The organism is Hyphomicrobium sp. (genome assembly GCF_035548195.1).
Classification (GTDB): Bacteria; Pseudomonadota; Alphaproteobacteria; order Rhizobiales; family Hyphomicrobiaceae; genus Hyphomicrobium_B.
This window is the reverse complement of sequence record NZ_DASZTY010000007.1, coordinates 1-114453: the sequence shown is the minus strand read 5'-3', so window position 1 is coordinate 114453 and position 114453 is coordinate 1. Positions and strand designations below refer to the sequence as shown.

Annotated in this window: 103 protein-coding genes, 1 tRNA gene, 1 pseudogene and 1 riboswitch; of the genes and pseudogenes, 39 read left to right on the top strand and 66 right to left on the bottom strand. The window is 58.7% G+C overall.

The features are described 5' to 3' along the window. Nucleotides 1–60: 60 nt before the first annotated feature. The 3 genes from VHB22_RS01735 to VHB22_RS01725 all read right to left on the bottom strand — a co-directional run bounded on the left by VHB22_RS01735 (nucleotide 61) and on the right by VHB22_RS01725 (nucleotide 1281). A complete protein-coding gene (locus VHB22_RS01735; protein WP_325455224.1) occupies nucleotides 61–555 on the bottom strand; it encodes an SRPBCC domain-containing protein in 495 nt (164 codons plus the stop codon). A gap of 236 nt (nucleotides 556–791) precedes the next feature. Then, entirely contained in the window at nucleotides 792–968 is a 177-nt protein-coding gene (locus VHB22_RS01730) for a YdcH family protein (RefSeq protein ID WP_414652691.1), read from the bottom strand. 94 nt (nucleotides 969–1062) lie between these two features. Further along, a complete protein-coding gene (locus tag VHB22_RS01725; protein ID WP_325455356.1) occupies nucleotides 1063–1281 on the bottom strand; it encodes a hypothetical protein in 219 nt (72 codons plus the stop codon). On the opposite strand from VHB22_RS01725, the gene VHB22_RS01720 reads away from it, so the two are divergent. From VHB22_RS01720 to VHB22_RS01700, 5 genes are all read left to right on the top strand, one after another. Then, complete coding sequence (locus VHB22_RS01720; RefSeq protein WP_325455222.1) at nucleotides 1222–1428, top strand: DUF465 domain-containing protein; 207 nt, start codon at nucleotides 1222–1224, stop codon at nucleotides 1426–1428. The genes VHB22_RS01725 and VHB22_RS01720 overlap by 60 nt on opposite strands. Nucleotides 1429–1487: 59 nt before the next feature. Beyond that, the gene (locus VHB22_RS01715) at nucleotides 1488–2507 is read left to right on the top strand and encodes a ligase-associated DNA damage response exonuclease (RefSeq protein ID WP_325455221.1); all 1020 of its coding nucleotides are present in this window, start codon (nucleotides 1488–1490) and stop codon (nucleotides 2505–2507) included. 2 nt (nucleotides 2508–2509) lie between these two features. Then, nucleotides 2510–4462 carry a cisplatin damage response ATP-dependent DNA ligase gene (locus VHB22_RS01710; protein WP_325455220.1) on the top strand — a complete coding sequence of 651 codons (1953 nt, stop codon included), beginning with the start codon at nucleotides 2510–2512 and terminating at the stop codon, nucleotides 4460–4462. Nucleotides 4463–4586: 124 nt separating this feature from the next. Then, complete coding sequence (purE, locus tag VHB22_RS01705) at nucleotides 4587–5081, top strand: 5-(carboxyamino)imidazole ribonucleotide mutase (protein WP_325455219.1); 495 nt, start codon at nucleotides 4587–4589, stop codon at nucleotides 5079–5081. 10 nt (nucleotides 5082–5091) lie between these two features. Beyond that, nucleotides 5092–6186 (top strand): 5-(carboxyamino)imidazole ribonucleotide synthase, encoded by a 1095-nt coding sequence (locus tag VHB22_RS01700; protein ID WP_325455218.1) that lies wholly within the window; start codon nucleotides 5092–5094, stop codon nucleotides 6184–6186. Between the two features lie 27 nt (nucleotides 6187–6213). Here VHB22_RS01700 and VHB22_RS01695 read toward each other — a convergent pair whose 3' ends face one another. Both VHB22_RS01695 and VHB22_RS01690 read right to left on the bottom strand, forming a co-directional pair. After that, nucleotides 6214–6615: a DUF1398 domain-containing protein gene (locus tag VHB22_RS01695; protein WP_325455217.1), complete on the bottom strand. Its 402-nt coding sequence runs from the start codon at nucleotides 6613–6615 to the stop codon at nucleotides 6214–6216. Between the two features lie 31 nt (nucleotides 6616–6646). Then, on the bottom strand, nucleotides 6647–7108 hold the full coding sequence (locus tag VHB22_RS01690; RefSeq protein ID WP_325455216.1) for a MarR family transcriptional regulator: 462 nt from the start codon (nucleotides 7106–7108) through the stop codon (nucleotides 6647–6649). Between VHB22_RS01690 and VHB22_RS01685 the strand changes: the two genes are divergently transcribed. Further along, nucleotides 7107–7340 carry a hypothetical protein gene (locus VHB22_RS01685; RefSeq protein WP_325455215.1) on the top strand — a complete coding sequence of 78 codons (234 nt, stop codon included), beginning with the start codon at nucleotides 7107–7109 and terminating at the stop codon, nucleotides 7338–7340. The genes VHB22_RS01690 and VHB22_RS01685 overlap by 2 nt on opposite strands. A gap of 13 nt (nucleotides 7341–7353) precedes the next feature. Then, entirely contained in the window at nucleotides 7354–7695 is a 342-nt protein-coding gene (gene rpsU, locus VHB22_RS01680; protein ID WP_325455214.1) for a 30S ribosomal protein S21, read from the top strand. Between the two features lie 65 nt (nucleotides 7696–7760). Here the strand turns inward: rpsU and VHB22_RS01675 are convergent, their stop codons facing one another. The 8 genes from VHB22_RS01675 to VHB22_RS01640 form a co-directional block, all read right to left on the bottom strand. After that, entirely contained in the window at nucleotides 7761–8615 is an 855-nt protein-coding gene (locus VHB22_RS01675) for an alpha/beta hydrolase (RefSeq protein ID WP_325455213.1), read from the bottom strand. A gap of 15 nt (nucleotides 8616–8630) precedes the next feature. After that, nucleotides 8631–10019 carry a YiiX/YebB-like N1pC/P60 family cysteine hydrolase gene (locus VHB22_RS01670; protein ID WP_325455212.1) on the bottom strand — a complete coding sequence of 463 codons (1389 nt, stop codon included), beginning with the start codon at nucleotides 10017–10019 and terminating at the stop codon, nucleotides 8631–8633. 116 nt (nucleotides 10020–10135) lie between these two features. Next, nucleotides 10136–11551, bottom strand: a complete 1416-nt coding sequence (locus VHB22_RS01665) for an NAD(P)(+) transhydrogenase (Re/Si-specific) subunit beta (RefSeq protein WP_325455211.1) — start codon at nucleotides 11549–11551, stop codon at nucleotides 10136–10138. A 64-nt stretch (nucleotides 11552–11615) separates the two neighbouring features. Then, a complete protein-coding gene (locus VHB22_RS01660; RefSeq protein WP_325455210.1) occupies nucleotides 11616–12014 on the bottom strand; it encodes a proton-translocating transhydrogenase family protein in 399 nt (132 codons plus the stop codon). 162 nt (nucleotides 12015–12176) lie between these two features. Beyond that, nucleotides 12177–13319 (bottom strand): Re/Si-specific NAD(P)(+) transhydrogenase subunit alpha, encoded by a 1143-nt coding sequence (locus tag VHB22_RS01655; protein ID WP_325455209.1) that lies wholly within the window; start codon nucleotides 13317–13319, stop codon nucleotides 12177–12179. A gap of 115 nt (nucleotides 13320–13434) precedes the next feature. Then, nucleotides 13435–13578 carry an aa3-type cytochrome c oxidase subunit IV gene (locus VHB22_RS01650; RefSeq protein ID WP_325455208.1) on the bottom strand — a complete coding sequence of 48 codons (144 nt, stop codon included), beginning with the start codon at nucleotides 13576–13578 and terminating at the stop codon, nucleotides 13435–13437. A 151-nt stretch (nucleotides 13579–13729) separates the two neighbouring features. Further along, a complete protein-coding gene (locus VHB22_RS01645) occupies nucleotides 13730–15640 on the bottom strand; it encodes a potassium transporter Kup (protein ID WP_325455207.1) in 1911 nt (636 codons plus the stop codon). 184 nt (nucleotides 15641–15824) lie between these two features. Next, complete coding sequence (locus VHB22_RS01640; RefSeq protein WP_325455206.1) at nucleotides 15825–17669, bottom strand: M3 family oligoendopeptidase; 1845 nt, start codon at nucleotides 17667–17669, stop codon at nucleotides 15825–15827. Nucleotides 17670–18027: 358 nt separating this feature from the next. On the opposite strand from VHB22_RS01640, the gene VHB22_RS01635 reads away from it, so the two are divergent. The 3 genes from VHB22_RS01635 to VHB22_RS01625 all read left to right on the top strand — a co-directional run bounded on the left by VHB22_RS01635 (nucleotide 18028) and on the right by VHB22_RS01625 (nucleotide 23644). Then, nucleotides 18028–19536, top strand: a complete 1509-nt coding sequence (locus VHB22_RS01635; protein WP_325455205.1) for a sigma-54 dependent transcriptional regulator — start codon at nucleotides 18028–18030, stop codon at nucleotides 19534–19536. A gap of 490 nt (nucleotides 19537–20026) precedes the next feature. Then, nucleotides 20027–21889, top strand: a complete 1863-nt coding sequence (locus VHB22_RS01630; protein ID WP_325455204.1) for a L,D-transpeptidase family protein — start codon at nucleotides 20027–20029, stop codon at nucleotides 21887–21889. A gap of 219 nt (nucleotides 21890–22108) precedes the next feature. Further along, nucleotides 22109–23644, top strand: coding sequence for a DUF882 domain-containing protein (locus VHB22_RS01625; protein WP_325455203.1), 1536 nt, complete (start codon nucleotides 22109–22111; stop codon nucleotides 23642–23644). Between the two features lie 34 nt (nucleotides 23645–23678). On the opposite strand, the gene VHB22_RS01620 is transcribed toward VHB22_RS01625, so the two are convergent. From VHB22_RS01620 to VHB22_RS01610, 3 genes are all read right to left on the bottom strand, one after another. Further along, nucleotides 23679–24608 carry a LysR substrate-binding domain-containing protein gene (locus tag VHB22_RS01620; protein WP_325455202.1) on the bottom strand — a complete coding sequence of 310 codons (930 nt, stop codon included), beginning with the start codon at nucleotides 24606–24608 and terminating at the stop codon, nucleotides 23679–23681. A 279-nt stretch (nucleotides 24609–24887) separates the two neighbouring features. Beyond that, nucleotides 24888–25181, bottom strand: coding sequence for a DUF2312 domain-containing protein (locus VHB22_RS01615; RefSeq protein WP_325455201.1), 294 nt, complete (start codon nucleotides 25179–25181; stop codon nucleotides 24888–24890). Between the two features lie 320 nt (nucleotides 25182–25501). After that, nucleotides 25502–25810 (bottom strand): DUF1244 domain-containing protein, encoded by a 309-nt coding sequence (locus VHB22_RS01610; protein ID WP_325455200.1) that lies wholly within the window; start codon nucleotides 25808–25810, stop codon nucleotides 25502–25504. A 184-nt stretch (nucleotides 25811–25994) separates the two neighbouring features. On the opposite strand from VHB22_RS01610, the gene VHB22_RS01605 reads away from it, so the two are divergent. The 4 genes from VHB22_RS01605 to VHB22_RS01590 all read left to right on the top strand — a co-directional run bounded on the left by VHB22_RS01605 (nucleotide 25995) and on the right by VHB22_RS01590 (nucleotide 30103). Further along, nucleotides 25995–27290, top strand: coding sequence for a glycerate kinase (locus VHB22_RS01605; RefSeq protein ID WP_325455199.1), 1296 nt, complete (start codon nucleotides 25995–25997; stop codon nucleotides 27288–27290). Between the two features lie 68 nt (nucleotides 27291–27358). After that, the gene (locus VHB22_RS01600; RefSeq protein WP_325455198.1) at nucleotides 27359–27805 is read left to right on the top strand and encodes a DUF1036 domain-containing protein; all 447 of its coding nucleotides are present in this window, start codon (nucleotides 27359–27361) and stop codon (nucleotides 27803–27805) included. Beyond that, nucleotides 27802–29247, top strand: a complete 1446-nt coding sequence (gene pyk / locus VHB22_RS01595; RefSeq protein WP_325455197.1) for a pyruvate kinase — start codon at nucleotides 27802–27804, stop codon at nucleotides 29245–29247. The genes VHB22_RS01600 and pyk overlap by 4 nt, the downstream gene beginning before the upstream one ends. Before the next feature lie 79 nt (nucleotides 29248–29326). Next, nucleotides 29327–30103, top strand: coding sequence for a DUF4336 domain-containing protein (locus VHB22_RS01590; RefSeq protein WP_325455196.1), 777 nt, complete (start codon nucleotides 29327–29329; stop codon nucleotides 30101–30103). On the opposite strand, the gene VHB22_RS01585 is transcribed toward VHB22_RS01590, so the two are convergent. From VHB22_RS01585 to cpdR, 4 genes are all read right to left on the bottom strand, one after another. Continuing rightward, the gene (locus VHB22_RS01585; RefSeq protein ID WP_325455195.1) at nucleotides 30100–30816 is read right to left on the bottom strand and encodes a tetratricopeptide repeat protein; all 717 of its coding nucleotides are present in this window, start codon (nucleotides 30814–30816) and stop codon (nucleotides 30100–30102) included. The two genes, VHB22_RS01590 and VHB22_RS01585, sit on opposite strands and share 4 nt — an antisense overlap. An 85-nt stretch (nucleotides 30817–30901) precedes the next feature. Next, nucleotides 30902–31027, bottom strand: a complete 126-nt coding sequence (gene ykgO / locus VHB22_RS01580; RefSeq protein WP_325455194.1) for a type B 50S ribosomal protein L36 — start codon at nucleotides 31025–31027, stop codon at nucleotides 30902–30904. Between the two features lie 18 nt (nucleotides 31028–31045). Continuing rightward, nucleotides 31046–31120 (bottom strand) — tRNA-Val (locus VHB22_RS01575). Nucleotides 31121–31208: 88 nt separating this feature from the next. Next, on the bottom strand, nucleotides 31209–31595 hold the full coding sequence (gene cpdR, locus VHB22_RS01570) for a cell cycle two-component system response regulator CpdR (RefSeq protein ID WP_325455193.1): 387 nt from the start codon (nucleotides 31593–31595) through the stop codon (nucleotides 31209–31211). 265 nt (nucleotides 31596–31860) lie between these two features. Here cpdR and VHB22_RS01565 point away from each other — a divergent pair, with 265 nt between their 5' ends. Continuing rightward, nucleotides 31861–32760 carry an N-formylglutamate amidohydrolase gene (locus VHB22_RS01565; protein ID WP_325455192.1) on the top strand — a complete coding sequence of 300 codons (900 nt, stop codon included), beginning with the start codon at nucleotides 31861–31863 and terminating at the stop codon, nucleotides 32758–32760. Between the two features lie 572 nt (nucleotides 32761–33332). Then, entirely contained in the window at nucleotides 33333–34145 is an 813-nt protein-coding gene (gene hisN / locus VHB22_RS01560; protein WP_325455191.1) for a histidinol-phosphatase, read from the top strand. Here hisN and VHB22_RS01555 read toward each other — a convergent pair. Then, nucleotides 34142–35110, bottom strand: coding sequence for an alpha/beta hydrolase (locus VHB22_RS01555; protein ID WP_325455190.1), 969 nt, complete (start codon nucleotides 35108–35110; stop codon nucleotides 34142–34144). The two genes, hisN and VHB22_RS01555, sit on opposite strands and share 4 nt — an antisense overlap. Before the next feature lie 222 nt (nucleotides 35111–35332). Between VHB22_RS01555 and VHB22_RS01550 the strand changes: the two genes are divergently transcribed. The 3 genes from VHB22_RS01550 (at nucleotide 35333) to VHB22_RS01540 (ending at nucleotide 42530) form a co-directional block, all read left to right on the top strand. Next, nucleotides 35333–35785, top strand: a complete 453-nt coding sequence (locus VHB22_RS01550; RefSeq protein ID WP_325455189.1) for an Hsp20 family protein — start codon at nucleotides 35333–35335, stop codon at nucleotides 35783–35785. 530 nt (nucleotides 35786–36315) lie between these two features. Then, nucleotides 36316–41046, top strand: coding sequence for a glutamate synthase large subunit (gene gltB / locus VHB22_RS01545; RefSeq protein ID WP_325455188.1), 4731 nt, complete (start codon nucleotides 36316–36318; stop codon nucleotides 41044–41046). Between the two features lie 44 nt (nucleotides 41047–41090). Next, nucleotides 41091–42530 (top strand): glutamate synthase subunit beta, encoded by a 1440-nt coding sequence (locus VHB22_RS01540; protein ID WP_325455187.1) that lies wholly within the window; start codon nucleotides 41091–41093, stop codon nucleotides 42528–42530. Nucleotides 42531–42545: 15 nt separating this feature from the next. On the opposite strand, the gene VHB22_RS01535 is transcribed toward VHB22_RS01540, so the two are convergent. From VHB22_RS01535 to galE, 4 genes are all read right to left on the bottom strand, one after another. After that, nucleotides 42546–43379 carry a DMT family transporter gene (locus tag VHB22_RS01535; protein ID WP_325455186.1) on the bottom strand — a complete coding sequence of 278 codons (834 nt, stop codon included), beginning with the start codon at nucleotides 43377–43379 and terminating at the stop codon, nucleotides 42546–42548. Between the two features lie 83 nt (nucleotides 43380–43462). Continuing rightward, nucleotides 43463–44794 carry a DUF459 domain-containing protein gene (locus tag VHB22_RS01530; protein ID WP_325455185.1) on the bottom strand — a complete coding sequence of 444 codons (1332 nt, stop codon included), beginning with the start codon at nucleotides 44792–44794 and terminating at the stop codon, nucleotides 43463–43465. A 100-nt stretch (nucleotides 44795–44894) separates the two neighbouring features. After that, complete coding sequence (locus VHB22_RS01525) at nucleotides 44895–46163, bottom strand: lytic murein transglycosylase (RefSeq protein WP_325455184.1); 1269 nt, start codon at nucleotides 46161–46163, stop codon at nucleotides 44895–44897. A 75-nt stretch (nucleotides 46164–46238) separates the two neighbouring features. Then, a complete protein-coding gene (gene galE / locus VHB22_RS01520) occupies nucleotides 46239–47240 on the bottom strand; it encodes a UDP-glucose 4-epimerase GalE (protein ID WP_325455183.1) in 1002 nt (333 codons plus the stop codon). A gap of 191 nt (nucleotides 47241–47431) precedes the next feature. Here galE and VHB22_RS01515 point away from each other — a divergent pair, with 191 nt between their 5' ends. Next, complete coding sequence (locus VHB22_RS01515; RefSeq protein ID WP_325455182.1) at nucleotides 47432–48322, top strand: UTP--glucose-1-phosphate uridylyltransferase; 891 nt, start codon at nucleotides 47432–47434, stop codon at nucleotides 48320–48322. Here VHB22_RS01515 and VHB22_RS01510 read toward each other — a convergent pair. Beyond that, nucleotides 48312–49976, bottom strand: a complete 1665-nt coding sequence (locus tag VHB22_RS01510) for an outer membrane beta-barrel protein (RefSeq protein ID WP_325455181.1) — start codon at nucleotides 49974–49976, stop codon at nucleotides 48312–48314. The genes VHB22_RS01515 and VHB22_RS01510 overlap by 11 nt on opposite strands. A 200-nt stretch (nucleotides 49977–50176) precedes the next feature. Between VHB22_RS01510 and VHB22_RS01505 the strand changes: the two genes are divergently transcribed. After that, complete coding sequence (locus VHB22_RS01505) at nucleotides 50177–51205, top strand: KpsF/GutQ family sugar-phosphate isomerase (RefSeq protein WP_325455180.1); 1029 nt, start codon at nucleotides 50177–50179, stop codon at nucleotides 51203–51205. A 20-nt stretch (nucleotides 51206–51225) separates the two neighbouring features. On the opposite strand, the gene hemH is transcribed toward VHB22_RS01505, so the two are convergent. From hemH to thiS, 5 genes are all read right to left on the bottom strand, one after another. Beyond that, the gene (gene hemH, locus VHB22_RS01500; protein WP_325455179.1) at nucleotides 51226–52287 is read right to left on the bottom strand and encodes a ferrochelatase; all 1062 of its coding nucleotides are present in this window, start codon (nucleotides 52285–52287) and stop codon (nucleotides 51226–51228) included. 42 nt (nucleotides 52288–52329) lie between these two features. Next, nucleotides 52330–53376, bottom strand: coding sequence for a CHAD domain-containing protein (locus tag VHB22_RS01495; RefSeq protein WP_325455178.1), 1047 nt, complete (start codon nucleotides 53374–53376; stop codon nucleotides 52330–52332). A gap of 102 nt (nucleotides 53377–53478) precedes the next feature. Then, nucleotides 53479–54081 carry a thiamine phosphate synthase gene (locus VHB22_RS01490; protein WP_325455177.1) on the bottom strand — a complete coding sequence of 201 codons (603 nt, stop codon included), beginning with the start codon at nucleotides 54079–54081 and terminating at the stop codon, nucleotides 53479–53481. A 23-nt stretch (nucleotides 54082–54104) separates the two neighbouring features. Further along, complete coding sequence (locus VHB22_RS01485; RefSeq protein WP_325455176.1) at nucleotides 54105–54884, bottom strand: thiazole synthase; 780 nt, start codon at nucleotides 54882–54884, stop codon at nucleotides 54105–54107. Nucleotides 54885–54937: 53 nt separating this feature from the next. After that, nucleotides 54938–55156 (bottom strand): sulfur carrier protein ThiS, encoded by a 219-nt coding sequence (gene thiS / locus VHB22_RS01480; protein WP_325455175.1) that lies wholly within the window; start codon nucleotides 55154–55156, stop codon nucleotides 54938–54940. 162 nt (nucleotides 55157–55318) lie between these two features. On the opposite strand from thiS, the gene VHB22_RS01475 reads away from it, so the two are divergent. Then, nucleotides 55319–58765, top strand: a complete 3447-nt coding sequence (locus tag VHB22_RS01475) for an acyl-[ACP]--phospholipid O-acyltransferase (RefSeq protein ID WP_325455174.1) — start codon at nucleotides 55319–55321, stop codon at nucleotides 58763–58765. On the opposite strand, the gene VHB22_RS01470 is transcribed toward VHB22_RS01475, so the two are convergent. After that, nucleotides 58718–59719: an FAD-dependent oxidoreductase gene (locus VHB22_RS01470; RefSeq protein WP_325455173.1), complete on the bottom strand. Its 1002-nt coding sequence runs from the start codon at nucleotides 59717–59719 to the stop codon at nucleotides 58718–58720. The two genes, VHB22_RS01475 and VHB22_RS01470, sit on opposite strands and share 48 nt — an antisense overlap. Nucleotides 59720–59752: 33 nt before the next feature. Continuing rightward, complete coding sequence (ggt, locus tag VHB22_RS01465; RefSeq protein WP_325455172.1) at nucleotides 59753–61495, bottom strand: gamma-glutamyltransferase; 1743 nt, start codon at nucleotides 61493–61495, stop codon at nucleotides 59753–59755. A gap of 98 nt (nucleotides 61496–61593) precedes the next feature. Between ggt and VHB22_RS01460 the strand changes: the two genes are divergently transcribed. From VHB22_RS01460 to VHB22_RS01450, 3 genes are all read left to right on the top strand, one after another. After that, the gene (locus VHB22_RS01460; RefSeq protein WP_325455171.1) at nucleotides 61594–62037 is read left to right on the top strand and encodes a cupin domain-containing protein; all 444 of its coding nucleotides are present in this window, start codon (nucleotides 61594–61596) and stop codon (nucleotides 62035–62037) included. Between the two features lie 64 nt (nucleotides 62038–62101). Beyond that, a complete protein-coding gene (locus VHB22_RS01455) occupies nucleotides 62102–62563 on the top strand; it encodes a DUF1772 domain-containing protein (protein ID WP_325455170.1) in 462 nt (153 codons plus the stop codon). Between the two features lie 210 nt (nucleotides 62564–62773). Then, nucleotides 62774–63031 (top strand): hypothetical protein, encoded by a 258-nt coding sequence (locus tag VHB22_RS01450; RefSeq protein WP_325455169.1) that lies wholly within the window; start codon nucleotides 62774–62776, stop codon nucleotides 63029–63031. A gap of 70 nt (nucleotides 63032–63101) precedes the next feature. On the opposite strand, the gene VHB22_RS01445 is transcribed toward VHB22_RS01450, so the two are convergent. From VHB22_RS01445 to VHB22_RS01435, 3 genes are read right to left on the bottom strand one after another with little or no spacing between them, the layout of a single operon-like run. Continuing rightward, entirely contained in the window at nucleotides 63102–66734 is a 3633-nt protein-coding gene (locus VHB22_RS01445) for an error-prone DNA polymerase (protein ID WP_325455168.1), read from the bottom strand. Nucleotides 66735–66742: 8 nt separating this feature from the next. After that, a complete protein-coding gene (locus VHB22_RS01440) occupies nucleotides 66743–68335 on the bottom strand; it encodes a DNA polymerase Y family protein (protein WP_325455167.1) in 1593 nt (530 codons plus the stop codon). Next, on the bottom strand, nucleotides 68232–69197 hold the full coding sequence (locus tag VHB22_RS01435) for a hypothetical protein (protein WP_325455166.1): 966 nt from the start codon (nucleotides 69195–69197) through the stop codon (nucleotides 68232–68234). Before VHB22_RS01435 ends, VHB22_RS01440 begins: the two co-directional genes overlap by 104 nt. A gap of 323 nt (nucleotides 69198–69520) precedes the next feature. On the opposite strand from VHB22_RS01435, the gene VHB22_RS01430 reads away from it, so the two are divergent. The 3 genes from VHB22_RS01430 (at nucleotide 69521) to hyi (ending at nucleotide 72486) form a co-directional block, all read left to right on the top strand. After that, nucleotides 69521–70555: a L,D-transpeptidase family protein gene (locus VHB22_RS01430; RefSeq protein WP_325455165.1), complete on the top strand. Its 1035-nt coding sequence runs from the start codon at nucleotides 69521–69523 to the stop codon at nucleotides 70553–70555. A gap of 167 nt (nucleotides 70556–70722) precedes the next feature. Then, on the top strand, nucleotides 70723–71688 hold the full coding sequence (gene lipA / locus VHB22_RS01425; RefSeq protein ID WP_325455164.1) for a lipoyl synthase: 966 nt from the start codon (nucleotides 70723–70725) through the stop codon (nucleotides 71686–71688). A gap of 24 nt (nucleotides 71689–71712) precedes the next feature. Next, complete coding sequence (gene hyi / locus VHB22_RS01420; protein WP_325455163.1) at nucleotides 71713–72486, top strand: hydroxypyruvate isomerase; 774 nt, start codon at nucleotides 71713–71715, stop codon at nucleotides 72484–72486. A 37-nt stretch (nucleotides 72487–72523) separates the two neighbouring features. Here hyi and VHB22_RS01415 read toward each other — a convergent pair whose 3' ends face one another. The 5 genes from VHB22_RS01415 to VHB22_RS01395 form a co-directional block, all read right to left on the bottom strand. Beyond that, nucleotides 72524–73099 carry a DUF3299 domain-containing protein gene (locus VHB22_RS01415; RefSeq protein ID WP_325455162.1) on the bottom strand — a complete coding sequence of 192 codons (576 nt, stop codon included), beginning with the start codon at nucleotides 73097–73099 and terminating at the stop codon, nucleotides 72524–72526. 29 nt (nucleotides 73100–73128) lie between these two features. Continuing rightward, nucleotides 73129–74388, bottom strand: a complete 1260-nt coding sequence (locus VHB22_RS01410) for an ABC transporter permease (RefSeq protein WP_325455161.1) — start codon at nucleotides 74386–74388, stop codon at nucleotides 73129–73131. Continuing rightward, nucleotides 74385–75140 carry an ABC transporter ATP-binding protein gene (locus VHB22_RS01405; protein ID WP_325455160.1) on the bottom strand — a complete coding sequence of 252 codons (756 nt, stop codon included), beginning with the start codon at nucleotides 75138–75140 and terminating at the stop codon, nucleotides 74385–74387. The genes VHB22_RS01410 and VHB22_RS01405 overlap by 4 nt, the downstream gene beginning before the upstream one ends. Before the next feature lie 4 nt (nucleotides 75141–75144). Further along, nucleotides 75145–75723 (bottom strand): DUF2796 domain-containing protein, encoded by a 579-nt coding sequence (locus VHB22_RS01400; RefSeq protein WP_325455159.1) that lies wholly within the window; start codon nucleotides 75721–75723, stop codon nucleotides 75145–75147. Between the two features lie 160 nt (nucleotides 75724–75883). After that, nucleotides 75884–76270 (bottom strand): hypothetical protein, encoded by a 387-nt coding sequence (locus tag VHB22_RS01395; protein ID WP_325455158.1) that lies wholly within the window; start codon nucleotides 76268–76270, stop codon nucleotides 75884–75886. A gap of 340 nt (nucleotides 76271–76610) precedes the next feature. Between VHB22_RS01395 and VHB22_RS01390 the strand changes: the two genes are divergently transcribed. Then, entirely contained in the window at nucleotides 76611–78431 is a 1821-nt protein-coding gene (locus tag VHB22_RS01390; RefSeq protein ID WP_325455157.1) for a sensor histidine kinase, read from the top strand. A 142-nt stretch (nucleotides 78432–78573) separates the two neighbouring features. Beyond that, complete coding sequence (locus VHB22_RS01385; protein ID WP_325455156.1) at nucleotides 78574–79005, top strand: response regulator; 432 nt, start codon at nucleotides 78574–78576, stop codon at nucleotides 79003–79005. Nucleotides 79006–79024: 19 nt separating this feature from the next. Here VHB22_RS01385 and VHB22_RS01380 read toward each other — a convergent pair whose 3' ends face one another. Continuing rightward, nucleotides 79025–80437: a sensor histidine kinase gene (locus tag VHB22_RS01380; protein ID WP_325455155.1), complete on the bottom strand. Its 1413-nt coding sequence runs from the start codon at nucleotides 80435–80437 to the stop codon at nucleotides 79025–79027. Between the two features lie 682 nt (nucleotides 80438–81119). Between VHB22_RS01380 and VHB22_RS01375 the strand changes: the two genes are divergently transcribed. Further along, a complete protein-coding gene (locus tag VHB22_RS01375; protein ID WP_325455154.1) occupies nucleotides 81120–81293 on the top strand; it encodes a DUF1328 domain-containing protein in 174 nt (57 codons plus the stop codon). A gap of 174 nt (nucleotides 81294–81467) precedes the next feature. Here the strand turns inward: VHB22_RS01375 and VHB22_RS01370 are convergent, their stop codons facing one another. From VHB22_RS01370 to cbiE, 7 genes are all read right to left on the bottom strand, one after another. After that, complete coding sequence (locus VHB22_RS01370; RefSeq protein ID WP_325455153.1) at nucleotides 81468–82274, bottom strand: response regulator; 807 nt, start codon at nucleotides 82272–82274, stop codon at nucleotides 81468–81470. 72 nt (nucleotides 82275–82346) lie between these two features. Further along, entirely contained in the window at nucleotides 82347–82910 is a 564-nt protein-coding gene (locus VHB22_RS01365; protein ID WP_325455152.1) for a sigma-70 family RNA polymerase sigma factor, read from the bottom strand. Further along, nucleotides 82907–83077: a NepR family anti-sigma factor gene (locus VHB22_RS01360; protein ID WP_325455151.1), complete on the bottom strand. Its 171-nt coding sequence runs from the start codon at nucleotides 83075–83077 to the stop codon at nucleotides 82907–82909. Before VHB22_RS01360 ends, VHB22_RS01365 begins: the two co-directional genes overlap by 4 nt. 191 nt (nucleotides 83078–83268) lie before the next feature. Further along, nucleotides 83269–84624 (bottom strand): cobyrinate a,c-diamide synthase, encoded by a 1356-nt coding sequence (locus VHB22_RS01355; protein ID WP_325455150.1) that lies wholly within the window; start codon nucleotides 84622–84624, stop codon nucleotides 83269–83271. An 8-nt stretch (nucleotides 84625–84632) separates the two neighbouring features. Then, entirely contained in the window at nucleotides 84633–85388 is a 756-nt protein-coding gene (gene cobM / locus VHB22_RS01350) for a precorrin-4 C(11)-methyltransferase (RefSeq protein WP_325455149.1), read from the bottom strand. After that, complete coding sequence (locus tag VHB22_RS01345; protein WP_325455148.1) at nucleotides 85385–85771, bottom strand: cobalamin biosynthesis protein; 387 nt, start codon at nucleotides 85769–85771, stop codon at nucleotides 85385–85387. Before VHB22_RS01345 ends, cobM begins: the two co-directional genes overlap by 4 nt. Then, a complete protein-coding gene (gene cbiE, locus VHB22_RS01340) occupies nucleotides 85768–86991 on the bottom strand; it encodes a precorrin-6y C5,15-methyltransferase (decarboxylating) subunit CbiE (RefSeq protein ID WP_325455147.1) in 1224 nt (407 codons plus the stop codon). Before cbiE ends, VHB22_RS01345 begins: the two co-directional genes overlap by 4 nt. Before the next feature lie 17 nt (nucleotides 86992–87008). On the opposite strand from cbiE, the gene VHB22_RS01335 reads away from it, so the two are divergent. Continuing rightward, a complete protein-coding gene (locus tag VHB22_RS01335) occupies nucleotides 87009–87794 on the top strand; it encodes a cobalt-precorrin-6A reductase (protein WP_325455146.1) in 786 nt (261 codons plus the stop codon). Here VHB22_RS01335 and cobJ read toward each other — a convergent pair. Genes cobJ through cobW form a run of 6 tightly spaced genes read right to left on the bottom strand, consistent with a single transcriptional unit; the run spans nucleotide 87764 to nucleotide 95483 of the window. Further along, the gene (gene cobJ, locus VHB22_RS01330; RefSeq protein ID WP_325455145.1) at nucleotides 87764–88522 is read right to left on the bottom strand and encodes a precorrin-3B C(17)-methyltransferase; all 759 of its coding nucleotides are present in this window, start codon (nucleotides 88520–88522) and stop codon (nucleotides 87764–87766) included. The two genes, VHB22_RS01335 and cobJ, sit on opposite strands and share 31 nt — an antisense overlap. Beyond that, complete coding sequence (locus tag VHB22_RS01325; protein ID WP_325455144.1) at nucleotides 88519–89262, bottom strand: precorrin-2 C(20)-methyltransferase; 744 nt, start codon at nucleotides 89260–89262, stop codon at nucleotides 88519–88521. Before VHB22_RS01325 ends, cobJ begins: the two co-directional genes overlap by 4 nt. Next, nucleotides 89259–89888 carry a precorrin-8X methylmutase gene (locus tag VHB22_RS01320; protein ID WP_325455143.1) on the bottom strand — a complete coding sequence of 210 codons (630 nt, stop codon included), beginning with the start codon at nucleotides 89886–89888 and terminating at the stop codon, nucleotides 89259–89261. Before VHB22_RS01320 ends, VHB22_RS01325 begins: the two co-directional genes overlap by 4 nt. Beyond that, nucleotides 89885–91159, bottom strand: a complete 1275-nt coding sequence (cobG, locus tag VHB22_RS01315; protein WP_325455142.1) for a precorrin-3B synthase — start codon at nucleotides 91157–91159, stop codon at nucleotides 89885–89887. Before cobG ends, VHB22_RS01320 begins: the two co-directional genes overlap by 4 nt. Continuing rightward, nucleotides 91156–94446, bottom strand: coding sequence for a cobaltochelatase subunit CobN (gene cobN, locus VHB22_RS01310; RefSeq protein ID WP_325455141.1), 3291 nt, complete (start codon nucleotides 94444–94446; stop codon nucleotides 91156–91158). Before cobN ends, cobG begins: the two co-directional genes overlap by 4 nt. After that, nucleotides 94446–95483, bottom strand: a complete 1038-nt coding sequence (gene cobW / locus VHB22_RS01305) for a cobalamin biosynthesis protein CobW (RefSeq protein ID WP_325455140.1) — start codon at nucleotides 95481–95483, stop codon at nucleotides 94446–94448. The genes cobN and cobW overlap by 1 nt, the downstream gene beginning before the upstream one ends. Before the next feature lie 159 nt (nucleotides 95484–95642). Continuing rightward, nucleotides 95643–95823: riboswitch (cobalamin riboswitch) on the bottom strand. Nucleotides 95824–95882: 59 nt separating this feature from the next. Between cobW and cobU the strand changes: the two genes are divergently transcribed. The 3 genes from cobU to VHB22_RS01290 are packed head-to-tail and all read left to right on the top strand — an operon-like array spanning nucleotide 95883 to nucleotide 98538. Beyond that, nucleotides 95883–96407, top strand: coding sequence for a bifunctional adenosylcobinamide kinase/adenosylcobinamide-phosphate guanylyltransferase (gene cobU, locus VHB22_RS01300; protein WP_325455139.1), 525 nt, complete (start codon nucleotides 95883–95885; stop codon nucleotides 96405–96407). A 2-nt stretch (nucleotides 96408–96409) separates the two neighbouring features. Continuing rightward, nucleotides 96410–97033 (top strand): cob(I)yrinic acid a,c-diamide adenosyltransferase, encoded by a 624-nt coding sequence (gene cobO, locus VHB22_RS01295; RefSeq protein ID WP_325455138.1) that lies wholly within the window; start codon nucleotides 96410–96412, stop codon nucleotides 97031–97033. Between the two features lie 32 nt (nucleotides 97034–97065). Continuing rightward, the gene (locus tag VHB22_RS01290) at nucleotides 97066–98538 is read left to right on the top strand and encodes a cobyric acid synthase (RefSeq protein ID WP_325455137.1); all 1473 of its coding nucleotides are present in this window, start codon (nucleotides 97066–97068) and stop codon (nucleotides 98536–98538) included. Here the strand turns inward: VHB22_RS01290 and cbiB are convergent. From cbiB to VHB22_RS01250, 9 genes and pseudogenes are all read right to left on the bottom strand, one after another. Continuing rightward, nucleotides 98522–99496: an adenosylcobinamide-phosphate synthase CbiB gene (gene cbiB, locus VHB22_RS01285; RefSeq protein WP_325455353.1), complete on the bottom strand. Its 975-nt coding sequence runs from the start codon at nucleotides 99494–99496 to the stop codon at nucleotides 98522–98524. The genes VHB22_RS01290 and cbiB overlap by 17 nt on opposite strands. Before the next feature lie 31 nt (nucleotides 99497–99527). Then, on the bottom strand, nucleotides 99528–101015 hold the full coding sequence (cobA, locus tag VHB22_RS01280) for a uroporphyrinogen-III C-methyltransferase (protein ID WP_325455136.1): 1488 nt from the start codon (nucleotides 101013–101015) through the stop codon (nucleotides 99528–99530). 127 nt (nucleotides 101016–101142) lie between these two features. Next, on the bottom strand, nucleotides 101143–102165 hold the full coding sequence (locus VHB22_RS01275) for a DUF4340 domain-containing protein (RefSeq protein WP_325455135.1): 1023 nt from the start codon (nucleotides 102163–102165) through the stop codon (nucleotides 101143–101145). A 13-nt stretch (nucleotides 102166–102178) separates the two neighbouring features. Then, complete coding sequence (locus tag VHB22_RS01270; RefSeq protein ID WP_325455134.1) at nucleotides 102179–104260, bottom strand: GldG family protein; 2082 nt, start codon at nucleotides 104258–104260, stop codon at nucleotides 102179–102181. A 9-nt stretch (nucleotides 104261–104269) separates the two neighbouring features. Then, complete coding sequence (locus tag VHB22_RS01265; RefSeq protein WP_325455133.1) at nucleotides 104270–105016, bottom strand: ABC transporter permease subunit; 747 nt, start codon at nucleotides 105014–105016, stop codon at nucleotides 104270–104272. Further along, entirely contained in the window at nucleotides 105009–105521 is a 513-nt protein-coding gene (locus tag VHB22_RS16340) for a hypothetical protein (protein ID WP_414652694.1), read from the bottom strand. The genes VHB22_RS01265 and VHB22_RS16340 overlap by 8 nt, the downstream gene beginning before the upstream one ends. 21 nt (nucleotides 105522–105542) lie before the next feature. Then, nucleotides 105543–105917, bottom strand: a pseudogene (locus VHB22_RS16335) (ATP-binding cassette domain-containing protein); the annotation flags it as partial. A gap of 243 nt (nucleotides 105918–106160) precedes the next feature. Then, on the bottom strand, nucleotides 106161–107042 hold the full coding sequence (locus VHB22_RS01255; RefSeq protein ID WP_325455131.1) for a rhodanese-related sulfurtransferase: 882 nt from the start codon (nucleotides 107040–107042) through the stop codon (nucleotides 106161–106163). A 55-nt stretch (nucleotides 107043–107097) separates the two neighbouring features. Beyond that, nucleotides 107098–109029, bottom strand: a complete 1932-nt coding sequence (locus VHB22_RS01250) for an acyltransferase family protein (RefSeq protein WP_325455352.1) — start codon at nucleotides 109027–109029, stop codon at nucleotides 107098–107100. A 241-nt stretch (nucleotides 109030–109270) separates the two neighbouring features. Here VHB22_RS01250 and VHB22_RS01245 point away from each other — a divergent pair, with 241 nt between their 5' ends. Further along, nucleotides 109271–109939 (top strand): protein-L-isoaspartate(D-aspartate) O-methyltransferase, encoded by a 669-nt coding sequence (locus VHB22_RS01245; RefSeq protein ID WP_325455130.1) that lies wholly within the window; start codon nucleotides 109271–109273, stop codon nucleotides 109937–109939. 937 nt (nucleotides 109940–110876) lie between these two features. Further along, on the top strand, nucleotides 110877–111899 hold the full coding sequence (locus VHB22_RS01240; RefSeq protein WP_325455129.1) for an NAD(P)-dependent methylenetetrahydromethanopterin dehydrogenase: 1023 nt from the start codon (nucleotides 110877–110879) through the stop codon (nucleotides 111897–111899). Nucleotides 111900–111979: 80 nt separating this feature from the next. Here the strand turns inward: VHB22_RS01240 and VHB22_RS01235 are convergent, their stop codons facing one another. After that, complete coding sequence (locus VHB22_RS01235) at nucleotides 111980–112168, bottom strand: hypothetical protein (protein WP_325455128.1); 189 nt, start codon at nucleotides 112166–112168, stop codon at nucleotides 111980–111982. 87 nt (nucleotides 112169–112255) lie between these two features. On the opposite strand from VHB22_RS01235, the gene VHB22_RS01230 reads away from it, so the two are divergent. Beyond that, nucleotides 112256–112672 (top strand): NUDIX hydrolase, encoded by a 417-nt coding sequence (locus VHB22_RS01230; RefSeq protein ID WP_325455127.1) that lies wholly within the window; start codon nucleotides 112256–112258, stop codon nucleotides 112670–112672. Between the two features lie 289 nt (nucleotides 112673–112961). Beyond that, entirely contained in the window at nucleotides 112962–113138 is a 177-nt protein-coding gene (locus VHB22_RS01225; protein ID WP_325455126.1) for a DUF1328 family protein, read from the top strand. Between the two features lie 52 nt (nucleotides 113139–113190). Here VHB22_RS01225 and VHB22_RS01220 read toward each other — a convergent pair. Continuing rightward, nucleotides 113191–114453 (bottom strand): carboxylesterase family protein (locus tag VHB22_RS01220; RefSeq protein WP_325455125.1); only part of this gene is annotated, 1263 nt, incomplete at its 5' end.

The window sequence follows — 114453 nt, the reverse complement described above, 5'->3', positions numbered from 1 at the left end:
CGGGGACCTAATCGGCGGGCGGCATATTAAATATTTTTTGCGATGCGACCGCGCGCATTCTTATGCGGGCGGTCCGGCAAAGTGTGCCAGATGCGCGCCGAGCAGATCGAAACATTCATTCCAGCCGACCGCCATTCCGTCGCGCGCTTCGACAGAGTCGAAGCCTTCCTGGAGGAAGCTCATTTTTGTTTTCGTGCCTTGCTGTTCGAATGTGACCGTTATCAGCGTTTCGGTTTCAGGCCTGCCGTCCCGATCGAGCCAGGCGTGTGTCAGCACGATGCGGCGGCCTTCGATGATCTCGCGATACGTTCCTTGCACGCGGTAGTCATGTCCATCCGCCGTGTGCATGCGCGCATACCAACTGCCGCCTTCGCGGAAATCGGTGCGCGCGGCCGGAATTGCGTAGTCCTTCGGGGCCGACCATTTTCGAAGATGGTCCGGTGTCGACCACATCTGATAGACCAGCATCTTCGGCGCATCAAAAACGCGGACAATGTCAAGACTCGGCGCCTCATGCTGAGCAGCCGACAGTTTGCCTACATTTGCTTGAGCCACGCTTCTCTCCGTTGCCTGCACGCGATGCCGACACTCTAATTTTGCTGCTTAACGCAGGGTGAATGCTGCGCGTGCTCACTACGGGAAATGGGGCGCCGCTCATGCTTCGCCAAGGCTTAAAATTAGAAAACGCCGTGCGTTTGCGAATCGGAAATACAAAAGCCCCGCTCGGCGGGCGCGTGGCGGCTCCGCGGGCAGGGCTTCGAATCTGGGATTATTGCTCTTTTTCTGTTGAACTAGTGGCGTGTCTCTCGCCTTAGGCGTTCTATCTCGTCTTTTAGTTTCAACTTCTCTTGCTTCAATCGCCGGATCTCTATGTCGTCCGAACTTGGACGTGCGACCGCTTGATCGATCCGTTCTTCAAGGGCGCGGTGCTTTTCCGCGAGTTCTGCAAGATGAGCCGTAATCGCCATCATTTGCCTCCAAAAGAGATTGCAGACGTAGGAATCGTGCCACACGTTTTAGATGTTGTCCAACGCGTCCTGAGACAACCCCAAAAAATTTGAACTACATTGCGCCGCAATTGCAGGCCATGCGCAGTGGAAAATCATGAAATAATTTCATGCGATTGGCTTCGTTCTGCGGCATCTCGCTTTTGCCTGTTGCCAGATCAAAGGCAATCGCCCAAAACGCTGCTTGCGGCAGGGCGGGGGTAGGGCATTCGTGATGGAGCGACGCGACGAACGCGAGCTCAGGGAAGAGTTGGTGAACTTGCGGGCCGAGCACAGGAAGCTCGACTGTGAGATCGTCGCCCTTGAAGATAATTCCATGGCTGACCAACTTCTTGTTAAGCGGCTGAAGAAAAAAAAGCTGGCCCTCAAAGACCGTATTACGCAGATCGAAGATAAGCTGCTTCCCGATATCATTGCCTGAACGGCGTTGATGGCTTTCGGCTTGCGAGGCGCTTTCCGGCCTTCGCGCGTTGGTATTGCATGAGTTCCATTTCTCCTCCCGTCGACAGCTGGCTCTACCCGAGCGATGCCGGGCTTTATTGCGAGCCGGGCGATTTCTACGTCGACCCGCACCGATCCGTGGACCGCGCGGTCATTACGCACGGCCACAGCGACCATGCGCGCGCGGGACACGGGGCCGTGCTTGCCACGCGTGAAACGATCGAAATCATGAAAGTGCGGTACGGCGAGTCTTGTGCCGGAGCATTCGAGCCGCAGGCTCTTGGCGCACCAATCTCGATCAACGGCGTCAGTGTGCGCCTCATGCCGGCTGGTCACATCCTCGGCTCGGCGCAAGTCGTGATCGAGTGGGCAGGCAAGCGGGCTGTCGTTTCCGGTGATTACAAACGCGCGCGGGATCCGACATGCGAACCCTTCGAGCCCGTTACGTGTGATGTCTTCATCACCGAAGCGACGTTTGCGTTGCCGGTGTTCCGTCATGAGAAAGCGGAACACGAGGTCGAAAAGCTTCTCGGCTCGATGGCGGCGGAGCCGGATCGCACGCATCTGATCGGTGCGTATAATCTCGGCAAGTGCCAGCGCATGATCCGCGTCATCCGCGACGCCGGCTATGATACGCCTATCTACCTGCATGGCGCCGTCATTGCGCTGACCGAGCTTTATCAGCGGCTGGGAATCGATCTTGGCGATATCCGCCCGGCAACAACGGAAGATTCGAAATTGCTTCGTGGCGGCATCGTGATGTGTCCGCCGTCTGCGCTCGGAGACCGCTGGTCGCGCCGCTTCGGCGATCCGGTCAATGCGTTTGCGAGTGGGTGGATGCGCGTGCGGGGGCGAGCCCGGCAGCATGGGGTCGAGTTGCCGCTGGTGGTTTCGGACCATGTCGATTGGCCAGAGCTGATTGCAACCATCCTGGAGGTCGGGGCGGAAGAAATCTGGGTGACACACGGACGCGAAGATGCGCTGGTGCATTATCTCGGAACGCTCGGCCGGAAAGCGCGGGCGCTCACGCTGGTCGGCCGCGACGAGGAAGGCGAATAGTGATGCGTGCCTTTGCCCGTCTTCTCGATTGTCTCGTCTATACGCAAAGCCGCAACCGTAAGGTTGCCCTGCTCGGGCGCTATTTTCGCACGGCGCCTGATCCGGATCGCGGATGGGCGCTTGCGGCGTTGACGGACGGCGTGCCTATTCGGTTACCATTAAGGCGCATGCTGAGCGATCTCACGACACGCTTTATCGATCCAGTGCTTTATCGACTCTCACGTGATTACGTTGGGGATACGGCGGAGACGGTTTCGCTGTTGTGGCCAGATTATCCGGTGGAGTTTGCTCCGGTCGCGGAGCCTGCCAATCTTCCCACGGTTCAGACGGAGCGAAACGAAAATTCCGGCAAGGAAAAACCGCAGCAACTCTCTCTTGATCTCACCCCCACCCCTAACCCCTCCCCGCAAGGGGGAGGGGAATTGAGCGGGACACTGTCGGCACAAGGGGATGGGACACTCTCGGTGCAAGGGGGAAGTGCGCTCGCGTTCCCGCAACGGAACGCGGAGCGTGTGCCGGATAGTGGGACACACCATCACGGCCGAAAATTCGGCGCCTCATCGTTTTCGGAAGGCGAACTCAAAGAGAGCGTTATCGGGCATAACAGCGGGGAAGCCGAGCCTGCGTATCTTTCGCTTGGAAACGTTATCAGCGAGATGTCGATTGGGACAACCGCCGGACGCACGGAGCGCTTGGGCTGGCTGCTCGATCAGCTTGATGCGTCCGGCCGATGGGCGCTGTTGAAACTTCTCGGCGGCGCGCCGCGCGTCGGCGTTTCGGCGCGGCTCGCGCGAACGGCGTTGGCTCAGAGCTATGGCCGCGATGTGGGAGAAATCGAGGAAATCTGGCATGCTCTCGAACCGCCTTATCTCGATCTTTTCGCGTGGCTCGACGGCAGGGCGGAGCGTCCCGATCCGGGTTCGAAACCGGTGTTCCGCCCGGTCATGCTGGCGCATCCGATCGAAGAGGATGACTGGCCGAAACTCGCGCCGGAAGATTTCGTCGCGGAATGGAAATGGGATGGCATTCGGGTGCAGGTCGCGGCGCGCGGCGGAGACGTACGCATGTTCTCGCGCCAGGGCGACGACATCTCCGGCACATTTCCGGAAATCCGCAGCGCATTCCAGGGACATGATTGCGTCGTCGACGGTGAATTGCTTGTCATGCGCAATGAAGAGATCGCGCCGTTTAACGACCTGCAGCAGCGGCTGAACCGGAAAGCGGTTACGCCAAAAATAATGGCTGCTTATCCGCCTCATGTTCGCCTCTATGATCTTTTGTTCGATGCACAGGAAGACCTTCGCACGCTGCCTTTCAGCGAGCGCCGCGCGCGGCTCGAAACCTGGCATGCGCGCCAGCATCCGCGGTTGACCGATGTTTCCCCATTGGTGCCATTCCAATCTTTCGAGGAATTGAATGCGCTCTGGTCATCGGCGCGGGCGGAAGGCATCGAAGGCTTGATGCTGAAGCGGCGCGACAGCGCCTACCAGGCCGGGCGGATCAAGGGCGAATGGTTCAAGTGGAAGCGCGCGGCACTGACGCTCGATTGCGTTCTGATGTATGCTCAGCGTGGCTCGGGCAAGCGGTCGTCGTATTACTCGGACTACACGTTCGGGGTCTGGCGCGACGGCGAGAATGGCGAGCGCGAACTCGTTCCCGTCGGCAAAGCCTATTCCGGCTTTACCGATGAAGAACTTCTGCAGCTCGACAAATGGGTCCGGAACAATACGGTCGAAACGTTTGGACCCGTTCGCTCCGTGGAGCCCGCCATAGTATTCGAGGTGGCCTTCGATTCCGTTCAGTCTTCGGCCCGTCACAAATCTGGCGTCGCCATGCGATTCCCGCGCATTCATCGAATCCGCTGGGACAAGCCCCCGGCCGAAGCCGATACGCTCGAAACTGTTCTTCGACTCGCTAACCTTTCCAGGCCCGCCGAAACCGAAAAAACCTTGTAAATACGGCCTGACTCCTGTACCGACGCGGTTTCCCTCCGGTGCAATTTTCGTTACTCCAGATGCGTAATGTAGCGAAAATCGTTACTGGCGCAGATCAGGATCTCACCCTCATGAGCCGCGACCTATGAGCAAAGCCAAGCCGCTCGTCGGCATTATCATGGGCAGCCAATCGGACTGGCCGACGATGAAACACGCGGCCGATATACTGGCCGAACTCGGCATCGCTTTCGAAACGAAAATCGTGTCCGCGCACAGAACGCCGGAACGGCTTTATGCTTTTGCAAAGGGCGCGAAGGCGAGCGGGTTAAAAGTGATTATCGCGGGCGCCGGCGGCGCCGCGCATCTGCCGGGTATGACTGCTTCAATGACGACGCTGCCCGTGCTGGGCGTGCCGGTGGAAAGCAAAGCGCTCAAAGGTCAGGACAGTCTTTATTCGATCGTGCAGATGCCTGCCGGGGTGCCAGTCGGAACGCTCGCGATCGGCGACGCGGGTGCAAAGAATGCCGGATTACTCGCGGCTGAGATTCTCGCGCTGTCGGATGATGCGCTCGGGGCACGGCTCGATGATTGGCGCCGACGGCACACGTCCGAAGTTGCCGAGACGCCTGTCCAAGGATGACACGAACACGATGACCGCACTTCCCCCCGGCTCGACCATCGGAATCCTTGGCGGCGGACAGCTCGGCCGAATGCTGGCGATGGCCGCCGCCCGGCTAGGATTTAGATCGCATATCTACGCGCCGGAAAGCGATAGCCCTGCATTCGAGGTCGCAGCGGCACATACGATCGCAACGTACGAAGACGAAACGCAGCTTGCGGCTTTTGCCGACGCGATAGACGTCGCGACCTATGAATTCGAAAACATCCCCGTTGCGACGGTCGAGTTTCTTGGTCGGCATGTCCCGGTTCGGCCTGGAGCAAAGGCGCTGGCATGCGCGCAGGACCGGCTGAACGAAAAGACGCTGGCGCGCGAGCTTGGCGCGATGACGGCCGAATTCGCTGCGATCGATAGCTTCGCAGCTTTGGAAAAGACACTCGATAGCGGGTTTTCCATTCCTTCGGTCCTCAAGACGCGGCGGTTCGGGTACGATGGCAAAGGCCAAGCCAAAATCCTCACTCGCGAAGACGCGCGCGAGGCTTGGGCTGCGATGCGCAACGCGCCGTCGATCATCGAGTCATTCGTTGATTTCCGCGCTGAGGTTTCCGTCGTCGCGGCGCGCAGCGCAGACGGAACGTTTGCGGCCTTCGATGTCACCGAGAACGAGCATCGCGATCATATTCTGCACCGGTCGCTCGCTCCGGCGCGATTGGCCCCGGACGTCGCTGACGAAGCCATCGCGACGGCGCACAAGATTGCTGAGCGCCTTGATTATGTCGGCGTGTTCGCGATCGAATTCTTTGTGGTCAATCAAGACGATCGCGACCGGCTGTTCATCAATGAGATGGCGCCGCGCGTGCACAACTCGGGGCATTGGACGATCGACGGCGCCATGACCTCGCAATTCGAACAGCACATCAGGGCCGTTGCCGGCTGGCCGTTAGGCTCGACCGAACTCAAGGCAGCGGGTGCGGAAATGATCAACCTCATCGGCGACGACATCCTTGCGTGGCAGAGCTTGGCCGCGGAGCCCGGCGTATTTTTTCATCACTACGGGAAGAAGGATGTTCGTCCGGGCCGGAAGATGGGGCACATCAACCGGCTCCTCATGGAGATGCCGTCGTAAGCGTCCGGGCTACTATCTCGTTCGCGCCTAGTTCGGAAAATACTCGACGTGCGTTTCGGCTGTTCGCCCGAAGTACAATGCGCGGCGGCCGGAAAAGGAGACGATATACCCCGCACAACCAGCGGCCGCGACCGTTTTGCAAAAACCGGTGTAAGTGTATCCCGGCGCCAGTTGCTGAGCTTGCTTAATCGCGGCTTTTACCCTCTCCCGATCGAACGAGGCAGCAACGCGCGTGTCTATCTTGCGCGTCGGCAAGTCGATGCCATCGCCATCCGGCATGTAATAGCTGACCATGCCGCGGCGCAGGTCCACAATGTAGCCTTCAAAGCCCTCGCTCATCAGCGTTTCGACGATGCACGGAAAAGTCATCGTGTTGCTTTCCGCGGCTTCGAGGCAGGACCGGGCGATCGATTGTTTGTGGCTATCCACGAGAATTCTCCGTAGCTCCGAGGCTCATCGTTCAATCTACTGGAATCGCGGTGACGTGGTTGCGCTCTGCGATGCGCTTCAGCAGGCATTCGAGATTTTCGCGCTCGGCCTGCGAGAGACAGCTGAAAAATTCGAGGTCATTCTGATCCGCGATCGCCGCGAGTTCGGGCACGAGCTTCTTGGCCTTCGCTGTCAGAGTGAGAGTCTGTGCCCGACCGTCTTCCACGCTGGCGCTGCGAACGACCAATGATTTGGCGATCAAGCGATCCGCCAGCTTACTGATAGCCCCGCGCGTCATTCCGAGGAGGCGAGCGAGACGGCTCGGGAGTGTCGGTTCAGCTCCATAGAGTGATCGCATCACGACCCACTCGGCGACGGTGACGTCCTTGCGAGCGAGCTTGGCTGCAAACGTATGCGAGACATGGTTCGAAACCGTTCGCAGCCAAAAGCCAAGGTGGCTCGACAGTTCGGACGCGGAGAGAGACGAAGACATGCTTCAGGCCTTTTTGTTTACTAGAAAACCAAAGACAGCTGATAGTTTCCTTGTCAACAAAATTCGCCCGGTGGAGGCGATCCGCCGCCCGATCCTGCCTGTCCGGCAAACCGCGAGTCGATTGCCAATCTTCACCGTGTTTGGTAGAAGGGCGCAAGAAATCAGCGCGGGCTCCGGCGGCGATGTCACCGGAGCCGGTGTTTTTGTGCATCCAACAGACAAAATTCTATAGAGGATACAACGGCTTGCAGGTTCTCGTTCGTGACAACAATGTCGATCAGGCTCTGAAGGCGCTCAAGAAAAAACTGCAGCGCGAGGGCGTTTTCCGCGAAATGAAGCTTCGCGGTCATTTCGAGAAACCATCTGAAAAGAGAGCGCGCGAGAAGGCTGAAGCCGTGCGCCGTGCCCGCAAGCTGGCCCGCAAGAAGCTGCAGCGCGAAGGCCTGTTGCCAAGTAAGCCCGCGGCTGCACGTGGCGGCCCTGCTGGCCGAGGCGGCGCTGGCGGCGGTCGTAGCGCTCCGGGTGCTGGCGGCGGCTCGGGTGCCGGTGGCGGTTTTCGCGGTGGCAATGGCGGCAGCGCCGGCTGAACCCGGACGCCGCGTTTAGGCTGGCTGTTTAAGGCTCGCGATTTCGCGAGCCTTTTTGTTTGGCCTTACTCACCTTTCGGCATCGTCCGCAGCTTATCGATCCAGCGGTCGAAGATCTCGAATGTTTGCGGATCGTGGATGGCGTGGCCGGCGCGCGGGATCGTTACGATTTCTTTCGGCTCGTTGGCGGCGACGAACAGGCGGCGTGCCATCTCCACGGGAATCACATCGTCGGCTTCGCCATGCACGATCAAGACAGGCACATGTACGTCGCCGATGCGCCCGATCGAATCGTATCGATCCTTGAGCAGCAGGTTGACCGGCAGCCACGGATAGAGTGCAGACGCCAGTTCTGCGATCGAGGTGTAGGGGCTATCCAGGATCAAGCCTGCCACGTTCTTTTGGGTTGCGACCTCTATTGCGACCCCAGTGCCGAGCGACTCGCCATAGAGAATGATGTCGGCCGGGGAAACGCCTTCTTTGCGCAGTTCATCGTAAGCAAGCTTTGCATCAGCGACGTTGGCTGCTTCCGACGGCGAACCCGTCGAACCGCTATAGCCGCGATAGGACATCATGAAGATGCCTCTACCCCTATCAAGATAATGCCGGATACTCTCGCTTCTGAATTCCAACGCGCCGCCGTTGCCGTGAAAGTAAAGCAGCGTTGGCTGGCCCGGTTTGGCTTTTCCGTACCAGGCGATGACTTTCTCGCCGTCCGGAGTGGCGATGATGCGTTCGGCGACGTCGGGCAGCCCGACGGCCGCAGGAGGCGTGCGCGCCGGTTCAGGAAAATAGATGAAGCGGCGCTGTGCGAAATACATATACGTCGCGACGGCAACGTAGAGAACGACAGCGGCAATGACGATGGATTTGAGCAAAGGGCGCCTCGGGCCGTGAGGGACGACGTCGTCGATGGTCAACGACTTAGCATCCTATCAGGCGCCGCGACGCACCAAATATCCGATGCGGTCGCCGTCGCGCTCGCGGATCGCTTCGAGAGCAGCGAAGATGTCGAGACCGTGCATCGGCACTCCCGTCTCCATTACAATCTGCTCGTTGAGACGTTGAAGCTCGTGGTAAATCGGTTCAGCCGTCTTATGCAACATCGCGACGACAGCGACGGTCTTCCTCGGCATGTTGGAGGGTACGCGCGGGAAGACCGACGAGAGTGTCTGCTTGGCGCTGTCCGATAGATAGGATGAGAAGCGGCCCAAAAGCGACACGAGCTTGATCGCCGAGGTTTCTTCGAAACGATAGTTATAGCGGTCCATCCACTCGAACAGCTTGTCCATCGTGAAGTCCTGGAGGCGGACGTTCGCCGTTTCACGATAGTCCTGCCATTCGGCGACAAGATCGAAGCTCGATTCCATATCGATGTCGGCGGGCGCGAAGGTCATCTCTGTTGCGACTCCGACGCGATCGAGGAAATCGCGATTCTTTCGAACGATGCTGGTCGGATAGGTCGGCATAATAAATTGCCCGGCGCTTGCCTGATTAAAGGCGAGACGAACAAGCTTCGAACAGAAAAGGTTACGCGTATCGTCGGCGCGCATTGAAAAATCATATAGAATGCGTTTGCCGCCGCGGACGCGCGAAGAGGCGACGTAATCATAAATCATTTTCGCAGCACGCGCTGCGAGTTCCGGATCGCGGTTCCGGTAAAGCACCGCGCGCACGATGTTGTGGTCGAGCGCCTTTGCGAGCGGATTGATGATCGCGCCGTCCTCGATCAGACTTTCGACCATCCAATGGTCGCCGACGTCGTCAATATACACGATGCCGATGTGGCTGAACTGACTGTCGACATCGCCGATGCGCGCGATTGCGGCGCTGTTGTGGGCGCGCCCCCGCACCAACACCACGTCGCCCGACTGGAATGAGACGGGGGTCGGCCCATGATAGAAGGCGTAATTGATCAGTGTATTGTTTTCGTTGCCGGTAAACCCGCGCAGCAGGTAGCCGCTGTCGCCCGGATTGGGATGACCGCTCGCAATTTCGCCGAGCATGTCGGAGACGTAGCGGAGCACGCGAAAGACGTTTCTGAAGCCCTGCACCGCCTCTTGGGTCATGAGGCCAAGCATCTCGTAGTGCGCCAGCTTTTCGCGCAGGCCAACGCGGAGATCGAAGAGGCGATACATCAGCGAGGGCGCTGCCTTGGCGATGCTCGCAACATCGTAATCGGCGAACCGGGCCTCCGCCGCCTGCTCGTAGATGTAGTTCAAGTTGCGTTCGAGAAGGGCGGCACTGGTCACTGGCGTGGCGGCCAGAATCTCGATGCGTTCGAGATCGTTTTCAAAAGACGAAGACACGACAGGAGCCAACACGCGGAACCTCGAGCACGGTATGATGCGCTTATATCAGACCAAGTTCGCTGTCGCGCTGGCGGCGCGGCGATGGCGGCTCAAGTGTTGCCGATGAGCCCCGACGGGCGCGACGCGAACTAATGCGCGAGGGCTTTAACAATCTCTTCGGTCATTTTCTTGGCATCGCCGAGCACCATGACGGTATTATCGCGATAAAAGACCGGATTATCGATGCCCGCGTAGCCCGAGGCTAGCGAGCGCTTGTTGAAGAACACCGTTCCGGCTTTCCAGACCTGAAGAACCGGCATCCCGTAAATCGGGGAAGTTTTGTCTTCCTCGGCGGCCGGATTAACCACGTCGTTGGCGCCGATGACGTAGACGGCGTCGGCCTGCGAAAATTCGCTGTTGATGTCCTCAAGCTCGAAGACTTCGTCGTAGGGGACGTTTGCTTCGGCCAGCAGGACGTTCATGTGACCGGGCATGCGGCCTGCCACCGGGTGGATGGCGTACTTGACCTCGACACCCTTCTTCTTCAGGGCGTCGGCCATTTCGCGAAGGGCATGCTGCGCCTGGGCGACGGCCATGCCATATCCCGGGACGATGATGACCTTCGAGGCGTTTCCGAGCACATAGGCGGCATCCTCGGCCGATCCGAGCTTAACGGGCTTCTGTTCGCCACCGCCAGAGGCGGCCGCCGTCTCGCCGCCGAAGCCGCCTGCGATAACCGACAAGAACTGCCGGTTCATGCCCTTGCACATGATATAGGACAGGATCGCGCCCGATGAGCCGACCAGCGCGCCAGTAATGATGAGCGCGACGTTGCCGAGCGTAAAGCCGATACCGGCGGCGGCCCAACCCGAATACGAGTTCAGCATCGAGACGACGACGGGCATGTCGGCGCCGCCGATCGGGATGATGATCAGAATACCGATCAAGAGAGAAAGGGCGACGATTAGCCAGAAGAGCCACGCGGAGCCGCCCGACTGAATGAAGCTGTAAATGACGAAGATCAGCAGTAGGCCTAAAGCGCCGTTCACGACATGGCGCATCGGCAGCAGGATCGGCTTGCCGGACATGCGGCCGGAAAGTTTGGCGAACGCGATGACCGAGCCCGTGAAGGTGATGGCGCCGATGGCAACGCCGAGCGCCATTTCAAAAAGGCTTCCGCCCTTGATGCCCAGCGCGGGCGCCGCGGGATCGACGAGAATGCCGAAGGCAGAGGGCGCATAGAGTGCGCTTGCCGCGACGAAAACGGCGGCCAGACCAACGAGCGAGTGAAACGCCGCGACAAGCTCCGGCATCATCGTCATCGGAATTTCGCGCGCCGTCTTGGCGCCGATAAAGCCGCCGATGCCGAGGCCGAGCAGGATCAATATCCAGGATGTCGCCGTCGGCGCCGCGAGGCCGAGCGTCGTCAGGATTGCGATCGTCATACCGATCATGCCGAAGAGGTTGCCCCGGCGGGACGATGCCGGGCTCGACAGGCCTCTTAGAGCCAAGATGAAAAGCACGCCCGCGGCGAGGTAGAACAGTGCGGCGACATTTGCGGACATTGGATCGTTCCCGGCCTAGTTCTTCTTGCTGCTTTTCAAATTCATCGGCGTGCGAGAGGCGGCATCAGCCGTCTTTCTTCACCGGCGCATCCTTCTTTTTGTACATCGAGAGCATTCTGTTGGTGACGAGGAAGCCGCCGAAGATATTTACCGAAGCCATCGTCAATGCGAGGAAACCGAAAACTTTGGCGACGGCGCTATCGGACGCCGTGAGCGAGACGCCAACGGCGAGCAAAGCGCCGACCACGATAACGGACGAGATCGCGTTCGTGACGCTCATCAGCGGGGTGTGGAGCGCCGGGGTCACGGACCAGACGACGTAGTAGCCGACGAACACTGCAATGACGAAGACCATGAACTCGTAAACCGATGGGCTGACGTGGCCGCCACCTTCCGTCGCAGCGAACGCGGACGTCGGCAAAAGCAGTGCCGCTGTCAACGCCAGAAGGAAAACGCGACCCATTAGCCCGAGCTCCCCTTCCCTCGACGGTGCGGGCCTGGTTTTGGGGTGACCGGACTGGCTTACAATTCCATTCGACATGGGCATTCTCATTTGGCGTCACCTAGTTTGCAGGGCGGTTTGAGCTCTACCCCACCCCTAATCCCCTACCGCAGGGGCAGGGGCTTAAGTCACCGTGTTCGTCGTTAGGTTCGGATGCACGAGCTGACCGCCCTTGGCGACGAGTGTGCCTTTGATCAACTCATCGTCCCAATTGATGGCCAGCGTCTTTTCCTTTTTGTCGATCATCGTTTCGAGGAACGCCAGCAGATTGCGGGCGTAAAGGCTCGACGCGTTGACCGCGATGGTGCCCGCGAGGTTGAGTGGCGCGAAAATCTTGACGCCGTTCGGCGTTTCGACGGTCTTGCCGGGCTCCGTCAGCTCGGTATTGCCGCCGCGCTCGGCAGCAAGATCGACGATCACAGCGCCTGGCTTCATGCTCTCGATCATCGCTCGGGTGATGAGCTTTGGCGCGGGGCGCCCGGGTATCAGGGCGGTCGTGATGACCAGATCCTGTGATTTGACGTGTTGCGCGATGAGTTCGGCTTGCTTCGCCTGATATTCGGCGCTCATCGGCTTCGCGTAGCCTGCAGCCGTCTGCGCCTGTTTGAACTCGTCGTCCTCGACGGCGATGAACTTGGCACCCAGGGATTGCACCTGCTCTTTGGTTGCAGGGCGAACGTCGGTCGCCGTTACCTGAGCACCGAGACGGCGCGCGGTTGCAATCGCCTGCAATCCGGCGACTCCGACGCCCATGATGAAGGCCTTCGCGGCAGGCACGGTGCCGGCGGGCGTCATCATCATCGGCAAAGCCTGCCCGAACATTGCCGCTCCATCGACCACCGCCTTGTATCCGGCGAGGTTTGCCTGGCTTGACAGCACGTCCATCGATTGAGCGCGTGTCGTACGGGGCATGAACTCCATCGAAAAGACCGTTGCACCGGTTCCGGCAAGCGCCGCCAGTGCGCCTCGATCCCCGTACGGGTCGATCATGCCGGCAACGATGGCGCCGGGCTTCAAGGCCGCGACCTCTTCCATGGCTGGGCGGCGCACGGACAGGAGAATGTCGGCGCCGTAGAGCGCTTCCGGCCGGGTTACGATTTCGGCACCCGCGGCACGATAGGCGTCATCGGAAAACCGCGATCTGGCGCCGGCACCCGACTCGATACGCACATTGGCGCCAAGTCCGATGAGTTTCTTCACCGTATCAGGCGAAACCGCGACGCGCGGCTCGTCCGCCGATTCACTGGTGACAGCTATCGTGACCATGTCTCAGCCCAATTGAAGCGATGTTCCCGGCCCCATAGCCGGGATCAAAAAGGGCAGACCCTACGGAGAGCCTGCCCTGCACGAATTCACTCGGATGGCCTGGGTGCGCCAGGCTCTAGACCAAGAAAAACTTCATGCCGGCAAGAAGAAGGACGACAAAAACGATGCCAATCTTCGTGAAGCGCAGAAACGCCGCGTACGTTCTTTCATGCTCGGCGTAGTCCATGGCCGGATGGCCCTTCGAAGTGTCGACACTCACGTTTCGTCTCCCCAGATGTGGATTATGAAAATTCTGGCCCAGGGTTGGTATCCCAAGAGGAGCTAAGCTTCAAGTCGTCGCAGCTCTTGACTTTTAGTCGGTGCGACGTTCCGACCAGCAGGTCCTCAACGCGATACCGGAGAATGGCGGCTCAAATCGCCACTTGGGTTCCGACCTCGACGACACGATCGGTTGGAATCTGGAAATACGTCGTTGCATCCTCGGCGCTGGCCGCAAGCGCGATGAACAGGCGCTCCTGCCAGCGCGGAAGCTCGGATTTTGGTGTCATCCGCAACGAGCGCCGGGACAGGAAAAACGAGGTCGCTCCAATATCGATATTGCAGTCTTTCCGGCGCGCGTGTTCGAGGATTTTCGGCACGCTGGGCGTTTCCATGAAACCATAGCGCGCAATGATCCGGATGAAGTGATCGGAGACCTTTTCGATTGAAATGCGCTCGTGCCGCGCGACTCGCGGCGTATCTTCGGTCCTGATGGACAGGAGAATATTCCGCTCGTGCGTCACCCGGTTGTGCTTCAGGTTGTGCATCATAGACGTCGGTGCGGCATAAGGGTCGCCGGTTAAAAATACGGCGGTTCCCGAAACGCGGTGCGGAGGTTTGGCTTCAAGCTTGCGGACGAGCCAGTCGAGGTCGGCCTCGTTGCGTTTGGTCAGCCTCGCCAGCAGGCGTGTTCCTCGCACCCATGTAAACATGATGATCGCGAGCATGCTGGCAATGACCAGCGGCACCCAACCGCCTTCGAGAAGCTTCAGAACGTTCGCCGAGAAGAATGCCTGCTCGATCAGCAGAAGCGGAATGACAACGAGAATCACTCGCCACAGGGGCCATTTCCAGCACTTCCAAATCACGAAGAAAGCCATCATCGTGTCGATGACCATCGCCGCGGTAACAGAAATGCCGTACGCCGCCGCGAGATTCGACGACGTCCTGAACACGAAAATGACGATTAGGACCATCAAGAACAGCAGCCAGTTGACGCGGGGCATGTAAATCTGGCCGGCCATGCTTTCCGAGGTATGCCGGATTTCGAAGCGCGGAACGAGACCAAGCTGGATGGCCTGCCGTGTCAGTGAGAACGCTCCGGTGATCACGGCCTGACTCGCAATGACGGTTGCGAAGGTCGACAGAATGAGCATCGGGATCAGCGCAAAATCGGGATACAAGCGATAAAACGGATTTTCGACGGCGTTTGCATCGTTCATCACGAGTGCGCCCTGGCCGAAATAGTTCAGCACCAGGCAAGGCATCACGAAGTAAAGCCATGACACCGCGATCGGACGGCGCCCGAAATGGCCGAGGTCGGCGTAGAGCGCCTCGGCGCCGGTACATGCCAGAAACACAAGTCCCATCACGGTCAAGCCAAGCACGCCGTGCTCGTAAATAAACAGTATTGCGTAAAGCGGATTGAGAGCCAGCAGGACGTGGAGGTTGTCGGCGATGTGCGCCAGGCCACCAAGCCCCAGCACCGCGAACCAAACGACCATCACAGGACCAAAGAAACGCGCGACACTGTCGGTCCCGCGCGATTGCATCCAAAATAAGCCCGTTAGGACGAGCAATCCGATCGGAATGACCGCGGGCTCCAGCTCGGGCGTGATGAGGGTCAGACCTTCGACGGCAGACAGCACAGAGATCGCCGGCGTGATGACGGCGTCACCGTAAAAAAACGATGCTCCGGCGATGCCGAGGGCGCCGAGGAGCGGCGCGCTTCGCCGGGCGACCGACTGGCCGAGAGCCATCAGCGCGAACATGCCGCCTTCGCCGTTGTTGTCGGCGCGCAGCAGGAGCAGGACGTACTTCATCGTCACGACGAAGGTCATGCTCCAAAAAATCAGCGATAGGACACCGAGAGTGGCCTCAGCGACCGTGCCGCCGTGTGAGGCAGCAGTGATCGCTTCCTTGAAGGCGTAAAGCGGGCTCGTTCCGATATCGCCGAAGACGACACCGACCGAGCCTAGCGCCAAAGCCCAGAAATTCTTGCTGTCCTGCCCCTCCCCGGCGCCGAATTCGGCGGCTTGGAAGGAGGCCTGCGGCTGTGCCATTCAGGCACCTCAAGCTGTCGACAAGCTGCAACGCAGCAAAAGTGGCGGGTGTCTACTCCCACATACCAACGATTGGAAGCGGCAAAATCGACATCCGGCCTCCTGCGACGGGTTGACAATACCGCCGCGACCAGATTCGGGAGCGTCTTTCCATCGTTTTTTGGCGAGCGTGCCTAATCTGCACTCACGACATCGTTTCCAGCTCGTCGATCATGCCTTCGATGACACGCAACCCTTTTTTCCAAAACTCGGGATCCCGTGCATCGAGACCGAACGGAGCGAGAAGATCAGAATGGTGCTTCGATCCTCCTGCTTTCAATAGGTCAAAATACTTTGCGACGAAGCCAGGATGTGCCTCGGCATAGAGGCCGTAGAGCGAATTTACGAGGCAATCGCCGAAGGCATAGGCATAAACGTAGAACGGCGAATGGATGAAATGGGGGATATAAGTCCAGAAGACCTCGTATCCCGGCTTCAGCTCGATCGCCGGTCCTAAGCTCTCGGCCTGGACATCGAGCCAGATCGCGTTGAGACGGTCGGCAGTCAGCTCGCCCTTGCGGCGCTCCTCGTGGACTTTGCGCTCGAAGGTATAAAACGCGATCTGGCGCACGACGGTGTTGAGCATGTCCTCCACCTTCGCGGCGATCATCGCCTTCTTCTCGCGCTTGTCCTTCGTCTCGGCGAGGATGGCTCTGAAGGTCAGCATCTCGCCGAAAACAGAAGCGGTCTCGGCAAGCGTCAGCGGCGTCGGCGCAAGCAGCGGTCCTTGTGCGCGCGCAAGCCATTGATGCACGCCGTGGCCAAGCTCATGGGCGAGCGTCATCACATCGCGCGGCTTGCCGAGATAATTCATCATCACATAGGGGTGCACCGACGGTACCGTTGAAGCGGAAAACGCGCCTGGCGCCTTTCCGGGTTTCACGGGCGCATCGATCCACCTCTTGTCGAAGAACTGCTTGGCGATCGTCGCCATCTCGGGAGCGAAGGCGCCGTAGGCATCGAGCACGATCTTTTGCGCGTCCGCCCAGCTGATGGTCCGTTCCGGCTTATCGGGAAGCGGGGCGTTGCGGTCCCATGACGCCAACTTCTCTTTTCCGAGCCATTTGGCTTTGATCGCGTAGTAGCGATGAGACAGTCGCGGATAAGCTTCGCGCACACTCGACACGAGGGCATCGACGACGGGTGCTTCGACGCGGTTCGCGAGGTGCCGGCTGTCAGCGACGTCTTTGAAGTTGCGCCAGCGATCCGAAATTTCCTTGTCCTTTGCCAGCGTGTTCGTGATGAGCGTGAACAACGGCAAATTCGCCTTGAAGACTTTACTCAAGGCTTCGGATGCAGCTTTGCGCTTTTTCTCGTCGGAATCGGACAAGAAGTTCAGCGTCGGTTCAAGCGTCAAAGGTTCCTTCTCGCCTTCGACATCGAACTTCAGAGCCGACATCGTCTCGTCGAAGAGCCGGTTCCACGCACCGCGGCTGGTCTGCGACTTTTCGGCGAACAGGCGCTCAAGTTTTTCGTCAAGCTGGTGCGGCTTTTCCTTACGCAGATCGTCCAGCCAGGGCTTGTAGCGCTTGAGTTCTGCGCCCTTTACGGCAGCGTCCATCGTCGCGTCGTCGATCTGGTTGAGTTCGAGTTCAAAGAAAATGAGATCTGTGTATATCTTGGTCAGCGCTTCGGAGACGTCACCATTGAACTTGGCACGCGCGGGGTCCGTTTGATCGAGGACATAGTAGAGGCCGGAATAGGAGCCGAGCTTCCCAACCAAATCCGATAATTTCTCGTAATCCTTGATCGCGTCGATCAGCCTGCCATCTTTGGCTAGCACGGCAAGTCGACCTTGATATTCGGATTTTATGCGCTGTGCTTCTTCCGCGGCGATCTTGAGATCGCGTTGAACCTCGGGAGCGTCGGGCGACGCATAGAGATCGCTCAGATCCCATTCGGGCATGGCGCCCAACGACGCTACTTTCGCCTCGTGACCGGTCCCGGCTTCGGCCGATGTATTTGATTTTAAAGACGAGTCGCGGCGCATCAGATCCCTTTCCAGTACCGGCGGTGAAAAACGCCGCGAGCGTTATCACAAATCAAGCGTGCAGCAAATTTGGGACGGGCGGGGATGTCCGCAAGATGGGCAGAATGGCACCCCCCGCCGATCTAAAACTGTTCCGTCATAACAACCGGCAGGCGTGACCGCACGAACCCGAGGGTGTATTGCGCTTTTCCAGGTATCTAAAAAATGTGCCACGCAGAAACTTTCCATTTACTCATCTGGGGCACTCTCGGGCCTGTTGCGTAATCTGCCGGTCACCAAATGTCAGAAGCTGGGTCACTTCCAGCCTCCATGCGTTCCGGACGGCAGTCTGTATCAGTAAATGTAAAGTTGCGTGCCCATGTCCAAGCGTGTTCTGATCGTCGATGACGATCCTGCCCAACGGCGTATTCTCGAAGAGACGATCAAGCGTTTCGGCTTCGAAACCAAGACGTGCGGTTCGGGCGAGCAAGCGCTCCAAATCCTCGAAGCCAGCGACCGCGAGCAGATTGCTCTTGTCCTTCTCGACCTCGTGATGCCGGGCGTTGACGGTATGGCCGTCCTTGAACGCGTGGGTCACGCTCAGAACATGCCGCCGATCATCGTGCAGACGGCGCACGGCTCCATCGAAACGGCCATCAACGCAATGCGTCGCGGCGCCGTCGATTTCGTCGTCAAGCCGGCGTCGCCGGAGCGGCTCGAAGTTTCGATGAAAAGCGCTTTGAAGATCGAAGCTCTCGCGGGCGAGATCAATCGCATCAAAAAGAAGGTCGAGGGGACGCTGACGTTCAACGACCTCGTAATGCGCGGCGAAGCCATGGCTCGCGTCATCGCGCTCGGAAAGCGTGCAGCCGCTTCAAACATTCCGGTACTGATCGAAGGCGAAAGCGGTGTTGGCAAAGAACTGATCGCCCGCGCTATTCAGGGCGAAAGCGATCGTGCGGGGCGGCCGTTCATCACCGTCAACTGCGGCGCCATTCCGGAGAACCTCGTCGAAAGCATTCTTTTCGGTCATGAGAAAGGAGCTTTCACGGGCGCCGTCGACAAGCGGATCGGAAAATTCCAGGAAGCTGATGGCGGGACGCTCTTTCTCGATGAAGTCGGAGAATTGCCGCTTGATGCCCAGGTGAAGCTGCTTCGTGCGCTTCAGGAGGGCGAAATTGATCCCATCGGCTCGAAGAAGCCCGTGAAAGTCAACTTCCGCCTGATCTCTGCTACGAACCGCGATATGATCCAGCAGGTCAAGGACGGCAAGTTCCGTGAGGATCTCTATTATCGTCTGAACGTCTTCCCGATTTTCGTGGCGCCGCTCCGCGAGCGCATCGATGACGTTCCCGAGTTAGCGCGTCATTTCGCAGCTCGTTTCGCCGCTGAGGAAGGCAAGCGGGTCGCTGCGATTTCCGAACGGGCGATGGCGCTCCTGCAAGCCTACTCGTGGCCGGGCAATGTGCGTCAGCTGGAAAATACGATCTTTCGGGCGGTTGTTCTTGCTGACGGTCCGGAACTCACCGTCGCGGAATTCCCGCAGATTGCCGCACACGTCGATGGTTTCGAAACGGAAATTCCGGCTGCGCCAACGGTCGTACAGAAACAGCCGGCCTACACCGGACCCGCGCTTATCGGCGCCGAGAAGACAGTGCCGCATACTGTCGAGATGAAGCCATCTCCATCGGGCAGCACGCTTGGCATTCAGGCCGTTGCCGAGGACGGGGAAATTCGTTCGCTCGAAGCGATCGAAGCCGATATGATCCGCCTGGCGCTCGGCCGCTATCGCGGACATATGACGGAAGTCGCAAAACGGTTGAACATTGGCCGCTCGACGCTTTACCGTAAGATGCAGGAATACGGCCTCGAACCGCGGCCGAACTGAGGTCCCATCCGCGTTGCAGCGCGGAGAGGATTGTGCGCATTGGGTGCGGTGGGGCGGCCGTGCGCAACTGGAGAGCATCCGTCCCACCACCAGACTTCCCTTTGGGTTGGCGTTATTCGCCGGCCTGAAAAGCGAGAGCGAGCCCCTTTCGCCCTCGGCGCAAAAGCCTCGGCTGCATCCGGGGCTTTTGCATTTTCGACAAAAGCACCCTGAACCAATTGGATGCTCACGGCGTTGGTGTCACAGGCAGCAACACTTTCGCCATAGCTTCGTGCAATACAGATATGGTTTGCATGGTCTGGCCAAAAGCCAAATCGGCATCTAGTGTTGAGATACGCCAGCTTTGGCGGGCGAGCGGAAGGTATAATTCGTAATGCGGGCGACTCGCGTTTTGGCGGTTGGCTTGATGCTGACCTGCAGTTCTATTTCTCATTCATACGCGGCCAACTCGGAAAACTCCTCGTCAGGTATCGATCCCGGGCAGACGGCCATGCGCCCGGAAACGGGGGCAGACACGGCCATACCGGCGGAAACATCGCCCCCACCGTCAACATCGGCCTCGGAAGCTGCTCCGGCAGACAGCGCGGCCACACCTCCGAAAGTCGTCGCCGTCGACGATCTCGTTTATCTGCAGATCGGGCGCTATCTCGATGCACACAAGAAAAAATTTGCATCGACCGACGCCGCCGACCGCGAAGCGTTGAAAAACTTCTACGGCTCGCGCATGGGCGCAACGCTTTGGGTCGACAAGAACGGCTATACGGCGGACGCTAAAAACCTCATCGATGCCTTGAAGGACGCCGACAATTGGGGCTTGCGATCCTCAGACTATAAAATTCCGACCCTGAAACGGTCAGCCTCGGGCGATTATAGCCTCGACGATCTCACAGATGCCGAGACGCAGCTTTCTGTGGACGCGTTGGCATATGCGCGAGATGCGCACGGTGGGCGAATTCCAAATCCAACCGATCAGCTTTCAGGCTACATCGACCGGAAGCCGACTTTTATCGAGCCACGCATCGCCATCAATGCTCTGGCGACGGCGATCGATAAGGGCGCGTATCTCAGGTCCCTTCAGCCCCAGAACAAGCAGTTCGAACTGCTTCGTCAGAAGTTGCTGGCACTGCGTGCGGGTAAAGATGGCGAAGCGATCAATATTCCGCCTGGCCCAAATCTGATGCCGGGCAAGAGCAATCCGCAGATCGCGCTCGTCAGAAAGGCGCTCAAGGTTTCTGCGCCATCGGTACAGGCTGACGGCAAGCCAGCAGATGCCACCTACTACGATGACGAACTTGCACGCGCGGTTAAGGCCTATAAGGAACAAAAAAATATTCGCCCGATCACGCCGACGATCACGATGGCATTGCGGCGCTCGCTGAACCGTGGCGACGGCATTAGCGAATGGAAGCTGCTCGCCAACATGGAAGAATGGCGGTGGATGCCGGAAGACCTCGGGAAAATTTATGTCACGGTCAACATTCCGGATTTCAGCGTTCGTCTTGTCAAAGATGGAGAGGTTCTTTTCGACGAGCGTATCGTTGCCGGAAGCGTCAACAGGCAGACGCCCATTTTCTCGGATCTGATGCGCACCGTGGTTTTCCAGCCGCGATGGAACGTTCCGGATTCGATCAAGATCAAAGAATTGCTTCCAGGCCTCCGCGCAGGCGGCAATCCTCTACGGCGCCAAGGGCTTGTGATGGAGCGTAACGGACGGCGCGTGAATGCTTGGGACATTAATTGGTACCGGACCGACATCCGGTATTTCAATGTCTATCAGCCGCCGGGCGGGGGAAATGCGCTCGGCGTCGTCAAATTCCTCTTTCCGAACAAGCATGCTGTTTATTTGCACGATACGCCGAGCAAGAGCCTGTTCAAGAATAGCGTTCGCGCCTTTAGCCACGGTTGCATGCGTGTACGCAATCCGGTCCACCTCGCTGAGCTTATCATGAATGAGGACAAGGGCTGGGATAAGAGCAAGGTGGATAGTCTCGTGACGAAGGGGCCAGAGGAGAACGAGGTTTCGCTCGATCATCCGATTCCCGTTCACATCACGTACTTCACAGCCCGCGTCGATAACGATGGAGAAATCGAAAGCTTCAACGATATCTACGGCCATGAGAAACGCATCACGCTTGCGCTGCAGGGCAAGTGGAACCAGATCGTGAAAACCAAGGAGCCGAAGATTACGCCCGACGATATCGGGTTCGACGAATATGCCGACAGCCGACGTCGCGACGACAATTGGTTTGGCGACGACGACGATGATGATTATCGTGGTCGCGGGCGCCGTCACAAGCACTACGACGGCGGCCTCAATCACTTCTTCCAGCAGGTTTTGGGCGGCGGCTTCTGAGCGCCATAACCCTATGACCAAACCCAGCCGGCCGACGCCTTCGGCCGGCTTTTTTTTAAACTTGAGCACTCGCGCCCTTTTATCGCCCCTTCCCCGTCGTTAGTTGCCCACATCGCATAGTTACTGCCTCTTAAGGGTTTGGGGGTTAACCAGTTCAGACCGGGCATTGTCGGCCCCAGTCGGGCTCGGGGAATACTTGCGTAGGGACGGGGGAATTAGGTGTCGCTTCGCCGCTCAGGCGTCTTGTCGGGTTTTGCTGCACTTGCCGCGGCGGTGTGCCTGCATGCCGACAACATCACGGCGGCCAGCCAGCCGAACGAGCGCACGATCTCGCTCTATCATATTCATACGCACGAACGACTGACGATCGTCTACAAGCGGAATGGCAAGTACATTCCCGAGGCGATGGCCAAGATCAACTATATTATGCGCGACTGGCGCAAGAACAAAGTCAAGGCAATCGATCCCAAGACGATCGATCTTGCCTGGGAAATGCACGAAGAACTCGGTTCGAAAGAACCTATCAACATCATCTGCGGCTATCGCACGGCCACGACGAACGAAATGCTCCGCCATACTCGTGGCGGTCAGGCCAAGTTCAGCCAGCACATCCTCGGTAAAGCCATCGACATCACGTTCCCCGACGTTCCGCTGAAGAAAATGCGCTATTCGGCGCTCATTCGGGAACGCGGAGGCGTTGGATACTATCCGACCTCGGGCATCCCGTTCGTGCACGTTGACAGCGGGCGCGTCAGAATGTGGCCGCGCATGCCGCGCATGGAGCTGGCCTTGCTTTTTCCCAACGGCCATTCGAAATATATTCCGGCTGACGGACGGCCGATCACGCCCGCCGACGTGAAAGTCGCACAAAGCAAGTTTCACGAACTTGCAACGCAGGTCGCTGAATTCTTCCGCAATCGAGTGGTCCCCGGCTCGTCGCGCACTATGGTTGCTTCGGCACGGATCGGACCGACAAAACATTTGTCCGTGGTCGCTTCGCTCGGAGGCTCGACGCGTCGTAACATCAATCTGACGACGGAGCCGAATAGAACTCCGGTGAGCGATCCTAAACCTTTCGCAGCTGCCCGCCTTGCCTCCTACACGCCCGACGACGACGCTGCGGCTCCTCATCTGATCTCGGCCCCACGGCTCGTTGATCGGGGTTCTCGACTTGCGCCAGGTCTATCCAGCTTTGACCGCAGCAAACTCGACGCGCTGGCAGAAACCGCCGCATCGACACCAATTCCTGAACTCCTATCTGGCCCGAAGCCCGCGGTCCGGCCGCAAAGAGCCCTCGCTGCAGCTGCGCTAGCGGAAACCCGTCGACCGCGCTCGCAGCCAACAGCGCGCGTCGCGAGCCTCGATCCCGCAGTGGCCGCCAGCGTTTCGGATATGAGCCCGGATGCGCTTGGCAATGGCTGGGCAGAAGCCCCCGCATTCGACGAGGACCATCCGGAAGAACTCGCCTATCGGCCGTTCCCTTTGGCGCCAATCATGACTGACAATGCAGCTTTGCGCGACGCTCCTCTAGTCGATCTGCGGAAGCCGGACGTGGCGGCAACGCTCGATGCTCTTGACGACGACGGAGCCATTCCACCAATGAAATTCCGTCCCGGCAGGCAGATCGCCGAAGAAATGTGGGCGGAGCAGTTCCAGGGCAAAGCCGTGCACATCGAAGCGTTGAACGAACTCAACGCGCCAACCGCACCGGCGACTGGAATCGCTAGCCGTGCGGTACAAACCAGCGCCCGCTGAGCTTTCACAACGACCGGATTTAGCTCGGCTAGGCTTATGCCTGCGTTGCCGTAACGCCTCGCTTCTGAGAGGCTTGTCCCGCCGCCGCAATGAGCTTCGAAAGGGCGAGAAAATCGTCGCGGCGGGGGCTCGAACGCCGCCAAGCCAAGCCGATCGCGCGCGAGGGTTCGGGATCGACAAAGCGGATCACCTTAATCTCCCGGCTTCGGGCCTCGACCCCCAGGCAGATCTCGGGCAACAGGGTGATGCCGAACCCCGCGGACACCATCTCGACAATCGTCGAAAGGCTGGAAGCTCCGAACGTATTGACGGCATCGACCTGTTGCAGGCTGCAGTAGGTGAGCGCCTGATCCCGGAGGCAATGGCCTTCCTCCAGAAGCAGCAGCCGGTCGCCTTCGACCATGTCGCGCGTGGCGCGAACCCGGCCTGAAAGCTTTTTCCCTTTCGGAACAGCGAGCAAAAAGCGATCGTCGAAGATCGAGAGCGTCTCAATGTCGGAATTTTTAATCGGCAACGCCAGCAGCAAGACGTCTAGCTTACCTCCGACCAGTTCGTCAGTCAGCAGCTGCGTCTGGGTTTCTCGAACGTGAAGCTCGAGATCTGGATATTTTTCCTTCAGCAGCGGCAGGAGCGGCGGCAACAAATACGGGGCAATCGATGGAATAACGCCGAGACGCAAAGTGCCCGAGAGAATGCCTCCGGCGTGCTGCGCGTAATCGACGAGGTTGCGCACGTCGTTTAGCAGACGCTGTGCACGCGTGGCGATTTCCTCGCCCTTTGGCGTCAACTTGATGCCGCTCCGGGTGCGCTCGACGAGCGCGATGCCCAACGAAGCTTCGAGATCCTGAATTTGCATCGATAACGCCGGCTGCGTCACAGCGCAGGCATCCGCCGCCCGGCCGAAATGCTGCTCTCGTGCCAACGCATCGAAGTAGCGCAATTGCTTGAGAGTGACGTGGGCCATCAGCGTGTCTAATGTCTAAGGCAAGAAATGACGATTTGTGCTTATCGCATTCCTCCATTACGTTGCCAACCATCGGCTGCGCGGAAGGCCATCACTTTTCCGAGTGCAGCCCATCAGAAGGCAGTCGCAAGACTGCCGTTCAGCGCCGCTTGTTCCTAGCGCCGAATGGGAATGAGCGGCGCTGCTTCGTTTAGACCGACAGAATTAGGACCGCTCCGGGGATGCCAAAGCGGTCCTCACACATGTACGGTCAGAGTTTTTCGGTTGTGCTCGGCGCGCTTATTCAGCCGCAATCATCGCATCGACGACGTGTTCCGAGGGCGGCTCATCCAGCATGCCGAGCGCGTGCATATAGACTTCCAGGATACTTTCCTCTTCCTGGCGCTCCTGGTTCGATTTCTTGCGCAGGCGCACGATCTGGCGAAGCGCCTTGACGTCGAAACCGACGGCCTTGGCTTCCGTGTACTTGTCACGGATGTCGCTTGCGAGCTGCTTCTTTTCCTCTTCGAGGCGTTCGATCTGCTCGACGAACTGCCGCAATTGGTTTTGCGCCGAGGCCTGAAGCGTACTCATGAAAGCTCCTTGCTGATATCAGTCTGCGGCCGAAGCTATCGGCGCGTTGCATCGCCAGCAAGGCGAGGAAAGGCCTAATCCCCAACGGTAAGTTCGATCAAACGCTTGACGTTACAAACGTCGCACACCGAATCACGATGCTGATGACGATATGAAAGCGCGCATGTTGCACACTTCCATTGTATCCTGGCCGGTCCGTAAATGTCCGGCGAAGGGCGGAACCAGGACGGAACGGGAAAGCGATTGTCCCGCGTCTCGCACGTGAGCTTGCCCGGGATGACAATTGGAGCGTCACGATATGGGAACCGCCGGTTCGCCGGTTAGTGTGCTTGCGGCTTCGATTTCTCGAATTGCGCCTGCTGATCGGCCGTCGCGTCCTTCTGATATTTAGCTTGCCACTCGCGATACGGCATTCCGTAGACGATCTCGCGGGACTCGTCCTTGGACAACTCCAGCCCTTTCGCGGCTGCCGCTTCGGCAACCCAATTGGACAAACAGTTCCGGCAAAATCCGGCGAGGTTCATCAAGTCGATATTCTGCACGTCGGTCCGTCCACGCAAATGTTCCACGAGACGCCGGAAAGCCGCCGCTTCCAGTTCGAGAGTTGTCTGGGCATCGAATGTTTTCATTCCGGCCTCCATGCAGAAACCTGTCCGGGCAAATGCGCCGCCATTTCCTTTAAATAAGCGTCTGGAAATGCCGCCGCCAGGGCGGGACGTCCGCTTTAAGCCCTGCGGCCTCTCATGCCTTGACGCGCGGAAGGCGATTGCGCAAACCAAACCCCCAATAACCGAGACCGGCCGAGGACGCGACATGGCAGACGGGACGAACGGCAGCGTTCGCAAAACTTTGAGCGCGCTGTTTGAAGCGGCTTATAGCACCGCCCATCCCTCGACCTGCCTGCCGCCGCACCTGCCGCGCGTGCCGGAAGGCGGCCATATCATCGTCATCGGCGCAGGCAAAGGCTCCGCTGCAATGGCTGTCGCGGCTGAGGAGCACTACATCGCAACCGGCCAAGCGGACAGAATTTCTGGCCTGATTTCTACCCGTCACGGGTTCGGGTTGCCGACGAAGATCATCAAGATCCTGGAGGCCGGACATCCGGTCCCTGATGCCAATTCCGTCGAAGGTGCGCGGAAAGCCATTGCGCTGGCGAAAAGCGCTGGCCCGAACGATCTCGTTCTTTGTCTGTTGTCGGGCGGCGCGTCGGCGATCTGGGCGGCACCGGTTTCGGGTGTCAGTTTCGAAGCCAAGCAGGCGTTGACCAAACAGCTTCTGAGATCGGGTGCGCCGATCTCAGAAATGAATTGCGTACGCAAGCACATCTCACAGATTAAAGGCGGCAAGCTCGCAGCCGCCGTTTATCCGGCGCGGCTGCTGACACTCTCGATATCGGACGTGCCGGGCGACAATCCGGATGAAATCGGCTCGGGTCCAACCGTCGCCGACCGTTCGACGCTTGCGGACGCGCGCGCGGTGCTCGAAAAATGGAAGATTACGCCGTCGTCCGAGATCGCGCAGGCCTTGGCTGATCCGCAAAACGAAACGGTGAAGGCGGGCGATCCGAAACTCGCCAATTCGCAGTACGAGATTGTTGCCGCTCCGAAGGCGTCGATCGATGCTGGGGGCCGGATCGCCAGTGAACTCGGCTACCGCGTCGTTTTTCTCGGCGACGATCTTGAAGGCGAAGCGCGGGATGTCGCCCGCAAACACGCGGAGATGGCGCTTGAGGCCAAACGGAAAGGCGAAAAGGTCGCGATCATGTCGGGCGGGGAGTTGACCGTCACCGTGCGCGGGAACGGCTCCGGCGGCCCAAACCAGGAATATGCGCTCGGTCTTGCGATCGCGCTCAACGGCACGCCCGGAATCGCGGGTCTCGCAGGTGATACCGACGGCATCGACGGTGGCGGCGGCAACGCGGGCGATCCTGCTGGCGCAATGGTGTTCTCAGACACATTGAAGCGGGCCGAGGCGCACAACCTCAATGCTGCCAGGATGCTGGAGAACAACGACTCAACGGGCTTCTTTCGCCCCATTGGCGATCTCATCCTGTGTGGTCCAACGCAGACCAACGTCAACGATTTCCGGGTCATTCTCGTCGACCCGTAGACCGGGGGTGGTATCGGCTCGCCAAGCGGCGTTGCCTCGGGGGTGCCACATGCAGACGGAGGGCAGCCGTGCCGTCACATTTCAATTTGCGCGCGGGTGCGCATCCAGGGGCGTTGTTCGTAAGTTTGCTACTTTGGACGACCGCTGCGCACGCCGACCTTAAGCTTTGCAACGCGACTTCAAGCCGGGTCGGCGTGGCAATCGGCTATCAGGACAAGTCCGGATGGGCGACGGAAGGATGGTGGAATATCGCTTCGCAGACATGCGAAACGCTTTTGAAAGGTGCGCTGCCGAGCCGCTTCGTCTACGTGCATGCGATCGATTACGATCGCGGCGGCGAATGGGGCGGCAAAAGCAACATGTGCACTGCCGACAAGTCCTTTGCGATCCGGGGGGTTCAGGATTGTGAAAAACGCGGATATAAGCGCACGGGATTTTTTGAAGTCGACACCGGAGAGGCGAAGGAATGGACGATCCGCCTCACTGATCCGGGGCAAGGAAAAGCGGAAAAATGAGACGTAACCGGCGGGTCAAGATCGTAGCAACGCTTGGCCCCGCGTCAGCCGCTCCGGAGATGGTGGAGCGCCTTTTCATCGCGGGCGTCGATGTTTTCCGCATCAACATGAGCCACTCGACGCACGATGGCTCGAAGGCTCTCTATAACACCGTGCGTGCGTGCGCCGCGCGCCATCGCCATCCGATCGGCATCCTCGCGGATTTGCAAGGGCCGAAGTTTCGCATCGGCAATTTCGAAACGGGACGCGTTCAGGTCAAAACCGGCTCAATCTTCAAATTCGATCGCGACGAGACGCTTGGCACAAGCGAGCGTGTCTATCTCCCGCATCCGCAAATCTTCGAGGCGATCAAACCCGGCCACATGCTGGTGCTCGACGACGGCAAGCTCCGGATGCGCGTCGTCGAAACGTCGAAGGTACAAATTCATGCCGAGGTCACGACCGGGGGCATGCTGGCGAGCCGAAAGGGCATTTCGATGCCCGATACTCTGCTGCCGATCAGTCCTCTGACGGAAAAAGACAAGGCGGATCTTGCGCACGCGTTGAAACTCGGAGTCGATTGGGTTGCGCTGTCATTCGTGCAGCGCGCCGAAGACATTTACGAGGTTCGCAATCTCATCGGTACCCGCGCCGCGATTTTATCGAAGATCGAAAAACCGTCGGCTGTTGCCGATCTTGAAAATGTCATTGCGGCCTCCGATGCTATCATGGTTGCGCGCGGCGATCTCGGCGTCGAGATGCCAGTCGAAAAAGTACCGGGCATTCAGAAGAAGATGACGCGCATGGCGCGGGCGGCCGGCAAGCCGGTGATCATCGCGACGCAGATGCTTGAGAGCATGATTTCGTCGCCGATGCCGACGCGCGCGGAGGTCTCCGACGTCGCCAACGCAGTGTTCGATGGCGCCGACGCGATCATGCTGTCGGCGGAAAGCGCCGTCGGGCAGTACCCGGTCGAAGCCATCCAGACGATGGACAAGATCGCAATCGAGGTCGAGCACGATCCAATTTACGAGGCGATGCTCTACGCCACTCAAACGGAGCCGCAGCCGACGGGCGCCGACGCCATCGCCGCCGCGGCTTCCGCGATTGCTGACACCGTCCAACTTGGCGCTATCGTCTGCTATACCGCGACGGGATCGACGGTGCTGCGCGTTACCCGTGAGCGTCCCGGCATTCCTGTGATTGGCTTGACGCCGATTGAATCGACCGCGCGGCGTCTCTCGCTCGTCTGGGGCGTGCAGACGATCCTGACCGGCGACCCGGAAAATCTTTCGCATATGGTTCGCAAAGCATGCCGGATTGCATTCGAGGAAGGATTGGTGAAAGCGCGCGAGGGTGTGCTGATCACAGCAGGTATTCCGCTTGGCAGTCCTGGCGCGACGAACATGATCCGTATTGCGTTCGTCGATGAATCCGGCGCGCCGATCGCCGAAGAAGTTTAGCTTTAGAGATTGATGTTTTGGGGATTAGAGACTGAGGCCGTCCTTGGATCGATTTCCGGGGCGGCGCACGGAGGCCGCCGTGAGCAACGATCTGGGCCTAACGACCTATCCGCCGCTCGATACTTTGAAGAGCGCCGCTGACGAGGTGTGGCTGGTCGACGGTCCGGCGATCCGGTTCGGACCTCCGGGGCTCAAGATGCCGTTTCCGACGCGAATGACGATTATCCGCGTCGGCTCGCAGGATCTCTTTGTGCATTCGCCGACGAAGCTCACCCCCGAGCTTATGGCGCAAGTCGCCAAGCTGGGCTTGCCGCGCTGGATTGTCTCGCCAAACAGGCTTCACTACTGGTGGATTCCCGATTGGAAAGCAGCGTTTCCCGAGGCCGAAGCGTACCTGGCGCCACGCGTTGTCGATCAGGCTGGGACGCGCATCGACTTCACCCATTCGAACCTCGATCGCGACCGGGGTTATCCGTGGGACGACGCCATTGCGACTCTGCCGGTGACCAGCAGCTATATGACTGAAGTCGTCTTCTTCCATCGGCCGAGCCGTACGTTGGTGCTGACCGACCTTATCGAGAACTTCGAGCCGAAAAAGCTGTCGCTGGGAATGCGGTTACTCTCTTGGCTCGGTGGCTGCCTCGATCCTAATGGCAGCATGCCGCGCGACATGCGGCTGACTTTTCGTCACCGAAAGCCGGAGCTTCGGGCGGCGGTCGAGACAATGATCTCATGGGGTCCGGAGCGGATCATTCTTGCTCACGGCCGCTGGTACGAGCGCAACGGGACGAAAGAACTCCGGCGCGCATTCGGGTGGGCGCATTCGGATGCCGAAGCAAAGCGGGAGGCAGGCTAAATCCCCTGGCCTTCGACTTCCTTCTTGAGTTTGTCGCGCGCCGTCTTGGCGCCTTCGATGTTGGGGTGAACTTTCAGGAGCTGATCGTAGATTTCGAGCGCAGCTTTCTTCTCGCCCATCAGCGTCAGAATCTTGGCCATGCCGTCGAGGGCGCGGAAGTGATTGGGATCAAGCGCGAGTGCCCGGCGCAGATCTCCCAGCGCCGCAGGATAATTATTCAGCCGGTATTCGACATAGCCGCGATGGCTCCAGGCCTCGGCGTAGTCGGGCGCGAGATCGACGGCGGCATCGAGCAAGGGCAGCGCCTTATCATTCTCGTTCTTCGATGAGAAAAGCTCGGCACGGTCGATTAGAAGGTTGACGGTATCGCCGCCGGAGAGCCGCCACAGCCGTTCGATTGCGGCACCGATTTCGCCCGCTTGGCGATGGTCGTCCGTCGTTGCCAGAAAGGCGTAGAGGTTGTTCAGGGTTTTCGTCGCTTCTTCCGGCGTTTTGGGCCACGGCAGGCCCATCATGCCAGGCTCACCGTGCTGAACCGTATTCGGCGGTGGCGCTGGAGGCGGCGACGGAGCGCGTTTCGGCGTGGGAGCCGGCGCCGGGGCAGGCTGCTCGGGAAACGGCTGGGTTTTCAGAAGCTCGTCATCGGCCAGCGCCGGCAGGGTGCCTGCGGCAAGGGCAAGAACGGCCACGATAATGCGCGTGCAAAATCTCATGCGCCGACCCTAATCGAGCGGCGGGGTAGCGGTCAAAATAACTCTCGTGAAATCGCAGTAACGTCCAAAGCGGCCGCAAACGGCATCAGCCTTGGCGCGCCTTGAACCTGCGCTGCGTCTTGTTAATGACATAGACGCGGCCCTTACGGCGAACAACGCGATTATCGCGGTGCCGCGAGCGGAGGGATTTCAATGAGTTTCTAACTTTCATAACGACACCGGTTTAAGATGGTGGGCACTAGAGGGATCGAACCTCTGACCCCTACCATGTCAAGGTAGTGCTCTACCGCTGAGCTAAGTGCCCGAAGAAGCGAGCTTCTAGGGGGATTGGTCCCTCTAGGTCAAGCCCTGAACGTAGGGTTTCTGGGCAAGAGCCGGACATGCCGCACATTTCACGCGGCGAGCAGGCGATCCACCTCGCGCACTAGGTCTTTGAGGTGGAAGGGTTTCGACAGCACCCGCGCTTCTTTCGGGGGCTGATTTTCGCTGTTGAGAACGACGGCAGCGAAACCGGTGATGAACATGATTTTAAGGTCGGGATCGATCTCACTGGCGCGGCGCGCAAGCTCGATGCCGTCCATTTTCGGCATCACGATGTCGGTCAGAAGCAGCGTGAAGGGCTCGCGCTTCAGGCGCTCGTATGCGTCCTCGCCATTCTCAAAGGCGACGACGTCATAATTGGCCTTTTCCAGCGCTTTGACGAGGAAACCGCGCATGGAATCGTCGTCCTCGGCGAGCAGGATCCGGCGCAACGGCAGGCTTGAAGGCTTTACAGGCATGGCAACTCTGAATGATGCGGAACTTGAGCGTAGCCGATAGTAGCTATTTCGTCTGGCGCAAACTTGGCCCGAGTTTGGTAAACGGAGCATGAAATTGTGGAGAGTTGCACTCAAGACGCGTCTTGCGAACTTCGCACGCTGACTGGCGTTATGCATGATACGGGAGAGCGCAAGTCACGCATAGACTTCAACGCGGCGCGTTGGCAAACTGGCGCGCTTGATCCGGTGATTTGTCGCGGAAGCAACGTAAAGGCACCTCTCACGAATGTCCGACGACCGTTTTCATAGGGTTCCATCCGCTTTTTTTCCGTCGTTCGACGTTCTATTGCCGCGCGTGCAGTCGGCGCCGTTTGTTTTCTCGTCTCCTCATTCCGGCCGCCTCTATCCGCCCGAATTCCTAGCAATGTCGCGGCTCGACCCCAAAACCCTCCGCCGCTCGGAGGATTGTTTCGTCGATCGCTTGTTCCGCCCCGTTGCAGACTTGGGGGCGCCCCTTATTAGTGCCCGCTTTCCCCGCGCTTACCTCGATCTCAATCGTGAGCCCTACGAACTTGATCCGGAGCTCGTTGGCGATTCACTTCCCGCACACGCCAATACACAGTCCATTCGTGTGGCCGGCGGACTTGGGACGGTCGCCAGAATCGTCGCCGACGGCGAAGAGATTTATGCTGGCCGATTGAGCCTCGACAGCGTCTTGGCACGAATCGAGCAGCTTTATTTTCCATTTCACTCCGAACTCTCGCGGCTAATCGCGGCAACGAGCGATCTGTTCGGCTACGCGGTTCTCATCGATTGCCATTCGATGCCGTCGGCTGCGATGGCTCCGGGCGGGGCACAAAGGCCGGATATCGTCATTGGAGATCGCTTTGGCGCATCGTCCGATCCCCGCCTAACGCTGCTTGTCCGCGATGAATTTCAAAAACGCGGTTTTAAAGTTCAGCTGAACCGCCCCTATGCGGGCGGTTACATCACCGAACATCATGGCCGTCCGGCGCACGGAGTCCACGCGTTACAATTCGAGATCAATCGCGGACTCTATATCAATGAACTGACGTTCGAACCAAATTCCGGCTATACGCCCCTCGTAGAATCACTGACGGACATCCTCCGCAGTCTTTTCTCAGAAGTGCCGGGGCTTCTCGACTATCGCGCGGCCGCAGAGTGATCGCTGGTTAAGAGGCGAGCATGCATGCGTCGTGCAATCTTCATTTGATATTGCACGCAAGAAAAAGGGCCGTTCGATCCCGAACGGCCCAAGTCTAGGGAGGAAACGCCCAAGGAGGGCTGCGAAGCGCGAGCGAAGGCTCACATATCGCACTGCAAAAACTAACGATGCAGTGCATCACGAGCAAATGCGAATAGTGCATAGCTGAGCGGCTTAAAATGCGGATCTTGCATGGCTCGGCTTGAGCGTAAACCGCTCTCGGCAGAAATCTGAGCTAACGGCGCCGCATAAAGAAAGGCCGTTCGTAAGCCGAACGGCCCAAGTCTAGGGAGGAAACGCCCGAATTGGGCAGCGATTGCAACGAAGCGTGTCATCACCATCGCCCTTCGACGATGCGCTGCTTTGGCTGCGTCCGCAATCTCCACGAGTATATCCATAGCGCATTCCCAAATAGATGTATCTAGCGCGCCACAAGTTGCGTTACTAAAAGATATCTATATCAAGAAGCGTGTCTTCGAAGCGCCCTCGGCTGCCCGAAGGTTTTGCAACCAGTTGAAAATTAGGGTGAACGCGTGCCGGGGTCTTCGCCCGCAGCGGAATTCCAAGCCATTGTCCGCGTGGCCCACGAACTGGCCGATTTGTCCGGCCCAGTCATTCTCAAGCATTTCCGCAAAGTTACGCCTGTGGAAAACAAGGCGCATGGCGGCGCATTCGATCCGGTCACGAAGGCCGACCGCGGTGCCGAAAAGGCGATTGTGCAAGCGCTTGCCGCACGTCTGCCAAAGGACGGCGTCGTCGGCGAGGAATTCGGAACGACGGCTGGCACAAGCCCCTATCAATGGATCATCGATCCGATCGACGGAACGCGATCCTTCATTGTCGGCTCGCCCTTGTGGGGAACATTGATCGGGGTGCTGAAGGACGGCAAACCGATTTTCGGCTTGATGGATCAGCCCTTCACAGGCGAACGGTTCTGGTCGGGCGATCGCGCTTCCTATCTCAGTACGGGCGGCGGACGTCCGACACGGATCAAGACGCGAGCGTGTCCACGCCTTGAAGATGCAGTGCTGACGTCGACCCATCCTGATCTCTTCGAAACTCCTGAACAGGCGCAATCTCTTTCACGCCTCAAAGATCTCACGCGGCTGACGCGCTATGGCGGCGATTGCTACAATTATTGCCTGCTGGCGGCGGGATTCGTCGACATGGTGCTCGAACCCGCGTTGAAGTCTTATGATATCGTCGCCTTGATCCCCATTATTGAACGTGCCGGTGGCCGCGTGACGACGTGGACGGGTGGTGACGCTTCGAATGGGGGTAATGTTCTCGCCAGCGGCGATCCGCGCCTGCACGATGCGGCGCTCGAACTCATCAATCGCGCCTAGCCTTTCTCGGCCGACGCGACGGAAATTCCCATGTAGGCATCGAATGCGGCCCAGAACCGCTGACGGATGGTGTCGGTTTCTTGCAAAATCTCGTGCCGCGATCCCGGCATAAGAATGTGCGACCCAAATTTCAGATCGACCGCAAAATCCTCGATGGCTTGTGTCGAAACGACCTTATCGGCTCCGGCTGCGAAGATAATCATAGGGACGCAGACGTACTTTGCATAATCGGGGCGCAGCAGCATTCTGGTGCTGCGAAGCGCGGCACGAAGCCAGCCCACTGTCGGCGATCCCGATGCCAATTCCGGAGCCGCGTCGATGATGGCTTTGTTGCGCGACCAGCGCATGAAGTCGCTCGTCAGGCGGTTTGTTTCGAATTTCTTGAAGTCGTCCGGCTCGTCCCCGCCACCATGGACGTAGGTCCCGGACATCCCTAGAAGTCCTGCAATCGTTGCATAAGCGCGCGCGATCGGCGGGCTGACACCCAGCATGTTCTCGTGGATGGCTATCATCGGGGAGAGCAGCACCATCCGGGCGAAGGGGCTTGCTTCGTCCTGCGCATTGCGCAGCAGGATGTTGCCGCCAAGCGAATGGCCCATGCCAATCAAAGGCTGCGGAAGTGCAGGCTTTACGATCTCCTCGATAAAGATTGCGAGATCCCGGTCGTATTCGGTGAATGCGATAACGTGACCCTTGCGCGGGTTAGACAACGTTCGCTCCGAGCCGCCCTGCCCTCTCAGATCGAAGATTGCGACGGCAAACCCGCGTCGCCGGAGATCGGCGATGACCTCAAAGTATTTCTCGATGAACTCGCCGCGACCCTGCACGATACATACCGTGCCGCGCGCCGGCCCGATCGTGGGCTCCCAAAGAGCCGATCGCAGCTTGAGCCCATCGTAGCCGTCGAATGCCGAGACTTTCGCACCACTCGGAACGGGGTTGATCGAGAGCGATACGAGTTTCATCGGTGCGCTTTTCTCCTCCCGCTTCCGGCCACCCGGCACATTAACGTCTCTGGGGCGATTCTGGCGCGCCAAATCTTGTTCGGTCGCCCTCTCGACCCCTCTTGAAGGGCGATTTTTTGCTTCCTACCTATTGATTGCGGTTGCCGCAAAGCGGGGCCGCGTCACGAAGAGCCGAGCCCACCGCGGGCTGGTTCCATGTCGCTTCTTATGGAGGATATGTTCATGCGACACAGCGAATTTGCTCCCTTCTATCGTTCTGCAATCGGTTTCGATCGGCTGTTCCAGATGCTGGACCAATCGGCGGGCTTTGATAGCGAGTCGACCTATCCGCCTTACAACATCGAGCGCACTGGGGAGAATGCGTACCGGATATCGCTCGCCGTGGCGGGCTTCTCGCAGGACGAACTCAAGATCGAGGTCAAGGAACAGACCTTGACGGTTGCCGGTGAAAAGGCTCCGGAAGCCGAAGAAAAGACGTATCTGCACCGAGGGATCGCGGCCCGCGCGTTCGAGCGCCGGTTCCAGCTCGCCGATCACGTTGACGTCACGGGCGCCAACTTTGAGAATGGCTTGCTTCATGTCGACCTCGTCCGCAACGTTCCGGAAAGCAAGAAGCCGAGAACAATCGCGATCGGGTCGGGTACGCCAAAGCAGCTTGAGGCGCAGGCCGCGTAAGTATCCAGAATCAAATGCTGGACTTGATGGGCAACCGCGCTTCGGCGCGGTTGCTTTTATTTTGGCGCTTCAGACCGGCGAGCGTAACTTTATTGCTCCACCCGCCGCTCAATATTTTCGAAAACGTCTTTTCCAGCCATCGCGTGTTAGCGCTTGTGCCACAGTTGCAAATCTGTAGAATTTGCTAGATAGGTCAATATTGCTGTCCTTTATGGCGCGCTTATGTTAGGCCATCTTGGAGGCCACCGAGCGGTGGTTTCAGGTGGGCCGCAAACTGCGGTGGCGTGGGAGAGAATAACGTGACGGTTAAACAGGTGGCATACGCGCGGCTTGGGACGCTCCCGAAACGCAAGGCCGCCCGCAAAGACGGAGCGGTGGCGCGAAATGCCCACACGCTCTTTACGCCGGGAAAACGCTTAATCTCGTAAGACGAGAGCAGCGCAAACGAAACCCCGCAAGGCCGTTACGGCGCAACTGAAAATCCGAACGTTCTGTAAGATTAGGCTGAGATCGGCCGCACGAGGCAAGAGATGAGCGAAGGCTACCTACCCCCGCTGGAAGATGAAGTCGGCACCGCGAGCCGTCCCGCAGCGCAGGGCCTTTTCGATCCGGCGCTCGAGCGCGACGCGTGCGGCGTCGGTTTCATTGCGAATCTCAAAGGCAAAAAATCCCACGGCATTGTCGAAGGGGCGCTCAAAATTCTTGAGAACCTCGAACATCGCGGCGCTGTGGGCGCGGACCCGCTTTCCGGCGACGGCGCCGGCATCATGATCCAAATTCCGCACGACTTTCTCGCGGCTGAAACAAAGGCGCTTGGATTTGAGCTGCCGGAGCCCGGGCACTATGCGGTCGGTCATGTCTTCATGCCGCAAGACGAACGGCTTCGCGCGCATTGCGAGCGCGTCTGGGCACGATGCGTCAAGGACGAAGGCTTGGTGCTGCTGGGCTGGCGTTCGGTGCCGGTCGATAATAACTGCCTTTCCGACATGGTGCGCGAGAGCGAGCCCGTTCACCGGCAGGTATTCATCGGACGTCCGGCGTCCATCTCCAGCCAAGACGAATTCGAGCGTCATCTTTATATCGTGCGCAAGGTCGTCTCGAACGCCATCCATGACGCCTACAAGGGACGCGATATCGGCACCTACACCGTGTCGCTCTCGACACGGACGCTCGTCTACAAGGGTATGTTCCTCTCGTATCAGGTGAAAGCCTACTACAAGGATCTTTCCGATCCGCGCCTCATGTCCGCGCTCGCGCTCGTGCATCAGCGCTTTTCGACAAACACGTTTCCTTCATGGAAGCTGGCGCACCCGTACCGGATGGTCGCGCATAATGGCGAGATCAACACGCTGCGCGGCAACGTCAACTGGATGGCAGCGCGACAAGCGTCCGTCTCGTCGCCGTTGTTCGGGGCCGACATCTCGAAGCTCTGGCCGATTTCTTACGAAGGCCAATCCGACACCGCGTGCTTCGATAATGCGCTCGAATTTCTGACGATGGGCGGGTACAGCCTCGCACACGCCGCGATGATGCTCATACCGGAGGCGTGGGCGCGCAATCCGACGATGGATACGAAGCGCCGCGCATTCTACGAATATCACGCTTGCCTAATGGAGCCGTGGGACGGCCCCGCCGCGATGGCCTTTACCGACGGCCGCCAGATCGGCGCCACGCTCGACCGCAATGGTTTGCGTCCGGCGCGCTACCTCGTCACGAAGGACGATACGGTCATTATGTCGTCGGAATCCGGCGTGCTCCCGGTCGAGGAATCGAACATCGTCAAAAAGTGGCGTCTACAGCCGGGCAAGATGTTGCTGATCGACCTCGAAAAGGGCTGCATCATATCCGATGAAGAACTGAAGGCCGAGATCGCAGGAAGCCATCCGTATGAAACGTGGCTAAAGCGGACGCAGATCAAAGTTTCGGATCTGCCGCTGCCCTCGAAAACCGCGACGGCGGCGAAGTCTAATGTCGCGCTTTTGGATCTGCAGCAGGCGTTCGGCTATACGCAGGAAAGTCTCAAGTTCCTGATGGCCCCGATGGCGGAGAAGGGCGAGGAAGCCATCGGCTCGATGGGGACCGATACGCCGATTTCGGCGCTGTCGTCGAAGTCGAAGCTGCTGCACACCTATTTCAAACAGAACTTCGCGCAGGTGACCAACCCGCCGATCGACTCGATCCGCGAAGAACTGGTGATGAGTCTCGTCTCGTTCATTGGGCCGCGCCCGAACATCCTCGAACTCGAGGGCACCTCGAAGCAGAAGCGTCTCGAAGTCGATCAGCCGATCCTGACGAACGAGGATCTCGAACGCATTCGCGGTATCGGCGCCGTCAAAGACAATGACTTCTCGTCGATCACGATAGACATCACTTACCCCGCCGAGAAGGGCGAAGCGGGCATGGGTCCGGCGCTCGACGGCGTTTGCGCCGAGGCGGAGGAATATGTCCGCGCGAAAGAATTCAATATCATCATTCTGTCCGACCGCCGCGCCGGCCCGGACCGCATCGCTATTCCGGCGCTGCTCGCCACCTCGGCCGTTCATCATCATCTGATCAAGCAGGGGCTCCGCACGTCGGTCGGTCTCGTGATCGAGACAGGCGAAGCGCACGAGATTCATCAGTTCTGCACGCTTGCGGGCTACGGTGCCGAGGCAATCAATCCCTATCTCGCATTCGAAACGCTTTATGCAATGATCCCGGATCTGCCGGAAGGCACGACACCGGATCTCGTCAAGAAGCGCTTCATCAAGGCGATCGGCAAGGCCATGCTGAAGGTCATGGCGAAGATGGGCATCTCGACCTATCAGTCCTATTGCGGGGCGCAGATCTTTGACGCGGTTGGGCTGCGTTCGACCTTCGTCGATCGGTATTTCACCGGCACGCACACCCAAATCGAGGGCGTCGGCTTGCGCGAGATTGCGCGTGAAACTGTGGAGCGCCACAAGGCGGCCTTCGGCGACGTCCCGGTGCTTGCTAATGCGCTCGATGTCGGCGGCGAATACGCCTATCGCGTCCGGGGCGAAGCGCATATGTGGCGTCCGGGAACGGTCGCGGACCTTCAGCACGCTGTCCGCGCCACCGACAACGCGGACGCGATGAACGGTCGTGTACCGCAGAAATTCCGCGATTTCTCGAAATCGATCAACGATCAGTCCGAGCAGCTGATGACGCTGCGCGGCATGTTCCGCATTCGCTCGGCAGAGAGTATGGGCCGCAAGCCCGTGCCGCTTGAAGAGGTCGAACCAGCTGCCAACATCGTCAAGCGTTTCTCGACCGGGGCGATGAGCTTCGGCTCGATCAGCCGCGAAGCGCACACGACGCTCGCAATCGCGATGAACCGCATCGGCGGCCGTTCCAACACCGGCGAAGGCGGCGAGGAAGCCGATCGCTTCAAGCCAATGGAGAACGGCGACTCGATGCGCTCGGCGATCAAGCAGGTCGCATCGGGCCGTTTTGGCGTCACGACGGAGTATCTCGTCAACGCCGACATGATCCAGATCAAGATGGCGCAAGGCGCGAAGCCGGGCGAGGGCGGCCAGTTGCCGGGGCACAAGGTCGATGCGGTCATCGCCAAGGTTCGCCATTCGACGCCGGGCGTGGCACTGATCTCGCCGCCGCCGCACCACGACATCTATTCAATCGAAGATTTGGCGCAGCTCATCTACGACCTGAAGAACGTCAATCCGAAGTCCGATGTTTCAGTGAAGCTCGTCTCGGAAGTCGGCGTCGGAACGGTGGCTGCCGGCGTCGCGAAGGCGCGCGCAGATCACGTAACGATTTCGGGCTTCGAAGGCGGCACCGGCGCGTCGCCACTGACGTCGATCAAGCATGCAGGCAGCCCCTGGGAGATCGGCCTGGCCGAGACGCATCAGACGCTGGTTGCGAACCTCCTCCGTGGCCGCATCGCGGTTCAGGTCGATGGCGGCGTGCGGACGGGCCGCGACGTCGTCATAGGGGCGCTACTCGGCGCAGACGAGTTTGGTTTTGCGACGGCACCTCTCATCGCGGCGGGCTGCATCATGATGCGCAAGTGCCATCTCAACACCTGCCCTGTCGGAGTCGCGACGCAGGATCCGATTTTGCGCGCGAAATTTACGGGTAAGCCCGAGCACGTCATCAATTACTTCTTCTTCGTCGCCGAGGAAGTTCGCGAGATCATGGCGCAGCTTGGGTTCCGAACTTTCAACGAGATGATCGGCCAGAGCGATCAGCTCGATAAGGATCGCGCAATCGAACACTGGAAGGCGCGCGGGCTCGACTTCACAAAGCTGTTTCATAAGCCGATCGCGCCGAAGGGTGTCGCGATCTATCACAGCGAGCGACAGGACCACGGTCTTGAGAAAGTGCTCGACGTGAAACTGATAGAAGCCGCTAAACCGGCACTGGAACAACGTAAGGCCGTGAAAGCCGAGTTTCCGATTTGCAACGTTAACCGCTCAGCGGGCGCGATGCTGTCGGGAGAGGTCGCCAAGCGCTTCGGACACGCCGGTTTGCCGGAAGACACGATCTGGCTGTCGTTCAAAGGCACGGCCGGACAGGCATTCGGTGCGTGGACGGCACATGGCGTCACGCTCGACCTCATCGGCGAAGGCAACGACTACGTCGGCAAGGGTCTTTCGGGCGGCAAACTGATCGTGCGACCGGCCCCCGCGTCAGGCATCACGCCGGAAGAATCCATCATCGTCGGTAATACCGTGCTTTACGGCGCAATTACCGGGGAGTGTTACTTCCGCGGCATTGCGGGCGAACGCTTCGCCGTCAGAAACTCCGGCGCCTATGCTGTTGTCGAAGGCACGGGAGATCACGGCTGCGAATACATGACCGGCGGCGTGGTTGTCGTGCTGGGGCCGACGGGCCGTAACTTCGCGGCGGGCATGTCGGGCGGCATCGCCTACGTGCTCGACGAGAAGGGCGATTTCGAAAACCATCTCAACAAGGACATGGTGCAGCTCGAAGCGCTGACCGCAGATCCCGGTTCACTGCAGAAGCTCGTGCAGCAGGGCGGCGATGTTGCAATCGCCGTGCGCAGCGTGATGACGGATATGCGCGAGCAGGATGCCGAACGGCTTCATGCGCTAATCTCACGTCACGCGCACTATACGAACTCGCGGCGGGCGCAGAGCATTCTGAAAGACTTCGCAACGTACCTGCCGAAGTTCAAGAAAGTCATGCCGATCGAATATCGCCGCGCGCTTACCGAACTCGCAAAAGCTCGCGAGACAAACCGTGAGGCGGACGCTGAAGCTGCTGCGAAGCAATAAACGATTGCGGACGGCGAATAAGACGAAAAGAAAGACGAAAGAGAATGGGTAAGCCGACGGGGTTTCTTGAGATCGAACGCGCCGACCGCAGGTACCGGCCGGTCGAAGAGCGTTTGAAGCACTGGAAAGAGTTCGTCGAGCCGCTGACTGAACCCGCGGTGAAGAAACAGGCTGCGCGGTGCATGGACTGTGGCATCCCGTATTGCCACAATGGCTGCCCGGTCAATAATCAGATCCCGGATTGGAATGATCTGGTGTATCGCGGCGACTGGAAGGACGCCGCGCTCAACCTGCATTCGACGAATAATTTCCCCGAAGTCACGGGCCGCATCTGTCCGGCGCCGTGCGAGGCCGCGTGCACGCTCAACATCGACGACAAGCCGGTGACAATCAAGACGATCGAGTGCGCGATTGCCGATCGGGGATTCGAAGAAGGTTGGATCCAGCCGCTGCCGCCCGAAACGAAAACCGGCAAGAAGGTCGCGATCGTAGGTTCAGGTCCCGCAGGCCTTGCCGCGGCACAACAATTGGCGCGCGCCGGACACGACGTTCACGTTTACGAGAAGAACGCGCGTCCGGGTGGTCTGCTCGTCTACGGCATTCCCGACTTCAAGATGGAGAAGGCGATCATTGCGCGCCGCGTGAAGCAGATGGAAGCCGAAGGCGTGACATTCCATTGCGGTATTCAAGTCGGGCAGGACCTGTCCGCAAAATATCTTGAGAGCAAACACGATGCTGTTCTGATTGCGATCGGATCGGAGCAGCCGTTCGATTTCTTCGCTAAGTCGCCCGGCCGCGAGCTTGACGGCATCCACTATGCTATGGATTTCCTGCCGCAGCAGAACCGCCGCAACGCCGGGGAGCTGCAGAAGCCGAAGACAAAGGAAATCACCGCTAAGGATAAGCATGTCATCGTGATCGGTGGCGGTGACACGGGCTCCGACTGCATCGGCACATCGTTCCGGCAAGGGGCCAAGAGCGTTACTCAGCTCGAAATCATGTCGATGCCGCCGCAGAAAGAAAACAAAGCGCTATCGTGGCCGCATTGGCCGCTGAAGCTGCGCATCTCTTCATCCCAGGCCGAGGGTGCAAAAACCGAGTATTCGATCTCGACAACGGGATTTAGCGGCGAGAACGGCAAGGTCAGGAAGCTGCATTACACACGTGTGAACAGCAATCTCCAGCCAATCAAAGGCACGGAAGGTACGCTTGACGCCGATCTCGTGCTGTTCGCGATGGGCTTTTCGGGGCCGGTCGAGACTGACATCATTAAAGAGCTACAGCTTCCTGTTGTTCCGCGGGGCCGCTTCAAAGGGCTTGATGCGACCGACAAAGATTACAAGCTTGCGTCGTCGCCGAAGCTGTTCTGTGCGGGCGACATCCGCCGTGGTCAGTCGCTCGTCGTCTGGGCGATCCGCGAGGGCCGCCAGGCTGCACATGCCATCGACAAATTCCTGATGGGCTCTACGGTGCTGCCACGCTGAAGCGCCTCCGGAAGGTTACGTTAGTCGAAGCACGATTGCGCCGAGCGCGATAATGCATGCTGCCAACAAACGGCTGACGCCGACTCGTTCCTTGAGAACGATTGCCGAAATCGCTGTACCAAATAGGATCGATGTTTCGCGTAAGGCTGCGACGACGGCGACCGGCGCCATCGTCATCGCCCAGAGCACGATGGTGTAGGCGACGAGGGTTCCGGATCCGCCGAGCAATCCGATCCGCCAATGCGATTGCGCATAAGCCAAGATGGCATCGCGGCGCGCGACACAGGCCCAGCAAACGAGCGGTATACCCGTGAAAAGGAGCATCCAGAAGGTATAGGCCACCGGTGCATCGGAAAGCCTTACTCCGAATCCATCGATCAGCGTATAGCTCGCGATGACAACGGCATTGAAGAGCGCAAGCGCTATCCCTTTGCCGTCGCCTTCCTGCTTGACTGTGACCATGCTCAGGACGCCGAACGAGATCAGGCTGATGCCAATCCACGAAACGGACGATAACGGTTCGTGCAAGAGGAAGCCGCCGACAAGTGCAACGAGGAACGGCGCCGTTCCTCGCATCAGCGGATAGGTTTGGCCCATGTCGCCGAGACGATACGCGAGCGCGACCAGCACGAAATAGCCGACGTGGATCAATGCAGATGTCGCAATATATGGCCAGCTTTCTGGATCTGGCTGAGGCAAGAACGGCAGCGCGCAGACGGCGACGAGGGCGGCCGATCCCGCGACCAGAATTGTCGTCAGCAGCTTATCCTGAGAGCGCTTGACCAATGCATTCCAGGATGCATGAAGCAAAGCGGCAAGAAGCACGGCTGCGAAGACGGCGAATTTCATGAGGTCAGTCTAGCGAGGGTGCGTCAGGACGCACATGCGCGAAGCCGCGCATGTCATCAGACGCAATCTCAATAGGCTGCAATCTAGCCGCGAGGCTGCGGCTCGACGGGAGTTGTCTGACTGGTCGACTCCGACTTTGGCGGCCAGGAGAAATCGTCGGCACGGCCGGGCTTCGGCTGTAAGCGCTCGCCCTTCACCAACAGGCGGAAGTACGGTGCTTGCGTCGGCGAGAGTCGACCTCGATCGCGGTTTCCTGGAGGCGTAATCGAGCTCATTAACGTCACACCTCCCCCGATCTGGTCGACGATGAGATCCCCGCGCGGCCCGGAGCCTTCGCGCCGGGCCATCAGGGCCACCACGGATGCCGGGATCGCGGGGCGCAAAATTTCTATTGTCTGCGATTCTTCTCGGTCGCTGCGATCGATCAGCTTCAGCGTGACCTTGCCGTTATCGGCCTTTTGATCGCCAGATGAACTGTTATTTCGAGAGGGGGTACCGGTAAAGCCGGTCGCTCGAACTATGGGAGTGTCGGAATCGTTACGGCCGCTCGCTGCCGCCGGGGAAGATGGTGCCGGCGTCTTGACCGTATTTCCGGGGTTGATCTTTTCTTGCTCGGCCTCGGCACCAAGCAAAGGGATGTTGCGATTGGCTTTTGCCTGATTGAGGTCCGCCCGCAATTCCTTCTCGACGAAGTGCGCGAGCTTGCGATTACCTGCTTCAGTGAAACTGATACCATTCCGCAAGCGGAGGAGGCGGATCGCGCCTTCGAGGTCGGGGCCGTAGGCGGAATACCCCCCGTTCTCATTGGTAAATCCCTGATATGAGTCGATGTACTTATAGCCATTGAGATATGCGCGTTCGCGGATCACGTCATTCATACGCTGCGCCAGCTCGTTTGCGTCGTTGCGCGCGAAGTTTGGCAAGCCGACCCAATAAACGCTCGCGTTCTTTCGCTTGAAGGCGCGCATCAGCCTGTCGATCCGGCGCGTATATTCGGCGATCCACGGATCGGTGCCGACTGCGATGCGCTTGCCGTCCGCGTTCCGGAACGGATACCTGTCCTCCTCGCCGATCATGACGATGGCGATGTTGATCGGTTGGGCTGCTATTTTTTGTTCGAGAGCGACGGTTTTGCCTTCGAAGTCGGGTGCCGCGATGTTCGCGATGGGCGTTATCTGCTTCTGGATATCCAAGCGGACGTCTGACCCGAACGCGCGCAGCAGGCCACCGAGAAGCCCATCCGCGAAACCGTCGCCGAAGACCGTCACCTGATAGACATCGTTATCGGGAAAAGGGGTCAGAAACGTCGCGCCCTGTTCGAGATCAACGGCACGCGCAGTGGATGTCAGCCTTCCAGAAGAAAGAAGCGCCAAAGCGATTACGCAAAGCCGCATTCCCTGGAGCAAGAAATTCATCACGCTTCCTTCGCGCAGCCCGATGTCGTCGGCGACGGTGATTCACGGCAGCACCATACAGCGCCCGGCATCCGGCACCAATGGCTCAAACCCCACCCTCTCAACGCGTGGCCTGCGACTGGGCGTGGCGCAATACGACTTCCGACGGCCAGCAATCCACCGTGAGGCCGCTGGCCCTTTCATAAAGGCCGATTTGCTTACGGGTATTCGAGCCGATTTTGCCGTCGATCTTGTCCATCGGATAGCCGAGTTCCTTCAGCCGCGCCTGTAAATTATGGACGGTGACGGTTCGCGGCTGCGCAAACGATTTCCAGGGCGTTACGAAATCCCCGCCTCCGCGGATGCGGTCAGATAGATTACCGATAAACAACGCATAGAGATCAGATGTGTTGTAGAGGCGGATCACCTGGAAATTTTGCGCCGCCAGGAATGCGGGTCCGTAAGCACCGCCCGGCATCATCAGATAAGCGCTCTGCTTCAGCTCGTTCCGGGTAAATGGCTTGCCGTTCGCACGCCTAAACCCCATGCGCACCCAATCGGCGATCGGGCGTGCATCGGGCGGTCCTTCGAGCGAGCAATCCGATGGCGGCGGCACGATAACCTCGAAGCCCCAGCGTTCGCCGCGTGCCCAACCCTTGCCTTGCAGCTGGCGCGCGGTGAAGGCCAACGCGTCTGCGACCGAGCGCCAGATGTCGATCTTGCCGTCACCGTCGCCGTCGGTTGCGTATTTGAGATATTCTGTCGGCATCGCTTGCGTGAGGCCCATGGCGCCTGCCCATGACGACTTCATATCCGAACGCGGGATACCCATTTGGAGCATCTTCAACGCCGCAATCAGCTCGACACGAAACCTCTCCTTGCGCTTGCCGGTATATGCGAGCGTTGCCAGCATGCGGATCGCGTCCTTCGGCGGGTGGTAAGAGCCATACGCCGTTTCTCGGCCCCAGATGGCCACCAATATATAGCGATCGACGCCGGTCAGTTTTTCGATCCGTTTTAAGGCCGCTTCGTGTTCCTTCATGAACCGGCGCCCTTGGACGCCGAGTTTTTCCAGATAAGGCTTCGACAGATAGTCGGCTGCGGTTTTCGTGAATTCCGCCTGACCGGCGTTATCCACCTTTGGACGGCCAGGAAGGTCGAGATCGGGGATCGACAGATCGGGCGTCAATCCGGCAAAGGCTGCGTCAAACGTGTTGCGGCTGACACCAGCTGCCTTGGCGTCGGGCCAGAGGCTTTCGACGAATCTATGAAAATCGGGAGATGGGCGAGCGTTCGCAGGCTTGCTCTCGATCATCGCGGTTGCAGCGATGACCGCAAAAGCAAGACAAACAGCGTTTGCGAGGCCGTCGATCATTCTCGTCAAAAGCATCTCGCCCTTGTCCTTGTTGGCTATGGCACGCGGATGCTGTCCCCGATGCTCGGATTTCGGGGCGATTTTGCGGCCTCACCCAGCCGCCGCCTTCGCTTTCAATTGGTCGACGCGCTGTTCCCAGTCGCGCGCCTGGGCCACGATCTGGTCGAGGTCGTCATGTTTCGGCTGCCAGCCCAGTGTTTTACGTATCTTGGCCGACGCCGCGACGATGGCTGCGGGATCTCCGGGACGACGCGGTGACAGCACGACCTTGAAGTCATTGCCCGAGGCACGCTTCACGGCTGCGATGACTTCATGGACTGAATAGCCCTTCGAATAGCCGCAATTAAACACGTCGGATGCCCCGCCGTTTTGCAAATATTTGAGCGCGGCCAGATGGGCGGCTGCGAGATCGCTCACCTGGATGTAATCGCGGATGCAAGTACCGTCGGGGGTCGGATAGTCGGTGCCGAAAACTTCCATCTGCGTGCGTTTGCCGACGGCCGTCTCGCATGCGACCTTGATCAAGTGCGTTGCTTTCGGGGTCGATTGGCCGGAGCGACCCTTTGGATCTGCGCCGGCGACGTTGAAATAACGCAGGGCGACATAGCGGAAATCATGCGCGCGCGACGTATCGGCCAGCATGATCTCGGTCATCAGCTTGGACGAGCCGTAGGGTGACATCGGCGTCAGCTGCGCCGTCTCGGTAACCGGGTTTTCCTTTGGATTTCCGTAGACGGCGGCAGTCGAAGAAAAGATGAAATTCTTGACGCCCGTTTCGACGGCGGCGGCGATGAGGCCGCGGGATTTCACGGTGTTGTTCAGATAATAGCCAAGGGGGTCGGCAACCGATTCGGGAACGACGATTGAACCTGCGAAATGAATGATCGCAGTCACGTCATGTGCGCGGATCGTTTCTTTGACAAGATCGGTGTCGGCGATATCGGCAACAACCAAGGTTGCACCAGGGGCAACTGCCCAGCGATACCCCGTCGAAAGGTTGTCGATGACGACAACCTTCTCCCCGGCGTCCAGAAGCTCTAACACCATATGGCTGCCGATATAGCCGGCACCGCCAGTAACCAAGACAGTCATAGGTAAACTCACCCTCAAGTTTTATAGACATATTCGAAGTGAATAGTCTTGCCGTCTACCCGCGGCGACAAATCAGCGCTAACAGTCGCGGCTGCCCCGTTTTCCGCAATGCTGCGCGTTAACGCGGGTGCGCGGCCCGATACTTAGCAAACGGGTCTTGCCAGCAGATTTATTTTCCTTCGGAGCATGCAATGCACACGCCGATCAGGCCCATTCGAAAAGCTGTGTTTCCAGTTGCCGGTCTTGGGACACGGTTCCTGCCAGCGACCAAGGCCGTGCCGAAGGAGATGTTGACGATCGTCGACCGCCCGGTCCTGCAGCACGTCGTCGATGAGGCCCGGGCGGCGGGCATCGAGCATTTTATCTTCGTTACGGGCCGCAACAAGGGCGTCATCGAGGATCACTTCGATAACCAGTTCGAGCTTGAAGCGACGCTGGAGGCGCGCGGGAAGAAAAAAGAGCTGGAGGCGCTCCTCCGCGATCTTCCCGCTGCCGGGCAGACGAGCTTTACGCGGCAGCAGGCTCCGCTCGGTCTCGGACACGCCGTGTGGTGCGCGCGTGAGATCGTCGGCAATGAGCCGTTCGCTTTGCTGCTTCCCGATATGCTGCATCACGGCCGATCGCCATGTCTTGCCGATATGATCACGGCTTATAACACCAGCGGCGGCAATCTCATCGCGGTGGCGCCTGTGCCTGACGACCAGACGCATCAATACGGCATCGTCGGCGTAAAAGACGCGAAGGCCAAGGTTGCACCTATTACAGGCATGGTCGAAAAGCCGAAGCCCGGAACGGCTCCCTCCAATCTCCACATCACGGGGCGCTATATCTTGCAGCCGGAGATATTTGCACTTCTCGAAAAGCAAGAGCGCGGCGCGGGTGGGGAAATCCAGCTTACGGATTCCATGATCCGCCTAATGGGCGATGCACGTCAGCCATTCCACGCCGTGCGATTCGACGGCACGATCTACGATTGCGGGTCGAAGCTCGGCTTTCTGACGGCGAACGTGGCGCTTGCGCTGGAACGGGAAGATCTAGCCGCCGAGTTCAAGCGCGAAGTTCAGCGATTGCTCAACGTCTGAACTTCACACCGACGCGGACTTCGTCGCCGACGTAATCGTTGGGAACGCCAACGCCGTCGAAGTTCACGTGCGCATAACGGCCGAAAAGGACCGTATTGCGATCGGCGTAATATTCAAGCCCGAGCGTCTCGCGAAACTCGTTGTCGTTTATAACGCCGTCTTGTGAGTTCTGGCTCGAATAAATCAAGCCTGCGGAGGCAACGAGATAGCTTCGTAACTCGTGGCGAACCTCGACGCCCGCGTAGTGATAGAATGCGCCGCCGACGTCGGCCGTGGTCGTTTCGGAGACATCTGTGGCGGCGGTGAACAAAATCGACGTGATCGGCGTAATGCGCCACGTCGCGTTGGCATCGAGGAGAAGTCCATCGACGGGATGGAGGCGCGAATCTTCCGGTGTTTGGATGCCGTAGCCGAGGCTGACTTCGCCGCGCAGGATTTCGCCGTCGTTTCCGAAAGAGACGCCGACCCGATAGCGCTGGCCGTTTGACGTCCGGTTGATTCCATCGGACTGAGCCGCTTCGGAATAGTCGCGATGATTGAATGCGACCTCCACGAATGGCGACAGCGACGGCTTCAGTTCCCACATGACGCGGGACGCTTCTTCGTACTGCGTATAGTCGCGATCGCGGTTGCTCGATACGATGCCGTTATCTTCGGTCGAGCCATATGTGTAGTCATTTATACTGCCGCGAAATTGCAGCGACAGCCGATTGAACCGCTGATTGTAGGCAGCCTCCGCCTGATCCTCGACGATCTTGGCGCGAGTGCCGACGGAGCTGGCATCGAGCGCCGAGCGATCTTCGAACGACTGCTGACGCGAGATCAGCGCCTGGATATTCGCTCGGCTGGTGATGTCGAGCCGACCGCGGGCTTCAACCTGATAATCGCGATCGTCTTCCGTCTGATACTGATTGTAGAAACTCCAGACACCCGTCACATTGAATTCCAGCGCATGACGCGACCAGTTCGAGACAAGGCGGGCCGACGGGGCAACATCGAGCGCAACGTCGGACTTTGCCGACGGCGCATGGAAAACGTTCGAGTAGTAGGACGTGCCGAAATCGACCTCGGGGAAAAGAACGAAGCTGCCGATCTTGATACCGACCGGATCGTACGGCTCCTGCCGAAAAAGGCGTGCGGTTTTCCGGTTATCGGTGATCGGATCGAGGTCCTCGATCTGGTAGAGCAACGGATCCGGAGGTGCGGGCGGATTTGCGAAGAGAGCCACGTTGGCGGCGCGGGGCGTATCTATCCGTGGCGCATCCCCAACGTCCTCCGGAGACAACGGCTCGGCGGACTCAAAATTGCGGTCAGTATCGGAAGACTCCCGCGGATCGTCCGAATCGCCATCGTCGATGCTATCTCGTTGCCTCGGGCGTGCCGGTGCAGCCGAGGGGTCCTGCGCCTCGGGCTCCGCTATCGGGCCGTCGTTCGGCGAGACAACGCCAGGAGCGGCGTTATAGTCCTCAATATCCTGGGGATTTGCGGCTGCATAGCCCGGCTGAGGGGCGCCAGATGGGAAGGTTTCGTCTATGCTGGTGATCTGTTGGGCATTGGCGCTTTGCGCATGCGCATAAGGGACGCGTGCGGGGAGGCCCACAACCACAAATGCGACCAAGCTACGAATAAACCAGGCATGACGCCGGTCGCTCATTTGCGAGCGTCCTCATGAAAGACTGTTCACGTGAACGCATACGACTTGAGGTCCTCACCTTAGAAAGGCCTGGTTAATGTGCCTTTAAAGAGGATTACTGCCTGAGAGATGGCGGCCAGACCAAAGAATTGCTAATAAAATGCACGATCCTGCTGCCGCTTACCGGCCAGGCCTGACCTCGGGGGAGGCAATTTTCATCGATGCCTAAGGTCGTTCCATTCCAACAGCCGCAAAAATCATCGGATGCAGGCGTCAAATCGGATATCGAGGCTTATGTCTCGTCAGCCGTACGGACACTCAGTCTGGAATCCGAAGGCTTGGCGCAACTTGCTCAAGAACTCGATGGCTCGTTGGCCGAGCCCTTCGCTGAAGCGATACGGCGCCTTGTCGCCGTCAAAGGTCGTGTCATCGTGACTGGTATCGGCAAAAGCGGTCACGTCGGCCAAAAGATTGCGGCTACTTTCGCCTCAACGGGCACGCCGGCTTTCTTCGTCCATCCCAGCGAAGCCTCGCATGGCGATCTCGGAATGGTGACCCGCGCAGACGTCATTCTGGCGTTGTCCTGGTCGGGCGAGACGGTCGAACTAAAGCCGATCATCACCTATTCGCGCCGCTTTGCCGTGCCCCTGATCGCGATTACGTCGCAGGCGCAGTCCGCTCTCGGCGAGCAAGCGGACGTCGTGTTGCTGCTACCGCGCGCAAAGGAAGCCTGTCCGCACGGCCTTGCGCCGACAACATCGACAACGATGCAGCTTGCGATGGGCGACAGTCTTGCGATTGCTTTGCTCGAAGCGCGTGGCTTCACGGCGCACGATTTCAAGATCTTTCATCCTGGCGGCTCGCTCGGGGCCAATCTCAAATACGTTTCCGACATCATGCATCGCGGCGAGCGGCTGCCGCTGATCAAGAGCGGCGAGAGCATGGCGCATGCGCTCGTTACAATGACGGAAAAGAGCTTCGGCTGCGTCGGCGTCACGGACGGTCGTGGCCGTTTGATCGGAGTCATCACGGACGGCGACTTGCGCCGGCACATGGGCGCAAACCTACTCGAAGCCAGGGTCGACGAGATCATGACGGCGAAGCCGAAGACAATCTCACCGTCGATGCTGACATCCGCCGCGTTGGAATTGATCAACGCGTCCTCGATTACGGCGTTGTTCGTCGTCGAGAAGCAAAAGCCGGTCGGACTGATTCACGTGCATGATCTGTTGCGCCTTGGCGTCGCTTAACGGCGCGCCAAGGAAGCCGGCTAAATCCAGCCCATCAACTCGCGCCGGGCAATTGCCTCGATGACGTCGATGCCCTCGGGGCTGTCGTTGAGCGCCGATAGATAAGCGAATTTCTCTCCGCCGTTCGATTCGAAGATGTGCCGATTTTCTCGGTCCAATTCTTCCAGCGTCTCAAGGCAATCGGCGGAAAATCCGGGTGCGACGAGCGCGATGCTTTTTGTTCCGGATTTGGCCAAGCTTTCGACCGTCTTGTCCGTATAGGGCTGCAGCCAGGGATCGTTGCCGAAACGCGATTGGAATGTGGTCAACCAGCGCTCAGGCGCGACCGCGAGCTTCTCGCGCAAGAGCCGCGAGGTTTTCTGACACTGGCAGTGATAGGGATCGCCCTTGGCGAGATATTTCTGCGGCATGCCGTGGAATGTCGCGATAATTTTCTCGGGTTCGAAATCGAGTTTTGCGAGGCTTTTCTGGATCGAACGCGCGAGCGCGTCGATATAAGCGGGATCGTCGTGGTATGACGGCGCCGTGCGGACGGCCGGCTGCCAGCGCATTTTCATGAGCGCTCGGAATGCATGATCGCAGGCCGTTGCGGTCGTTGCCGCCGCGTATTGAGGATAGAGCGGGAGAAGCAAGATCCGGTCGCAGCCCTGTTCTTTCAGCGCGAGGATTCGGCTCTCGGTCGTCGGATTGGCATAGCGCATCGCCCAATCGACAACGATGTTCTTGTGATCCTTCAGCCGTTCCGCCAATTGCTCAGCTTGGCTGCGTGTAATCGTCTTGATCGGGCTTTCGTTCTTTTCCTTGTTCCAGATTGTTTCGTAATCCTTGCCCTTGCGTCCCGGCCGCACGGTCAGGATGATCAGATTCAAAATCGGCCACCACTTCCAGCGTGGTTCCTCGATGACCCGCTCGTCGGAAAGAAATTCCTTGAGATAGCGCCGCATCGGCCAATAGCCCGTGCCATCCGGCGTGCCAAGGTTGAGCAAGAGCACCCCGATGCGGCCGACCGCGACCGGCTGATGATCCTTCGGCAGGGAGAGGTCCTTATTGGAAAATTCCGTCGATTTCGGCACTTCGTTCATTACTTATCCGGTTCTGAAACGGGCATCGGGCAGTGTAGTTGATTAGGCGCGCTGTTGCGACGGCGTTGCGGTCGCGGTCTTCGCCGCGAGTCTCGGCTTTATCGACGGAGATTGGGCTTCCCGTATATGGGCGCCATCGCCACCCGCCGATGCAGCTCCCTTTATCTCGCCTTGCGGAGAAAGTTGCGCAACTTCGGACATCGGGATGATGCGGCTGAATTTCCAGTATACCGCCAGGCGGTTCGTAAATGCTTTCGGAGTTTCCGCGAATAGCCGCGCGGCGCGATGCTCGGCGGCCGCGCGCAACGTCTGCTGCTTGCGAAGACAGATACTGATGATGGCCTCTTTATCCTCGTAGGAAATGTCGTCGGCTTCTGCGGCTGCCTTGATTAGCATTGCGAGATCGTGGTCGTCGCCGAGAATCTGCGACAGCTCGCGCGCCGCCGCGACCCGAACGGCAAACTCGTCGGGCCAGGCGCGCCCGAGCAGACTCATCTGGCGCCAATGCCACTGTACCGATTTGCGTAGCGTATGAAACGTTTCGTCCGATGGTTCGCCATAGGCGATCTTCAACGCCTTGCGCGCATGGCGATAGCTTTTCTCGAGCCCGTCTACCAAAGCCGAAAACCCGCGTTTCTTGATACTAGCCCGAGAAAATTTCTCGACTTCGCGCAGAAGGAGCAAGCGTACCTGCGAAGCACATTCGGGGTCTAATACAGGTGGGGAGTTGCCGAGGACTTTCGCGAAATGAACTTTCAATGGCTCCAAGGTCAAGGCTCCATCCGGAGCTGCTTCAGATGCGAGTTTCGCCGCCGTTTCCATCATGACGCTCTGGTCGCGGCGACCCGAGAGCAAGCGCGCGATTTCGCCAAGTGCTTTTATTCGCCGACGAGCTTTATCTTTGCCGAAAGCGGGCGCCACCAACCGCACAAGAGCGCGCAGGCGCTTGAGAGCTTTGCGGCATTCATGAACTCCTTTTGGCTGAACCTCTGGTGCCGCGAGCTCTTCAAGTGCGGCGTCAAGTTGCTCGCGCGCGATGCGGCGAAAGCCGCGTTCAATCGGCTCGTCGGTCTTGAACCTGTACGGCATACGCTCAAAGCGCCTTTGTTCAAGGACATTAGGGCGGAAATTAATCGGCTGGAACACCCGTTCCTGTCAAATACGAACCCCATGATGGCCGCCAATTCGTATTCATTTCGTTTCAACTTTTCGGAGCCATGTGCGTATGCGCGCTTCGGGGTCTTCGGCTGTCACAAAGTCCGTTATGACGGCGAGACTATCGGCTCCGGCCGCGGCGACGGCGGGCGCGCGTTCAGGGGTTAAACCGCCGATAGCGACAAGGGGGAGGGCGCCGATCGCTTTGCGCCATTTTCGAAGCCTATCAAGCCCTTGGGGGGCCCAGGGCATCACTTTCAACTTGGTTTCGTAAATCGGACCGAGCGCCACGTAGTCGGGTTTTGCGGCGAGCGCGGTTGCGAGTTCGGCTTCGTCGTGTGTTGAAATGCCGAAGCGAATGCCCGAATTTCTGAGCGCGGAAAGGTCGGCGGCGCGCAGATCGTCCTGCCCAAGGTGAACGAAATCAGCTCCCGTTTCGAGCGCTACGTCCCAATAATCGTTCAGGATCAATTGAGAACCGTGCGCCTTGGTGACCGCTAGCGCACGGCGCGTCTGCTCGGCGATATCGGCCCGCGCCGCATCCTTGATCCGCAATTGTACGAACTTCACGCCAAGCGGCACGATGCGTTCGAGCCAGCCGATATCCGGAACGATGGGATAAAAGCGTGCAAGCTTCACTGATCTGCGATCCAAGTTCCGGCTCATTCGAGATCGAAGAACGGCGTGCCTGCGACGGGCGTCGAGGGGACAGCCATGTCTCGGGAAGGCATGAGGCCTGCCTCAAAGCCGAGACGGCCCGCCTTGATCGCAGCAGCGAACGCTTCGGCCATTCGAACCGGATCGGCAGCTTTGGCAACGGCCGTATTGAGGAGCACGGCGTCATAGCCGAGTTCCATTGCGAATGCGGCGTGCGACGGCGCCCCGATGCCTGCATCGATGATGAGCTTCACATCGGGAAAATATGCGCGAAGGCTGGTCAATGCAGCGACGTTTGCCAAGCCGCGCCCGGTGCCGATCGGTGCCGCCCAAGGCATGATGACATCGCAACCGACGCGCTGCAGACGCTCCGCAACGGACAGGTCTTCAGTCGTATAGGGAAAGACTTTGAAACCATCGGACGCAAGCGCTTCGGCTGCTTCAACCAATCCGAACACATCAGGTTGCAACGTATCATCGTTGGCGATGACTTCGAGCTTGATCCAGTTGGTGCCGAACAGCTCGCGCGCCATCTGAGCCGTCGCTATTGCTTCTCGTGCCGTGCGACAACCGGCGGTGTTGGGCAGCACGCGCACGCTAAGGTTTTTGATGATGTCGAGAAAGCGCTCGCCGACCTTGCCGCCCGCCGCTTCCCGGCGCAGCGAGACGGTCACGATCGAAGTGCCGGATGCTTTGACGGCACCGGTCAGGATCGCCGGAGACGGGTACCCTGCCGTTCCCAGCAGGAGCCTTGACGACACGGTCTCGCCGTACAACGACAACATTCGATCCGTATGCAAACTTTGATCGCGGGGGTTCATCTATCCGGATACTCTGTTCATCCGCCCTGGCGCGCGGAGACGATCTCGACGCGGTCGCCCGTTTCGAGGCCGGTGGTAGCACGCCTCGCCTCCGGAACGAAATTACCATTCAACGCGGTCGCGACCTTGACGCCCGACAATTCGTGCTCGTCAACAAGCTCGGCAAGCGTTCGGGCAGCGGTTGCCGATTTCCGGCCATTGACGATCAGCTCGATTTTCTCCATCGCATTCAGCATCGGTTATGTGCTCTGGGGACCCGCTGGAAGTAGGCTTTTGCACGGCATTTACTAGAGCATTTCGCGAATTTTTACTGCAAACCTCGCCGATAGGTCAAAGTACCGCCAATCTGCCGCATTGGCCAAGTTGCGTTTCCCGCATGCCCACCGAGGATGGTTTGGATGTTTTCGCAATTGATGTCTTCCCGGCGTTTCGCGCCGCTGTTCTGGAGCCAGCTTCTTGCGGCGCTCAATGACAACCTGCTCAAGAATGCGCTTGCAATGCTGGTGGTCTACCGGCTGGCGATGGAAAATGGCCCGGCCATTGGCACGCTCGCTGGAGCGGCGCTCATTTTGCCGTTCTTTCTGTTTTCAGCGCTCGCGGGACAATACGCCGATAAGTACGACAAGGCGAAAGTCGCAGCGCGGGTGCGGCTGATGGAGATACCCATAGCTGTTCTGGCGGCGGCGGGTTTTCTGATCCCATCTGTCCCCGTTCTATTTGTCGCCCTAATCCTGTTCGGCACGCTTAGTGCTTTTTTCGGGCCCGTGAAATACGGGCTGCTGCCGACGCATCTCGAAGTTAAAGAGCTGCCGGCCGGTAACGCGCTCATCGAGGGCGCGACGTTCACCGCCATTCTGCTCGGAACAATCGGCGGCAATCTCGCGTCGGGAGGCGAGCGCGAGATCTGGCTCGTCGCTGGCGCGATCGTCGTGATCTCCATTTTTGGCTGGCTGTGTGCGCGCCTCATACCGCCTGCGCCGTCCACCGTGCCGGATCTCGCCGTCGATAAAAATATCGTCACTTCGACAGGCACGCTTTTGAAGGATCTCCGCAGCGACAAGCGCATCTGGCAAGGGGCGCTTATTACGTCTTGGTTCTGGCTCGTCGGCGCAGTCGTTCTGGCGCTGCTGCAAAATCTTATCCCGCAAGCGCTGAACGGCTCTCCTGCGGTCTACACGCTGGCGCTTTTTACGTTCGCTATTGCCGTCGCCCTCGGTTCGATTGCGGCGGCTCGGGCCAGCAAAAACCGGCCGAACCTGGCGCTCGTTCCCATCGGCGCGCTGCTTATGGGGTTGTTTCTCATCGACTTGGCGCTGCTCGCTTCAACGCTCACGCCAGCGCCGCGGGCTATCGGCGTCTCGGAGACGCTTCGCTCGTTTACGGGCATTCATATGCTGATCGATCTTGCCGGCGTCGCGTTTGCGGGCGGGCTCTATATCGTTCCATCGTTTGCAGCCGTGCAGGCATGGTCGCCTGTGGAGCGCCGCTCGCGCGTGATTGCCGGATGCAACGTGCTGTCGGCGGCGTTCATGACAATGGCGGGCTTGGCCATTGCAGCTCTACAGTTTGAGAAAATCCCGATCTCTTTGCTCTACGCTGGGCTTGGACTGTCAAACCTGATTGTCGTCGCGCTGGTGTTGCGCGCTTGGGGCGCCGAAGGTGTGAAAGACGTCGGCGTCTTTCTATTCCGAACCTTCTTCAATCTCGAAGTCAAAGGGCTGGAAAATTTGCCGAAGCCTGGAGAAAAAGCGATCATCGCGCCCAATCACGTCAGCTTGCTCGATGCGGGATTGATGCATGCGCTGCTGCCGTCTCATGCGATTTTCGCCGTCGATACGGGCATGGCGAACACTTGGTGGGTGAAGCCGTTTCTGAAGCTCGCAAAATCCTATGCGATAGATCCGAGCCGTCCGCTCGGCATGCGTCACCTTATTCAGGAGGTCAAAGACGGGTCATCGCTTGTGATCTTTCCGGAAGGCCGCCTGACGGTCACCGGTGGTTTGATGAAGGTCTACGACGGAACGGCCATGATCGCCGACAAAGCAGATGCGCCGGTCGTTCCCGTTCGCATCGATGGTCTCGAACGTTCGCATTTCGGCTATCTTAGTAAAGCTCAAACCAAGAAAGCTTGGTTTCCAAAAACGACGGTGACGATCTTGCCGCCGGTGAAATTGAAGATCGATCCAACGCTTCGCGGCAAGCAGCGCAGGCTCGCAGCGGGTGCCGCGCTGCAAGATGTGATGACGGATTCCGCGGTGCTGACGACTCCCATCGATCAGACGCTCTTCGAGGCACTCGTGCTGGCGCGGCGGACGCGCGACACTGGCAAGCCCGCCATCGAAGATCCGCTCGGCACCAAGCTCACATACAAAAAACTGATCGCCGGCGCCCAAGTCCTCGGCGCTAAGCTTGCGCCGATGTTGCCTGTAGAGGGGGACGCCGTCGGCGTGCTTCTCCCCAATTCGGCAGGCGTCGCCGTGACGTTCTTTGCTTTGCAGACGATGGGCCGCGTGCCCGCCATGTTGAATTTTTCAGCCGGCGCCGCAAACGTCGTTTCAGCATGCAAAGCCGCCAATGTTTCGGTCGTTCTGACGTCGCGTGCTTTTGTCGAAAAAGGACATTTCGAATCGCTTGTGCAGGCGATCAGTGCAGTCGCACGCGTCGTTTATCTTGAGGACGTGCGCGCAACGGTGACGTTTTTCGATAAGCTGAGGGGACTTGCGCAAGGCGGCAAGCCGCAAGTCGCGCGTGATTGCAACGCTCCGGCGGCCATCCTTTTCACTTCGGGATCAGAGGGACTGCCGAAGGGCGTCGTTCTTTCGCATCGTAATCTGCTCGCCAATTGCGCCCAGAGCCTGACGCGTGTCGCCTGCAACGGCAGCGATAAGGTCTTCAATGCCTTGCCGGTCTTCCACTCGTTCGGACTGACGGCGGGATTGCTGATGCCGCTGGTCGCGGGCGTGCCAGTTTATCTTTATCCGACGCCGCTGCATTACCGCATCATTCCGGAACTCGTTTACGGCTCCAATGCGACGATCTTTTTCGGAACGGATACATTCCTGTCGGGCTATGGGCGCATGGCGCACCCCTATGATTTCGCGCGCGTGCGCTTGGTTCTTGCGGGCGCGGAAGCAATCAAGGATCGTACGCGGCAGCTCTATATGGACCGTTTCGGCGTGCGTATTCTCGAAGGATACGGCGTTACCGAAACCGCTCCGGTGCTCGCGATCAATACGCCACTCGCGAATAAGGCCGGAACGGTAGGACGGCTGTCGCCGCTGATGGAAGCCCGGCTTGATCCGGTCCCCGGTATCGAACGCGGGGGACGGCTCTATGTGCGTGGACCCAACGTCATGCTCGGCTACTACCGTGCGGAACATCCCGGTGTTCTCGAACCGCCGGCCGAAGGTTGGCACGATACCGGCGACATCGTTGAAATCGATCCGCAGGGTTTTATCGCCATCAAAGGACGTGCCAAACGCTTCGCCAAAATCGCGGGAGAAATGGTTTCTCTATCGGCGGTCGAGGCGCTGGCGGCGGAGTTGTGGCCGAACCTGATCACCGTCGTCGTCGCCCTTCCCGATATGCGGAAAGGCGAACGTCTCGCGCTTTTGACAACCGACTCCAAGTGCACGCGAGAGGCGTTCTCGCAATTCGCAAAGCGAAAAGGCGCAACGGAGTTGATGGTGCCCGCCGACATTCTGCTCGTCAGCAAGATCCCGCTTCTCGGTTCGGGCAAACCGGATTACGTCGCGGCCCTGGAACTCGCGAAGCAGACGATTGCCGAGAGGCCGGGATCAGCCGCGAGCGTCGCTGAAAAGCGGACCGTCACGCCGGCTGTCTGACAGGAAGCGCTTGACGGCATGTGCGAGCACCGGCGCGAGTAAAAATCCGTGTCTATAGGCGCCGTTGACGCGAATCGTGCGCCCGTCGTCTTCGACTACGATGTGGGGAACGTTGTCGGGAAATGCGGGCCTGACGCCTGCTCCCATCTCGATGATCGAGGCTTCGCCGAATCCGGGGTGCAAAACGTAGGCAGATCCCAATAGATCGAGAGCGGATTTCAATGTCATCGGACCATCGTCTTCGCGCTCGATGACGCTCGCACCTATGACGTAGCGGCCACTGCCCTGTGGGACGACATAGATCGGTTGCCGCGGGTGGAGCAGCCGGACGGGTCGGGATAATACGACGTCGCGAGATTGAATGAGCACGCGTTCGCCACGAACACCGCGGAGCAACGGCAGGTCCTGGCGTGATCCCATTCCACGGCAATCGATAACGATTTCCTCGCCTCGCGGCTCGAAGGGTCGGCCGAATTCCGCATTTGCTCCGGCCGCGCAGGCTTCGCCGAGCAGCCAAGTCATCGCTTTGAGCGCGGAGACGTGGGCCTCTGTCGAAAAAAAGAGCCCGCGTGTAAAGCGTCCCGAGAGAGCGGGTTCCAGTTCTGCGAGGCGCTCCGCCGTGATTGCCTCGTGCCGTTCGGTCATTCGCGCGAAGCGAGAGAGGTCGGCCGTATCGCGTGCAGGCGCAACGACGAGCGTTCCATTGGATATCGTCCCCGGATAGGTTTTCCAAAGCTCAAAGCTTTCGCGACCAAGGTCACGGACGACGGCTGGCGCGCTTTCCGCTTCGCATTCGGGTGCAATCATTGCTGCCGCCCAACGGCTCGAAGTCAGCGCGAAAGGTTCCCTGGTCTGCTCGACGAGACGGACGCGATATCCGGCACGCGCGAGCGTGTAGGCCTGCCACAATCCGAGGATGCCTGCACCGATCACGGCAATGGACGGTGTGCTCACGGCCATTCTCGCGCGATTTTGGCTCGGCGGGCGTCAGTCACCGAGCACGACGCCTTCTCGTCGCGGGTCGGCGCCTCCTTCGAGATGCCCGCCTTTGCGCTGGATGGTGTGAATGCCGGACGTCATCGTCGTGTTCGCGATCACGTGGCCGAGGGATGTCAACTCGAATGCGGGCCAGACGTAGTATGGCGAATATTCGATGAGGAACGGCCCGCCTTCACTTCCGAAATTCGGCAGTGACGCCGCCTGTTGAGCGTCGAGATCCCAATCCAGCATGGCGACGAGCGTCTTAACGACGTAAAGTATGATCTGCGAACCGCCGGGCGAGCCGGTTACGATTTCCGGGGTGCCGTCTGAGTCGAGCACGATCGTCGGCGCCATCGAACTTCTTGGGCGCTTGCCACCGGCGACTGCATTGGCGACCGCTAGACCCTTGGCATCGGTCGGGACGAACGAAAAGTCGGTCAACTCATTATTCAACAAAAATCCCGCCGCCCATAGGTGCGAACCGAATGCGCTTTCGATCGTCGCTGTCATCGACAAGGCATTGCCGTCGTCATCGATGATCGAGATCTGGGTGGTGCCGGGAACTTCGTGGGTGAAGTCGTCGCCAAATGTTTTTTTTGCCAGACCGGGAGGTATCCCCGCCTCGGGTTTCTCGATACTTTTTTTCAGGCTGATAAGCTTGCGCCGCTCGTTCAAATAGTCGTCGTCGGTCAGACCGGAGGGTACGGCGATACGATCAGGATCGGCGATATAGCGATTACGATCGGCAAATGCGAGTTTTTCGGCTTCGGCGATGATGTGCAGCGCCAGCGGACTCATTAATGCTTCTGCGCCTTGCACTTGTGGAAATGGCGCAATCAGCTTCAAGGCCGCTCCCACTGTCAGCGCGCCCGAGGAAGGCGGACCCATGCCACAGACGCGGCGTGCGCGATAATCGACGCAAACAGGATCGCGCTCCTTTGCGGCGTATCCTGCGAGGTCCGCAGTGGTCATGTCACCTGGGATGCTCGACGCTTCGCCGACGGCCTTAACGATGGCCTCGGCAACGGGGCCTGTGTAGAATGCGTCTGCGCCCTTTTCCGCGATTAATTTCAATGTTGCAGCATAAGCGGAATTCTTGAGCAGCTCGCCTTTGCCTGGCGGTTCGCCCGCCTCGTCGAAAAAGTAGGCTTGCGCAGCAGGCGAGAAGTTTTCGGCTCGCGACTTTGTCAAAAGGACGTTCAGTCTCTGCGAAACAGGGAAGCCGTTTTCGGCAAGCTTGATCGCCGGTTGAAACAGGGTTGCCCACGGGAGCTTGCCGTATTTCCGGTGAACTGCTTCCAAGGTCCGCAGGAGGCCGGGGACGCCGACGCTGAGGCCCGACAGAACGGCGGTTTCGAAAGACATCGGCTTACCGTCGCGCATGAAACGGTCCGGCTTGGCAGCGGCTGGCGCCGCTTCACGTCCATCAAACGTCGAGAGGGAGCGCGTCTTGGCATCCCAATAGACGAGAAACGCACCACCGCCGAGGCCGGACGACTGCGGTTCAACAAGGCCAAGTACGAGCTCTGTCGCAATGGCGGCGTCCGCTGCCGAGCCGCCCTGGCGCAGCATCTCCCGCCCGGCCTCGGCAGCCAAGGGCTCGGCCGCGACGATCATGTGCCGGTTCGAGATTACGAGCTTCTTTACCGTCGTTCCGGATGCTGCTTCAGGCGGCGGCCTGCTTTCTTGTGCCGATGCCGCCGATGCGGCAAGAGCCATGCAGAAAGCCGTTAGCAATCGAAAAATCATCGAAGCTCCAGAGAGGGGTCTTGAATAATCGTGGCAGCGGCCAAGGACGCGAGAGTAACGCGCAGCCTGTCGTTAAAGCAACGGTTCGAGAGGTCGACATGTTTATTTCAATAAGCCGTCAAATTTGGCTCGCCGTAGGAGCAGTCGCGTTGTTCGCCGCGGGGGCAGCGGCGGCTATTGCGCTCGAGCCTCGGACACGCGTCACACCACTCCTTACAACCGGCAAGACCGTGATGGGTGAACCGATCGTTTACCCAACTGGCGCTCCCGCGAAAATTACGGCGGCGATCGTCGCGATGGATCCAGGTGCGGAGACGGGATGGCATACGCACGGCGTTCCGCTGGTTGGGTTTATCCTCGATGGCGAGCTGACGGTCGATTACGGACCGAACGGCAAGCGCACGTACAGAAAGGGCCAATCCGTCGTAGAGGCGATGCGCATTCCGCACAATGGTAAGAATACCGGGTCGGGCGTCGTGCGTCTCTTCGTCGTTTATATGGGAGCGGACGGCGTTCCGAATTCCATTCCAACCAAGCATTGACAATCGAACTCTGCCGCATCTCGGATTTCGCTGGAACCGCGCGCATCTTTGCGCGTTGACGACCGTGTCCCGCTCATCCTTTCACAGCCTCGCGCTTGCCATTGCTTTGCTGAGCACCGCCGTCGCGTTGGGTGCAGCGCTCGCGCACCTTTTCGAGCTTCCCAACAAGATTGGCTTGACCCGCGACGATTATTTTATCGTGCAAGGCATTTATCGCGGCTGGAGCATGTTGGGCTTCGTGTTGCTGATTCAGCTCATTTCCATTGTCGCGATAATCGTTCTTGCCCAGCAGGATCGCGATGTCAGAATTTTTGGTTGCGTGGCATTGATTTGCCTGATCGCTGCTCAGATGCTGTTTTGGACATTCACTTATCCGGCCAATGTCGCGACCGAAAACTGGACGAAAATTCCCGCCAATTGGCAAGTGCTTCGCAGGAACTGGGAGTACTCGCATGCGGCGGGCGCGGTATGTCAGCTGGCCGGTATGACGGCTCTGATCATCGCTGCACTTGTGCGCCGTAGGTAGGACTATCTCGAAGACCGGGAGATTCACCTCGGTATAATTACGGATTGGTGAGAATAGGCAAGGACGTTGCCGTTATTAGTGGCAATTGCGGCACGGTTTCTAACTGCTTGCGGCTTAGCGCGGTTCGAGTCCGCCCGGTCTGTTGCCGCAAGTGGGGTGCTCGACTAGTTTCCGCCCGGGGATATCGATCCTGCATCATTGGAGGGGCAAATGCGTTCACTGAAGCTTGGTTTGGCTGCGGCTGCAGCCCTCTGCGCGATTTCGGCGACGGCCGAGGCGGGTAGCTGCATGCGCGTCGGCGCGATCGGCGACGGCCTGACACACGACTTGGCGGTTATCATGTCCACGCATGGTTTGGCCAATATTATCGAGGCCAAGGGGCTGAAGGCGAGAGGGCCGATCCACACAACGTGCTCGCCCGCGAGCTTTCTTACGGAATGCCGCTCGTCACAACGAGCTTGCAAGTAATAGTCCGCACATCTCGGCGGCTCGGTCCAGCGTCATCGCACATGCGTGCGGTGGCGCTTTTTCCTATGCGCTAATGAAAGTCGCGCGACTTTGGGATGATGCGCACATTGCGCGGGTGACGCGGCTTGGGACGTGAAAAACGCGGATGCGGTCTTCGCTCGTCGCGACCCGGATGAGCAGATCCCGGGTCGGGATGCAAAACTTCGTCGGCGTTGGCAAGCGGCGCTTTCATATCTGCCGCCCACTCTGATAAGCGCAAGAGCCAGTCGCTGCGATCGATGAGCTTTGCAGAAATGACATGGATGATGTCGACTTGGTCGCTGGGCTGCTTCTGAAGCCGGCCGTGTATTTCGATTAGCCGCGACGTCATTACGACCTTGCGAAAGCGCTCGAAGGTTTTCGGCCAGATCACGGCGTTGGTGATGCCCGTCTCGTCCTCGATGGTCATGAAAATGGCGTTGCCCGTTCCCGGCCTCTGCCTGACTAGTACGACGCCTGCGACTTGGACGCGGGCGCCGTCTTTGACTGAGCCTAAATCCTCGCAGGAGAGAACGCGTGCTTGGCGGAAATCCTCTCGCAGGAACGACATCGGATGAGCTTTGAGAGAAAGCCGCAGTGTCTGATAATCGTTGATGACATGCTCGGAGAGCCGCATTTCGGGCAGACGCACCTCGGTTTCGCTCCCCGTATCTCTCGCCTCGCTCCAGGCAAACAATGGCAATGGCGGTGCATTCACGAGCGCTTTCACTTCCCATAACGCCTGCCGCCGGTCGAGCCCGATGGAGCGGAAGGCATCGGCCGCCGCGAGTTTTTCGAGCGTCTGGACATTGCCGCGCTCCGCAACGTCGGGCATCTCTCGAAACCTTTTGTCTGGTTGAGCCTCCATTGATGGAAGGAGATGCGTGGTGTTGCCCTTGCGGCGGCGCTTTTTCTTTGTTTCCTCTTCCGGCACCTCGTGAATGTCTTGTTCCTTAAGCCCATCGATCAAGCGCAGACCGAGACGAAGGGCCGGCTTGCCGTCGGCGGTCGCTTCGAGCGTTGAATCCCAATCTGAAAAGTTGACGTCGGCGTCGCGGACTGCGACGCCATTCTTGATGGCGTTGCCCACGATTTGGGCGGGCGCATAAAATCCCATCGGCTGGGAGTTCAAAAGCGCGCATGCGAATGCTGCGGGATGATGGCATTTGATCCAGGCGGATACGTAGACGAGGAGCGCGAAGCTCGCAGCGTGGCTTTCGGGAAAGCCGTACTCGCCGAAGCCCTTAATTTGTGAAAAACACCGCGTCGCGAATTCGCGATCGTATCCGCGCGCGACCATCTTCGAGATCATCTTGTCTTCGAGCTGGCCGATCGTGCCGACACGGCGGAACGTTGCCATGGCTCTGCGCAGATCGCTGACTTCCTTGTCGTTGAACTTGGCTGCGTCCATGGCGATCCGCATCGCCTGCTCTTGGAACAGAGGAACGCCAAGTGTTTTTCCAAGAATATTTTTGAGTTCGTCGGGGTCTCCATTTTTTGGAGAGGGATAGCTCACTTTCTCAATCCCCGCGCGGCGGCGCAGATAAGGGTGCACCATGTCGCCCTGAATGGGACCTGGACGCACTATCGCGACTTCGATGACGAGGTCGTACAAATCGCGAGGTTTCAAGCGAGGCAGCATGTTCATCTGCGCCCGGCTTTCTACCTGGAAGACGCCGATCGAATCCGCGCGGCAGAGCATGTCGTAGGTGTCTTTATCGTCGCGCGGGATGCTGGCGAGCGTAAACTGTTTCCCGTGATGTTTTGCGATCAGATCGAAAGCTTTTCGAATGCAGGTCAGCATGCCGAGTGCGAGAACGTCTACCTTTAGAAGTCCGAGCGCCGAGATATCGTCTTTGTCCCATTCGATGAACGTGCGTTTTTCCATCGCCGCGTTGCCTACGGGGACGACTTCTACGAGTGGTCCGCGCGTCAGCACGAAGCCGCCGACGTGCTGCGAGAGATGGCGCGGAAAGCCCATCAGCTCGCCGGCAAGCTCCATAACTTTCTTCATCGTTCGGTCGGCAGGATCGAGACCGGCTTCGCGGATGTGTTTGTTGGGCGGAACGCCGCCACCGTAGGTGCCCCATACCATGCCGCCGAGTGCGGAGATCGTATCTTCCGATAATCCGAATACCTTGCCGACGTCCCGGACTGCTGAACGCGACCGATAGGAGATCACCGTTGCGGCGAGTCCGGCGCGGTGGCGCCCATAACGCTTATAGATCCACTGAATGACTTCCTCGCGCCGCTCATGCTCGAAATCGACGTCGATGTCGGGTGGCTCCTCGCGCGCCGAAGATATGAAGCGCTCGAATAAAAGATTGACCTCGGTCGGATTGACGGCCGTGATTCCGAGACAATAACAAACGACCGAGTTCGCCGCTGAGCCACGGCCTTGACAGAGAATGTCTTTGGAGCGCGCGAAGGCGACAATATCGTGAACCGTGAGAAAATAAGGCGCAAACTTTCGTTCTTCGATGAGCGCCAACTCTTTCTTTATGGTCTTCGTAATTTTTTCTGGCACGCCCTCGGGAAACTTTTTTTTGGCCCCTTCCCAAGTGAGATTTTCCAGATACTGCTGCGGCGTCGACCCTGGCGGCACGGGCTCATCTGGATATTCGTATTTGAGATCGTCGAGCGAGAAGGTGCAGGCTTCGACGATATCGATCGTGCGAGTGAGTGCGCATTCAAAACCCTTGAAGAGCCGCGCCATTTCCTCCGGACTTTTGAGGTGTCTTTCGGCATTGACTTCGAGGCGCAGCCCAGCTTCGCGCAACGTCGTTTTTTCGCGAATGCAGGTGATAACGTCTTGTAATCCGCGGCGGTCGCGATGGTGATAGAGCACGTCGTTGGTCGCGACGATCGGTGTGCCGCATCTTTTGCCGAGCTCTGCGAGTGCCGCGATGCGCGCGCGATCGTCGCCGCGATATGTGTAAGATGCGGCGAGGTAGAGCGGTGCGTTACCGAGTGCGGATCTTATTCGATGCAGCGACTGCTCAAGCGGTTCGTGATGGTGCCGCCCCTCACACTGACCCTCTCCCCGTGAAGAACGGAGAGAGGAAATTACTGTGTTTGCACCCTCCTCCGGCGCCGCGCGGTGTCTCATCCGCAAGGGGGTAGGAGAATTGGGTGTATCGCGAGATAGATTGAAACCATCGTCATTGGAACGAGAGCGCGAAGGATCGAAGTGTAAAATTTTGGCGCTTTGGATTTCGTTGGATGCGATCCCCAAAGTGTCTGCCAATTGAAATTCCCGCCAGCTCCAATCGTCGGACGGGAGAGCGATGAAGATCTGGCCTTCGGCATATTCGGCCACGTCGGTGAGACGCAGGATGCATTTGCCTTTATCCGCCTTAAGCTGGCCAACCGATAGCAGTCGGCAGAGACGGCCGTAGGCGGCGCGATCCCGCGGATACACAAGTAAGCTCGGTGCGTCTTCGAGATCGAGGCGGGCACCAATGACGAGGCGAAAGTCATCTTTCTTTTCGTCATCATCAGGTTTCGCCGCTACGTGAGCACGCACGACGCCTGCAAGCGTGTTGCGATCCGTTATCGCAATGGCGGAAAGTCCAAGCGACTTGGCTTTCTTGACAAGCTCATCGGGATGAGAAGCTCCGCGCAGAAACGAGAAGTTCGTCGTCGTTTGAAGTTCGGCATAGTGGAAATGATTTTCTGGCGGCATACTGGCCCTTATGCAAAAAGCCCGTGCATGAACCAGGTCGGGCGCCCGCCCATCTCTCCCTCGTAAAGGCCGTGCCGGAACACCCAATAGGCTGCTCCCGCATGATCTTCGATCTTATAATAATCGCGCGGGCGCGGCTGTTTCTCAGTGTCGTCAAGATAGAGTGTGCGCCACCACTCGGGTTCGATGCGTTCAGGCCCTTCGGCGCGTGCGACGTGACGTTTGACGCGGCGCCAGATGAAGTGCGCGGGGGGACCGTCAGGCACTTCCGCGAGCACCTCAATCGGCTCTGGCCGGGCAAGCAGGAAAGCTGGGCGCATCGCGCTTTTCGGATCGGGAGAGGATGACATGTCGGCGGAGCATGCGGCGCTTGACGCAGCCAAGGCTTCGATAGCTGGCATCCGGAGCTCGGCGCGTTCGGGGATATGACTGGCGTGATGCTGTAAGACTGTGATGGCGCCACTGCCAAAGCGATTGATAAGACGATCGACGAGTACGGCGGGATTGCGAAATGGTGCACTTGCCGGATCGGCAAATCCGTTTTGCATAGCGTCCCGCTTTCCGACGCGCACAGCATCGAGGCGAAGCATGTCGATGCCAAAACCCGCGTCGATCTTCGCAAGCTTCTCTTTCAGAAGCATCATCATGTGCTTCGCCTTGCGGCAAGGCGCGCTCATCGTGGCGGTTGCCGATCCTGCCGTTCCGTCGGCGCGATAGAATGTGAGGCGGACGAAGCGGGCGCCGAGATCTTTAGTGGCTAACTTCTCTACAAGCTCCGATGCGAGTTCGCCTGCGAAAGCTTCCAGTGCTTCCGACGAGATCAGCGGCTCTGCGAAGGTGCGTGCGATCGAGAGGACGGGTGGCGGCTGCATGGGGCGACGCAGTTCGTCCGCCAGCCCTAACGCCTGATCGAGCCGCAGCAGAACATCTGCCGCGATCTCTGACGATCGAAAACGACGCTGCAAGCTGTCGCGCGGAATGTCGTAAAGCTGGCCGATGCGGCGAAGGCCCAGCCGCTTCAGAAGCAGCACGCGCGCGGTTTCCAACCGCAAAGCTTCGACGGGCAAGGGAGCCATTGCCTCGCGCGTCTGGTTTGGCGGGGACATCGCCCATCGCGCATTAGGGGGACAGTCAAAGCGGGCGAGCGCGTGCGCGGCGCCAAGAGTATCGGCGAGTCCTATTCGGGCTGAAACTCCGAATGAGTCCAAGTGCCGTGTGGCGTCATCGAGCAAACTTTCTTCGCCACCAAAAAGATGCGCGACACCGGTAATATCGATCCAGAGGCCATCTTCGCCGTCGATATGGCGATGGGGACCATAGCGGCCTGCCCAGCGCGCCAATTTCAGGAGAGCGATTTTATCTTTTCGTGGTTCGGCGAGGCGCGACGCGAGGTTGGGGTGGGCTGCACGCGCGTCGCTGAGCGCCGTGCCAACCTCGATTCCCAATCGTTCGGCGGCGGCGTTGACAGCCGTGAGCTTCAGTCCGTGTGCGGCATTCTCAATGAGAGCGAAGGGCTGGCGCGTCGGCACCGCTTGCGGCTCGGCGCGTTTGAGCCGGAAGATCGGCCACGACGGAAGCCAAATCGAAACGACGCGCTTCATCGGACCACTCCAAAACAAAAGGCGGGCGGGCAACACTCTCGGGACGCGCACGACAACGCTCCAAGGAGACCTCGAAACGGCTCGCTCCCGGCGCGCGAAGATCGAAGCGATGAGCGGCGCTCGGCAGCTGCTTGATCCGCCAGCGCGTTGCTGTTGCTCCGGCCGGTTCGGTTGCGGGGTGCGTGACGAGAAGGCATGGCGTTGCCATTTCGCCAGCCGCCAGGCTCAGGCGACGCGCGGGCATCAAGTCGATCTCATCGAGAACGCCGATGACGACAGCGAGGCTCGCCCCTTTGAGGCTTTCTTCAATCGCATTCAAAGCTTCGCTAGCGTGTGCCGTTTCGACTATGAGAAGGCGCCGGGGGTCGAGACCAAGATGAGCGAAACCCGCAAACGATGGCGCGCCGAATTCTCCGGCGAGTGCTTTCGGCCAACACCAGAGTGCCCACGGCTGCTCCTCACCATTTGCTGACAGCGCTTCTGTTCGGCGCACCGCGAGACGCGTTGCAAACCCCAAGCCCGCCATCCAATCCGCCGCCGAAGCCTTGCCCTTTACGGATGGGACGCCTTTGATCTCGTGGACCGCATTTGGCTCCAAACCTCGGGGCAGCAGGATATCGGCTGCGTCACAGCCAAGTTCCCAGCGCTGCCGCCTCCCCCCTCCACCCGGCGTGTCCGGGGTGGCTGCAGGCCCCCGGCGCGGCGCATGACGCTCCAAGCTCAGGATGTGCGAACGGAGCTTCGCAATGACGGCGGCTTTTGACGTCCCATGGATGGGCTTAGCTGCAGACCTAGTGTTCTCCGCCAATCTCTTTTGGGTCGAAGTCAGGTGGGCTGCGTCAACTGAAAGTCTGAGGTTCACGGGAACCGCCGGTATTAAGATTTCATTTAGGAATGCAAAGAATGAAGTTCACTATTTGTTCTAATTCTTCCCCCGCTTTCCGTCAAGACTGCGAGACAAAGAACGAACCGTGGCGGCGGCGTCATCCGGCGGCAACACGCCACGCGAAAATTTCGAAAACACCAAGCAAGTCAGCGGCAGGGGTGCAATCGTAAACGTACTGTGACTTCCCTGCTCTGCCGACGATAACGGGACTGATTTATACCCCCTTTTCACTAATCACGATCAGGATAACCCCCGTTACCCTGCATTTACTCTTTTGTCAGCGATTGGAGCATCCCCCGATGACCCTGCCCAGCCGTCTCAGCGGATTCGCCCTTGCCATCCTTCTCCTGGCCGGCGGCTTGCTCTCCGCGACCTCGGCGAAAGCCGAAGACCTTGTCGATTTTCTCTGGGGTGGCGGCGAAGAATACGGCGGCGGGCGCAGCGTGGTTTCGTTCGATCCGAAGTACAAGCCCGGCCAGATTATTGTCTCATTCTCCGATCGCCGGCTCTACTTCATCACTAAGCCCGGCGAAGCGATTACCTATCCTGTTGCCGTTCCGAAAGGGGATGCACGCTGGCAGGGCGTGACATTCGTTTCGAACAAGCGCGTCAACCCTCCGTGGACGCCCACCCCGGACATGCTGCGCGAGAATCCGCGCTTGCCGCATTGGGTCCCCGGCGGCCACCCGATGAATCCGCTCGGCATTCGTGCGATGTATCTCGGCTCCAGTGCATACCGCATTCACGGAACCGATGCGCCGTGGACGATCGGCCATGCCGTCTCGCATGGCTGCATCCGTATGACGAACGAAGACGTTCTCGATCTTTATCCGCGCATTCCGGTTGGAACGCGTGTGACCGTTACCTGGCAGCATTTCACGACCGGTAGCGCGGTATCCGGTGCCAGTTATCCGCGCTACGGCGCCGATGAAAAGAAAGCCGAAGTCGGCTACTCGCAAAGCCCTTCTTCGAGCCGCACCGCCAGCCGCGCTCCCACGGACGGGAGCCTAAGCAGCTTGTTCTTCTGGGACGATGACGCACCAAAGCAGTCGGCTGCCCCTGCCCCCGTCAAACGGACGCGCTCCGACAGCAAGACAGCGGAGGCACCGACGAAAAAGAAAAAGTCGGCATCGTCGACGCCAGTGAGAAAGAAAAAGCCAGCGGTTGCCGAAAAGAAATCGGCATCGATATCCGGCCCGTCACATGCGATCCCGGATCCCGTCAAGCCGGATGAAGCTGCTCTTGCAGATCCGATGATGCCTGCCGCTACGAAAACATCTGCCTCCGCCGAAGGTGAACTGGCGGCTCAGAACTCGTCTGAGCAGGTCCAATAATCTGCTCAACCGATCGGCAAATTCCATCAAATGGGCGGCTTTGAGCCGCCCATTTTGCTTTTCGTGGCGCCCTCAAGCTTGCACAGCTCCGATTGCTTCCTACGTCGAACGTGACGAGGACCGGATCTCGGATATGATGGGCTCGTTTGACCAGAAGCCGAGTTGAAATGACATTGGTTACTCTCCTCGACAATACCGACCGCAGGTCGCGTCCGCGCCATCCCGAAAAGGCGTCTCGGCCCGACACTGCCGTTTTGCCGAAACCCACATGGCTTCGCGTACGCGCTGGCGGATCGCCCGGCTTCCTCCAGACCCGGGCAATCGTCCGCGAACACGGGCTGCATACGGTTTGTGAAGAAGCTGCCTGCCCCAACATCGGAGAGTGCTGGCAGAAGCGACATGCGACGATGATGATCCTGGGCGACGTCTGCACGCGCGCCTGTGCCTTTTGCAACGTCGCGACCGGTCGGCCGTCGGCTGTCGACGCCGATGAGCCGCGCCGTGTGGCGCAAGCTGTCGCCCGCCTTGGACTTGAGCATGTCGTCATCACGTCAGTCGATCGTGACGATCTCGCCGACGGCGGCGCGCGGCACTTTGCTGATACGATCGGCGCGATCCGGTTTCAGTCTCCTGAAACGACGATTGAAGTCCTGACTCCGGATTTTCTGCGCAAGGATGGAGCGCTCGAACTCGTAATTGCGTCCAGACCCGACGTTTTCAATCATAATCTGGAAACGGTCCCTGGCCTTTATCTGAAAATTCGGCCTGGAGCGCGTTACTTCCATTCGCTGCGGATCCTGCAGCGCGCCAAGGAAATCGACCCGCGAATGTTTACAAAGTCTGGGATCATGGTGGGCCTTGGCGAGACGCGCGAGCAAGTTCTGCAAGTGATGGACGATCTCCGGTCGGCCGATGTCGATTTCCTGACCATCGGCCAATATCTGCAACCGACCCGCAAGCATGCTGCCGTCGATCGCTACGTTCCCCCGGAAGAATTCAATGCGCTGGCACAGGCGGCCTACGGCAAGGGATTTCTTCAGGTCGCAGCATCTCCAATGACGCGCTCTTCTTATCATGCTGGAGACGATTTCCGTCGTCTTCGCGACGCGCGTGTGGCACGACTTGGCGTCTGAATTGCTTTCACAGCGGAAGTGCTTATGCCAAGGTTTTCGGCCAACCTTTCAATGCTCTTTACCGAGCTCCCGTTTCTGGAACGCTTCGAGGCGGCAGCCGCCGCCGGCTTTGAGGGTGTCGAGTTTCTTTTTCCCTATGATTACGAACCCTCCGACCTTGCTGCGAGGCTGAAAGCCAACGGATTGACTCAGGTTCTTTTCAACTTACACGCGGGAAATTGGGAAGCTGGCGAGCGCGGCATCTCGATTTACCCGAACCTGGTGAGCGAATTTCGCGAAAGCGTCGCGCGAGCCGTGCGCTACGCGAAAGTTCTGGATTGCAAGCAGCTTCATTGTCTTGCTGGAACAGCTCCGGCAGGTGCCGATCATCGCGCGATGCGCAAAACTTATGTCGAGAATCTGACGTTCGCCGCTCGCGCGCTAGCCGACGAGGGCATGACGCTGCTGATCGAGGCCATCAATACGCGCGACGTTCCGAACTATTTTTTGAATTCCACGGCGAAGGCAGCAGACATTCTCGAAAGCGTCGGTGCGCCGAACCTGCGTTTGCAATACGACGTCTACCATATGCAGATCATGGAAGGCGATCTGGCGCCGACGATCGATAAGTATCTTTCGCATATTGCGCACGTCCAGATCGCCGATACGCCTGGGCGGCATGAGCCGGGAACAGGCGAAATCAACTTTCCTTTTATTTTCGATCACCTCGACAAGATCGGATATCGCGGATGGGTCGGCTGCGAATACAAACCGAGCACATCGACCTATGGCAGCCTCGCATGGCTGCGCGCGCTTTAGAGGCTGCCAGCTATCGCGACCGGCAGCCCTAAACGCATCACTTGGTGCGCGGTGTGACACTGTCGGCGTTGATCGTATATCCGGCGTCCGCAAGACCGGTGAACGCAACGGTCGTCTTGATTGTCCCGGTGACAGTCACTGGATCGAATTGGCCGCCGACCTCAAAGCCCTTGTCCGTCTTCACATAGATGATCTGGTTCGCTGGCGGCGGCGGCACGTGGATACATGCGCCCACAAACGGCACGAGAAGAAACTCCTTTACGGTCGTCGCGTCGAAGTCGAGCGGCACAACGTACCCACCGATCGATACTTGCTTGCCGTCGAGCGCTGCAACGACGGCCGGTGGATGATCGCTGCCCGGCTGACGGCGCTTGACCGACATAAACTTCCCCTCGGGAAGCGGCGGTGGCGGCGGTTCGCCGTCCTTTACCGGTTCCGAGCCTCCGAAGAATGTTTTCGCTTTCATGAGCGTGTTCGCGGGCATGGTTTTCGGCACGAGATCAGCCCACTTGAGTTGCCGGGGCGCGTCGGTGGCGGCGAGTCCCGATGCTGTCCCGAAGAGGGTCGACATGAGCAGTACGCCGCCGAGTACACCCTTAAACCTCGATGTCATCGTCGCTTCCTTTCTCAAGGCTCTCATTCTCACGTTCTGACCATCATGCCGTCGGCTAGCGACAGCCTGTACGCTCTGAATGCCGGCAACAATCCGGCGATAAAGCCCGCCAAGACGATCAGGCCGAGCTTTACCCATTCGTCGGGACGCGGCGGATCGATTGCGAGGCTCAAACCATACGTGTGGTCGATGTAGGGACGCGCCAGATAAAGCCCGGCATAGAGACCCAAAGTTCCGACGACGACACCCGCCAGTGTCAGGAGACCACCTTCGGCGGCGAGCAGACTCAGGACCGTCGCTGGCGTGGCGCCGACAGATCGCAGAATGGCCATCTCACGCCGGCGCTCGTTGAGCGTCGTCAGGATCATCGTCACCATTCCGAGAAGCGCTGTAACGACGACCATTGCCGACACGGCGGACAATGCGTTTTCTGCTGTCCCGATCAGTCCCCATAACTCCTGCAAGGCGACGCCAGGCATGATCGCTGACAGTGGTTCTTCCTCGTAGGTGTTGATCGCCCGCTGTACACGGAATGTCGCGAGTTTTGACTTGAGGCCGATCATCGCCGCGGTAATCGCGGTCGGCGTCAAATCCATCTTGCGCACTTGCTCCGGCGATATGCTTTGTCCGGGAATTGGCGCACCGTTCTTCCAATCGATGTGGATCGCTTCGATCGCTTCGAGGCTGACGTGCACGGTGCGATCGATCGGCGTTCCGGTCTTCGCGAGAATGCCCGCGACGCGGAACGGTTTGTCGGCATGCTCGATGAACGAGATGTTTCCGACGCCGTGGGCGATGATGATTTTATCGCCGACTTTGTAGTGGAGCGCCTCGGCGACGTCGGAGCCGATCACAGCGTCGAACAGATCCTTGAACGGGCCTCCGGCGGTGAACCGCATGCTCTGCCCGTGACGGAATTTGTAATGAGTAAAGTAGTCGTGATTTGTTCCAAGAACGCGGAAACCGTGGTGGCTGTCGCCTAGAGAAAGCGGCACAATCCACGAGACTTCTGGCATCTTGGCAATGTCCTGATAGCTCTTCCACGTCACGTTATTGGTGGCGTTGCCGATGCGGAAAACAGAATAAAGAAGAAGATTGAGACTTCCACTACGGGCGCCGACAATCAAGTCGGTGCCGGATATGGTATCGGCAAAGCTTTGTTTGGCACCCGTGCGGACTTTTTCGACGCCGAGCAGCAGCATGACACTGACGGCGATGGCGAGGACTGTCAAAACCGCCGTGACCCAGCGGTTGGCCAGCGATTGAAGCGCGAGACGGACGATCATCATTGGAGCGCACCTCGCGTCGAAACTGCGATGTCGTCGAGCCGCACAACGCGGTCGAAGTGAGGCGCGAGTCCTTCATCGTGGCTCACCATGATAACGCTGGCACCGGCGGCCGTGCTTTGCGCGAATAGAAGGTTCAAGAACGCACCCTCGGTATTGCGATCCAATGCCGATGTCGGCTCGTCGGCAACGATGATCTGCGGCGAGCCGACCAGAGCGCGCGCGGCGGCGACACGTTGCTGCTGGCCGACGCTCAAGTTCGAAGCTCGTGACGTTGCGATTACGGACGGATCGAGCCCAAGCGCTTCCAGAAGATGCACTGCGACGGCGTCGAGATTTCCCTCCATAAGCGCGCGAGAGCGCCTGGTTGGCGAGAAGCGCAACGGCAAAAGCACGTTGTCGATCAGAGACCCATAGGGAAGCAAATTGAACATCTGAAAGATGATGCCGAAGTGCTCGACGCGAAAGCGATCGCGCGCGGCACCGCTCAACTGCGCCATATCGGTGCCGAGCACATCGATCTCACCCTTCTTCGGAGCGACAATTCCCGCGAGCAAGCTTAGGAATGTGCTCTTGCCGCTACCGGACGGTCCGAGCAGGAGAAGTTTTTCGCCTCGCGCAAGCGCAAAACTGTCGATCGAAAGCGTAAAAGCGGATCCGGGCCACGTGTATTGCACGTTGGCGAACGAGACAGCATCGGGAGAGCGTACGCTCTCCCCTTGCCGTCCGACCTCTGCGGTCAGAAGATCAGTCATCAGGCTACATCACACCTGTCAAATCGAGTGTCGGCTTCGCGCGCGTCATTTGTGCTTGCGTTTGCCCCTTTGAGGTCGTGACGTTGACGTTCAGGAGCTGAGCACCGGCGAAATTCGTGAAATAGACGGTTTCGAGACCTGTCAGACTCTCCGGCGCTGCACACGTGATCGTATAGGTCGCATGGAATTCGGAATGCTCATGCCCCGGCAAGCTTTCCTCTGCCTCGTCGGGATCCTTTTCGCCCGGCTTGTGGGTTTCCTTACGGCTTTCGACGTTGGCGGCATCCGCCTTGCACTTCGCGGCTGCGGGCAACTTGAATACCGAAAGCACGTCGGTCAGTTTCGCCTTGGCCTTCTCGACTGCGGCCTTCTGAGCATCCGTGGATGGAATGTGCTCGAAACCCACGATGTCCATGCCGGGCGCGACGAGTTCCATTTCGACTTTGTTGCCTTCAATGGCTATGTCGAGCGTGCCCTGGCCATGAACGTGAGGTCCGAGCTGCCTGTGTTCAGCCTTGTCCGCATAAGCGGGTGAAACGAGGATAGCGGCTGCCGTAGCGAGCCCTGCGATCGTCTTCAACATGATCTTCTCCAAAATCGGATTTGGTTGCTGCTTTCCGGATGCGCTCCGGGCCATAGCAGTCATCAGTGCGGTTCGCGGCACGCGCGGCGCGTGATGCGGAGCGGCGAGCGCTTTCGAAATCGCCTTTGGAAATGCCAGCTAGGATCTCGCGCGCTCGTGCTTAAGCGGCGTCAGATGTTGGAGGGCCGCGGGCTTGAAAATGATCGCGGTGGAGCGGCCGGTGCTCCGAGGTCTCCAAAACGTCGAGACGCACGCCGGCGACGATCTGCGGAAGAGGAAGTTGCGGGAGAGGCGGTGGCTCAAGCGAGTTCGCAGCGATAGCGGACGCCCAGCAGAGGACGCAACCGTCATGATCCTGCTGATGCGGAGCTGGGTTGCATGGACGCTTACTGGCTGGACCGCAAAGCCCCGCTGTGATCGCTCGCGCTGCCATTCCGGTGCCGCGAGCAACGTCGTGATGATGATGCAAAACCGCAACGGCAAGCTGCACGCTGAATGCGATCAGCGTGAGCCAGACCAATCCGAAGCGGCTTTGCGATGCTTTCATCAAGCCCGAACGTCTCCCCTCCCCGGCATGACTGTTCCGTCCTTATGTCACAATCGTGGCGAATTGCGCCTGCGGCCGTGGTGCAGCTTGAGGAACTGGAACAAAAAGCCCCGCCAAGACTTTAGAGAATAGGAGGAATCTGGCATTTATTGGAGATAATATAAAGTATCAAATCGTGAACCATGCACAACAGAAGGAGGGCGGTGCCGCTTCGAGGCGACCGAGCGCGAATTTTATTTGGCGGCAGGAGGCGCGCACATATGCGCCTCTGTTATGGACCTTCGCGTTATGGATCGCGGCGGGAGCCTTTATCCTAACTGAGAAGGATGCGCGGGCCCGTATGACGGTCGAAGCGAATGCACGTGCTGAAGCTGCTCGTGCCGCCGCATTGCTTAATGACCGATTAAATCAACTCGTTCGCGAGGCTGCGCCACTGCAGCAGGCATCGACGGGCGACACGTTAGCGCTTTCCGGTTCAACACGTGGCGTCCATTTCGTCACGAGGAACAGCGCCCTCGAAGTGACCTCAGCCGATACCGAAGCATCGGTTAAGCTCAATACGCGGGGCGCGGCCGCGGCGAAGTCGGCGCTTGCAACGCAAACGACGCAAGTTTCAGCAGTCCATAGCGGTTCAGCTTCAGTAGCGGATGCGGTCGATATTTGGGTTCCCTCCTCGCAGGACAGCGAGGCTGCGCTGTTCCAGATGCGTGTTCCGCGAAGCATCTTACAAGACGCCGTTGAGCATATTTCCAAAGACGCGGACAACCTCGTTTTCGTGGATTCCCAGGGCCGGAAAGTCATTAACCTCCGGAGCGACGGGCGGGACGACGTGGAGTCAGGAAATCAACCTTCTTCATCTTACGTCGAAGCCGTGTCCGAACTCTCGCCGCTCGGATTTCGGATTGGTGCCGTAGACTCACTTGTTACGGTTTCCTCCGACGGCCGGCGAAACTGGATATGCTTTCTGCTTGTTACATCTTTGCTGGCGGCTGCGACCGTAGCCCTTAAGGGTTCTCGGCTTCGTGCGGCAGGGCGAGCGCATAACAAAAGGCCACCACGTTTTCCATCAACGAATAAGACCGCGGCCGCAGCGCGGTCTGGAAGCGAGCCGGAGACAAACCACCTGATTTCACTCAGTCCGGCATATCCGTCTTCGCATCCGAAGGAAAAGGATGCTGTCGCGAAAGAGCGATTGCGCATGGCGCTTGACGCCGGCGGGATATGCGCGTGGGAATGGGATCGAACGAAGAGTTCAGTCCATTGGCGAACGTCCTGCCGCGAACTTTTTAAGCAGCCCTCCGGCGCTCCAGAACTGACTGCGCGGTCTATTCTCCGGCGAATTTTTCCACATGAGCGGCGCCGATTGCTTCACTTGGTACGGACTGGTCTCGCTGACAACCGCCCATTGACGGCAGACATTCGCCTCAGGCGTTTTGACGGCGAGCTGCGATGGATCGCGTTACGCGCACAGCCCCTGCTCGATCCCGACGGAGCTGTCACGGGCTTCGTCGGTATTGCACATGATATCACCGGCCAGAAGCAAAGCTTATCGCACACGGATTCGCTCCTTCGCGAAGTCTCGCACCGCTCGAAAAATATGCTGGCGCTCGTTCTTGCCATGGCACGGCTGACGGGGCGCGAGGCGATTGACGTAAAATCGCATCTCAAGGAATTCGCGCTACGTGTTTCCGGGCTCGCCGCCTCGCAGGATCTGATTGTCGCCGCAGACTGGCAACATGTCGATTTTCACACTCTCGCCTTCTCGGAAATCGAAGCCGTTGCCCGTTCCGATGCGAAGCGGATCAAAATTTCGGGGCCCCCTCTCCTGGTAACTCCCGAAGCGGCGCAGACGCTCGGCATGATTCTTACTGAGCTGGCACTCAATGCTGTCGAGCATGGAGCGCTCTCGGTCGCGACGGGTAAAGCGCAGCTTACATGGACCTTTCCAGGCGACGGGACCATCGTTATCACATGGCGCGAATCTGACGGTCCAGGCTATGATTCGGCACGGCCAAAAGGTTACGGGATGTCGGTCGTCGAGCGTTTCTCGACGCAAGGGTTGAAGCTCCACTCGCAAATATCCGACGGCCCGGGTGACTTTACGTGGACTCTCAGGGGACCGGTTTCCAATATCGGCAGCATCCCGCAGGAATCAGGCTAGATCGGCGCCCGTCGACTCCGACAAGCATTCGCAAACCATAAGATGATGTGCCAGGTCCCTCTCGGAACCATGCGCTGGACAGCGCGTTGAGCCGGAGAAGCGTCGTTCAGCATCCGGAGCGAGGCGACACACGAGGGTTGCAATGAAAGTTCTAATTACCGAGGACGAGCCAATTCTCGCTGAAGAACTGGAAGTCGTCGTCAAAGAACTCGGGCATCAGGTTGTGGGCGTCGCGTCGACACTTGGGAGTGCGCTGCGGCTAGCGGACGAGTCGGTATGCGATCTTGCGCTCGTCGATGTTTATTTGCGCGATGGCACGACCGGGACGGATCTTGCTCGTCAACTCGCAAAGGACCGGCGTGCGACTGTGATCTTTACGACATCCAATCCTAACGATCTGCCGCAGGATTTGGCGTCCGCGTGTGGCGTCCTGACGAAACCGATTTCCGAGCAAAGCGTTAAATCGGCCATCCGCTTCATCGAAGCTTGTCTTATCTCCGGGCGCGCAACGCAACCAAAGCCGCACGCGCTGCGCCTTTCTCCAGTCTTCGCAGAACGCTGGGACGTCTCTTAATTCGGCAATCTTGCCACGATCAGCCTTCCGGCGCCTTTTGAGGGCCGGACGGTGCGTGCGTGAGAACCAAATCCGCCAGGCGAAGGGTGACGCGGGTACCGGGCCGGGCGGTTCCAGGCTCAACGGCATCGTATATTATGGTCCCTGAAAACTGGCGCGTCAGCAGACTCGCGATTTTCGTTCCGAGCCCCTCTTCAGAGATTATCTGATCCTCGTCGCGCGCTGACTGCGGCAGTCCAGTTCCGTTATCCTCGATAATGAGTTCAGCGGTATTATCGCCCGTTTTGTTAAGTTGAACACAGATCTTCCCACGGGCCGTGCCATCGAATGCATGCTTTAAGGAATTGACGGCGAACTCCTGTGCCAAAACGCAAAGAGAGGTTGCGGCTTGCGCAGGTATCAGCAATGGCGGAATTTCCACGCTAAGCTCGATGCGGTCCTCGGCCATCGCGGCAACGACGTCGGCCATCACAGATTGCATAAGCGTATCGATACGTACCAGTTCGAGATCATTCACAACATTGATGCGCCGTTGGGCGCTGGCGATGGCATGGATACGATCGCGCGCGCCAGTTAACGTCTTTACGGATGCAGGGTCGGTCGTATGGCGAATGTGCAGATTAATGAAGCCAACCACGAGCGCGAGTGTGTTCCCGATGCGGTGTGTTACGTCACGTAGCAACGCTTCGGCACGCTCACGTTCTGCTTCGGCTCTGTCGCGCTCTACTGCAAGTTCTTCGGTGCGAGCCCTGACATGCTGCTCCAACGTCCTGTTCGCTGTCGTCAGCGTCAAAGCGGTAAGCTCCAATGCCGTAACGCGCTGCCTTTCGCGGATCAGAGCAATCATCGCCAATCCGGCGCTGGCGAGCAGCGTGGCAAGCATGGCGGCAAGAAGCCAGAAACTTCGGCTGCGAAATTGTTCCAGGCGATGCTTGAAGAGTGATTGCTCCTGCTTTTTGGCGGCAGCAATCTGATTGCGGAAGCGATCCATAATCTGCTGACCTACGCCATTACCGGCGCCCGCACGAACCGCATCGCCCTTGCCTTTCAACTCAGCAATGCTCTTGTCGATAATATCGAGTCTCTGCCGGAGCGTTTGATCTATGGCTTGGACAGATGCCAATTGCTGCGGTCTGTCGGCGACAAGCTTCGCGAGATGAGCATAAATGTTTCCAATCGACTCTTTGGCCGAATTGTAAGGCTCAAGGTATTTCGGATCACGAGTCAGGAGATAGCCGCGCTGGCCCGTTTCAAGATCCTGAGCGGCGCTGAGCCAATCAGAAAGCTGTTGCTGAACGAGTAGCGTGTGCGTCACGCCATGCGCGGCCGTTACCGTCCAGCGCCATGCGGCAATCGCCGCCAATCCCGAAAGAACTGCGATCAACACCCATGCGGCGAGCGTTCGTGGAATGCTTGATGTGATCAATGCCATCGAACTCCACTACGTTCGCAGGCGATGCGGACGCGGCAGGATTGCCTCATATTTCATCACCACTGGATCGGGAACAAGTTCGTTTTTGTGAGCGGCACGATCGCGGCGACGACACTTGTCTACGAGGACGTCTCGCTAAGCTAAAGGAAGATAAAGCGCGTACACTTAGCTCTTGTCATTAATGAGTCCGATGCTCGTGCCTTTGCGCGGCCGCTTGCGAGGCTTAAGCTCTCCGTGACGGTTTCTAGCGAGTTATACGATGTTCCGTCATATCGAGAGGGTTAAAGGCGCTTATCTGCCCAAACACCTTTCGCCGAAGCCATGCTGAGCCTGGTCCGATAAACTGTTGCAATATCCGCTTCGCAGTCGGGATGCGCATGAAGGCCCAGGCGATTCTTAAACAAGGATCTGGAACCGGTTCGAGGGGTGGCGCGTTTCCAACTCGTGACCGTGCCCAGCATTCCCTCCCACTCCCCCGTGGCCCAGGGTACGGCGCGTTTCAGGAGCCCGTGCACGCTTTCCCCCGAGCGTCACGGGCTCGTCTGTGCGGGCTGTCTTTCAAATCTGGATTTCTGTTATCCAGATATCTGGATGCGGATTTGGTGACCTATTGTAGACTTGAAACGGAACCGCCCGCGATTTCAAGACGTTCAACACGACACGCTTGAATGGAGATTTTGCAATGGGCAATCTTCTGCACTACGCCATCGTTTTCCTGATCGTTGCGCTCGTGGCAGCGTTCTTCGGATTTGGCGGTGTTGCGGGAACCGCAATGGAAGGCGCGCGGCTACTTTTCTGGGTTGCCATCGTGCTCTTTGTCGTGGCGCTGGTAGCGAATTTCTTACGGCGCGCATGAGGCATGAAGTTATTCATGTCTAGTGATGAGTTTTGAGCTTTGATACTCAGATGGAAATAGCAGGAGGTCGGATACTCATTCCGGCCTCCTATTTTCGTCCGCGATTCCCACCGACACAAAATGGGCGCAACGGCAAACCCGTTACGCCCATTTATCTTTAGTGGGGCCGAGCTATCAGGCGGCGCGCTGACCTGCTTTAGTCGAGCGCAATCCAAAGAAGAGCGATTGGCTGATCATTGCTTTGACCACCGCCGGCTCGAATGGCTTGGTAATCAGAAAGACCGGCTCGGGCTTGGTGCCTGTCAGCAGCCGTTCCGGGAATGACGTGATGAAGATCACCGGCACGCTGATCGTTTCAAGAATTTCGTTCACCGCTTCAAGACCCGAGCTTCCGTCGGCCAAATGAATGTCGGCGAGAACCAGCGACGGCGCTTTCTTTTCGACTTCCGCGACCGCTTCCTTGTGCGTGCGGGCAACCCCCTGCACCCGATGTCCAATATCGACAACGAGCGCTTCGAGATCCATTGCGATCAGAGGTTCGTCTTCGATAATCAGGACGTCAGCCGAAAGCTGCTCGGCAATTTCGGCGCCTGCCATCTGTAGAAGTTCAGTGACGTGAGCGGGCGTGACGTCAAGAATCTGAGCCGCTTCGGCGGTCGTGAAGCCTTCAACGGAGACAAGGAGAAAGGCTTGTCTTGGAAGCGGCGTAATCGACTCCAGGCGTCGTTCGGGAAGCGATTTCTCCGACGTTCGCGGCTCGTCACTTACTTGATTAACCGCGATTGAATTCCACACCTTCGTAAATGCTCGATAAAGCGCCGCGCGAGGAGACAACGATTTGTCAAAAGCACTTGAGTCGGCAATGAGCGCTTCAAGAACCGCAGCCACGTAATGGTCACCAGACTGCTGGCTGCCGGTTAGAGAGCGCGCGTAGCGGCGGAGATAGGGTAGATGCGGGGCGATAGATTCTGCGATCGACATTTTGATACCTCGCGAGTTCCTTAATTCCTAGAGAGCAGATCGGGCAGCGATCAAAGAGGTTGCAACAAACACCTAATTGCGCACGACGGTCTGCCCCATGCGAACAAGACCGATAAATTCTGTATTCGAATTGAAGTCTTCTCCGGACTCCAAACCGAGAGCTTTGTTCAGCGCTACTCTCGCTCGATTGACCCGGCTTTTGACCGTACCGACCGCCGCGCCTGTGATCTCTGCAGCCTCCTCATAGGAGAACCCTTCCGCACCGACGAGTAACAGAACTTCCTTCTGATCGTCGCTCAGGGTGCCGAAAGCTCTCTTGAAATCTATGAGATCCATGTGGACCTGCTGGTCCGGCAGAATGGACATCCTTTCGGCGAGTGCATTATCGGCGTCTTCGACCTCGCGGCGGCGCTTGCGCAATTCAGAGAAATAGGTGTTGCGCAAAATGGTGAAGAGCCAAGCTTTAAGGTTCGAACCCTTTTCGAAACTGTCAAGATTGGTCCACGCCTTAACGAGCGTATCTTGGACAAGGTCGTCCGCCCGCGTGGGATCGCCACACAGCGAATTGGCAAAGGCCCGCAAATTCGGAACAGCACCAATTAAAAGATTTTGCAGATCGTCTGCAGGTCGGTTCACGAATCGCCCCCCTGCTGGCCGCCCGGACTTTGATCCTCGCGCTTCTTCAATTGCTGAAGAAGTTGTACGAAACGGTCCGGAACCGGCTCGCTAATGAGCTCATTGTAAGCTTCGCGCAGGCGCTGTCCGATCTGCCCTTGCAGCTCGATCGGCAACGGCGTCTGCATAGTATCTATATCACCCCGTTTGGGGGCACTTCCCGCGCCCATGTTTTGGAACACCCCTTTGTGAATTGGTCCACTTGCCATTTCCCGGCACAGGACACCCTAATTCAGACGTTCTGAATTTAAATGCACAAAACCGAGAAAAAGTTCCATAGCGATAGGAACTCCACCACTCTCGGAAATGGCTATGCTTATCAGCAGCTTGAGCTTGAATTCCGGGCTTGCGGTTCCCGATCGATGAGATGGAAGAATGAGCCCGTTGTGAGGCCGCGGCGGCTGCCGCCCTCAGAAAGGACATTGCCATCGGAATCCTGCAGTTTGAAAAGTGGCGCATCCGGAGTTGAAATTATACGAGCGTAGTGGAACTCGTGGCCGGTCAGCGTATCGCCGGCACGGCCCAGCGCACAGGTTTCGAGAAGCTCTGCTTTACGATAGCCGAGATTGAGTTTTCGCGACGCGTACGACGTTTCCAATCCCAGTAATCCTAGCATCTCGTGTCGGTGTCCGTCCGCATCGACGATGCCGGCGCCAAGAGTCATATAGCCTCCGCATTCGCCGTGAACCGGTTTCGATTCCGCGAATTTCCGTAGTGCAGATTTGAATTGCTGGGCGGCGGCGAGGCGGCCTGCATAGAGTTCCGGATAGCCGCCGGGAAGCCAGGCGATATCAGCAGCGGGATCTGGCGCTTCGTCAACAAGCGGAGAAAATAGGATGATCTCGGCACCCGCGGCACGCCACGCCCTTAACAGATGCGGATAGACGAACGAGAACGCGGCGTCGCGTGCGAGGGCGATTCGCTGCCCCGGTGGTCGAATATTTGCGTCGGCCGCAAACTTTAGCGATCCGGGCTCCGCAAGCTGAACAAGGCGATCAATATCGATGTGGGTCTCGACGAAATCGGCAAGTGTATCGAGGCGGCTTTCCAGTTCCGACGTTTCCTCTGCTTGGACGAGGCCCAAGTGGCGCTCGGGCAGCACGAGGTTCGCCTCTCGCGGCAGCGCGCCAACGACGGTCAAACCCGTGTCGCTCAGCGCCTCCGTCACGAAGCGGACATGGCGCGGACTGCCGACACGGTTGAGGATAACGCCCGCTATGTTCACGCCGCTGCGGAAATTCTGAAACCCACGGGCAACGGCCGCGGCCGTCTGCGATTGGCCCGAAACATCGAGAACAAGAACGACCGGCCACCCTACGGCGGCGGCCAAATCGGCGCTTGCGCCGTTCCCCCAACAGCCGGGCTGCATAACGCCATCGAAAAGACCCATGAGTCCTTCTGCTATGACGATATCCGTTCGTTCCGAAGCACGAACCAGCAGCTCAGAGGCGAGGCGCCAGCGCATCGTCCAACTATCGATGTTGTAGGAGGCGCGTCCGGCTGCGGCTGCGTGAAACGCCGGATCGATGTAGTCGGGGCCGCATTTGAACGGTTGCACGACGTGGTCACGCCGCTTTAACGCACGCAACAAGCCGAGAGTCACCGTCGTTTTTCCGGAGCCCGATCGCGGCGCGCCGATCACAAGTCCGGGTGGCAATAGCGAAGCTTCGGCCATTCTCTTCTTCATCCGCCTCGAAAGCGGCGCCGATAATCGACGCTGTAAAGCGCACTCTCACGGAAATCGTCGCGCCCAAGAGCTTCACCGACAAGGATCAGCGCCGTGCGTTCGAGCGCTTTTTCTGCGCACAGTGCGACAATGGTAGAAAGCGTCCCGCGAATAATCTGCTCATCGGGCCAAGAGGCGCGGTATACGACGGCCGCCGGGCACTCCGCACCATAATAGGGCAGCAAACGCCGGACGACCTCGGCGATGGCGTGGATCGACAAATGAACGGCGAGCGTCGCTCGCGTCGCGGCGAACGCTTCGAGCGTCTCGTTTTCGGGCATGGAGGACGCGCGGCCGGGCGTCCGCGTCAGAACCACGGACTGCGCGACCTCGGGCAAAGTCAATTCGCGTGCGAGGGCGGCGGAAGCTGCCGCGAATGACGGTACGCCAGGCGTAACGGTATAGGAGATTCCGAGTTGATCCAAACGGCGCAGCTGTTCGCCAAGCGCACTCCAGATCGACAAATCGCCCGAGTGCAGGCGGGCGACATCCTTGCCTTCCGCCGTCGCTTTCTCAATGCGAGCTACGATTTCGTCGAGAGTCATAGGCGCCGTGTCGACGATCTCGGCATCCTTCGGGCAGTGAGAGAGCAGCGCTGGCGGTACAAGAGAACCGGCATAAAGGCAGACGGGCGAACGCGCGATCAGATCCCGGCCGCGTACCGTAATGAGATCCGCAGCGCCCGGTCCTGCTCCTATGAAATGTACGGTCATTGTGGAAGGTTTCTCACGTCTACAGAGACCGCCACGGCGACGGCAACTTTGTCAATAATCCGACGCGGAGTCAGAAGTCGCGAGCCGACGCCGGCGGCTACGAGCGCGGAGGCTTCAGCGACAGAAGCGACTCCAAAAAGATCGAGCGTTCGTTGCGAACGCGTGACGCAGTCGGCATTCCGCTCGCGCAGCGCTTCGATCGGATATGCCCAGTATGCTAGCGATTGGCGGCGGGCCGCCCGTTCAACCAGGCTGGCTGAGACCGCGTTCTGCAAAGTCGAAACGATATCGGCCCTATTAGTTTCACAAGACACCTCGATGAGCGCCGCGGCGATATCATCGGCCGTGGCGCGGCTATTCGCTCCGATGCCGATAGCAATCATGCTACCTCGCCAGGCTTGGAACACACCCATTGTAATAGCGGCAATGCCGGCCGCCAGACCATCCGTCGCCCGATGCTTTCTGCGCGTTCCACGCTCAATCGCGTCAGTGTACCGCCATGTGCGTGATAAGCTGCGAGCAACGCTAATTCGGATTCGAGCGTTACGCTGTTGATGACGATGCGCCCGCCCGGTTTCAATGCCTGCCAACAGGCTTCAATGACTTTGCCGCCAGAGGTGCCGCAACCGATGAAGACTGCATCGGGCGCAGGTAAATCGGCAAGCGCAGCTGGTGCGGCGCCGAGACGAATGTCGAAATGCGGGACCCCGAGAGCGACCGCATTGCGCCTCGCGCGTGCCAACCGGGCTTCGTCGCGCTCGACGCCGACGGCGCGAGTCGATGGATGCGCCAGTAGCCATTCGATCCCAATCGATCCGCTCCCGGTGCCGATATCCCATAGCAATTGGCCGGGGCACGGCTGCAACGACGATAATGTCAGCGCGCGCAGTTCGCGCTTGGTGAGTTGGCCGTCGTTCTCGAAATAACTGTCGGGAAGTCCAGGCGCGTACGGAATGGGAACCGCGTCCGGTCCGGCGTGGACATCGATACCGATGATGTTCAATGGTGCAATATCCGCCAGACTGAATGCTTTCGCGTTTGTCGAACGGATGCGCTCTCTCGAACCGCCCAACGCTTCCATTACGATGATCTTGCTCCGGCCGTAACCGGCTGCGGTCAGAAGCTTCGTAACGTCATTCGCCGTGTCTCCATTGAGGGCCAGCGCAAGAATTTTACGGCCATGATGAACGTGACGGCGCAGCAGCGGGGTCAGTCCGCGCATATTGAGGCCGAGCGTTACGGTATCCTGAAGCGCCCAGCCGAGTCGGGCTGCCGCCAATGCGAAACTCGATGGGGCCGGGATAACGAGCATTTCGTCGATTGGGATTGCGCGCGTGAGCGTTACGCCGACACCGAACCAGAACGGATTTCCCGAAGCCAATACGGCCACCGGCATTCCACGCCGCGTCAATATCTCCGTGCTCGTCGCTTCCAGCGGAGACAGCCATTGCATCTTTTCGCCGCGCGTTTCGCCGACAAGATCGAGATGCCGCGGCCCTCCGACGATGAGATCGGCACCGTCGATCAGAGCATTAGCCGCGGTGCCGAGGCCTGCGCGGCCGTCTTCGCCAATACCGATGATAGACAACCAGCGGCCGCTCATGGCATGGGGCTCATATCATGGATGCGATTAAACACAGGCCGCTCAAACTTCTTCTGCTTGGCGGTACGACCGAGGCAACTTTGCTCGCGCAACGGCTGGCGGAATTCCGCGATGTTGCCGCGACGCTTTCGCTCGCGGGACGGACGCGTAGCCCAGCTCCGAGTCCGATTCCGGTCCGGACCGGCGGCTTCGGAGGTGCCGATGGACTCGCCGACTATTTGGTGCGTGACGCGGTAGATGTCGTCATCGATGCGACCCATCCATTCGCAGCGCAGATCAGCAACAATGCCATTGCCGCGTGTTCTAGCGCGAACGTGCCGCTGCTCGCGGTCGAACGGCCCGCTTGGCGAAGAGTCACCGACGATATCTGGACAGAGCATGCCACGGTCGAAGATGCGATTGCCGCGCTCCCCGACAGGCCGGCGAATGTTTTCTCCGCGCTTGGTCGATCGTCGATTTCCCGCCTTGGTGCGAAGCCCCAGCATCGCTACATCATTCGCGTTGTGGACCCGATCGAACCACCGCCCGAACTTGCACACGCGGTTATAATTTCGGCTCGTGGCCCGTTCGTAGCAGAGGACGATATCGCTCTCTTTCGCGCACATGAGATTGCTTACGTTCTTGCGAAGAACTCCGGTGGCGGTGCGGCATATGCAAAAATCGAGGCAGCGCGGCGGTTGCAATTGCCCGTCCATATGGTTCAACGCGCGGCGATCGGCGAAAGGTTTGTCGTCCCGTCTGCAGAAGAGGCTATGGCCTGGATTGTGCGCCATCACTTACCCCGCGCGGAACGGGGTGTATAAACCCAGATGCGACCCTTATTGCCGCGAAGGCTACGTGTCGCGTCGGATCCGACGATGACGAGCGTCCGCATATCGCAGAGAGCGTCGGGCGCTTCCTTGAGAGTCGTAACTTCGATCTCTTCATCGTCGCGGCCGACAGCGCGCGCGAAGATCACGGTCGTCTCTGGCTTTCGTGCGCTGTTCAAGATGCGAAACGCGTGGCGTATCTGGTTGGGCCTTGCCTTCGACGCAGGATTGTAGAGAGCGATCACGAAGTCTGCTTCCGCTGCGAGGCGCAGCCGCCTTTCGATCACTTCCCAAGGCTTCAGATTATCTGACAGCGATATAGCGCAGAAGTCGTGACCGAGCGGTGCGCCGATGCGAGCGGCAGCAGCGAGCATCGCGGTTATGCCCGGCTCGACGCGAATATCGAAATCATTTGCCAGGCCGGGATTTTTTTCGACGGCTTCAAAAACGGCAGCGGCCATCGCGAAGACGCCGGGGTCGCCGCCGGAAACCATTACGACGCGCTTGCCTTGGCTTGCCAATTCCAGGGCGCGCACAGCACGCTGCAATTCTTCGCGATTGTCGGAGGCTTCAAAAATTTGCCCCGCACGCGGCGTTAGCCGAGCAAGGTAGGGCGCGTAGCCCAGCATAACATCGGCCGCGGCAACGGCGGCGTTCGCAGCGGGCGTGACCCAACCTGCTGGCCCCGGTCCCAAGCCGACAATCGTCAGTTGTCCGCTCATGCGATGCGCCGTCCACGTCCGCCGGGCAGAAGAATGATCGAAAAGTACGGCACGGCGCAATCGTCAAGTTTGGCGAGAGGGACGACACGTTCGCCTTGCATCGTGCCGCGCTCTACATAGATCGCATCAGTCACGCGGCCCGCGTCGGTGAGCGCAAGCCTAATCTTATTCAGGTTCTGGCCGACTTTCATGATCACTGCGGCGTCTGCATTCTTGAGATGTGTGGCGAGGGCCGTGCGATCTAGGGTGCCGGGCAGCACCGTCAATACGTCGTCGCCGTAGGTGATCGGCGCGGCGGCGGCCGTCCAGCATCCGGACATGCCGGTGATGCCTGGGATCACGCGGATCGGATATGTTTCGCGAATGCGATCGTACATGTGGAGGAACGATCCATAGAAAAACGGGTCGCCCTCGCAGAGGAGCGCCACATCGGATCCGTCGGCGAGGTGCTGCATGATCGTCTTTGCGCTCTCGCAATAAAAGGCGCGAATGGCATCGACGTAGGCATCATCGCGAAAGTCGATTTCCGTCGTTACCGGATATTCGAATGCGGCTTCTGTCGCGCGGGCGTTCACGTGTGCCATGGCGATCGTCCACGCGTGGCCGGGGCGACCCTTTTTTCGAAAGTGTGCTACGACCGATGCGTTTTGAAGAATACGCGCTGCCTTGAGCGTCAGCAATTCGGGGTCACCGGGGCCGAGTCCGACGCCGTATAGCGTACCAGATTTGTTGGCCGTCATTCGACCTCGCTTGCGAGCGCGTTGACGGCGGCAGCAGCCATTGCGCTACCGCCTTTGCGTCCTCTTACGATCGCGAACGGCACACGTCCGTCCGCGGCCAAGGCGTCTTTCGATTCCGCCGCGCCGACAAACCCGACGGGCATGCCGATGACCGCCGCCGGCTTTGGTGCACCGTCATCCAACATTTCGAGCAATCGAAAAAGTGCGGTCGGGGCGTTGCCAACGACCACGAGGCTGCCAGCAAGATGCGGCCGCCAAAGCTCCATTGCGGCGGCCGTCCGGGTATTGCGGATTTCGCTCGCTATTTCAGGTACGCGCGCATCGCGTAGCGTGCAGATCACCTGATTGCTCGCGGGCAAGCGTGCACGTGTCACGCCGTCGGCGACCATCATCGAATCGCAGAGGATTGCCGCGCCGTTTTTCAACGCCGCAGCAGCGGTGGCGGCGAAGGCCGGCGATATGACCAAGTCGCGCACGATATCGACCATGCCGCAAGCGTGGATAATGCGGACGGCTACGCGCTCCTCCTCCGGCGAGAAACCAGCCAGATCAGCCTCTGCGCGGATAATCTCAAACGAGCGCGCATAAATCGCGCTGCCATCGCGTATGTAGTCTTGGATCGTCATAGTGTTTGCTCGATAACAAAACGTGCGACGGCGGCGTCAATTTCCGCCGGACTTATGCCCGTTAGAGTAACGGGTCCATCCGGGCCATCATTGCAGATCAAGTCGTAACGGCCATGGCGGGCGACGAGCGTCAAGGCGGCAGCGCCATGCCGGGCGCATCCTTTCTCGCAGCCCGAAATGTGCACAGATGAAAGAGCCTGACCGACAAGGGCCTCTGCGATGCGACGGGCATCACTTCGGGTCTCGGTCGTGGCGTTCGTGCAGGCCGGAGAGCCAGGACAGACATCGAAAAAAAGCCGGAGATCGTTCGGTTTCGCAATCAAACTCAAGCGTTCCGCCTCGCGTAGAATGGCGGTGGCTTGAGATTCGCCATCGACCGGGAAGACTAATGTGCGTTGCGGACTCATGCGCACCGTATCGCGCTTCAGTGCGGCGGCGAGCGCGCACAACGATTCCAATTGATCCGAATCTATGCGGCCGAATGGCAGTCCGACGCCAGCCGCATACACGCGATCCGAATGTCCCATCATGCCGACCGGGGGAGAGTCCGAACGCGGGTGCGAAACGGGTGCCAGCATCGATGATCCCAGCCCTGCGGCGGCGTAGATCATCGCGCTTCCGCGTCGTCCGACGGCATCTCTCATTCGGCCGATCGCGGGGTCGCTTGCTCGCAATTCGAGAAACACCGAAGCCAAATGTGTAATGGCTGCGGTGACCTTGTCCGGAGAGAGCACCGCGGCGACACTTATGTTATCGTCGAGACGTATTGCAAAGCGATCCGGCGACGTGACCGACACCATAATGTCCGTCGATCGGCCGCCTATGTGCGGGTCTTCCGAGCCCGAAAAGCTAAACCCAAACTTGCCTGGCAGGTGCCGGAAACCCCTGGCGGTGGAGAGAATGCTCTCTAGCTCATGGGCGAAAGAACGCACATCGGCGCGAACGGGGTCAATGCCGCTCAGCGGATCGACGACAACGTTGCGGACGGCTTCGGCGTCTGGATCGTCATCGATCAGCCTAGCCTCATCCAACAAGCTGAGAGCCTGTTGATGGCTTTTAGCCGTCAGGCCGCGCAATTGCAGGTTCGCCCGGTTGGTCAAGTCGATTTGTCCCGAACCAAACTCCGAGGCAACTCTCGCGATCGTCTTCAGCGCGGCGATATCGAACGTCCCGAGGCGCGGTCGAATGCGCAGCAGAAGACCGTCGCCCGACTGCATCGGACGCAATGCTCCGGGACACCATCCTCTTCGCAATGCCGGGCGCGTGCTCATTCAGCGGCCTCGCGAGGTGACGCCTTTCCAGACGATGGAATGTCCGGCTCGGCGCGTACCGAAACATCGTTGCGGCGAGGATGCCAAAGCCCCCGCGCAATCGCCTCTTCGAAGCGGCGGCGCATCGCGTCGACCGCCGCGGGGTTTTCTCGTGCGAGAAAGGCCGCAACGGCAGGATCTCCGAGATAGGCTTGATAAAGCCTATCAAAGCCGCCGCTATCGACAGTGCGGGCCGTCGCTGCAAACGTAAACGCAGCGTCCACGCTCTGCGCCATTTCCGCTGCCCCGCGAAAGCCATGACGCATCTGGCCTTCTATCCAACGCGTATTGGTTGCTCGACCATGGACGACGCGCGCGCATTCTTCCGCCAGCGTGCGGATGCGCGGCGTCTCGGGCGCTCCCGTATCACCGTGATAAAGCGCAACTTTCTCGTTTCCTGCGGCTGCCGCAGCAGCAGCGAAGCCGCCTTCATGGGCCGCGAAATCGCCGCCGGTCAGAAGATCTATTTCGCGGTGGTCCTGGATGTGGACGAAGGCATCGGCATCTTTTACCCGCTCGGTGAATGCCTCCCGGTCGGCTTTTGACGAACCAACAGTTGCGTAGGTATGAGACGAATTTTCGACGTAGGATGCGCCGAGGTCGGCTTGAGTGTTCCATTCGCCGCTGTCGATCAGCTGCATTACGCCCGATCCGAAGCTTCCGTCGGCTGGACCGAAAATGCGATCCAGATGTGTCTCGCTTTTTGCGGCTTCGGCAAGAGGATTGTCGGCAGCGTCTTCCTGCAAACGTGCGACGAGGTTCACCGCGCTATCATACAGCGTCAACTGCGCGGCGAACATGTCCCGGAATAATCCGGAGATTCGGAGCGTGACGTCGACGCGCGGGCGGCCCAATTCGGCGATCGATTCCGTTTCGATACCGGTGACACGGTAGGATTGCCTGTCCCAAACTGGCCTGACACCCAGGAGTGCGAGAGCGGTCGCGAGTTCTTCGCCACCTGTCCGCAGCGACGCGCTGCCCCACAGATCGAGCACGATAGCGCGCGGCCAGTCGCCGTGATCCGAAAGGTAGCGGTCGAGAATGGCCCGCGCCGCGCGGCGCGCATTGGTCCATGCCGTCGGCGTGGGAATGGAGCGGGGATCGACGCTGAACAGATTACGGCCGGTAGGCAGAACGTCGGCGCGGCCACGACTCGGCGCGCCAGACGGGCCCGGCTCGATGAACTTTCCGTCAAGCGCATGCGCGATCGCGTCAAGCTCCGTATCGTCAAGCACGTGCAGACCATCGCGTATGCTCAACTCTTTGACGTCGCAGAGGAAGGCATCGATGCGCATCAACGCGTCGGCGGCCGGCATGCCGGGCGTCAGGCCGCAGCGTTCGGCTATTCCGGCGCTTGTCGCTGCATCGACGATTTCGGCGGACAGCGTCTTTCGGCGGCGCGGGTCAAGACCTTCGGCGGAAGAGAATTCGTCAACCAGACGCTCGACTTCGCTGAGCGGACCGGAAAGGCCAGCTTCCGTCATCGGCGGCGGGCGGTGTCCGAGCGTAATCGCGCCTATGCGGCGCTTTGCTTGCGCCGCTTCGCCTGGATCGTTGACAATAAAAGGATAGATCATAGGCAATGCGCCGAGCACGGCACGCGGTGCACAGGCTTCGCTACCTGCAACAGCTTTCCCTGGCAGCCATTCAAGTGTGCCGTGAGCACCAAGATGAATCAGCACATCGATTTTCGCGACATGACGCAGCCATAGATAAAACGCGACGTAGCTGTGACGGGGCGGCATTGACGGATCGTGATACTGTGCCTTGCGATCGTCTATCTGGCCGCGCTCGGGCTGTAATCCGACGATGACCTTTCCGAATTGCGCAACGCGAATTTGGAATGTCCCGTCGGCCAGGAATGCATCGTTTTCGGGTCCGCCCCAGGCCGCGTGCACCGTGTCCTGAAACGCTCGCGGCAATTGGCGAAAAGCGTTTTGGTAATCTTCCAGTGGCCAATAAATCTGGGTCGGTTCGATCAAACTGGTTATGAGTGTGCGTGCCGATTCCGACAAACCGGACACGCGATAGCCGTCGCGTTGCAGCCGATCGACGATGCGTAAAGCGCTTTCGAGTCCGTCTAGTCCGACGGCATGCGCTATTTGATCCGGCCGGCCCGGATAGGTTGAGAGTAGAAGTCCGACGCGGCGCTCACCGCGCGGCAAGGAGCGCAACCGGCTCCATGCCAACGCAAGGTCAGCGACGTGCGCTATCCCATGTGGATATGGCGCGTGCCGGACAAGGGACAGTCCGAGATCATCGCCGAGGTCATCGGGCTCCTTGAATGAGATCACACCCGCGAATAGGCGTCCGTCGAGTTCCGGCAAGACGACGTGCATCGCAAGATCGGAGGCGCTGACACCACGTTGCGAAATGTTCCAGAGCTTTTCCGGTGCATTGGTGAGCGCGACTTGCAGAACCGGACAATCGGAAGCATCGAGGGGCGACCCATCATCGCTATTGCGGGCGGCGAAGGCCGTGGCATTGACGATGACGGACGGTGACAGGCGCTTCAGTTCACTGCGAAGCCACTCGGCCGCCTCCCCGGCCTTGAGACTTGGAACGTAGATCGCGGTCGTTGGCAAACCGCGTATCTCCAGCGCATCGACGAGCGCATCGATCGGCGCCACGTCTCCAGCCAACAGATGCGAACGATACAAAACGATGACGGCAAGCTCTTCGGATGTCGTTCCGCCGTGCCCACGATAGACGCCAAATGCCGGAACGTCACGCGCTTCCGGTATCGCTGTCCCATCGCCCGATGCGCGCGCCAATATAGCGCTTAGTGCAAGCCTCGTGTTTTCGACTCCTCCCGCGTCGAGCAATCCTTCAAGTCTCGCCAAGTCTTCGCTCGGAAGGGTGGACATCGCAGCGAGCCGCATATCGGGACGGCCGTCGCCTGGGACAATGGCCAGCGTGATGCCAAGTTCGCGGCAACGGCGACTTAGCTGCTCGCCGCCATACCGCCAGTAGTCGAGCCCGCCAAGCAATCGAACTATGACGGCCTTCGAGCCTTTCACGGTATCGTCGATAAAAAGATCGACCGACATCGGATGACGCAGGCTGTTGAGATTGACGACACGCAGGCTCGGACGTTCGGGCTCTGGCACATCGCGAAACGCCGCAGCGGCCATGGCCAAATCAGAATCGGAGAACGAGAGAAAAAGAATGTCCGCAGGCGAGAGCCCGAGGTCCTGCACTGCTGCGGCCTCGTCAAGCTCCCGGCTCTCGCGGACGATGATGTGCATCAGGACGCGCCCGTCAATGTCCGAACGATGGCATCGCGGTCCAGACCTTTTTGGCCAATGACAACGAGCCGTCCGATTCGTGTTTCATCGGGCCGCCATGCGCGTTCATAACGCGTGTCCACACGTTCGCCGACACCTTGCAGTAACAGCCGCATCGGCTTGCCACCGATCGCCGCGTAACCTTTAACGCGGAGAACATCGTGTGCGTTGGCGATGCTTTTGGCGCGCGTAGCCAGATCGTCCGGCGATGCGACCTCCGGCACTTCGACGATAAACGTCTCGAAATCATCGTGGTCATGCTCGGGTTCGTTGTCGTGATGCGACGGCCGCGAAGCGAGGTCGTCCTCGGCAGCGGCCGAAAGCCCGAGAAGCACGCTCGCAGGTACCTGACCTTCACGCGTCGCGACAATTTTGATTGCGCGCGGAACATTGCTCTTGATCTCTTCAGAAATCGATTTGATCTCGTCTTCCGAAAGCAAATCGCTCTTGTTCAGTACAACGAGGTCGGCACAAAGAAGCTGGTCCTCATAGACTTCTTCGAGCGGGTTTTCGTGATCGACCGACGGATCAGCTTGGCGCTGCGCGGCGACTTTCTCCGGATCGTCGGCGAAGCGCCCGGCTTTGACGGCGGGGCCGTCCACGACAGTCACGACACCGTCGACTGTAACGCGATTGCGGATGTCCGGCCATTCGAAAGCTTTGACGAGCGGTTTCGGCAGCGCCAGACCGGACGTTTCGATGATAATGTGCTCCGGCGCTGGATTTCGCGACAAGAGCGCTTCGAGCGTGGGGATGAAATCATCGGCAACAGTGCAGCAAAGGCAGCCGTTCGTCAGCTCGACGATGTTCTCGTCGGGACAATTCTCGATACCACACGACCGCAGGATCGTCCCGTCGACTCCAACATCGCCGAATTCGTTGACGATCAACGCCAAGCGACGGCCTTCGGCATTCTCAATCGCGTGGCGGACCAGAGTTGTTTTTCCGGCACCGAGGAAGCCTGTGACGATGGTGACGGGGACTTTACGCGCGTTCATTCGGGCGGCTCCAATTCCAATTTGCTTCAATGCGGGTGGTCCTCCGTGTGCGGAGGCCGCAGGATGAAATCAACTATGCGTTATGGGAGCGCACCCGTCGGCGCGACGATGACGACGTCTTTCAATCTTAACCTTTCCGCGCCCCACCGGCGCCGGTTTCGCGTTGGCTGCACGACGGCAGGTTTCCTGGCTCGCGGGTCGCGGCATCTGGCAACCTTCCCGGGAGTCCCAGTGGTTCATTTGCCATGTGCTCGCCGCTTACAGTTGCGGGGGCAGCTGCGGAGTTCAACCGCATTCCCTTGAAACCCTCTTGCGAGGGACCGTCGCCTCAATCGATAAGTGACGCCCTATGCTTCGTCAATCGCCAAGCACGGCACTCCGACCGTCCGAAAGTATCTCATGACCGCCGCGAATATACCGCCGCTGACGCTCGTCCTGGGCGGTGCCCGGTCCGGCAAAAGCGTATATGCAGAAAGCCTTTTGACCGCGCTGCCACCGCCGTGGGCTTATGTCGCGACAGCCGAGCCGTTCGATGACGAAATGCGCCAACGGATCGATATTCACCAGCGACGGCGCGGGACGGGCTGGGTTGCACATGAAGCGCCGTTTGACCTTGCTCGTGTTCTCGCCGGAAAGGCTGTCGAGACGCCTTGCCTCATCGATTGCCTGACGCTGTGGGTTTCCAATCTCATCCTTGCAGATCGCGACATCGTTCAAGAAACGGAAACGCTGATTGCTGCGCTATCCAAACGGGCCGCGCCCTGTATCATGGTTTCCAATGAGGTCGGGCTCGGGATCGTACCCGATAACGCGCTAGCGCGCCGCTTTCGCGACGAGGCTGGACGGCTCAATCAGCGTATCGCGGCCGTTGCCGATCGCGTTGTCTTCGTCGCCGCCGGGTTGCCGATGAATTTGAAAGGCTGAACGTGAATAACAATTCCGATACGCACACCGATGATGCGGAGCGCCATAAATCGAAAATGGCGAAACGCAAAGCCGTGCAGGATGCCGAGGTCGCGGGCAAGACAATCGAAAAGGGCGTACTGCTTGTTCATACCGGTCCCGGCAAAGGCAAATCGACCGCTGCATTCGGATTGGCATTGCGTGCACTCGGCCACGGTTGGCGGATCGGGGTAGTCCAGTTCATCAAAGGCGCCTGGCATACGGGTGAGCGCGATGCTCTGGCGCGGTTCGGCGATCAGGTTTCGTGGCACACGATGGGGGAAGGCTTTACGTGGGAGACGCAAGATAAGGCGCGCGACATTGCCGCTGCGACTCGCGCTTTCGCCAAGGCTCGCGAGCTGATGGCCGATCCGACGATCCGGCTTCTCGTTCTGGACGAGCTAAATATCGCTCTTCGCTACGATTACTTGCCGCTAAATGAGGTGATCGAGGCGCTTCGTAACCGACGCGACGACCTGCACGTCGTCGTCACGGGGCGCAATGCCAAGCCGGAACTGATTGCGCTTGCCGACGGCGTCACCGAGATGGGCGCGGTGAAACACCATTTCGCGGCGGGCATCAAAGCGCAAGAAGGCATCGAGTTTTAGCGGTTTATCGAGTCGAATTCCTCAGAGGGCCTATGCCAGCGCGAGCGGTGATGTTTTCTGGAACGGGCTCGGACGTCGGCAAGTCGCTGATCGTTGCGGGATTGTGTCGGCTGTTCGCCAATCGCGGCATTCGGGTTGTGCCGTTCAAACCGCAGAACATGTCAAATAACGCTGCGGTGACGGCGGATGGCGGCGAAATTGGGCGTGCGCAAGCGCTGCAGGCACGAGCCGCCCGGGTAATGCCGACCGTACATATGAATCCCGTTCTCCTGAAGCCTCAGAGCGAGACGGGTGCGCAGATTATCGTCCAGGGACGGATGACGGGTATGGCGGGAGCCCGGGATTTTCAAACAAAGAAGCGCGATCTTCTGCCTGCTGTGCTTGACAGCTTTGGGCGATTGAAGGGCGATCACGATCTTATCCTGGTCGAAGGCGCAGGAAGTGCGTCGGAGATCAATCTGCGTGCGAATGATATTGCTAACATTGGATTTGCGCGCGCTGCGAATGTTCCAATGATCCTGATCGGCGATATCGATCGCGGCGGGGTCATCGCGAGTCTGGTGGGCACGAGGCATGTGCTCGCACCAGATGACGCCGCAATGATTCAAGGATTTATTGTCAACAAAATGCGCGGCGATGCTTCGTTGTTTGCCGATGGCATGACGGCCATTGCCCGAATGACAGGTTGGTCGCCGCTCGGACTTGTCCCCTATTTCGATGAAGCGCGGAAGCTTCCGGCGGAAGATGCACTCGGGCTGCGCGATCTCTTGAAATCTGAAAAAGCGGATAGGTCGGGTAATCTGCGCATCGCCGTTCCCCTACTGCCTCGCATTTCGAATTTCGACGATCTCGATCCACTGCGGAATGAGCCGAATGTCTTTGTGGAATTGATCGAACGCGGGCGACCTATTCCAGCCGATGCCGACCTCATTCTGCTTCCCGGATCGAAGACGACGATCGACGACTTGGCCGTTCTGCGCACGGAAGGCTGGGATATCGATATCAAAGCGCACGTTCGCCATGGCCGGCGGGTTCTCGGGTTGTGCGGCGGCTATCAAATGCTGGGAAGACGCATTTCCGATCCGCACGGGATCGAGGGGCCGATCCGGACAGTGGACGGTCTCGGGCTTCTTGATATCGAGACGGAGTTGAGCAACGACAAGAAACTGGCCGAGGTGGAAGGCTTCCTTTGCGGGTCGAATGCGGCTTTCAATGGCTACGAAATGCACGTCGGCCACACGTCGGGGCCCGATCTCGCAAGACCGTTTTTGAAATTTTCCGATGGGCGAAACGATGGCGCCGTTTCGGCAGACGGGCACGTCAGCGGTTGCTATGTGCACGGTCTTTTTGCATGTGATGAAGCGCGTCGCGCGTTTTTGTGGGAACTTGGCTCCCGCAGCTCGGACGAAAGTTATGAAAGCTCAATCGACGATATTTTGGATCGTCTTGCCGGGCATCTTGCGCAGCATATCGACGTCGATTGTTTGCTCAGATTAGCGAAATAAACGCGAGGGCAAGTAAAACGGCGAGCATCAATGCCCAAGCTACGCTTGAAAGCTGAAGCGCGTGCGTTATGTCGGCCGCAGTGACGTTGCGGCGGCCGTCGCCCATATAGGCATCTTCGACGCGCGCCGTTCCATACGTTTTGGGGCCGTTGAGCCTTAACCCCAGCGCACCGGCCATAGCGCTTTCCGGCCAGCCCGCATTTGGCGAACGATGATGGCGGGCGTCGCGGCGCATGGCGCGCAGCGCCTCACCCGGTGAACCGTTTGGCACAACACAAGCTGCCATCGTGAGAAGCAAACCTGTAAGCCGAGAGGCTGGCAAGTTCACGACATCGTCGAGGCGCGCCGCGGCCCAGCCGAATTGCTCGTGGCGCAGCGTGCGGTGACCAATCATGCTGTCCGCCGTGTTGATGGCTTTGTAAGCAGCAAGCCCTGGCAATCCGAGCACAGCAAACCAGAACACAGGCGCCGTCACGCCGTCTGATGCATTTTCTGCCAGGCTTTCTATTGCGGCGCGTGCGACGCCATGTTCGTCGAGCGTTTGCGGATTGCGCCCGACAATGCGGCCAACGGCACGCCGTGCAGCTTCGAGCCCTTTGTCGTCGAGGGCGCGGGCAACGTCGCGGACGTGCTCGTAGAGGCTTCGGCTGGCGATCAGCGTTGAGGCAAGCAAAGCTATGACGAGTTTTCCAAGCCATGATGGCTCAAGTGCGCGCTCGATGACCCAAGCGATGATGACGGGAACGGTGATGATCAACGCCAGCGCCAGCACACCAAACGTTTTTCGTGTCGAGTCACTCAGATCATCACGGTTGAGCGTCTGATCGAGCTTGCCGATGAGCGCGCCGATCCAGATTACGGGATGGCCTACAGTGCGATAGAGGCTTTGCGGATATCCAAACGCCGCCTCCGTGCAGAGCGCGGCAATCAGAACGAATAGCGCCGTCGCAACGGACATCATCGCGATGCGACTTCCAACGGCACGGTCATTACGTCGATGCCGGCAACGCGCCGAGCGCTGCGGCCATCGCGCTCGCCTGCTCGGTTGCATTGGCGGCGTCGGCATAGCGCAACGCTTCGCCAATCATGATGAGCACGGGCCCATCGGGGTTCGCCGCGCTTAGCGCAGCTGCTATCGCGCCGACGGACGAGATGAATACTTGCTGGTCCGGCCGTGTCGCGTTTGCGACCGCGATGGCAGGCGTGTTTGGATCGAGACCATGCGCGATCGCGATTTCCGTCAGTTCAGCAAGCGTCCGCTTCGGCATGTAGACGACCGTCGTTGCGGCCGTATCCGCCACCGCACCCCAATCGATATCGGCCGGGAGGTGGCCGCGCCGGTCGTGTGCAGTAATAAATTGCAGACGGCGCGCATGGTCACGGTTCGTCAGCGCAACTTTGAGGTTCGCCGCTGCGCCTTGCGCCGAGGTCACGCCGGGAATGACGTCGATGGGAACGCCCGCTTGCTGGCACGCCTCGATCTCTTCTCCGGCACGGCCGAAGATGAGCGGATCACCTGACTTGAGGCGAACGACCTTCAGTCCGTCGCGCGCTAATCGGATCATTTCGGTGTTGATGTCTGGCTGCTTGCATGATTTGCGATAGCCTCGCTTGCCGACATCGATTAGCTTCGCGCCCGGCCGGATGAAATCAAGGATCGGCTTGGCGACGAGATCGTCAAAGAGCACAGCGTCGGCGGACTGCAGGGCACGCAATGCCTTGATCGTCAGGAGGTCAGGGTCGCCAGGCCCTGCGCCGACCAGCGCGACGGCCCCCTTCGCAGCAACGTGCTGTGGATGCTGCGATGGACCCCGTTCAGCCGATCCCAATTCCGAATATCGCGATTCGAACGGTGTTCGCGCCTGCCAGCCGTGACGTTCGAGCTCCGGATCGAGATGCTCTTCCTCGGGCCAGCCGAGAAGCAGATAGCCGATGAATTTCCAGTTCTTCGGGACACCGAGCATTGTGGTAACCGCCGACGGATCGACGATAGATACCCAACCGAGGCCAAGCCCGGCTTCGCGTGCCGCGAGCCATAGAGTCGTGACCATGCACGCGCACGAGCTATCGAGCGTTTCGGGCATGGTTTGACGGCCCAGGCCGTGCCCCTGGGCGGCATCGCGATCGCAGAATATCGCAAGGTGCACAGGCGCAGTGTCGAAGCCCGCAAGCTTCAATTTGTTGTAGAGGCTGGCCTTGTCATCCTTATAGACCTCAGCCGACTTCCGGCGCTCGGCTTCGAAGGACTTGGCAATTGCCGCACGAATGCCGGCGTCTTTCACATTCAGGATGCGCCAGGGCTGGCTGTTGCCGACGGAAGGCGCGAGATCGGCAAGACGGAGCAGCCGCTGGATTATGTCATCCGGTACGGGATCGGTCTTGAAACGGCGTACGTCGCGACGCCAGCGAACGAGCTGCTCGAGTGTCGCTGGCGCAGCCTGGGCTGGTACGTGCGTGTCTTTTTTGCGAAAGGTCATCGGCAAAGGGTTATCAGGCTTCGGACGTCATCGCACGCCCTCCGCCCTCATATAACACCTTTGATCCGCCAGCAGAGAGGCCCGAGGTCGCAAGCGGCCCCGAGCCCCGCGCCGCAAGAGCCGCAATTCAGGAACCTGCGTCCTCAAGCAAGTCGGCCTGTTTCTTCAGCAGGCCGGACACTTTCGCGACCGGAATCTCGAATTCCCAGCCCTTCACGAGGGCGGACATGGCATCGGCGTCTTTCTTGGCGTCGCCGTCGCCCGAAGGTTTGACGGTAACCCAAGCCTGTTTATCGTCTGATTTTAGGTCCAGTTCGACCTTAAGTCCCTTGTCTGTCGTGAAGGTCGCTTTTCCGGCATCCTTCAGCGTATCAGATGCTTTGGCCTTGCGAACGTTTTTGAAGTCAACGTAGCTCGCTGACTCGATAATCTCGTCAACGGTGTTTACGTATTTCAGTTTCTTGCCTGCGGGCATCTGGGTGAGCCTGAAGCTCTTGCCGTCGCTATCGCGCTCGATGTCATAAGCCGACTGGCCGGCGACCTCGATTGTCGCGGTCTTGATCGAGTCGGTCGGGATGTCGACGACGCGTGTCTTCACCCAATCATGAAGCTCCGCGGTGGCGTCGATCGCCCGGTTGGCGAGCCAAGCTTGGTCCTCGTTCGGTTTACGCACGTAGCTGCCGTTCTTGTTGGTCCCGAATGCATCAGCTTTCTTGTTGCCGACAACGATCTCCGCGATCGGTCGATCCTTGTCATCGAGAAATCGGATCAGGCGCGACGATGCTCCGTTGACCTTCGGATCGCTCAGGCCGAGAAGGCCGAGCTTATCTTTCTTTGCGGTCTTGCGTTCGACGAGTTGCGCGTCGGATGCTTCAAGAAGAAGCTTTCTCACCGAGTCAGTACTGGCCGGGTAGTCTTCCTGACTCGCTATTACCCACTTGCCGTTCTTATCAGCAACTTTGACAATTTTTCCGCCCTGATTGATCTCAATTGCCGCGATTTTATTTTCATCGGCTTTCAATGCGGGCAGCATCGTCTGAGCTTGGATCTTGCCAACTGTCCAAGGTCGCGTCGTGACATAAGCAGTGACAGCCACGGCCAGCGAAAGAACCGCGGCGACGAGAAGAATCGCAAAATTCTGCGGCTTCATCGGGTGTCCCTCCTCAGCGATCGTTTTTGTTCCGACGTCGACGCGAGCGACGCCATGAAAGTCCTACCGCTGCTGCGCCCAGCATGAGCGGCACCAGACCGATATTCGCGAATTTCAACCACCCGTCGAGATCGTCGATGTTCTGGCGGAGCGCGAGCTTAACCTTGCGAAGCTCGCGGCGGGTATCAAGCATTTGACCCCGGAATTTTTCAACCGCCTCCTGCTCTTTATCGGTAAGGATGACGCCATTGCCGCCCTCGCCCGACGACTGAATCTTCTGCAGTTCCTCTTGCGCGGTCTTGAGCTTGCCTTCGAGCGCTTCTTCTTTGGTGCGGAATTTCTGCTCGGCGTCGCGACGTAAATCTTCAACGAGGGTGAACGGACGTTCCTTCACGCCGCGGCCGCGGAGCGCGATCAGAGCATTGCTTCCCGAAAGATTTTCGAGTGCGCCGACAACGAATGAGGCGTTGTTCGCCGTCGGAATGACGACGTTCTGCCCCATCAGATTCCGGTTCACCCAGAACTGATCCGCAAGCAGATCGGTGTCGGCGACGACAATGACGTTGATCTTACCGGATTTGACCTGTGCAGGCTTCACCTCCTTGACCGCGGCAGTCTTATCCGATGCGGATGCCTTGTCCGATGCGGCTGCGGGCTTTGAAGCGTCTGCGGAAGATTTATTGTCCGTGGTGCCCTTCTTATCCTTGTCCGCGGACTTGGTTTTATCGTCCGCTTTCTTGGCGTCGGCGGGTTTCGGCGGTCCATCGGGGAAAGCCGTTTTTGTTTCTCCCGAAAGACGTGCGGCGAGAACGAGCTTGTGACCTCCCGAGACGTAATTACGAAGGAGCGCTATCGGATCAGCCCCAAATCCAACTTTCTGCGGCGGAATGATCTGCGCGTCGCTGCTGGTTTGGAGGATTGGCGAGAAGTCGACCGATGAGCCGTCGACCTTGCTCAGGACGCCTGCGGAGGCGACATTGATTTCGTCGATGCCTGCCGCAAGCACATCGTTCGGATTGATCGAGGACTTATCGAGACCAAGCCAGGCGACGAAATCCGTGACCATCGGCTCGCCGGTCGGCGTATTGCCGTTACCTCCACCAAACTGTACCCGACGGGCGTGACGGATGTCGGCCGCCACTTGCTTATGATCGAAGTTGACGCCCCATCCCTTCAAGAGCTTGGTCAGCTCTTCGCGTCCGTTGCCCTGATCCTGGAGAAGCTGCATTTCCGCCGACTCGGCGACAGGATCGATGAAGGCGAGGACCTTGCCACCCTTCAGGACGTATTGGTCTATGGCATAGGCAGCATCCGGCGTAAGCTTCGTCGGTTGCGCCACCATCAGGACGTCAATATCCGATGGGATCGATTTGACGGTCTGATCGATTGTCCGGACGTCGAAGAACTCGCGGATCTGGCTCATGATGAGCCATGGCGGCGTCGGCTGCCGGCGCATTGGCGATTTGCCGCCGTCAAGCGGCAACGATGTCATGAGGCCAATGGTGCGTTTCTTGGGATGTGCGAGCGCATAAACAAGCTTCGTCACGTCGTATTCGAGGAAGGATTCCCGATCCGGATCGAAGTACGGGATGGTTTGCTGGTTGTCAGTAGCGTTTGTCGCCACCAAACCGAAGTAACCTGTCTCTCCCTCAGCATTGAGGCGCAATCCGCGAAGACCGGCTGCTACCGCCTTGTCTTCTGCATCTGAAAACGGTTCCGGATCTATAATCGAGAGTTGCAGCTTACCGCCCGATATATCGCGGTACTGCTCAAACAGGGCCCTGACGCGGTCGAAATAGCGCGCAACGTCTGGCGAAGCCGACGCAAGATTGCGCGAGAAATAGAGTTGAGCGGTGATTGGTTCGTCGATGGATTTCAGGATCTCTCGCGTGCCCTTGGAGATCGTGAACAGTTTATCCTGCGTAAGATCCGCATCCCAGCCCCTGAGGCCGACGGACGAGGCAAGATTGGCCGAAAGCAGCACCAAGGCTGCGAGCGCCAGACCCGCCCAAGCCAGCGTCGAGCGCTTGAATTTGGCACACCACGTGACTAACGGCCCGAGTGCGCGCTTCAATGGTTCAAATCGTTCGCTCATGACCGGACCTCACTGCGCTTTCTTCTGGTCGATCGCGATGACGGTCGCGAATAGCCAAAATACGATCATCGAGAAGAAGAAGATGAGCGTCGGCAAGCTAACCACGCCTCGCGCGATCTGCTGGAAGTGCGAGAGGAAGCTCATCGACGAAATGGCGTTGGCGAAGAAGGCCGGGGTCCATGCCCGCAGCGCGTTCTGCACAAGATCAAGACCGCTCATCGTAAACAAGAAGCAAATGAGCGAGGCAATGATGAAGGCGATAACTTGGTTTTTCGTCAGTGTGGAGACGAATGATCCGATAGCGAGGAAGGCGCCCGCCATCAAGAAGCTTCCGAGATAGCTGGACAAAATCACGCCATTATCCGGACTGCCAAGAATATTGACGGTGATCCAGATGGGGAACGTCAAAACGAGTGCAAGGCCGATAAAGGCCCAGGCGGCGAGAAATTTTCCAAGAATTGCTTCGAAGGGCGTGATCGGGAGCGTCATAAGCAGCTCGATCGTTCCGCTCTTTCTTTCTTCTGCCCACAGCCGCATGGCGACCGCAGGCACGAGAAGCAGATAGAGCCACGGATGATACGCGAAGAACGGGAAGAGATCGGCTTGCCCTCGATCGAAGAAGCGGCCAACATAAAAAGTCAGTGCGCCCGTCAACGCCACGAAAACCGTTAGGAAGACGAGAGCCAATGGCGTGGCGAAATATGCGCGGAGTTCACGCTTCGCGATGATCCAGGCATTATCCCAGGTCTCACGCATTGTTGTTTCCCTCCTCGGACATAGTGATCTGGCGGAAAACGTCATCGAGGCGGCCGCGCTCGACGTAAAGTTCATCGACAGGAATGTTTTGCGCCCGCAGGACTGCGGCGATTTCCGTGGCGGTCATCGTCTTCTGACGGGGGATGGCTCGGAGAAGCAGATGGCCGTTCGGCTTACCTACTGTTTCGACGCTGGCGACGACGGGGGCGTCCGTCAGGGCCCGAATGGCCGCCTCTGCGCGGTCGGCAATGACTTTCAGCGATACCGCTCCGTGGTAGTGCATACGTTGCAGGAGGTCGTCAGCAGTGCCGTCTGCAACGATTGCGCCCTTGTTGATAACTACCGCCCGCGAGCACACCGCTTCGACTTCTTCCAAAATATGCGTCGAGATGATGATCGCCTTGTCGGCTGCCATATCGGTGATGAGCTGGCGGACGTGATGCTTTTGATTGGGATCGAGACCGTCGGTCGGTTCGTCCATGACGAGCACCGGCGGATCATGCAGGATCGCTTGCGCCAGACCAACGCGCCGTTTGTATCCCTTCGACAGCGTGTCGATAACCTGATCGAGTACCGGCTCAAGACCGGCGCGCTCAACGGCCCGCGCAACGCGTGACGCGATATCGGCGCCGCGAAACCCGCGTATCTCAGCGATAAAAGAGAGAAATGCACGGGTCGTCATTTCCCCGTAGGATGGCGCTCCTTCAGGGACGTAGCCAAATTTTGATTTGGCCGCCTTCGGTTCCTGAAAAACGTTAATTCCGCAGATTGAAGCTAGTCCAGCATCCGGTTCGAGAAACCCGGTAAGCATCTTCATCGTGGTTGATTTGCCGGCACCGTTCGGGCCGAGAAAACCGAGCACCTCGCCTTTGGCGACCTTCAAGGAAATGCCATCGACGGCATTAATGTCGCCGAACCGCTTGTGAAGTCCGACGGCTTCGATGAGCACCGTCATGGAGACCTCCCCGATGAAGTTGGATTGCGATCGATAGGGGGTGGACTATTCCAACAGCGACGTCATCTCAAGAGTTGAAACCCTTAAATTTCAGACACAAAAGCGATGAGAGAACTCTTCCGAGCAGAGCGGGAATAATTTCGCATTTGCGAAAATCGTGCGGAATTTTGGAGCCAGTTTAAGCGGCGATTATTTCTGTGCGTCTGTCCGCACAGCGTGCGAAGAAGTTGCATGAGCGACCGCGCAGCGCGTGCAGAAATTCTTTTCCGTAAGAGCGTCGTCGCGTCGGCAAGGCCGGCCGCATTTGCCGCAAAGATCGTGGCGTCCGGGCGTCACACCATGCTCTAGCGCAACCCGCTCGTCGAAGACGAAACATTCGCCGCGCCATAGGCTTTGCTCGGCAGATACGCGCTCAAGATAATTCAGTATGCCGCCGTTAAGCTGGTGAACATTCGTAAAGCCCTGCGAGACAAGATATGCGCTGGCCTTTTCGCAGCGGATGCCGCCAGTGCAGAACATCGCGATCTTTTTTTCCGGATTGCCCGATAGCTCTGAGGCCACATAATCGCGGAATTCGCCGAACGTGCGCGTCTTCGGATTTTGGGCGCGTTCGAACGTGCCTATTTCGACTTCATAATCATTGCGCGTATCGATCACGAGGACATCGGGATCAGAGATCAGTGCATTCCAATTGGCCGGATCGACACGATGTCCGGTCGCCTCGGAAGGCCGTAGAGCCGGAACTCCGAAGGTCACGATCTCGGGTTTGACTTTCACCTTCAGGCGGCGAAAAGGATGCGTCGATGCGTGTGAGAATTTCACCGGCAAATCCGCGAAGCGACTATCGGACCGTAGCATGTCGATAAGAGCATCGATGCCGTCCGTAGTACCCGAAACGGTGGCGTTGATGCCTTCGTGCGCGAGGAGGATCGTGCCGCGCAGGCTTCGGTTTGCGCAAAACGCACCGAGTTCGTCTCGAAGGGCATGCAGATCGTCGATTTGGACAAACTTATAGAATGCCGCGATTTTGACGCTTGTTGCAGATCCTTCGTAATACACTTTGTCGTCCATCGTCGTTTCATCGCATCACTGAATCCGTATCGGTGCTTTCAAGTGCGCCTCGGGTTCAGCGTATATCCTTACCGCTACTATCTTTGCCCGCTGTTGCCACCGGCGTTGGCCACAATATAGGCGCGAGAAGTTTTGCGGCTATCAGCTTCTGGCCCGCGACGCTCATGTGGTTATCGTCGAAATATAGGACGGTGCCATTCAAGTCGGCCTTACACCGGTCTTCGTTGCAGAGCGCCGCAAGCAGCGAGACATAGCGCGCATTCTCGGTCGTCGCGATCTTTGCCAGATCGGCATCGAGATCCCTGAGCTTCGACATATCCGGACGGAACGCATATTTTTCTGGCTCCTTACCTAGGAGAGCTTTTCTTGCAAGGGTCGCCGGGACCGGCAATTGATTTGGATGGGGTGGTACCGGTCCCATCAAAATTACGCTGTGTCCGGCATCCACGAGGGCATGCAGCACGGCTTGCAAACCACTTTTGAATTCCGTCGCGTACTCATCCGTCCAGCCAACCGAATTCGCCACGAGAATAATTTTCTTCGGCGGAAGGGAGACAAGGCGAGCGAGAACTTTTGCATTATACGCCGGGCATTCCCGTCGATCCGGATAGGTGAAGCCGAGTGCAGGCGGGCAGCCGGAGGCCGTAAGCTCTCGCACGCTTTCGTTTCTCGTTTCAGCGAGCGACGCCAGAGCGACGCTCAACTCGGCGCCGTGGCTATCGCCATAGACAATGATCGATGGTTCGACGGGCGCACCAAGGACACACGATTTATCAAAATCGCCTGCGAGCGAACCGTCGAAGTGGCACGCGCCCCGCTTCGGGCTCCAGTCTTGCGCGGCTGCTTCGATACTCAGGATATCCGTGGGGAAGCGGTTGGGCATGCCTCGCAGAAGAAGGACCGTAATGGCGCAAGCGGCAAGCGCACCAACGCTGGCGCCGCCCGCTGCGAACACCTTTGCAGGTGAGGTTCGCTGGCCCGTCCTGCGCCGAAACGGCGTTTCTATAAATCGCCATGTCAGGACCGACAGAACGAAGGCGGCGACGCTGATGGCAACCATTTGCGTCAGCGTGAAGGGTTGCACGAGGATAAGCTTTGCAAAGACGATCAGCGGCCAATGCCAAAGATAAAGGCTGTAGGAGATCAAACCGACAAACACAATTGGACGGATGCTTAGAAGGCGGGCAACAAGCGTCGTCCCTTCCCCCCAGATAATCAAAGCTGTCGCGACGCACGGAAGAAGCGCAGCATAGCCGGGAAAGACCGTCTTGCTGCTGAAGGATAAGATCGCGACGACTAGACCAAGCAATCCAAGCCCTGCAGCGGCCTCTCGCTGCCATGTAGCGGCGGGTTCAGGAACGAGGCGGAGGGCGAGCACCGCACCCGTTAAAAGCTCCCACATGCGGCAATGGATCAAGAAATAGGATGATCTCGGGTCCTGGGCCGATAGTGCGATGCTCAATGCCAACGAAAGCGCGAGCAAGAACCAAACCAACGCCGGCACCCAACCGCGGCGATGGCGAAAAGTTACCGAGAGCAGGAGCGGATAGAAGATGTAGAACTGCTCCTCAACACCAAGGCTCCAGGTATGGAGAAGTGGCTGCGTTGCTGCGGCCGGATCGAAATAGGATGTCTGGTGCGCGAACCAAACGTTGCTGACTGAAAATACAGCCGCCAGAAGGCTTGCCGCGTAAGTCTTCAACTCGTCAGGAAATAAAAGCGCGATGGCTGCCGCCGTGCAAACGGCACACACAAACACCAGCGCGGGTACAATCCTGCGAACGCGCCTTTCGTAGAAATTGACGATACTGAAATTACCGCCGCGCAGATCTTCGGCAATAATTTGCGAGATCAGAAAACCGGACAGGACGAAGAACACATCGACGCCGACATAGCCACCGGGGAACGCTTTCGTTCCGAGGTGGCAGAGCAGCACCGATACGACGGCGACAGCGCGCAATCCGTCCAGTTCAGCGCGGTATTTCAGTTTCAGGTCCCCCAGCCATGCCTCGGTCTGCTTCCTGCGGACCTGCTATAACGTAAGAAGGGGGCCATACCCAGCGCGGCGCGTCGTCATCCGCCGCCGATCCGGAACGGCTTACCCGTTGGACGGCAGCGCCCCGAAACGGATGGCGGAACAATCGAAGCCAGCGTAGGTTGGCTACTGGTGGTGGCACACGGCAATCATCCAGAAGTTACCGTCCTACCGCCGCTCAAAGGCTAGGTTTATGCTTGAGCGCGACAGGCTTCGTAATCGTATGGTCGATACGCAGATCGCGGGCCGCGGTATTCGAGATTCCCATGTGCTCGACGCCATGCGCTCCGTACCGCGGGAAGCTTTTGTCGATCCTCCTTATAAAGCATTTGCTTACGACGATGCGCCGCTTCCGATCGGAGAGAAGCAGACCATCTCTCAGCCCTATATTGTTGCAATGATGATCGAAGCGGCGGAGATCGATAAAGGTGACCGCGTGCTCGAGGTCGGGAGCGGATCGGGCTATGCCGCAGCCGTTCTCAGCCTGATCGTCTCCGAAGTCTTTGCAATTGAACGGGATGCCGCGTTGGCCGACACCGCACGGCGGCGCCTCGCGGATCTCAGTTACAACAATATCCATGTCCGTAGCGGCGATGGCAGTCTAGGCTGGCCCGAGGCGCAGCCCTTCGACGCGATTCTGGTTGCGGCCAGCAGCCCCCGCGTGCCTCCCGCGTTAAAGGAACAGCTGGCCGTTAGCGGCCACCTCATCATTCCGGTGGGAAAAACCGAGCGGCGGCAGGCTCTATTGAAGATAACGCGCACGAGCGAAAATGAATTCGTCGAGGTCGATCTCGGCCCGGTTTCGTTCGTTCCATTGATGGGCGCGGGCGGCTGGGGCGAAAAGAGCTTGGAAACGGACTAAAATCCGAATGCTCAGGGGCTAGAGTAAAGAGCGTCGGCGGGCCGGGAGTTATCTGCGCTTCCATCCGGTGAAAGGCTCGGTGTGACGCCGTCCTGCGCCTCGGTCTCTGTAATTGTCCCATATTTCTCGGAATTACTCGGCTGATTTCCGAAGTTGTATCCAAACAACACGAGTGCCAATACCGCGACAATCAAAGCCGCCATCGGAGACAACGCCGCACGTCTCGCTGGATTTACGGGCCGGGGATCACCCTCGCGCATGGACATTCGGGACTCCCATTGCTTTCCAATCCAATCTTGCCCCACAACCTCGTAGTATTGCGAGGGGTTCCGCGCAAACCGGATTTCTCCACTATGGAACGCGATATTACTCTCACGCGTATATCGCAGACAGCCTAGTTTGCCGTAACATCAGCGCTAAGCCAGCTTATGCGAAACAAGAAACCCAAAGATACTCATCTGGACTATGACCGTGGCGGTCATAGTCCGCGACCGGCGCATTCTAGGAATAGAAAACAAGTCGGCCCGGCGCCGACGTCCGGAGTTCCATCCAGAGCGCCGGAGACCGTACGAAAGAGGCTTCGCCAGGAGTCGCCCAAGAAAAGATAATACGTGCTTTAGATATGTCCGGAATTAGTTAAATCGCGTCGCCAATTTTTATTTATTTTCTAAATCTCGGGAAGAAATACCTGGCGGATATTCTTATTAACGCAATATTTTGGATTATTCTGCAAGCCTCTCGACAAGCGATGCGGTGCATTTGCGCCGAGGCATGATGCTGTAATTCGCTTGGCCGCCTGGCGCGGCATTACCTTCCTTTCTCGTTCGCTATTCTACCCGATTCATTCGCTCTCGAATGGCGGCCGTTTTGCGGCGGGGATTCGTAATCAATAATGCGGGCTTTGGCCCTCACATGCGTAGCTCAGGAGTAGGCTTCAATGCCAATGGACGACATTGCTCAGTTTGAACGCGGCATTGCAGAGCTGAACTCAGACGTAGACGTACTCCCGCTCAGAAAGCCGCGCAAACCGGCGCCCCGTAAGAAGCGCATCAGCGCGACGCCGATCCTTCACTTTCTCTCCACTCAGGCATTCGCAAGTCCTTTCGACGTGAACATGGCCGTCGATGCAGGATACAAAGTCGTCATTCCGCATACCAATGCCCGTTTGGATGACACCCGAGCGCTCGTTCAGGATGCGATTTTCTCGCGGCCGCCTGAGTATGGCTGCCGTACCGGCTTGTTCATTGGCGGCAAGGATGCACTGCTAGCGCTCGACATGCTGGCGGTCGCCAAATCGGCCCTTGTTCCTCCTTTCCAGCTCTCGGCTCTCGCAGATCCGGGTGGCTCATTTACGACGGCGGCCGCGATGGTTGCTTGCGTCGAGCACGTCTACCGGAAGAAGACCTCCCATTCTCTCGATGGCGCCAGCGTTGCCGTCTTTGGGGCGACAGGCGTAGTTGGCTTTGCGTCGGCGGTCATCGCTGCTCTCAACGGCGCAGACGTCAAGGTCGTCTCGCATATGGGCCTGGCGCCACTGCAGCCGCTCGTCCGTGCCGCCAAGCAACGCTTCGGGGTGAAGCTTACACCCGTGCTGGGTGGACGCGACTCCGATAAGACGAAGATCGTCGCGAATGCCGACATCGTTCTTTGTGCGGCCGCCGCGGGCATCCAGGTCTTAAAGACTAAACATCTTGCAAAATCCAAACGAACGGCAGTCGTCGCCGACGTCAACGCCGTTCCGCCCTCCGGCATCGAAGGCGTTGGTTTGTTCGACCTTGGGCAGCCTATCGCAAATACCGGCATTCTCTCTGTCGGGCCACTCGCCATTGGCGATATCAAGTACAAGACTCAGGCGGCACTACTGCGCCGGATGACCAAGTCGGAAGCTTCGCTCATGCTCGACTTCACCGATGCGTTCGCAACGGCGCGCGAACTGGTGCGGAAGCTGAAAAAGTCCTGACGGAACCAGACGACGGCACGAGAGGCACGGGTCCGCTCTGGACCCGGCGCCTGCTATCCCTCGCCATACGGTTCTATAAATCAGGCTTCGATGCCGCTATCGTCGATGGCAGCAGACTGTAACAGCTCCTGCTCGACTTCGTCGCGCAGTGTCGTCAATATCTGGTGGACGACGAGTAAACTCTCGCGGTCGAGAGATTTTAGATTTTGTTCCCCACCATAGATTATGTCTTGAAGGAAACGCAGGGCCGCAACAGAACTGATCGGCACATTATCCTCCGCCGTCTGATCGTTTGCGACTATATCTCAACGGCGACCAGCGTCATGACAAAAATCCTAGCTTAGGATTAAATCGGCATGCCTATTCCAAAGACACCGCTACTTGCTGTCGATTGCGTCATTTTCGATCCTTCAAACCGCATACTTCTGATCCGCCGAAAGAATGAGCCGTTCATCAATGAATTGGCGCTGCCTGGAGGCTTCGTGGAAATCGGCGAAACAGTAGAGGATGCATGCCGCCGCGAGATTCGAGAAGAAACGGCAATTAACCTCGGACCACTTTCATTGATCGGTGTTTACTCCGATCCTAGCCGCGACCCGAGGGGGCATTCGTGTTCGGTCGCATTTGCGGCGCGTACGACTACCACAACCTGTACTGCCGGGGACGACGCGGCGGAGGCAAATTGGTTCACAGATTACAAGGATCTCGTTCTGGCCTTCGACCATCGGAAAATATTGGACGACGCGCAGCGGTTGATGCCGACCCTCAAGTGATCCGTTTACGAGTGCGGAAACGATAGACATTCGGCCCTAGCAGCGGATGTTCGAGAGGGCGCGAAGGCCGGGGGAACGGCTTCAGCGTTTTTCCAAAAAGTGTGTTTGTGAAGGGATTACCAAAACCTGCTGAGTTGGAGTGTGCCAGGCTAAGCTGCAAGCCAACGACGGTGGCTTCTGCACGTGCTTCTTCGTTATAGCAATCAGACCGTGCAGCGAATCTCATCGCGGCGGAACAACTCCTTGGCGACGAGCGTTCTTCCCACACGTGTTAATGGAGGAACATCGCATGGGCGGCAATCTTATCTACTACGCTATCGTCTTTATCGCGGTTGCGCTTATCGCTGCGTTGCTCGGGTTTGGTGGCGTCGCCGGTGTGGCGATGTCGGGCGCGCATTTGCTGATTTCGATCGCCGTTATCGTCATCATTGCCGGCTTGCTAATCAGCTTCCTTCGGAGAGTTTAAAAAAAGAAGCCGGCGCGAAGCCGGCTTCTTAACAATCCATTTATTCCGCTCATCATTGCGTCGGCGGAGCATTCCAGAAATCACACTTATGATCGGCCGAATACTGCGCTGCAGAATATGCCGTCGATTGCGGGATATTCTGAGAAAATAGTTTAGGCGCATTCTTCTTATATTTCGGCCACGGAGAATTGCCCGACCCATTCGGGTTTCCGTTCTTGGCGAAGTGCGTCCAAGCCGCCACGAGCTTATCGGACAGCTTCGTTTCCGCGGCATTCAGGTCACGCGGCTGACCAGTCGCCTGGTCCAAGTTTACGCCCAGATTGCCGCCGTGATAACCGGGAAACAAGAACTGTATGTCGACGGTATGGGCCGCGAGCGGTTGGAAACCCGGCATTTTCGGGAAGTACCACGGGGCATTCTGATAAGCGAATTCGTAGCCGTACGTCGGCACGTAACCGGACATCAGATCAATCGCTTTCAAGGCAGTACACGCAGTCGGATCCGTCGTGACGTGGCCGTATGCGATCTGCGGATTGTTTCCATAGTTTGAAAGCGGATACTGCTCTGCTTTTGCGCCGGTAACTGCCGCAGCGTACTGCTCCGGCGTCATCGCGGCTTGGGGAGGTCCGGAGAAATATTCGGATATCGCGATGCCGAAGTTCCCTTCATCGCGAACGATTCCGGTCATGATGGGCATGCGATTGAACCTGCCGCTCTGCCAAGCCTCGCCCGGCTGCATAGGAATGATCGTGCCGTCGGGAAACACCTGACTTGCAAGGGGACTGTTTGCGTTCGGCGTTCCTTGCAACTGAAGGATCCGCGCTGCCGACAGGCTTCGCAAGCATTTCGCGGCTTTCGCACTCGCGTCTTGAGGACAGCCCGCCGCCGCTGCGAAAGCTTTGCCTTTGGCAAGGATCTGATCCGCAGTGTTCCAGTTCAGCTCGGGATAGCTCTGCAGGATCGCGCGGTGAAAAAGGCCGGCCGCTATCGGGGACAGAACATTAGCAGTCGTATCGCGCGCGCCCGCGGATTGTCCGCCGAGAGTCACATTCGTGGGATCACCTCCGAACTGCGCAATATTGCGCTGGACCCAACGAAGCACCGCCTGGACGTCGAGGATACCGTAGTTGCCCCACAGATGTCCCTCGGCATTGAGGGCCGGATTGGAGATGAAGCCGAACAGTCCGAGGCGATAGTTGATGGTAACGACGACGGTCGGAACGCCGTCGGGGCCGCCCGTTGCAAGCTTGCTGCCGTCGTAGTCGTTCGACTCGCCATCGACGTTGCCGCCACCGTGAATCCACACGATCACTGG

Excerpts from the sequence above, each read along its gene's own strand:
- VHB22_RS01730 (WP_414652691.1), bottom strand. The coding sequence starts at position 968 with ATGGCGATTACGGCTCATCTTGCAGAACTCGCGGAAAAGCACCGCGCC.
- VHB22_RS01720 (WP_325455222.1), top strand. The coding sequence starts at position 1,222 with ATGGAGCGACGCGACGAACGCGAGCTCAGGGAAGAGTTGGTGAACTTG.
- VHB22_RS01715 (WP_325455221.1), top strand. The coding sequence starts at position 1,488 with ATGAGTTCCATTTCTCCTCCCGTCGACAGCTGGCTCTACCCGAGCGAT.
- VHB22_RS01710 (WP_325455220.1), top strand. The coding sequence starts at position 2,510 with ATGCGTGCCTTTGCCCGTCTTCTCGATTGTCTCGTCTATACGCAAAGC.
- purE (WP_325455219.1), top strand. The coding sequence starts at position 4,587 with ATGAGCAAAGCCAAGCCGCTCGTCGGCATTATCATGGGCAGCCAATCG.
- VHB22_RS01700 (WP_325455218.1), top strand. The coding sequence starts at position 5,092 with ATGACCGCACTTCCCCCCGGCTCGACCATCGGAATCCTTGGCGGCGGA.
- VHB22_RS01685 (WP_325455215.1), top strand. The coding sequence starts at position 7,107 with ATGCTTCAGGCCTTTTTGTTTACTAGAAAACCAAAGACAGCTGATAGT.
- VHB22_RS01690 (WP_325455216.1), bottom strand. The coding sequence starts at position 7,108 with ATGTCTTCGTCTCTCTCCGCGTCCGAACTGTCGAGCCACCTTGGCTTT.
- VHB22_RS01665 (WP_325455211.1), bottom strand. The coding sequence starts at position 11,551 with ATGTCCGCAAATGTCGCCGCACTGTTCTACCTCGCCGCGGGCGTGCTT.
- VHB22_RS01660 (WP_325455210.1), bottom strand. The coding sequence starts at position 12,014 with ATGGGTCGCGTTTTCCTTCTGGCGTTGACAGCGGCACTGCTTTTGCCG.
- VHB22_RS01655 (WP_325455209.1), bottom strand. The coding sequence starts at position 13,319 with ATGGTCACGATAGCTGTCACCAGTGAATCGGCGGACGAGCCGCGCGTC.
- VHB22_RS01645 (WP_325455207.1), bottom strand. The coding sequence starts at position 15,640 with ATGGCACAGCCGCAGGCCTCCTTCCAAGCCGCCGAATTCGGCGCCGGG.
- VHB22_RS01640 (WP_325455206.1), bottom strand. The coding sequence starts at position 17,669 with ATGCGCCGCGACTCGTCTTTAAAATCAAATACATCGGCCGAAGCCGGG.
- VHB22_RS01635 (WP_325455205.1), top strand. The coding sequence starts at position 18,028 with ATGTCCAAGCGTGTTCTGATCGTCGATGACGATCCTGCCCAACGGCGT.
- VHB22_RS01630 (WP_325455204.1), top strand. The coding sequence starts at position 20,027 with ATGCGCCCGGAAACGGGGGCAGACACGGCCATACCGGCGGAAACATCG.
- VHB22_RS01620 (WP_325455202.1), bottom strand. The coding sequence starts at position 24,608 with ATGGCCCACGTCACTCTCAAGCAATTGCGCTACTTCGATGCGTTGGCA.
- VHB22_RS01615 (WP_325455201.1), bottom strand. The coding sequence starts at position 25,181 with ATGAGTACGCTTCAGGCCTCGGCGCAAAACCAATTGCGGCAGTTCGTC.
- VHB22_RS01610 (WP_325455200.1), bottom strand. The coding sequence starts at position 25,810 with ATGAAAACATTCGATGCCCAGACAACTCTCGAACTGGAAGCGGCGGCT.
- VHB22_RS01605 (WP_325455199.1), top strand. The coding sequence starts at position 25,995 with ATGGCAGACGGGACGAACGGCAGCGTTCGCAAAACTTTGAGCGCGCTG.
- pyk (WP_325455197.1), top strand. The coding sequence starts at position 27,802 with ATGAGACGTAACCGGCGGGTCAAGATCGTAGCAACGCTTGGCCCCGCG.
- VHB22_RS01585 (WP_325455195.1), bottom strand. The coding sequence starts at position 30,816 with ATGAGATTTTGCACGCGCATTATCGTGGCCGTTCTTGCCCTTGCCGCA.
- ykgO (WP_325455194.1), bottom strand. The coding sequence starts at position 31,027 with ATGAAAGTTAGAAACTCATTGAAATCCCTCCGCTCGCGGCACCGCGAT.
- cpdR (WP_325455193.1), bottom strand. The coding sequence starts at position 31,595 with ATGCCTGTAAAGCCTTCAAGCCTGCCGTTGCGCCGGATCCTGCTCGCC.
- VHB22_RS01565 (WP_325455192.1), top strand. The coding sequence starts at position 31,861 with ATGTCCGACGACCGTTTTCATAGGGTTCCATCCGCTTTTTTTCCGTCG.
- VHB22_RS01555 (WP_325455190.1), bottom strand. The coding sequence starts at position 35,110 with ATGAAACTCGTATCGCTCTCGATCAACCCCGTTCCGAGTGGTGCGAAA.
- VHB22_RS01550 (WP_325455189.1), top strand. The coding sequence starts at position 35,333 with ATGCGACACAGCGAATTTGCTCCCTTCTATCGTTCTGCAATCGGTTTC.
- gltB (WP_325455188.1), top strand. The coding sequence starts at position 36,316 with ATGAGCGAAGGCTACCTACCCCCGCTGGAAGATGAAGTCGGCACCGCG.
- VHB22_RS01540 (WP_325455187.1), top strand. The coding sequence starts at position 41,091 with ATGGGTAAGCCGACGGGGTTTCTTGAGATCGAACGCGCCGACCGCAGG.
- VHB22_RS01535 (WP_325455186.1), bottom strand. The coding sequence starts at position 43,379 with ATGAAATTCGCCGTCTTCGCAGCCGTGCTTCTTGCCGCTTTGCTTCAT.
- VHB22_RS01530 (WP_325455185.1), bottom strand. The coding sequence starts at position 44,794 with ATGAATTTCTTGCTCCAGGGAATGCGGCTTTGCGTAATCGCTTTGGCG.
- VHB22_RS01525 (WP_325455184.1), bottom strand. The coding sequence starts at position 46,163 with ATGCTTTTGACGAGAATGATCGACGGCCTCGCAAACGCTGTTTGTCTT.
- galE (WP_325455183.1), bottom strand. The coding sequence starts at position 47,240 with ATGACTGTCTTGGTTACTGGCGGTGCCGGCTATATCGGCAGCCATATG.
- VHB22_RS01515 (WP_325455182.1), top strand. The coding sequence starts at position 47,432 with ATGCACACGCCGATCAGGCCCATTCGAAAAGCTGTGTTTCCAGTTGCC.
- VHB22_RS01510 (WP_325455181.1), bottom strand. The coding sequence starts at position 49,976 with ATGAGCGACCGGCGTCATGCCTGGTTTATTCGTAGCTTGGTCGCATTT.
- VHB22_RS01505 (WP_325455180.1), top strand. The coding sequence starts at position 50,177 with ATGCCTAAGGTCGTTCCATTCCAACAGCCGCAAAAATCATCGGATGCA.
- hemH (WP_325455179.1), bottom strand. The coding sequence starts at position 52,287 with ATGAACGAAGTGCCGAAATCGACGGAATTTTCCAATAAGGACCTCTCC.
- VHB22_RS01495 (WP_325455178.1), bottom strand. The coding sequence starts at position 53,376 with ATGCCGTACAGGTTCAAGACCGACGAGCCGATTGAACGCGGCTTTCGC.
- VHB22_RS01485 (WP_325455176.1), bottom strand. The coding sequence starts at position 54,884 with ATGTTGTCGTTGTACGGCGAGACCGTGTCGTCAAGGCTCCTGCTGGGA.
- thiS (WP_325455175.1), bottom strand. The coding sequence starts at position 55,156 with ATGCTGAATGCGATGGAGAAAATCGAGCTGATCGTCAATGGCCGGAAA.
- VHB22_RS01475 (WP_325455174.1), top strand. The coding sequence starts at position 55,319 with ATGTTTTCGCAATTGATGTCTTCCCGGCGTTTCGCGCCGCTGTTCTGG.
- ggt (WP_325455172.1), bottom strand. The coding sequence starts at position 61,495 with ATGATTTTTCGATTGCTAACGGCTTTCTGCATGGCTCTTGCCGCATCG.
- VHB22_RS01460 (WP_325455171.1), top strand. The coding sequence starts at position 61,594 with ATGTTTATTTCAATAAGCCGTCAAATTTGGCTCGCCGTAGGAGCAGTC.
- VHB22_RS01450 (WP_325455169.1), top strand. The coding sequence starts at position 62,774 with ATGCGTTCACTGAAGCTTGGTTTGGCTGCGGCTGCAGCCCTCTGCGCG.
- VHB22_RS01445 (WP_325455168.1), bottom strand. The coding sequence starts at position 66,734 with ATGCCGCCAGAAAATCATTTCCACTATGCCGAACTTCAAACGACGACG.
- VHB22_RS01440 (WP_325455167.1), bottom strand. The coding sequence starts at position 68,335 with ATGAAGCGCGTCGTTTCGATTTGGCTTCCGTCGTGGCCGATCTTCCGG.
- VHB22_RS01430 (WP_325455165.1), top strand. The coding sequence starts at position 69,521 with ATGACCCTGCCCAGCCGTCTCAGCGGATTCGCCCTTGCCATCCTTCTC.
- lipA (WP_325455164.1), top strand. The coding sequence starts at position 70,723 with ATGACATTGGTTACTCTCCTCGACAATACCGACCGCAGGTCGCGTCCG.
- hyi (WP_325455163.1), top strand. The coding sequence starts at position 71,713 with ATGCCAAGGTTTTCGGCCAACCTTTCAATGCTCTTTACCGAGCTCCCG.
- VHB22_RS01415 (WP_325455162.1), bottom strand. The coding sequence starts at position 73,099 with ATGACATCGAGGTTTAAGGGTGTACTCGGCGGCGTACTGCTCATGTCG.
- VHB22_RS01410 (WP_325455161.1), bottom strand. The coding sequence starts at position 74,388 with ATGATGATCGTCCGTCTCGCGCTTCAATCGCTGGCCAACCGCTGGGTC.
- VHB22_RS01405 (WP_325455160.1), bottom strand. The coding sequence starts at position 75,140 with ATGACTGATCTTCTGACCGCAGAGGTCGGACGGCAAGGGGAGAGCGTA.
- VHB22_RS01400 (WP_325455159.1), bottom strand. The coding sequence starts at position 75,723 with ATGTTGAAGACGATCGCAGGGCTCGCTACGGCAGCCGCTATCCTCGTT.
- VHB22_RS01395 (WP_325455158.1), bottom strand. The coding sequence starts at position 76,270 with ATGAAAGCATCGCAAAGCCGCTTCGGATTGGTCTGGCTCACGCTGATC.
- VHB22_RS01390 (WP_325455157.1), top strand. The coding sequence starts at position 76,611 with ATGACGGTCGAAGCGAATGCACGTGCTGAAGCTGCTCGTGCCGCCGCA.
- VHB22_RS01385 (WP_325455156.1), top strand. The coding sequence starts at position 78,574 with ATGAAAGTTCTAATTACCGAGGACGAGCCAATTCTCGCTGAAGAACTG.
- VHB22_RS01380 (WP_325455155.1), bottom strand. The coding sequence starts at position 80,437 with ATGGCATTGATCACATCAAGCATTCCACGAACGCTCGCCGCATGGGTG.
- VHB22_RS01375 (WP_325455154.1), top strand. The coding sequence starts at position 81,120 with ATGGGCAATCTTCTGCACTACGCCATCGTTTTCCTGATCGTTGCGCTC.
- VHB22_RS01370 (WP_325455153.1), bottom strand. The coding sequence starts at position 82,274 with ATGTCGATCGCAGAATCTATCGCCCCGCATCTACCCTATCTCCGCCGC.
- VHB22_RS01360 (WP_325455151.1), bottom strand. The coding sequence starts at position 83,077 with ATGCAGACGCCGTTGCCGATCGAGCTGCAAGGGCAGATCGGACAGCGC.
- VHB22_RS01355 (WP_325455150.1), bottom strand. The coding sequence starts at position 84,624 with ATGGCCGAAGCTTCGCTATTGCCACCCGGACTTGTGATCGGCGCGCCG.
- cobM (WP_325455149.1), bottom strand. The coding sequence starts at position 85,388 with ATGACCGTACATTTCATAGGAGCAGGACCGGGCGCTGCGGATCTCATT.
- VHB22_RS01345 (WP_325455148.1), bottom strand. The coding sequence starts at position 85,771 with ATGATTGCTATCGGCATCGGAGCGAATAGCCGCGCCACGGCCGATGAT.
- cbiE (WP_325455147.1), bottom strand. The coding sequence starts at position 86,991 with ATGAGCGGCCGCTGGTTGTCTATCATCGGTATTGGCGAAGACGGCCGC.
- VHB22_RS01335 (WP_325455146.1), top strand. The coding sequence starts at position 87,009 with ATGGATGCGATTAAACACAGGCCGCTCAAACTTCTTCTGCTTGGCGGT.
- cobJ (WP_325455145.1), bottom strand. The coding sequence starts at position 88,522 with ATGAGCGGACAACTGACGATTGTCGGCTTGGGACCGGGGCCAGCAGGT.
- VHB22_RS01325 (WP_325455144.1), bottom strand. The coding sequence starts at position 89,262 with ATGACGGCCAACAAATCTGGTACGCTATACGGCGTCGGACTCGGCCCC.
- VHB22_RS01320 (WP_325455143.1), bottom strand. The coding sequence starts at position 89,888 with ATGACGATCCAAGACTACATACGCGATGGCAGCGCGATTTATGCGCGC.
- cobG (WP_325455142.1), bottom strand. The coding sequence starts at position 91,159 with ATGAGCACGCGCCCGGCATTGCGAAGAGGATGGTGTCCCGGAGCATTG.
- cobN (WP_325455141.1), bottom strand. The coding sequence starts at position 94,446 with ATGCACATCATCGTCCGCGAGAGCCGGGAGCTTGACGAGGCCGCAGCA.
- cobW (WP_325455140.1), bottom strand. The coding sequence starts at position 95,483 with ATGAACGCGCGTAAAGTCCCCGTCACCATCGTCACAGGCTTCCTCGGT.
- cobU (WP_325455139.1), top strand. The coding sequence starts at position 95,883 with ATGACCGCCGCGAATATACCGCCGCTGACGCTCGTCCTGGGCGGTGCC.
- VHB22_RS01290 (WP_325455137.1), top strand. The coding sequence starts at position 97,066 with ATGCCAGCGCGAGCGGTGATGTTTTCTGGAACGGGCTCGGACGTCGGC.
- cbiB (WP_325455353.1), bottom strand. The coding sequence starts at position 99,496 with ATGTCCGTTGCGACGGCGCTATTCGTTCTGATTGCCGCGCTCTGCACG.
- cobA (WP_325455136.1), bottom strand. The coding sequence starts at position 101,015 with ATGACCTTTCGCAAAAAAGACACGCACGTACCAGCCCAGGCTGCGCCA.
- VHB22_RS01275 (WP_325455135.1), bottom strand. The coding sequence starts at position 102,165 with ATGAAGCCGCAGAATTTTGCGATTCTTCTCGTCGCCGCGGTTCTTTCG.
- VHB22_RS01270 (WP_325455134.1), bottom strand. The coding sequence starts at position 104,260 with ATGAGCGAACGATTTGAACCATTGAAGCGCGCACTCGGGCCGTTAGTC.
- VHB22_RS01265 (WP_325455133.1), bottom strand. The coding sequence starts at position 105,016 with ATGCGTGAGACCTGGGATAATGCCTGGATCATCGCGAAGCGTGAACTC.
- VHB22_RS01255 (WP_325455131.1), bottom strand. The coding sequence starts at position 107,042 with ATGGACGACAAAGTGTATTACGAAGGATCTGCAACAAGCGTCAAAATC.
- VHB22_RS01245 (WP_325455130.1), top strand. The coding sequence starts at position 109,271 with ATGCTTGAGCGCGACAGGCTTCGTAATCGTATGGTCGATACGCAGATC.
- VHB22_RS01240 (WP_325455129.1), top strand. The coding sequence starts at position 110,877 with ATGCCAATGGACGACATTGCTCAGTTTGAACGCGGCATTGCAGAGCTG.
- VHB22_RS01230 (WP_325455127.1), top strand. The coding sequence starts at position 112,256 with ATGCCTATTCCAAAGACACCGCTACTTGCTGTCGATTGCGTCATTTTC.
- VHB22_RS01225 (WP_325455126.1), top strand. The coding sequence starts at position 112,962 with ATGGGCGGCAATCTTATCTACTACGCTATCGTCTTTATCGCGGTTGCG.